The organism is Sphingomonas oligoaromativorans, from assembly GCF_011762195.1.
Classification (GTDB): domain Bacteria; phylum Pseudomonadota; class Alphaproteobacteria; order Sphingomonadales; family Sphingomonadaceae; genus Solisphingomonas; species Solisphingomonas oligoaromativorans.
On record NZ_JAASQK010000009.1, the window covers coordinates 1 to 113757 of the forward strand.

Here is a 113757-nt window from a genome sequence, read left to right on the forward strand (position 1 = left end):
ATACGGCAACCATGGTGACGCGGGGTGGAGCAGCCCGGTAGCTCGTCAGGCTCATAACCTGAAGGTCACAGGTTCAAATCCTGTCCCCGCAACCACCGACATGAAACACCCGCCCGAGCATACGCCCGGGCGGGTGTTGTCGTTCAGGGCAAACGACGCCAGGGCCCCCGTCAACGCCCGAGTAGATCCTCCTACCGAAAAGCACCCCGCAGGAAGCGGCCCGCCTCGATCCGCCTGGCTTCGGCGTGCGCGACGGATGCCTCGTATGGCGGGAGGCGCCTCGTCAGAGCGGCAGGAGCGACCCGGTCCGGTCCAGATGCGTCTGCCCGGGGAGTGATCCGGCTGGTCTCCTGGCGTAAAGGCTCTGAGCGGACATCGATTTGGTCGCCGTATCACAGCAATGGAGATGGTATGACAGGACATGCTTGGGATCGGGTGCCGATCGACGCTCAGAGCATCGATGCGCCGCTGTCCCAGGCGGCGATCTTCCTCGTGGTGACCGTGAGCGACGGGGAAGAGGCTCTCGCCAAGGTGCGCGACATGCTCGGCGGCCTCGACGATCTCGTGAAGACGGTCGGCTTCCGGGATCTCTCCGCGCGTCTGTCCTGCATCGCGGGGATCGGCAGCGACCTTTGGGGACGTCTGGGGGAACCGAACAGGCCGCGCGAACTGAAGCCCTTCGCTCCGATCGAAGGAAACCCGCATCGGGCTCCGGCGACACCGGGCGATATCCTCTTCCACATCCGCGCCGAGCGGCCGGACATCTGCTTCGAGTTCGAACGGATCCTGCTCCAGACCCTTGGCTCTGCGATGACGGTGACCGACGAGGTTTCGGGCTTCCGGTATTTCGACGCGCGGGATCTGCTCGGTTTCGTCGATGGCACGGCGAACCCCGCGGGGCGGGAGATCGGCGAGTCCGCGCTCGTCGGCGATGAGGATCCCGAATTCGCCGGCGGCAGCTATGTCGTGGTGCAGAAATATCTGCATGATCTGGCGGCCTGGGGCCGGACCTCGACGGCTCTGCAGGAGGAAATCATCGGCCGCACAAAGATCGACAATATCGAGCTCGATGACGACGCGGCCCCGCGCAAATCCCATAAGACCCTTGCTACAATCGTCGACGAGGACGGCAACGAGCATGACATCCTGCGGGACAATATGCCGTTCGGGCGCCCTGGGCACGGCGAGTTCGGCACCTATTTCATCGGCTACACCCGATATCTGTGGGTGATCGAGAAGATGCTGGAGCGCATGTTCGTCGGCGAACCGAAGGGGGCCTATGACAGGATTCTGGACTTCTCCACGGCGCAAACCGGTATAAGCTTTTTCGCGCCCTCCCGATCGACACTGGCGAAGTTGGCAAGTTCGTCCTGAGCGGACATTGAACGATCGCCCGCCGGCGATGCGGCCGGACAGGAGCGTGGCTCCCCCCTGACGTTCGGGCGGGGCGCCTCCGTGGATGATGATTCCCCCTGCTTATGTGGCCGGTGAGTGGCACTCAGGATGGGCGTTCGATATGATCTGCGGCTCCCCGGACATCGTGGAGCCGTCATGCGATAATGCATGACGGCTGTGCCGAATTTGCCGTGGAAGGCGCCTGATTGCATCGCCATTATGGCTGGCAGGAGGTCGCTCCCATGCCGATGCATCCTTTTCTCAAGCCATCGCCGCTTGCCATTGCCGCATCCGCGATCGCCGGCGCGGCCATCATTTCGAGCGTTCCACCGCATCGCATGGGAGAACGGTCCAGCGGCTCGGCGCGGCGGCGCCCGATGCCCTGCCCCGCCTCTATCTCGGCACCGCGCAGGTGAGCGCGCCCGACGATCCCAGTCCGCAGGAGAAAGCAGCATGAAAGCCGTTGGATATTACACGCCGGGCAGCATCGATCGCCCGGACTCGCTCGTCGATCTCGATCTCCCGGCGCCGACGGCCGGGCCGCGCGATCTCCTGGTCCGCGTGAAGCGGTGTCGGTCAATCCGGTCGACACCAAGGTTCGCGACGGAGCCGCGCCGGCATCGGGCGAGGCTCGGGTGCTCGGCTGGGACGCGGCGGGGATCGTCGAGGCGGTGGGCGATCAGGTCACGCTCTTCCAGCCCGGCGACGAAGTCTATTATGCGGGCGCTCTCCAGCGGCCCGGCACCAATGCCGAATTGCACGCCGTGGATGAACGGATCGTCGGCCACAAGCCGCGCTCGCTCGACTGGGCCGCGGCCGCGGCCCTGCCGCTCACGACGCTCACCGCCTGGGAGCTGCTCTTCGACCGGCTGCGCGTGCCCTATGGCCGCAAGACCGGGAGCGGCACGCTGCTCGTCATCAACGGTGCAGGCGGGGTCGGCTCGGTGCTGATCCAGCTCGCCCGCCGGCTGACCGGCCTGACGGTCGTCGCCACCGCGTCGCGGCCCGAAACGATCGAGTGGGTCCGTGCGATGGGCGCGCACCATGTGATCGATCATCGCCAGCCGCTCGACAAGGCGCTGAAGGCGATCGGCATCGCGCAGGCCGACTATGTCGCCAGCCTCACCGCCAGCGACCGGCATCTCCCCGCCATCGCCGAATTGATCGCACCGCAAGGCGCCGTCGCGCTGATCGACGATCCCGAGGTGCTCGACATCAACCCGTTCAAGCGCAAAAGCGTCAGCGTAAGCTGGGAGTTCATGTTCACCCGCTCGATGTTCGAGACGCCCGATATGATCGAGCAACATCACATCCTCGACGAGGTCAGCGCCCTCATTGACGCGGGCGTGCTGCGTTCGACGGTGACAAGCAGCGACGGCCCGATCAACGCCGCCAATCTCCGCAAGATTCACAGGCTGATCGAGAGCGGCTCGGCGTTTGGCAAGGCCGTGCTGACCGGCTTCTAGAGCGTGCCGGGCACCGCCGCGACCAGATGATCGACCAGCGCCCTGAGACGGGCGAGGCGTTTCAGGTCGCGGTGGTAGCCAAGCCAGACTTCCCGGCTCGGCGGGGCTTCCTCAACCTCCAGCAGCGTGAGCGGCACCATGTCGCCGATCACGCGCGGCAGGACAGCGAGCCCCGCGCCCTGCACACAGGCTCGCGCTTGTGCCTCGCGGCTGTTGCTGCGCAGCGCAAAGCTTGCCTCCGGCCAATGGCGGCGCATCCAATCGACATCGGCGAGCTGGCCCAGCGCCTCGTCCATCGCGATCAGGCGGAGCCCCGCGCCCGTGCCGCCGCCACTCCAGCCATGCTCTTCAAGATAGGCCTGCGAAGCGTAGAGCCCGTAACGGATCGTGGTCAGCCGGCGCTGAACGATGTCCGGTCCGGTGAAGGGGCGGAACCGCAGCACCATATCCGCCTCCCGCCGTTCCAGATCGAGCATCCGCCAGTCGGCGATCAGTTCGATGGTGACCCGCGGATGGGCTGCGGCGAAGTCGGCCAGCGGCTCGGCCAAAACCTGGTTCGAGAACCAGTCGGACGAGGAAATGCGCAGGCCGCCTTCCAGTCCCCGCGCCTGCCCAAGCAGCTTGCGCTCCAGAGCCTGCGCCTCCTCGGCCATCCGCTCGGCATGAAGCAGCATCGCCTCGCCCTCGTCGGTCAGGCGGAAGCCTTGCGGCGTGCGTTGGAAGAGCGAGGCCTGGAGCTGAAGTTCGAGCGCCCTCAGGCGTCGCCCCGCGGTCGGCTGCGTCATGCCCAGCCGCGGCGCCGCGGCGCTCAGCGTGCCGGCGCGCGCAATTTCGAGAAAGAGGCGGACGTCGTCCCAGGAGACCTGCATGACGGGTGGCATGTCATGATCGGGCGATCATGAAAATAGTCGCGGCCGGCGGCATCTCCGTCCGACGGGCGGTCGCCACGATCCCGGCTCTTCCAAAAAAAGAAAAAGGAAGATTGAAAGAAGTATTTTTGGCATGGGTGTCGACGGAGACGGGACGGGCGGGCGACCAACCGGCCGAATCAGCGCCGTCACAGGGAGAGAATCATATGCGTACTGCCGTCCGGCATCCTCGTATCGCGCGTCTGCTCGCGCTTCTCGTCGCCGGGGCGGCCCCGGCCTATGGGGCGACGCTGGCGGCGCCGGCCACGGTGGACGGCCGCGGCCCATACAACCTCTCCATCCTCGAAGGCGGCATCGGCGCGAGCTTCACGCTGAGCGGCGAGGCGGCGGCGGTGGCCGGCGGCGGGATATGGTCGCTCTCCGCCTGGGTCTCGCCCGAGACGGCCCAGCGGGGTTTCGTGCCCCTCGTGGCGATCGGCGATCCGGCCGGCAGCCATCGTTGCATCGGGCTGGAGGACGGCCGCCTCGTCTTCCGCTCGGCGAGCGGAGAGGTGAAGGCGCAAACGAGCATTCCCGCCGGGCGATGGACGGCGATCGGCCTGGCCTCGGACGGCCGGACGGCGAGCCTGTTCGTCGACGGCCGCATGGTGGCCAGCCGCGCCATGACGACGCCGGCGGTCGCCCCGACGCTCTCCATCGCCCCCACCATGGCCGGCATGGCCCATTTCGGCGGCCGCGTGGCGGGGCTCATCGTCTCTCCGGCCGCCACGCCCGCCACGGCCTTCGCGGAGACGGCGCGGCACCGCCCCGATCCGGCACTGATCGCCTTCGCCAAGCCCGGTCAGGGCTGGGAATGGCAGGAGAAGGCGTGGCGCGGCATGTTCCAGCCGCAGGATCCGGCGACGCTGCCGACCGGCAAGACCCCGCCCACGGCCCCTGTCGCCGTGGCGCCGACCGACACCGCCCCCCTCACCGAACTCGGCACCGGGCGCTGGCAAATCGGCGGATGGAAGCTGGGCATCGGGCCGGATGTCCATGCCGGCGGCGCCACGATCAGCAGCGACGGCTTCGACGATACCAAATGGTATGCGGCCACCGTCCCCGGTACGGTGCTGACCACGCTGGTCGATCGCGGTGTCTATCCCGATCCGTCCTATGGGCTGAACAATCTCGCCATCCCGGAAAAGCTCTCGCGGCAGGATTACTGGTATCGCGCGAGCTTCGATCTGCCGGCCGATTTCGCGCCCGTCCATCGCCAGCTTCTGTTCAAGGGCATCAACTACGCCGCCGAAGTGTGGGTGAACGGCCACTCGCTCGGCGCGATGACCGGCGCCTTCATCCGGGGCGAGTTCGACGTTTCGACATTGCTCCACGCCGGCCGCAACATCGTCGCGGTCCACATCCTGCCGCCGCCGCATCCGGGCATCCCGCATGAGGAGTCGATCGCCGCCGGCCCCGGCAACAATGGCGGCCAGCTCGCGCTCGACGGCCCGACCTTCGTCGCCACCGAGGGCTGGGACTGGATCCCCGGCGTCCGCGATCGCAACATGGGCCTGTGGCAGCCGGTCGAGCTGCACCAGACCGGCGTCGTCCGCATCGGCGACCCGCAGGTGGTGACGAAGCTTCCTCTGCCCGCGACCGATCACGCCGCCGTCACCATCACCGTGCCGATCGAGAATGACGGCACGGCGCCGGTCGCGACCACCGTCACCGCGAGCTTCGAGGGTGTCAGCGTCTCGAAGCCGGTGACGGCCGCGCCGGGCAGCAGCGAGGTGCGCTTCACGCCCGCCGACTTCGCCCAGCTCAACGTCGCCCATCCGAAGCTGTGGTGGCCGAACGGCTATGGCCCGCAGAACCTCTACACGCTGAAGGTGACGGCGACGGCCGGGACCGCGCCCTCGGACGAGAAGAGCCTGCGTTTCGGCATGAGGGAGCTGACCTACGGCCTCTCGCTGTTCGACGGAAAGGGCAAGCTCCGCCGCGTCGAGGTCGATCCCACGCTGGCGCATGAGCGCGGCGAAGCGCTGATCGCGCTCCGCCACGAGGACATCAAGCAGACCCCCGCCGGCTGGACGGAATCGCTGACCCCCGCCGGCGAGACCTCGCCCGCCGTCCGCGACATCCCCCGGCAGATGCGCGAGCCGCACATGACGATCTTCGTCAACGGCGTGCCCATCGCCGCACGCGGCGGCAACTGGGGCATGGACGATTTCATGAAGCGCGTCTCGCGCGCCCGGCTGGAGCCCTATTTCCGCCTCCACAAGGAAGCGAACGTCAACATCATCCGCAACTGGGTGGGCCAGGATACCGAAGACAGCTTCTTCGACCTCGCCGACGAATATGGGATGCTGATCCTCAACGATTTCTGGGAATCCACGCAGGATTACCAGAACGAGGCGGAAGACCCGCAGCTCTTCCTCAGGAACGCCGCCGACGTGATCGCGCGCTATCGCAACCACCCGTCGATCGCGGTCTGGTTCGGCCGCAACGAGGGCGTGCCCCAGCCGATCATCAACGAGGGCCTGAACGCCCTCGTCCTGAAGCTCGACGGCACGCGCTATTATACCGGCAGCTCGAACCGCATCGGGCTTCAGGGCAGCGGCCCCTATAGCTGGCAGAATCCGGTCGGCTATTTCACCGATCTCGATACCGGCTTCTCGGTGGAGGACGGCACGCCCTCGCTCGCGACGCTGGAGGCGGTCAAGGCGATGGTGCCGCCCGCCGATCGCTGGCCGATCAGCGACACGCTCGCCTATCATGACTGGCACATCGGCGGGAACGGCGACGTCCGCAGCTTCATGAAGATCCTCGACACCCAGTTCGGCGAGGCGACCAGCCTCGAGGATTTCGAGCGCAAGGCGCAGATGCTGAACTATGTCGACTATCGGGCGATCTTCGAGGGCTTCAACGCCGGGCTCTGGACGAAGAACAGCGGCCGCCTGCTGTGGATGACGCATCCCGCATGGCCGTCCAACCACTGGCAGATCTACAGCTCCGATTATGACACGGCGGCCGCCTATTACGGCACCAAGGCCGGCTCGGAGCCGATCCACGTCCAGATGAACCTGCCCGATTATGCGCTGGCCGTCGTCAACACCACGCGCGAGGCCGCCGACGGGCTGACGCTCAAGGCGCATGTGGTGGACATCGCCAACAAGACGCTGCTCGATCGCAGCGAGGCGGTGTCGGCGCCCGCCAACAAGACGACCACGCTGAAGCCGCTGGCGATCCAGCCGCTGCTCGATGCCCTTGGCCTCGTGCTGGTCGAGCTGACGCTGAGCGATGCGAAGGGCAAGGCCATCAGCCGCAACGTCTACTGGCAGGGCAAGGACGATGCCTCCTATCGCCAGCTCAACGGCCTTGCGCCGCAACCCCTCGCCGCGACCGCGAAGAAGGATCGCGACGGCATCACCATCGAGATCGCCAACCGCAGCGCGACGCCCGTCCTCGCCACCAAGCTCACGCTGGTGGATGCGAAGGGCGAGCGCGTGCTGCCGGCCTTCTATGAGGACAATTACGTCAGCCTGCTGCCCGGCGAGAGCCGCAGCGTCACGATCCGCACGATGGACGGCGTGAAGCCCACCGGCACGCCCGCCGCCATCCAGCTTCGCGGCTGGAACGTCCAGCCGGCGAGCATCCCGATCGGGTAACCGCTATGGCCATGGCCCCGCCGCATCGATGCGGCGGGGCTTTCGTGCGCGCCTCGATATCAGGGATAGGCGATATGGCTTTCGATCCGCTCTTCCGACGTGAAGGTCGGCGCGGGAAGGCCGGCCGCGTTGTATAGGCTGCCGGGGACCACGTTGCTCCAGTTGTAGCGGACATAGGCCGGGCTGGAGACGGCGCCCTTCACCACCACGCTATTCCCCTCGATCGTCGCCGTGGCCGGCTGGAAGCGGTGGTCCTGACCGGCGATTTCGAACCCCGTCACGGATGTGCCCCGCGCGGTGAGGCCCTGGCCGTTGTCGAACCACACGCGCAGGCCATCCGCCGTGGTCGACACCTGCCGGAACAGCGGCGGCGCGTAGGCGACATGCTCGCCATAAGCGACCGCCCGAGCGGCCAGCGCGAGCCGCGCGGCGACCGTCTGCTTGTCGCTCGGATGGACGTTCGCCGGATCGCCGACATCGGTGGTGACGGCCATCGCCGTGTTGGCGAGGCCGAGCGCCCGGCGCTGCGCGTCGCGCACCAGCCCCCATTCTTCCTTGGGGCTGTCGAAGCTGGAGATCTGCGCGAACAGGAACGGGAAATCGCCCTGCGCGAAATCGTGCCGCCAGTCGGTGATGAGCCCCTTGAACAGCGCCTCGTAATAAGGCGCGCGGGCGACGTTGCTGTTGGTTTCGCCCTGATACCAGATCACCCCCTTGATGCCGTAGCCGGTGAACGGCGCCACCATCGCGTTATAAAGAGCGCCGGGGCGATAGGCCTCCTCGGGCGGATGCCAGTCATGGTGGGGGGCGGGCAGGCCCCGTGCCCTGGCCTCGGCATCCTCGCGCTGCTCGGCGGCGATGGCGGCGTCCTTGTCGGCCTGCTCCTGCTCGAAGCGCGCGCGGGCGGCAAAGGCGGGCGAAAGCGACGGATCGGAACCCAGCGCCGCCATCGAGACCCAGCTATCGGCCGGCGTGCCGCCCCAGGTGGAATCGATCACGCCCACCGTCACATGCTCGCGCGCCGCGATCTCGCGGGCGAAGAAATAGCCGATCGCGGAGAAGGGAGCGGCGGTCTGGGGCGTCGTCTCGGTCCAGCTCTGGTCCACGTCGCGCAGCGGCATCGTGCTCGACTTATGCTCGACGCGGAGCAGCCGGACATGCGGATCGGTGGCGGCGGCGATCTCCGCGGCGCTGTTCTTCACATGTGCGGTCGGCGGGAAGCCGGCCAGCGGCATCTCCATGTTCGACTGGCCCGACGCGAACCAGACGTCGCCGATCATCACGTCGTGAATCGTCGTGCTGCCGCCGTCGCCGCTGATCGTCAGGGAATAAGGGCCGCCCGCCGCCTCGGGCATGAGCCATGCGTCCCACCCCCCGAGCCGGTTCGCGATGGAATGCCCATGCTGGCCGTGCAGCACGACCTCGATCGACGCGCCCGGCGTCGCCCAGCCCCAGATGTGGATGGGGCGGTCGCGCTGGAGCACCGCATGATCGGAGAACAGGTGCGGCGTGCGCAGTTCGGCCTCGGCAGGTTGGGCCAGCAGGCCCAACGCGATACAGGCGGCAACGCGGATCAGCATGATATGTCCTTCCCCTTCAAAGATGCTTGCGATGCTTCTGGGCATGATTGCCGGGCGAGCCATCGGATCGGCTTCTGCGGCGGTTTCGCCATCCCGTGCTCCCCATCCGGTCAGGCCTGACCTTTGAAAAAGTGATACGCGAAGCCCGTCGATATTAAATAAGAAAAAATGAACATATTTAAGTTGACCGCGGTCCCGAAACCCGACACAAAAATGACAAGCGGTAAAAGTCGCGTGGGAGGGGGCCGGGCTACAAACGCCAGCGAACCTTCCCTGGGAAATAATGTGTCGCCTTCGAGCGAGCATGATGGGGAGATGACGGCGTGCAGCATTCCACCACTATCCGGCGCAGCCTGTTGCTTGCGGCGGCCTCGGGCCTGACCCTCAGCGCCGGCATGGCCCACGCTCAAGCGATGGCGGCCCCGGCCAATGGCGGGGCGGCGCCTGCGCCTCTTCCCGCCCAGACCCAATTGGCGGCGGCCGATCAGGCGGCCTCCCCGAGCCAGGGCGCTTCTTCCACGGGGGCCGCGGACGCGGGCGACGAGATCGTCGTCACCGGCATCCGCGGATCGCAGCAGCGCGCGGTGAGCATCAAGCGCAATGCCGTGTCGGTCGTCGATTCCATCTCGGCGGAGGATATCGGCAAGCTGCCCGATGTCACGATCTCGGATTCGCTCCAGCGCATTCCGGGCGTGCAGATCCTGCGCAGCGCCGGCGAAGGGTCCACGATCAACATCCGTGGCCTCCCGCAGGTCACGACGCTCCTCAACGGCGAATCCTATCTCGGCGCCCAGTCGATCACGACCACTCAGCCCAATTTCAACGACATCCCCTCGCAGCTTTTCGCCGGGGCCGACGTCATCAAATCCTCCACGGCCGATCTGCTCAACGCGGGCATCACCGGCACCGTCAATCTGCGCACCCGGCGGCCGTTCGACCTGAAGGAAGGCCTCACCGTCGCGGCGGCGGCCGAAGGCGCCTATGGCGATCGGACGAAGCACAAGTTCGATCCGAACTTCAACGGCCTGATCTCGTGGCACAACGACAAGTTCGGTTTCATGGCGAGCGCCGCCTATTCGAACGTGCGCCTGTCCAACTCGCACAATGGCATCCAGGAAGGCTATGGCGCGGCGTTGCACAATGAGGGGACGGCCGACGCCACGTCGACCGGCGGCTTCTCCCCGGCGGGCCGGGCACGCGGAACCCCGGTGGCGGGCGGCGTGGATGTGAACGGCGATGGCGATGCCAACGATACGTTCATCGTGCCGCAGGGCTTCACCGGCTGGAACAAGATCGACCAGCGCAAGCGCCTGGGCATCAACGGCTCGGTGCAGTGGAAGATCAACGACGCGCTCACCCTGACCGGCGACGGCTTCTTCACCCGGCAGGACGAGCATGACCGCACGGCCGGCTTCCAGATGCAGGATGTCAACTGGCAGGCGGCGGAATTCACGCCGGGCGCGTCGCGTGACACCGGTTCGGTGGTGAACGGCTATCATGTGAACACCACGTCGATTTACAATTACGATCTCGGCAATTTCGACTCCTATGCGCAGAACGATCGCTACAAGTCGCAGTCGCAGAACTATAATCTCGAGCTGAAATATGATGATGGCGGCCGGTTCAAGGCCAGCCTGCGCGGCATCTATGGCAAGGCCTACCAGCATTACGATCAGAGCTACGCGCAGTTCAGCCTGTCGAACGGCGAACAGTGGGAAGCCGGCGGGATCGGGCATTATCCGACTTCGCTGGGTGGCGATCGGGTCTTCAATTCCGACGGCTATACGGTCAACACGCTCGCCGGCCTGAACTCGCTGCCCGCGACGGTGAACTTCACCGGAAACAAGCCGGTCTTCAGCCTGCCGAGCCAGTTGCAGAGCGAGCTGAGCGACATCAACAACTATGCGCTGAAGACGCTGTCGTCCGAAGGCAATTATCGCCGCAAGGGCGATCTCAAGATCGCGCGGGCGGATGCCTCCTACGAGGTGTCGTCGGATCTCAATTTCAGCTTCGGCGCGCGGTACAGCGAGCGCTCGGTTGACGATTTCGAGTTCGACCGCGCCGCGCCGCTTTATGGCGGGAATGGCGCGTCCAACCCGGCGGGCTGCCTGGTGAAATGGAAGGCGTTCGACGTTCCGGTGAACGACGCGAGCTGCAACGCGGGCGATGCCGCCGGCTTCTACACGGCGGGCCTCACGCGCAAGGCCAACGACCCGTCGTTCAAGGGGCAGGTCAAGCTGTTCAACCCCGGCGTCGCGGGCGTTCCGAACATGTATGTCCTCGATCCCAAGGCGATGGACAACGCGCTGAAGTTCCAGAACAGCTTCTATCCCGGCAACGTGGACGTCATGAATCCGGGCGCTTCGTTCAACGTCGGCGTCAAGCAGACGTCGGGCTATGTCCAGATGAACTTCAAGAGCGATCTGTTCGGTATCCCCTATTCGGGCAATGCCGGTGTGAAGATCATCAACACCCGCCTCGACATCACGCAATATGTGACGGGCAACCCGCAGCCTTATGGCCTGGCCGGCCTGGTGACGGGCACGCTGGAGACGAAGCGCGACTTCACCGACTTCCTGCCGGCGTTCAACGTCGCGTTCGATCTCACCCACAACCTCAAGTTCCGCTTCGCCTTCTCGAAGACGATGACGCTCCTCGATCTCAATCAGTGGGGCGGGGGCCTCAATCCGAATTACGCGATCGACACGTCCAACCCCGGCGCGCCCGTGTTCCGGGTGACCGGCGGCAGCCAGAACGGCAACCCCCAGCTCGATCCCTGGCGCGCCACCAACGTGGAAGGCTCGCTGGAATATTATCTCGGCCGGTCGAGCCTCGTGAGCGTTGGCCTCTTCCACATCAACGTCGAAAGCTTCATCCAGCAGGGCAATATCACGCGGTCCGATCTGCCGGATAATGACGGCGTCGTCCGAAACCGGACGGTGTCGATCAGCACGCCGATCCAGGGGGCCGGCGGTACGCTCCAGGGTGTCGAGGCCGGTGCCAAGATCTCGTTCAACGATCTCGGCTTCATGCCCACTCTGCTGTCGAATTTCGGCATCGACACCAACTTCACCTATTCGCCGTCCGATTCCGGCAAGAAGGATCTGGCGGGGCGCAGCATTCCCTTCCAGGACAATTCGAAGATCCAGACCAACGCGGCGCTTTATTATCAGGACCGGCGCTTCCAGGCCCGCGTGGCGTGGAATTTCCGCTCCAAGCGCGCCGTCCAGTCGGACTTCGGCGGTATTGTCGGCCTGGAGGAATATCAGGCGCCCACCAATTATGTGGACGCGTCGATCAGCTATGACATCACGCCCAATGTCACGATCTATGGGCAGGGATCGAACCTGACCGGCGAGTATGAGAAATATTACCTCACCTGGAAGGACGAACGCGCGTTCAACAACATCTTCGAGCGCCGCTTCACGGCTGGCGCCCGGGTCAAGTTCTGACGCCTGTTTCTGTCCGCCTGCCCGCCCGTCGCCGAGTGCGACGGGCGGGTATTTGTCTTGAGATCCTTGGCTTGCCGGAAAGCCTTGCATGAACGCTGATCCCGTCCGCTCCATCCTGATCGTCGGCGGGGGAACCGCGGGCTGGATGGCCGCCGCGCTGCTCGCGCGTCGCCTCGAGAGGCAGCCGATCTCGATCACCGTCGTCGAATCGCCCGATATCGGAACGGTGGGCGTCGGCGAGGCGACCGTTCCCGCGATCCGGGATTATTTCCGGGCCATCGGCGTCACCGATTATGAGGTGATGAAGGCGACGCAGGGCACCCTCAAGCTCGGTGTCGAGTTTCGCGACTGGGCCGGGCCGGGGAGCAGCTTCTTCCACCCGTTCGGCCTTTACGGAACCTCGTCGCGCGGGGTGGCCTTCCATCAATATTGGCTGAAGCGGCGGGCTGAAGGCGATGCGTCGCCGCTTGCCGACTACAGCCTCTGCACCGAGCTTGCGATGCGTCATCATGTGATGACGCCGCCGGACAATCCGCCCAACGAACTGGGCGTCTTCGATTGGGCCGTGCAATTCGACGCGGGGCTCTATGCCCGCTTCCTGCGCGACAAGGCGACGCGCGAACTGGGCGTGAAGCATATCGAAGGCCTGATCGTCGACACCAGCCTCGCCCCGGAAAGCGGGAATATCGCGAGCGTCACGCTCGGCGACGGGCGGGTATTGGAGGCGGACCTGTTCGTCGATTGCTCGGGCTTTCGGAGCCTGCTGCTCGGCGGCGCGCTGGGGGTGGGGTATCAGGACTGGATCGACTGGCTGCCCTGCGACCGGGCCGTGGCGATCCCGAGCGAACCGGACGGTTCGCTCGCCCCCTTCACCCGAAGCACGGCGCTGCCGGCGGGCTGGCAATGGCGCATCCCGCTCCAGCACCGGGTGGGCAATGGCTATGTCTATTCCAGCCGGCACATATCGGACGACGAGGCGGTTGCCGCATTGCGGGCGAATCTGGAGGGGGCGGCGCTCGCCGAACCCCATCTCCTGCGCTTTCGCACCGGACACCGGGACAGGTTCTGGCACCGCAACTGCGTCGCGCTGGGCCTTGCGGCGGGTTTCCTCGAGCCGCTGGAATCGACCAGCATCACGCTCATCCAAAGTGGCGTCGAGCGCTTGCTCGCGCTCTTCCCCAACCAGCATTTCGACCCGGCGCTCGCGGAAGAGTTCAACCGGATCACCATGCTGGAATATGCGCGTATCCGGGATTTCCTCATTCTTCATTATTACGGCAACGGCCGCATCGGCGAGCCCATGTGGGATGCTTGCCGGGCCTTGGACCTTCCCGAGGCGCTGGCGCACAAGATCCGCATGTTCCGCAGCCGCGGGACGATGGTCCGTTATGAATGGGAGTCCTTCCAGGATCCGAGCTGGCTGTCGATGTTCGTCGGGCTGGGCATGTTGCCGGACGCCTATGATCCCCTGGCGGACCATTTCTCCGGTGAGCAACTGGAAGGCGCGATGCTGCGGATGCGGGAGGCCATCGCCAAAACGGTCGCTCTGTCGACGCCCCATGCCGAGTTCATCGATCGCCATTGCGCAAACCGGCAGGGATAGGGCATTTTTGCCCGGCCGGGTAGAATTGCGAAATGGGATATGAGCCTTCCGATCCATCGCCGCGTTGAGGAAATGGGGCCTGTCGACGCGCGGCAGTTCGATGCCGAAATCCGAACTCGTGCCGAGCCGGTCGTCATCCGTGGCGCCGTGCGGGATTGGCCCGCGGTCGCCGCCGGGCGGGAATCCGATGAGGCGCTTGTCGACTATCTGAAGCGGATGGATCAGGGAAAGCGGGCGGAGGTGCTGGTCGGCCCGCCGGAGATCGATGGCCATTTCTTCTACGACGCGGCCATGAGCGGGTGCAATTTCCAGAAGCGATACGGATCGCTGAGCGGCCTCCTCGACAAGATCCTTTCGCTGCGGAGCGAGGAAAGGCCGATCGCGCTCTATGCGGGCGCGGCGGGGGTGGACGAGCATCTCGCGGGCTGGGCCGGGCAGAACCGCCTTCCCTTCGAGCTGCCCGACGCGACGCCGCGCATCTGGATCGGCAACCGGACCCGGGTGGCAACCCATTTCGACGAGACCAGCAACGTCGCCGTCGTCGTCTCGGGCCAGCGCCGCTTCACGCTTTTCCCGCCCGAGCAACTGGACAATCTCTATGTGGGGCCGCTCCATTTCACCATCGCCGGGCCGCCCGTCAGCATGGTCGATCTCGAGAATCCCGATTTCGAGCGCTATCCGAAATTCGCGGACGCGCTGCCGCACGGCCTGATCGCGGACCTCGAGCCCGGCGACGCGCTCTTCATCCCGCCGATCTGGTGGCACAGCGTCAAAGCCCTCGGCCGGTTCAACATATTGGTCAATTATTGGTGGGGGGAGCGCCATGCGGTGTCGCCGCTCGCCGCGCTGACCCATGCGATCCTGGCGGTCAGGGATCTTCCGCCCGCCCAGCGCGCCGCCTGGCGCAAATGGTTCGAGCATTATGTGTTCGACGAGGCGGCCCCCCATGCCGGCGATCACCTGCCCGAAGCCGCGCGGGGCGTTGTCGGGCCGCCGTCCGATGAGAAGATCAAGGCGTTTTCGGATTATCTGGCCGGGACACTTTCAGCGCCATAACGGCCCGTCTCACGGGAGAGTCACGCCCGGAGGGAAGGGAATGGGCGCGCCGGGGCCATGCGAGCGCCCGGCATAGAGAAGGCGGCCTTGCCCGAGCCGCGCCAGCACGAAGCCGATATCCCGCTCGGAAAGGGCGAAGCAGCCATCGCTGCGGCCGAGCCGCCCCTGCGTCACGAGCAGCGCCGGATCGACATAGCGGGCCGAGTGGATGACGATCGCGCGCGCCTCGGCATTGGCGTCGCTCGGGTCGAGCCCGGCCAGCCGGCGAGACAGGCCGTGGACGCCGCTATAGGTTTCGCCGGTGAGATAGGCGCCTTCCGACGTCGCCTCCGAGCCGATCTCGTTCGAGAAGCTCTGGAGCCAGCCGCTATGTCCGGGGTCCGAGCCTTTGCCATGGGCGACCAGCAGGCTCGTCGTCCTGCCCGCCAGCATGTCGATGAGATGAAAGCGCGGCACGGACGAAGGCAGGCCGAAATCGGCGATGGCGACCACGTCGCGCGACCAGATGGCGCCGTCGTGCCGCCACAGCGCATCGAGCGCATGGGCGACGAGCACCGGGTCCACCATCGGCGCCACCGCGGCGAGGCCCCGCTGGACGGCGGCGTCGGCCACCCCCGCGCCGCACGCCGCCAGCCATGCGGCCGACTGGAGCGCCGTTCTGCGCGAGGGAAGGAAGGGCGTTGCCATCGGGGCGATCCTAGCATGTTCGCAGGCGGCGATAAGGCCGCTTCGCTGGCGGTCGGGCGATCGCTGCGCTAGTCCGGTGCGATGTTCGTCGCGGTCTATTGGTGGCGGGTCCATCCCGGCAAGGAGGCGCAGTTCCGGGCCGCGTGGCGGCGCGGCACGCACCTGATCCGCGAGCGCTACGGCAGCTACGGTTCGCGCCTGCATCGTGACGCGGACGGGCGCTTCGTCGGCTATGCCGAGTGGCCCGACGAGGCGACATGGCGCGCCGCCTTCGACCAGAAGATGGTCTATGACGAGCCCGCCACCCGCGCGGCCTTCGTCGACGCGATCGCCGAGACTCCGGCCAACGCCGAGCCGATCTTCACCATGACCGTCTCGGACGATCTGCTGACACGCAGCCTCGCTCAGGCGGTGACGCCGGACCTGACGGGCAAGGTCGCGCTGGTCACGGGCGCGGGCGGCGGGCTCGGGCTGGAGATGGCGGGGGCTCTGGCGCGGGCGGGGGCGCGGGTGCTGCTCCATGGGCGCGACGTGGCGAAGCTCGAACCGGCGGTGGCGGGGCTGGCCGGGGAGGGGCTCGCCGCTTCCGCCTTCGTCGCCGATCTCGACGACGAGGAGGGGCTGGCGGATGCGATCGCCCGGCTGGCGGAGGCGTGTGGACGGATCGACATCCTCGTCAACAATGCCGGCGCGCGGGATCGTCGGCCGCTTGGCGAGCTGGACCGGGCGAGCGTCCGCGCGTTGCTGGAGACGAATCTCGTGGCACCTTTCGATCTGGTCCGATTGGTGACGCCGCACATGCCGGCGGGCGGGCGGATCATCAACATCACCTCGATCGCCGGCCCGATCGCGCGTGCCGGCGACGCCGCCTACACCGCCGCCAAGGGGGGACTGGAGGCGCTGACCCGCGCACTGGCGGCCGAACTCGGGCCTCAAGGCATCACGGTCAATGCCGTCGCGCCCGGCTATTTCGCGACCGAGGCCAATCGCGCGATGGTGGCGGACGAGGGTGTCGCCGGGCATCTCGCAAGACGCACCTCGCTCGGCCGCTGGGGCGAGCCTTCGGAGATCGCCGGCGCGGTGCTGTTCCTCGCCTCGGCGCAGGCCCCCTATGTCACCGGGCAGGTGATCGCGGTCGACGGCGGCTATCTCGCCCATTTCTGAGCGCCGCTTGACGGCGGCCGCCGCAAAAGGCAAAGGCGCCTCACTTCTTGGGGAGTAGCCGCCCGCGCGTGTCATGCGGGGCGCACGTCAACAAACTTGGCTTCGGCCATGGCGTGCGCGACCAGTCGGTTTGGCGAGACCATGGATCGGCGGGCGTTCCGGGGGGCCGGGCGCGCGCATCGATTCATGCGTCGCTTGGCCCGGCCCCGGGACGATTTCAGTATGCCAGCCCTGCCCTTGACGATCGCGCTGCTGCTCGGCTCCGCCGTCGTCATCTATCTGTCCTGCGAGTTTTTCGTGAACGGCGTCGAGTGGCTCGGCCGCCGCATGTCGGTCGGCGAGAAGGCGACCGGCACGGTGCTCGCCGCCTTCGGAACGGCATTGCCCGAGAGCGTGGTGACGTTCGTCGCCGTCGCTTTCGGAGCGGGCGCGGCGTCGAAGGCGCTGGGCGTCGGCGCGGCGCTGGGCGGGCCGCTGGCGCTCTCGACCATTGCCTATGCCACCGTCGGCCTCGTCCTGATCGCGACGCGCCAGCACCTGCCGCGCACCGCCGAGATCCGCCGGGACTTCCGCCATCTCAGCCGCGATCAGGGCTGGTTCCTGCTGATCTTCGTGGCGAAGGTGGCGTTCGGCCTGATCGCCTTCGCATGGAAGCCGTGGCTGGGGCTGCTCTTCCTCGGCGCTTACGGCCTCTATCTCCGCCAGGAGATGAAGGGCGGCGACGATATGGAAGAGGGCGCGCTGGAGCCGCTCAAGTTCCAGCCGGGCCGCGAGATGCCGACTCTCGCGGCGGCCGCGTTCCAGACCGGCCTGGCGCTCTGTATGATCTTCGCGGCCTCGCGCCTGTTCGTGACGCAGTTGGAGCATCTCGGCCCGGCGCTCGGCCTCAAGCCGCAGCTCCTCGCGCTGCTGCTGAGCCCGATCGCCACCGAGCTTCCCGAGACGATGAACGCGATCATCTGGGTGCGGCAGGGCAAGCATCGGCTGGCGCTGGCCAACATTTCCGGCGCGATGATGATCCAGGCGACGGTGCCGACCGCGCTCGGCCTGTTCTTCACGCCCTGGATGCTCGACATGCCGCTGCGGATCGCGGCGATCGCGACGGTGGTGGCGGTGGCGGTTATGTTCGTGGCCTTCGCGCGCGGCATGATCTCGCGCTGGCTGCTGGCGGCGATGGGGCTGCTCTATATCGGCTTCGCGGCCGTGCTGCTCTTCTTCCACATGGCCGGCTGACTAGCCGTGGAGAAGGCCGAGGCAGACACCGAAGCCCAGCGTCGACCACAGCGCGAGATTGCCGATCAGCAGGCCGGTCTTCCCGATCGGGCCGGTATGGGGGCGGGGTTTGCGCATGGTCTCTCCTTCGCGTGTCGGAATGCGCGGATGGGCGGGGGCGATCCAACGAACTTCCCCGCTTTCTCTGATCGGGAGGCTGCATGACATTCCGTCTGACGCACAATCGCTCTAACGGAGGGCGGCGCGTCGTGGCGGAACCCTGCCTCGCGGCGCAGCGTGTAGAAGGAGTTGGATGTGAAAAGCCGGATTCTCGTAACCGCCCTCGTCGCCATGACCGGAGCGGGCGTCGCGTCGGCCCAGGCGCTGCCGGCGGGCAACCCCGTCGCGGGCCAGCGCGTGTTCAACCAGTGTGCGAGCTGCCACACGATCGGCAAGGGCGCCCAGGCCGAGGCCGCGCCGGTGCTGAACGGCGTGGTGGGTCGCAAGGCCGGCTCGGCGCCGGGCTATGACTATTCGCCCGCGCTCAAAAAGTCGGGCCTGACGTGGGATGTGCCGACGCTGGCGCGCTTCCTCCATGCCCCGGCCAAGACGGTGCCGGGCACGCAGATGGCCTTCGGCGGCCTGATGAAGCCGCAGGACCAGGCGGACGTGATCGCCTACCTCAAGCAGTTCGCCGCGGACGGCACCAAGAAGTGATGCCCTGAGACCGCGCCGGAATCATCGGGCGCGGCCCGCCCCAAAAGCCGGGAGAGTCCCCATGCCGCTCTACGAGATCGACGGATCGAGGCCGACGCTGCCCGAGGACGGATCGAGCTGGGTGGCGCCGTCCGCCGACGTGATCGGCGACGCGCGGCTGGGGCGGGAGGTCGGCATCTGGTTCGGCGCGGTGATCCGGGCGGACAACACGCCGATCCTCGTCGGCGACCGCACCAATATCCAGGAAGGGGCGATGCTCCATTCCGATCCGGGCAGCCCGCTTCGCGTGGGCGAGGATTGCACGGTCGGCCATCACGCCATCCTGCACGGCTGCACGATCGGCAACCGGGTGCTGATCGGCATGGGGGCGACCGTGCTCAACAATGCCGTGATCGGTGACGATTGCCTCGTCGGCGCGGGCGCGCTGGTGACCGAGGGCAGGAGCTTTCCGCCCGGCAGCCTGATCGTCGGCGTGCCCGCCCGCGCGGTGAAGACGCTCCCGGACGAGGCGGTGGCCGCGCTCAAGGCGTCCGCTGCCGGCTATGCCGCGCGCCAGAGGCATTATGCGAGCGGGCTGCGTCATATCGATGCGCCTTCCGAAGGGCGCGATTGACGAACGGGCGATGAACGCCGACGCTCCGCCGCCTGGGGGTGGGGAGCGATTCACATGTTGTTGACCAAGGAAGCCGACGCCGGGCTGATCGTGGCGCCGCGGGATTTGAGGACGGTCGGCGCGCATCCCGATCATTGGTATCCGATCTGCTGGAGCCGGGAACTGAAGCCCGGCCAGATGCAGGCGCGGCGCTTCGCGGGCGATCCGGTCGTCGTGGTGCGCAGCAAGGAGGGCGTGCTCTTCGCGCTGGAGGATCGCTGCGCGCATCGGCAGGTGCCGCTCAGCCATGGCGTCGTGAAGGGATGCACCGTCCGCTGCGGCTATCATGGCTGGGCCTATGACGAGAGCGGCGCGTGCGTCGACGTGCCCTATCTCGGGCGCGAGCGGCTGCCCAACGGCGTGAAGTCCTATCCGGTCCACGAGGTCGACGGGCTGATCTTCATCTTCCCCGGCAATCCCGAGCTGGCCGATGCCCGCCGCCCGTCCGCGCTGGGCGCGCGGGGCGACCGCACCTACAAGACCCGCGAGCTCAATCGCGAGGTGGGCGCGCACTACACGTTCATGCACGAGAACCTGTTCGACATGAACCACCAGTTCCTCCACCGCCGGCAGATGGGGCTGATGAAGGCCACCTGTCTGGGCCGCGACAGCGGGCCGAACTGGGCGGAGGTGCGCTACACCTTCTCGCGCACCGAGGGCGCGGCGACGATCGGCGAGGGCGCGATCCTCGGCCTGATGCGCGGCAAGGACGAGGCCGACCGCAAGGACAGGATGGTCATCCGCACCGACTATCCGCACCAGAATCTGCGCTTCTGGATCGACGAGGGCGATCCCGTGCTGTCGGTGTGGCTGGGCTACACCCCGCTCGACGCCGAGCAGAAGACCAACCGCACCTTCGGCTATCTCTCGGTCAAGAAGCCGGGCCTGCCGCTGCTGCTCGACATCGCCTGGCCGTTCATCACGATGTTCACCGAGTCCATCTTCAAGGAGGACAAGGAGATCGTCGAGATGGAGCAGGCCGCCCACGATGCCCAGGGGAGCGACTGGAACAACGAGGTGTTCCCGCCGATCCGCGAGCTGCGTGCCGTACTGGAGCGCTGCGGCGCGCCGGGCTGAGGCCGTTGCGCCCGGTCAGTCGTTGCCCGGCTGATCGGGCGCCTCCCCGTCCTCGCTGTCCTCTTCTCCGGCGGGCGCGTTCGGGCGAGTCGTCAGGTGGATGCCGTCTTCGCCGAACTGGAGGTTGAAGGTGGTGTTGCCGATCGTCGCCTCGGCGCTCGCATCGGGGATGGCGTCCGGGTCGACCAGCGCCGGCACCTTCTGGCCGAGCGGGGTCGCGCCGATCGCCTGCGCCATGAACGTCCGCCAGACCTTCGCCGGCAGCCCGCCGCCCGCCATGCCGGGCAGCGGCTGGTTGTCGTCGCGGCCGATCCACACCGCCGTCACGAGGCCTCCCGCGAAGCCGACGAAGATGGCGTCGCGGCTGCCCTGGCTGGTGCCCGTCTTGCCATAGACCTGCGTGCTGAGCGCCGCGCCCCGCGCGGTGCCCTGCTTCACGGTGGCGGAGAGCAGGTCGAGCAGCATCTGATGCTGGCTGTCGTCGAAATGATGCTTGTGGTCCCACAGCCAGTCGAGCCAGCCCTGCGGCGGATCGGGCAGGCCATGCGGCGCCACCGGCCAGCTATTGCCTGCCACCGCGGCATAGGCGCCGGTCAGCTCCAGCAGAGAGATGCCGGACGTGCCGAGCGCGATCGAGGGATCGGCCTTGAGCGGACTGGCCACGCCGAGATCCTGCGCCGCCTTCACCACCGCGTCCGGCCCGACCTTCTGGGCCAAGCGGACGGCGGCGACGTTGCTCGACCGCGCGAACGCCTCGCGCAGCGTGATCGAGCCGCGATAATGACGGTCGGCATTGGCGGGCGACCAGCCGTCGATGGTGAGCGGCTTGTCGTCGACGCGGGAATCGGGCGTCATCCCGTCGCGCAGCGCCGCCAGGTAGACGAACAGCTTGAAGGTCGAACCCGGCTGGCGGCGGGCCTGTGTGGCGCGGTTGAAGCTGCTCGCGCTATAGTCGCGGCCGCCGACCATGGCGACGACGCGCCCGTCCGGCTTCATCGCCACCAGCGCGATCTGCGTGCCGGCGGGGCCGGCGCGGGTCGCGGCTTCGGCGGCGCGCTGGAGGCGGCTGTCGAGCGTGGTGGTGACGCGCTGCGCGGCATAGCCGGTGCCGACGCTGTCGCGCGCGGCGGGCAGCACCCAGTCGCCGAACCATGATCCGCCGATCTCGGCCGGCACGGGGCGCAGGTGCAGTCGCGCCGGCGGCGTCGCGCGCGCGGTGGTCTCGTCGATATAGCCGGCCTCGGCCATCGCCTGCACCACCAGCGCCTGCCGCGCCTGCGCGCCGTCGAGGTTGGAACTGGGCGCGAGCCGCGAGGGCGCCTTCATCAGCCCCGCCAGCATCGCCGACTGGCCGACGCTCAGATGCTCGGGCGTCGTATCGAAATAATGGCGGGCGGCGGCGCGCAGGCCATACACATTGTCGCCGAAATAGACGTTGGAGAGGTAGCGCGAGAGAATCTCGTCCTTGGACAGCCACGCCTCCAGCCAGAGCGCGACCATCGCCTCGCGCAGCTTGCGTCCGGCGGTGCGGTCCGAGGTGAGGAACACCAGCTTGGCGAGCTGCTGCGTGATCGTCGAGCCGCCCTCGCGCATATGGCCGGCACGCAGATTGTGCCACATGGCGCGCGCGATGCCGTGCGGATCGATGCCCCAGTGATGGTAGAAGCGCCGGTCCTCGATCGCGATGAAGGCTTCGCCGACATGGGGCGGCAGCTTGCGCACGTCGACCGGCCTGTCCGTCACCGCGCCCTTGCGCGCGATGATCCGGCCGTCGGAGGCGAGCAGCGTCACGCTCGGCGGCGCGATCGGCTGGAGTGATTTCGACAGCGGCGCGGTCACCGCAAGCCACGCCACCGCCGCCATGAACAGCAGCAGCACGCCGCAGATCGCCCAGCGCAGGAAGCGCCAGCGATGACGCCGCACGGGGCCGGGCGCGGCCGGGCCGGGCGCCGCCACGGGGGGAGCGGAGCCGGCAGGGGTCGCGTCCGGGGTGGAGAAGGGGTTATGCACGGACTGTATTATATCAGCAATACGGTGAGGGGCGCCAGTATCGTGTTGGCACGGGAAACGGCGGACATGGCTCCGGTACAGGATGGCGGGCCGCTTGTCGCCTCCCCGGTGGCGGCCTAGGTTCGCGGGCGCAAGGGGGCGTGTATCGCGTGGTCGACGATGGGCAATGGGTGGACGAGTCGCTTTCGGATGTCTTCCTCAGGCATCGGCCGGCGCTGAGGGCTTTTCTGCGCGGGCGATGCGCCCAGCATGACGTGGACGATCTGCTCCAGGATCTGTGGGTGGAGACGCAGCGGACCTCCGGCCCGGTCGCACCCGACCCGCTATCCCATCTCTATCGCGCCGCCCATCGGCTGGTGCTGGAGCGCGGGCGCGGCGCCTCCCGTCGCGACCGGCGGACGAGCCGGCCCCTCCCCGAGATGGAGCATATGCTGATCGTGCCGCGTCCCGTGCCGCCGGCGCCGGAGACGCTGCGCACGCTGGGCATCCGGGCCGAGCATGTCTTCCGCCGCTATCGGCAGGACGGCGCGTCCCGGCCCGCGATCGCGGAGGAACTGGGCATCGGCACCGGCCTCGTCGAGATGGAGCTGGGCCGTGCCTATGCCGCGCTGCTGCTGTCGCGGATGCGGGCATGATGGCGAACATGCGCCCGATCCCGGAAAGCCCGCGCGAGGAGATCGCGCTCGGCTGGATCATGCGGCTGCACGATCCGGCCTTCGATCGCTGGCCGGAGCTGAGCGAATGGCTGGCGGAGGACGAGGAGAACTCCGATCTGTTCGACCGGCTGTGCATCGCCGATCGGGCCGTGGCCGCGGAGTTGCAGGACGCGCCCGCCCCCAGGCGGCGCCTCTGGCCCGAGCGGGACGACACGCCCGCCGCCCGCGCCCGGCGTTCGGGCGAGCGGATGTGGATCGCATCCGCCGCGCTGGTGTTTCTCGTCACCATCCTGTTCGTGCTGGTGATCCTGCCGTCGATGCACCCGGTGCCCGCTGCCCGGTCCGCCGAGCTTCGCTGACGCTCGCGGGCGGGCGCTTGCCATGACGCCATCCACCGCATAGCCATCTCTCGGGAACGACGGGCGCGGGGGGCTGCGCCGTCGGGGAGGGGGAAAGACGATATGCGCGCAGGGGCTTTGCGTCCTGCCGTGGCGCGGCGTGTCGCCGGGCGTCGCCCGTCCGCATCTTTTTCACCTTTTCAGTGGAAACTCCATGCCAGCCGGAATGGAGGGGCTCCGCGCGCAGTGGGTCCAACAATGCGCGCGGTGCCCGACAAAGGGGGGAGTGAAGATGCGGACATGGATGGGTTTGACGGGGAGCGCGCTCGCGCTCGTCGCGGCGCCGGCCTGGGCTGAAGAGGCGCCGCCGGGGGCGGCACAGCAGGCGGCCCCGGCGGGAGAGGAGACGGTCAACGCCTCCGACATCATCGTGACGGCGACGCGGCGCGCCAGCCGCCTGTCGGACGTGCCGATCGCCGTCTCCGCGATCACGGCCGAGACGCTGCGCAACAGCGGCGTGACCGACATCCGCCAGCTCACGCAGGTGGCGCCGTCGCTGCTGGTCTCCTCGACCATGTCGGAAGCGGGCGCGGGCGGCGCGCGCATCCGCGGCGTCGGCACGGTGGGCGACAATCCCGGCCTCGAAAGCTCGGTCGCGACCTTCATCGACGGCGTCTATCGCAACCGCGCGGGCGTGGCGCTGACCGAGCTCGGGCCGATCGACCATATCGAGGTGCTGCGCGGGCCGCAGGGGACGTTGTTCGGGCGCAACGCCTCAGCGGGCCTCATCAGCATCACCACCGCGATGCCCAGCGACCGTTTCGGCGGCTATGCCGAGGGCAGCTACGGCAATTACGATTATTACCGCTTTGCCGGCGGCATCACCGGGCCGATCGGGGACAGCGGCGTCGAGTATCGGCTCGACGGCGTCTACAACCATCGCGACGGCTTCCTGAAGGACGTGATCTCCGGCCGGCGCGTGAACAACCGCGACCGCTACCTGATCCGCGGCAAGCTGCGCTACCAGCCGAGCGACGCGCTCTCGATCCTGCTGATCGGCGATTATAGCCACCAGAACGAGGAATGCTGCGCGGCGGTCTATCGTCCCGCGCGCAACGTCACGCGGACGGCCGACGGCCAGTTCGTCTCCTCGCCCTCCACCATCGCGGCGCTGGAGGAGAGCATCCATTCCAACGTGCCGGGCGCGGGCAACGGCCAGATCCTGGACGATCCCTATGCGCGCCGCGTCGCGATCACGCCGGGGCGCAACTATCTCTCTCGCGTCAACGACGGCGGCGGATCGGCGCAGATCGATTATGATTTCGGCGGCGCCAAGCTGACCTCGATCACCGCCTATCGCATCAACAAATATACCAGCGGGCAGGATTCGGATTTCAACAATCTCGACCTGCTGTATCGCGCGGGCGACGGCGGGCGCTTCACCCGCTTCAAGACCTTCACGCAGGAGCTGAGGCTCCAGGGCTCGGCCTTCCGCGACAGGCTCGACTGGCTGGTGGGCGGCTATTATGGCGACGAGCGCCTCACCACCCACGACAATCTCTCCTTCGGCGCGGATTACGACCAGTATGCGACCAGGCTCGGCGCGGCGCTGCTCGGGCAGCAGGTGCCGGCGCTCGGCCAGCTCTTCGGCGCGACCGGCTTCGCCAACCTCAAGGGCTTCGCGCAGGGCTTCGCGGCGTCCCAGCTCGGCGGCCTGCCGCCGGCGGTGGCCGGCCAGATCGCCGGAGCGATCGCCGCGCAGGTGCAGAACGTCACCATGGCCGGCACCGGCGACCGCGACATCTTCAACCAGCGCGACCGTAACTACGCGATCTTCACCCACGACATCCTGCACCTGACCGACCGGCTCTCGCTGACGCTCGGCGCGCGCTACACCTGGGATCGCAAGCATCTCGACGCCTCGCTCCAGAGCACGAGCCCGTGCGGCGCCTATTCCGCGAACGTCACCCGGCTGCGCGCGCTGGCGGCGTCGGGCGCGCTCGGCAGCGCGTCGGCGCTGGCGCAGGCGCTGGCCGATCAGATCCTGACCCCGCTCGGCGCGCTGCCCTGCGTCATCAACTCGGTGAGCGGGGATTTCTCCGGCCACCGGCACGAGGGCGAATGGTCCGGCACCGCCGTGCTGAGCTACAAGCCGATCGACCGGCTGATGGGCTATGCGAGCTATGCGCGCGGCTACAAGGCGGGTGGCTTCAATCTCGATCGTGCGCCCTTCTTCAATCCCGGCACGCTGACGCCGCTGCCGACCAACAACCTCTCCATCCTGCAATTCCAGCCGGAGAAGGTGGATGCGTTCGAGGTCGGCACCAAATATCGCGGGCGCGGCTTCGACATCAACGTCGCGGGCTTCTACCAGATGTTCAAGAGCTTCCAGCTCAACACCTTCAACGGCACCGCCTTCTTCGTCACCGACATCCGTGGCTGCAAGGACGATCTCGGCACCACCGATCAGGACCAGATCGCCGGCAATTCGCAATGCGCCAGCGAGGAATCGGGCGTCACCTCGAAGGGCGTCGAGATCGAGGCCTTCCTCTATCCCGCGCCGGATTTCACCCTTTCGGCGGGCTTCACGCTGGCCGACACGCGCTATCGCCACGACCTCGCCGGCACGCCGGACAGCAGCGGCAGCAATGCGCTCCAGCCGGCGCTGTCGCTGTTGCCGGGCGGACGGCTGTCGCTCTCCTCGCTCTACACGGTGACGGGCTCGGCGCAGTGGACGCCGCCGGTCGGCCATCTGCGCGGGCTGCTTTACGCGGACTTCCGCTACACCTCCGAGATGAACACCGGCTCGGACCTGTTCAGCGAGAAGGAGCAGCCCGGCACGATGGTCATCAACGCGCGCATCGGCCTCGGCGCGGCGGACCGGAGCTGGAGCATCGAGGGCTGGGTGCAGAATCTGTTCAACGTGAACTACGAACAGGTGGCGTTCAACTCGCCGACGCAGGGCGGGAACGTCTCGGCGGCGCAGCTCTCGGCCGGGCAGACCGCGACGCAGCTCTACAGCAGCTTCCTCGCCGAGCCGCGAACCTTCGGGCTGACGCTCCGCAAGACATTCTGACCGCGAGCGCCCGCCCTTCGGGGCCGATTGCCTTGGCATGGGGCGGGCGTATCATGGCCGGAAAAGACGAGGAGAGAGCGATGCCGCTGCGTTTCGCGGAGCGGGCCGACGAGGCCTATTCCTTCCCTTTGACCATCGGCCATCTGCTCGATGCCGCGCTGACGACGTCGGGGGATCAGGAGATCGTCTATCGCGACCAGCTCCGCTTCACCTATCGCGAGCTGCGCCAGCGGATCGGCCGCCTCGCCTCGCTGCTGAGCGATCTCGGCGCGGACGAAGGCATGACCATCGGCGTGATGGACTGGGACAGCCATCGCTATCTGGAGGCCTATTTCGCCATCCCGATGATGGGGGCGGTGCTCCAGACGGTGAATGTCCGCCTCTCGCCGCAGCAGATCGCCTATACGCTGAACCATGCCTCGGCCGAGATCCTGCTCGTCCATCGCGACTTCTTCCCGCTGATCGATGCGATCCTGCCGGCACTGCCCGGCGTGAAGGCGATTGTCGCGATCATGGACGGCACCGACGGGCCGCTCCCCGCCTATGCCAAGGGCGAATATGAGGCGCTGTCGGCCGCCGCGTCGCCCGATTTCCCCTTCCGCGATTTCGACGAGAACGCGATCGCCACGACCTTCTACACCACGGGGACGACCGGCAATCCCAAGGGCGTGGCGTTCAGCCATCGCCAGCTCGTGCTGCATACGCTTGCCTGCAACGCGCCCTTCGGCGTCACCCGCCAGCGCGGCCTGGGCGTCGAGGACGTCTATATGCCGCTCACCCCGATGTTCCACGTCCATGCCTGGGGCGTGCCCTATATCGCCACCATGCTGGGGCTGAAGCAGGTCTATCCGGGGCGCTACGAGCCCGGCATGATCCTGAAGCTCCGCGCGCAGGAAGGGGTGAGCTTCTCGCATTGCGTGCCGACCATCCTCCAGATGCTGCTCGCCGGCGCGGACCAGACGGGCGCGGATCTCTCCGACTGGTTCATGATTATCGGCGGCGCGGCGCTGACCCCGGCGCTCTATCGCGAGGCGCGGCGGAAAGGCATGGAGCTGGTGGCGGGGTATGGCATGTCGGAGACGGCGCCGACGCTGTCGATCGCCCGCCGCCGGCGCGGGGAGGAGGCCGGTCTGGAGGCAGACGCGACGACGCTCACCATGGCGGGCGTGCCGGTGCCTCTGGTCTCGGCGCGGATCGTCGGCGAAGGGATGGCGGACCGCCCCGCCGACGGCGAGGCGCGGGGCGAGCTGGTGATCCGCGCGCCCTGGCTGACCCAGAGCTACACCGGCGACCCCGAGGCCTCGCAGGCGCTGTGGCGGGGCGGCTGGCTTCACACGCAGGATGTCGCGAGCATCGACGCGCAAGGCCATATCCAGATCCGTGATCGGCTGAAGGATGTCATCAAGACCGGTGGCGAGTGGATCTGCTCGCTCAGCATCGAGGAACTGATCGCGGGCGTCGAGGGCGTGGCCGAGGTCGCGGTGATCGGTGTGCCCGATGCGCGCTGGGGCGAGCGGCCGATCGCCGTCGCGGTGGCGCGCCCGGATTCCGCGCCGACGCTGGAGGCGGTCAACGCGCCGCTCGAACGCGCGGTCGAGACGGGCCGGATCAGCCGCTACGCGCTGCTCGATCGGCTGGAGCTGGTCGAGGCGATGCCCAGGACCAGCGTGGGCAAGGTCGACAAGAAGGCCTTGCGCGCCCGCTTCGCCATTCCGGCGGCCGAGATGGCGATGGCGGTGAAGGCCTAGCGCTCCCAGGGTGGGGCGGGGGCGTAGAGCGCCTCCAGATGGGCGAGCCACGAGCGCAGCGCCGCCGGCAGCGGCTCGGCGCGGGCATGGACGGCATAGATGCCGACATCGCGCGCGCCCTGCCAGTCGGGCAGGATGCGCCGCAGCGCGCCCGAGGCCAGCTCATGGCCGACATCCCATGTCGAGCGCAGCGCGATGCCGACGCCCGCCAGCGCCAGCTCGCGCACCACCTCGCTCGAATTGGTGAGGAGATGGCTGTCCACGTCGAGCGTGCGGCGGGCCTTGGCGCTCTCCAGCCGCCACGGCGTCTGGTTCGAGGCGGCGAGCAGGCGGTGCCCGGCCAGATCGCGCAGCGAGGAGGGGAGGCCATGCCGCTCCAGATAGGCGGGCGCGGCGCACAGCACGCGGCGGTTGGGCGCGAGCAGCCGGGCGGTGAGACCCGATCCCGGAGCGGTGGCGGTGATGCGGAGCGCCACGTCCACCCGTTCGGCGAGCAGATCGGTGAAGCCGTCGTCGAGCAGCAGCGCCACCTTCACCGCCGGATGGCGTTCGAGGAAGGCGGGCAGATGCGGCGCGACATGCAGCCGGCCGAACGAGGTGGGCGCCGCGATGCGGAGCAGCCCGCTCGGGGCTTCGGCGCGGCCGGCGACGCGCGCCTCGGCCGCCTCCATCGCGGCGAGGATGGCGCGGACATCCTCGTGGAAGATGCGCCCCGCCTCGGTGGTGGTGAGCCGCCGCGTGGTGCGGTGGATCAGCCGCGCGCCGAGGCTCGCCTCCAGCGCCGCCAGCCGCTTCGACGCCGCCGCGGGCGACAGCCCCAACTCGCGCCCCGCCGCCGACAGGCTGCCGAGATCGACGATGCGGGCAAACAGCCGATAGTCCCGATCCATGGCGATTGTTTCCCTATGCGATCAAATGCATTGAACAATTTCCGTCTAATGATGCAATCGCGCCTGCGCTATGCTCCGCCTCGCGTAAGAGGAGGGATCATGACGGACACGATCATCGACACCCGGAGGATCGACCGGGCCGGCCTCGCCGTCGCCGAGCCGCTGGCGCGCTTCATCGAGGAGCGGGCGCTGCCCGGCACCGGCATCGAGCCGGCCGCCTTCTGGGCGGGCGTGGCCGGCCTCTTCGCCCGCTTCGCGCCCGAGAACGCGATGCTGCTCGCCCGGCGCGACGATCTTCAGGCGCGGATCGACGCGTGGCATGAGGCGCATGGCCGTCAGCCGATCGATCCGGCGGCCTATCAGGCCTTCCTGCGCGATATCGGCTATCTCGTCCCGGAGCCCGCCCCCTTCACCATCGGGACCGGCCCGGTCGATCCCGAGGTGGCGGCGCTGGCCGGGCCGCAGCTCGTCGTGCCCGTGCTCAACGCGCGCTTCCTGCTCAACGCCGCCAATGCGCGCTGGGGCAGCCTCTACGATGCGCTCTACGGCACCGATGCGCTGGGCTCGCTGCCGCCCGCCGGCGGCTATGATACCGCGCGCGGGGCCGAGGTGGTGGCGCGGGCCAAGGCGTTCCTCGACGAGGCGGTGCCGCTCGCCCAAGGTTCATGGGCCGATTTCGCCGGTGGCGACCCGGTGCTGGCCGACCCGTCGCAACTCGCCGGCCGCGCGGGGGAGACCTTGCTCTTCCGGCACCATGGCCTGCACATCGAATTGGTGATCGACCGCGCCCACCCGATCGGGCGCAGCGATCCGGCCGGCATCGCCGACGTGCTGCTCGAATCCGCGCTCAGCACGATCGTCGATCTGGAGGACTCGGTCGCGGCGGTCGATGCCGAGGACAAGGTCGCGGCCTATGCCAACTGGCTGGGGCTGATGAAGGGCGATCTGGAAGCGCGCTTCGACAAGGGCGACCAGCCGATGACCCGCGCGCTGGAGCCGGACCGCCGCTATGCCGCGCCCGATGGCTCGACGCTGGAACTGCCCGGCCGCGCGCTGCTGTTCGTGCGCAATGTCGGCCATCTGATGACGACGCCCGCTCTGCTGCTCCCCGACGGTTCGGAGGCGCCGGAGGGCATCCTCGACGGCATCGTCACCTCGCTGATCGCGCTGCACGACCTCCGGGGGCAGGGGCGTTTCCGCAACAGCCGGGCGGGCTCGGTCTATATCGTGAAGCCCAAGATGCACGGGCCGGAGGAGGCGGACTTCACCGACCGCCTGTTCGACGCGATCGAGGATCTGCTGGGGCTTGCCCGCCACACGATCAAGGTCGGCGTGATGGACGAGGAGCGCCGCACCTCCGCCAATCTCGCCGCCTGCATCGAGGCGGTGAAGGGGCGCATCGTCTTCATCAACACCGGCTTCCTCGACCGCACCGGCGACGAGATGCACACGTCGATGCGGGCCGGCGCGATGATCCGCAAGGGAGCGATGAAGACGTCCGCGTGGATCGAGGCCTATGAGAAGCGCAATGTCGCCATCGGCCTCGCCTGCGGGCTGGCGGGGCGGGCGCAGATCGGCAAGGGCATGTGGGCCGCGCCCGATCGGATGGCCGACATGCTGGCGCAGAAGGGCGGCCACCCGATGTCCGGCGCGACGACGGCCTGGGTGCCCTCGCCGACGGCCGCGACGCTGCACGCGATGCACTATCATGCCGTCGACGTGCGCGAGCGGCAGAAGGCGGTCGCGGCCGAGCCCGTGCCGTCGCTCGACGCGCTGCTGACGATCCCCCTGGCCAAGGGGCACAACTGGACGCCACAGGAGATCGCCGAGGAACTGGACAACAACGCGCAGGGCATCCTCGGCTATGTCGTGCGCTGGGTGGATCAGGGCGTCGGCTGCTCCAAGGTGCCCGACATCCACGACATCGGCCTGATGGAGGATCGCGCGACGCTGCGCATCTCCTCGCAGCATATGGCGAACTGGCTGCTCCACGGCGTGGCGAGCGAGGCGCAGGTGGATGCCGCCTTCCGCCGCATGGCCGCCAAGGTCGACGCGCAGAACGCGGGCGACCCGGCGTACCGGCCGATGGCGGGGCGGGAGACGGAGAGCCTCGCCTATCAGGCGGCGCGCGCACTGGTGTTCGAGGGGCTCACCCAGCCCAACGGCTATACCGAACCGCTCCTCCACCGCTTCCGCCAGAGGGTGAAGGCGAAGGGGTGACGAAGTCGACACGCATGACGGAAAAATCCCGTCGCCGTCGCTGAGAAAGATCATGCCGTCTGGAAGTCGAATGGACTTGCCCGATACCGATCGTCTGCTCACCGTACGCGACGCGCGAGGCCGATTTTTGTTCGCGCTATCGAAAGGTGACGGTCGTGCGGCTGATGCGGGTCATTGTAGCGTGTCTCGTGGGAATGATGAGCTTGGTTGGCAATGCAGCCGAAGCTGCCGCATCAACGGCATGGCAGGCCCCCTCGGGCTATCGTCAGATTCCGATCTGGCCGGGCAGCGCACCGGATATGGCGGGTGTGCCGCAGCCTCCCGAACGGGTTGAAGTCACCAAGGCGCCAGATGTCGTTGCCGGTCGACCATATACCGGCGTCTATGATGTGACCGCCCCGACCATGACCATATTTCCCGCAAAGGGGCACAATACCGGCGCAGCGATGATCGTCTTTCCGGGCGGTGGGTTTCAGATGCTCGCGATCGACCTTGAGGGCACCGAAATCTGCGACTGGATGACATCGAAGGGCATGACATGCGTATTGCTCAAATATCATGTTCCAAACAGCGACGATCATTATGACCGTCACTGCAACTGCCACGTCACGCCCAAAGTCCGCCGCGCCTTGCAGGATGCGCAACGTACCATCCGGCTGGTGCGGTCCAGGGCGCAGGAACTCAAGATCGATCCGCATAAGATCGGCGTGATAGGCTTTTCGGCGGGCGGTTATCTCGTGGCGGAAACGAGCAACGTTTTCGCGGCGGCCTACAAACCGGTCGATGCGATAGATCGGGTGAGCAGCCGCCCCGATTTTGCGATTGCCGCCTATCCGGGCCACATCTGGCGCGGCAATGGCTGGGATATGGACCCTTCGCTTCACGTCACCGGGCAAACCCCGCCGACATTCATCGTGCAAGCATGGGACGATAAGGTCGACGGTATTCGGCAGAGCCTGATTTACGCTCATGCGCTCGAAAATGCGGGTGTTCCCGCCGAGGTCCATCTTTTCGCCAAAGGCGGGCACGCTTTCGGTTTGCGGCAGACCAGGCATCCCATCACGGGGTGGCCCACGCTGGTGGAGAACTGGCTCAAGGAAATCGCGATCCTGTAGACCGAATGGCGGCTTGCCACATATGAGCGTTCGGAAGCCGGCGGTCGCGCATCACCCTTCACCCTCCTCCTCAATGGAAATCCCGTGACTTCGGGATGATCCGCACGTCGCGCGGGTGGCGGGCGCGGGGGATGGGGGTGATGGGCGCCGCCTCGCCCAGCCCGTCGAGCAGCGCGCTCAGGTCCACGATGCGGTTCGCCATCAGGTGGAGCACGCCTTCTTCGCTGCGCTGCACCTCGCCCTCCGCCTGCATCAGCCGCGCGGCCATCAGCGGGCGGCGATAGCGCTCGAACAGCCGCGCCCAGAGCAGGATGTTCACGATCCCCGTCTCGTCCTCCAGCGTGGCGAAGATGGCGTTGCCCTTGCCCGGCCGCTGGCGCACCAGCACCACGCCCGCCACCTTCGCCCGCGCGCCGTTCTTCGCCTCCCCCAGCTCCGCGCTGCTGAGGATGCCCCGGCGGCGGAGCGTTTCGCGCAGGAACCGGATCGGATGCGCCTTCAGGGAGAGCCGGGTGGTCTGATAGTCGGCGGCGACATGCTCGGCGAGCGGCATGGCGGGGAGCGCCACGTCGGGTTCGTCGGCCAGCTCGCGGGCGCGGGCGGCGGCGAACAGCGGCAGCTCGGCGGAAGCCGGCATCCGCCGCACCTCCCACGCCGCCTCGCGCCGCGGCAGGGCGAGCGAGCGGCACGCATCCGCATCCGCCAGCAGGCGGAGCGCGCGGGCGGGGAGCGCCGTCGTCTCCGCGCCCTCGCCCTGTGGAACCCGCACGCGCCGGCCCAGCTCCTCGATGCTGGCGAAGGGGCCGTTCGCCGCCCGTTCGGCGGCGATGGCGTGGCCCCAATCCTCACGGAAGCCGTCGATCTGGCGGAAGCCGATGCGCAGCGCCTGGCCCTTGTCGAGGCGGTGCCGGGCCGCACCCCAACTCCAGCGGGGATGGATTGCGGTGTCGGTGGCGCCGGCTTCGAGGCCGTTGTCCCAGCCGCTGTGGTTGACGTCGATCGCGAGGGTCTCGACGCCATGCTCCTGCGCGTCGCGGACGATCTGGGCGGGGGCGTAGAAGCCCATCGGCTGCGCATTGAGCAGAGCGCACGCGAACACCGCCGGATGGGTGCATTTGAGCCAGGCCGAGACATAGACCAGCAGCGCGAAGGAGATGGCGTGGCTTTCCGGGAAGCCATAGCTGCCGAAACCCTTGATCTGGTTGTAGCAGCGCTGGGCGAAATCGCGCTGATAGCCGCGTGCGGCCATGCCCTCGATCATCTTGCGTTCGAAATCGCCGATCGTGCCGACATTGCGGAACGTCGCCATCGCGCGGCGGAGCCGGTTCGCCTCGTCGGGGGTGAAGCCGGCCGCGATGATGGCGAGCTTCATCGCCTGCTCCTGAAAGAGCGGCACGCCGAAGGTGTCGCCCAATATCCCGCGCAGCTCGTCTTGATCGTGCGGGGGCTTGGGGGAGGGGAAGTCCACGGCCTCCTTGCCTGCCCGCCGCTTGAGATAGGGATGCACCATGTCGCCCTCGATCGGGCCGGGGCGCACGATCGCCACCTGTACGGCGAGGTCGTAGAATGTGCGAGGCTTCAGGCGCGGCAGCATGTTGATCTGGGCGCGGCTCTCGACCTGGAAGACGCCGATGCTGTCGCCGGTGCAGAGCATGTCGTAGACCGCCGGCACCTTGGCCGGCACGGTGGCGAGGGCGAGGTCGCCGAGGCCGTGCGCGCGCATCAGGTCGAACGCCTTGCGGATGCAGGTGAGCATTCCGAGCGCCAGCACGTCGACCTTCATCAGGCCGAGCGCGTCGATATCGTCCTTGTCCCATTCGATGAAGGTGCGGTCGTCCATCGCGGCATTGTGGATCGGCACCAGCTCGTCGAGCCGCCCCTGCGTCAGCACGAAGCCGCCGACATGCTGCGAAAGGTGGCGCGGCGCGTGGAGAAGCTGGCTGACGATCCAGTGCAGCCGCGCGAGTTCGGGCGCCTGTGCGTCGAACCCCGCGTCGGTGAAGCGACGGCTCTCCATGCGGCCGGCATAGCTGCCCCACACCATGCCGGTGAGCCGCGCGGTCACGTCCTCGGAGAGGCCCAGCACCTTGCCGACCTCGCGCACCGCGCTCTTCGGGCGATAATGGATGACGGTGGCGGCGATGCCGGCGCGTTCGCGGCCATAGCGCTCATAGATGTGCTGGATCACCTCCTCGCGCCGCTCATGCTCGAAATCGACGTCGATATCGGGCGGCTCGTCGCGCTCGGCCGAGACGAAGCGCGAGAAGAGCAGCTTGAACTGCCCCGGATCGACCGAGGTGATGCCGAGGAAGAAGCAGACCGCCGAATTGGCCGCCGAACCCCGCCCCTGACACAGGATCGGCGGATCGAGCGAGCGGGCATATTGCACCGCGTCATAGACGGTGAGGAAATAATAAGCGTAGCGCCGCTTGCGGATCAGGCGGAATTCGGTGCGCAGCGTGTTGCGGATCTTGCGCGGGATGCCGTCGGGATAGGCCTTCTCCGCCGCCTGCATGGTGATGTGCTTGAGCCAGGGCATGGGTTTCCACCCCTTCGGCACCGGCTCATGGGGATATTCGTAGCGCAGGTCTTCGAGCCTGAAGCGGATGCGGCCGAGGATGTCGGCCCAGCCTGTCGTCGCATCGGGGGCCTGACGGAACAGCCGCGCCATCTCGGCCGCCGGTTTCAGATGGCGCTCTGCATTGGCGAGGAGCTGCGTGCCGGCCTGCGTGACGGTCACCCCCTCGCGGATGCAGGTGACGATATCGTGGAGCGGGCGGTGCTCGGGCGTCGCATAGAGCGCGTCGGTGGTGGCGAGGAGGGGGATGCCGGTGCGCGCCGACAGCGCCTGAAGCCGCGCGAGGCGGCGCTGATCGTCGCCGCGCCGCGCCATGGTGGCGGCGAGCCACAGCGGCGCGTGGCGGGCGAGGCGGCGGAGCAGGAACTCGTGGGTCTCGTCGGCGATGGCGATCAGCAGCAGGCCGTCCGCATGATCGATCAGATCGGCGAGGCGCAGGTCGCATTCGCCCTTGGCCGCGCGGAGATTGCCGGTCGACAGCAGCCGGGTGAGCCGCCCCCAGCCATGGCGATCGACCGGATAGGCGACGATGTCCGGCGTGCCATCGGTGAAGGCGAGCCGGGCGCCGAAGACGAGACGGAAATCGGGCTGGGGCTCCTTCGCCTGCCCGATCTTCGCCCGCAGATCCTTGAGCGCGACATGGGCGCGCACCACGCCCGCCACCGTGTTGCGATCGGCGATGCCCAGCCCGCTGAGGCCGAGCTTCACCGCCTTCACCACCATATCGGCCGGGTGCGAGGCGCCGCGCAGGAAGGAGTAATTGGTCGCCGCGACCAGCTCGGCGAAGGCGGGGGGCTCGCCGCTCATGCGAACAGCCCGTGGACGTACCAGCAGGGCCGATCCGTCTCGCTGCCGTAAAGGCCGTAGCGGAACAGCCAGAAACGGCGGCCGCGCGCATCCTCCACCCGGAAATAATCGCGGGTGAGGAGCGGGCGCGGATGGCGGGCGGGGGGCATCTCTTCCCCCGCTTCCAGATCGTCGCGGCCGGGATCGGGATGGACGACCGAGGGTTCGGGATCGGGCAGCCGCTCGACCTTCACCCGCCACCATTCGGACGCGATCCGTTCCGGCCCCTCGAAACGGGTGACGTCATGATGGGTGCGCCGCCAGCGGAAGCGGCGGGGTGGCCCGTCGGGCACCTCGGCCAGCACCTCGATCGGCTGCGGCGGGTCGAACAGGTGGAGTGGGCGGAGCGGCGGCTCGCCGGGCACGGGCGAACCCCAGGGCGCGGGCGCCGGACTGTCCATGGCGGGGAGCGGCAAGGCACGCTGCTCGGGGATATGCGTGTCGCGGGGCGCGAAGCGGCGGACGCGCCCGCGCCCCAGCCGTGTGCCGAGCCGGTCGACCAATGCCGCCAGCGCATCCTCGCTGACCGAGCCGCCTTCGAGCTGGAACTGCGATGCGTCAAGCGGCTCCGCCATGGGCACCGCCAGCCGGATCATGTCGAAGCCGAAGCCCGGATCGATCGGATCGGCGAGCGCATCGATCCGCTCGCGCATCAGCCGCACGACCAAGGCCGGGTCGCGCGTCGGCAGGCTCGTCTCGATGGCGAGATCACGGGTGAGGCCGTCGCTGCGATAGAGGCGGACGGCGAAGCGCCGGCCTCCGCTGCGCCGTTCCTCCAGCGCTCCGGCGGCTTCCCCGGCCAGCTCCGAGATCGTCAGGAGCGCCTGTTCGGTGCGCAGGATCGGCTCGGCGAAGCGCCGCTCGAACAGCAGAGCGGGGAGCGGCCGGCGCGGCACGATGCGGCTGTCCGCATGGCCGATCAGCCGATCGAGCGCGGCCACCGTCTCCGATCCGAAGCGCGCGGCGATCGGCGCGCTGGGCCGCTGGGCGAGATCGCCGATGGTCTTGAGCCCCGCCCGGCCGAGCGCGACCTCGATTTCTTCCTCCAGCCGCAGCGCCGCGACCGGCAGCCGCCGCACCGCCGCCGCCTCGTCGGGCGCGGGCATGGTCTGGTAGCGGGCGAGCGCCTGCGCCGCCTCGGGCGTGGCCGCGACGGCGTGGCGCAGGTGGAGCCTTAATGCCGCGATCCGGCGTTCCGCATCGGCCGCCAGCGCGCCTTCGCCGCCGAACAGATGCTCGGTGCCGCTGATGTCGAGCGTGATGCCGTCGGGCGGATCGAGCGCCACCATCGGCGTATAGCGGTCGCAGCCGTCGGCGATCCGTTCCAGCCACAGCGCATCGGCGTGCGGATCATGATCGATCGCGGCGAGTTCGGGAACGCGCGCGCGGGCATCCGCCAGCGTCAGCCCCGGCGCGATGCCGAGCCGCAGCGCCCGCGCGTCGACCGCGACGATCCGCATCGCGCCGCGCTGCTTCTCGACGAAGGCGAGGGGCTGGTCAGCGGGCGTATCGGGGTGCAGCGCCCGGAAGCGATCCGCCGGCAGCAACGGCAGGAACAGCGCGAGGTAGCGCCGGCTCGCGGAAGCGGACGCGCTCACGATCCCACTCCAGCCGCCAGCGGCCGCCGGCAGGGCCGCCGCGCCGGCGCAGCAGTTCGAGGTCGAAGGTGGGCTGGCCGGGCGCGTCGGCCTCCAGCGCGGTCGAGGCGGCGGCGGTGACCGACCAGCGCGTCTGTGCGGCGCTCGGCCCCGGCTCGGCATCGGCGCGCAGCATCAGCGCGGTGACGCCCGAGGCCTCGGCCGCGATCGCCAGCCGCCGGCTCGCGGTCAGATCGAGCGCGCGGGGGCGTCGCCACGGCTCGATCACCGCCACGCCCACCTGCGGGCACCGCACCACCTCGGCCGCCGCGCGCAGCAGCGCCACCGGATCGGGCAGCACCACCAGCACCAGCCGCGCGGGATCGAGCCCGATCTCGGCCAGCCCCGGCGGGTGCAGACGCCCCGCGCCGCGTTCCGCCTCGTCCTGCCGGAGCCACAGCAGCGGCGCGCCCGGCGGCAACGCCAGCAATGCCAGCATCGTCGCGAAGCCCGCCGCCGCGCCGGCATCTTCCGGCTGCGCGGCGAACAGTTCGTGCAGCCGTCCGCGCGCCAGTCCGCCGCCGATCGCGGCATCGATCCCGGCATGGCCCAGCGCCGCCGCAGCGGGGGCGTCCGCCATTCTCTGCCCCTCGATCCGGGCGATCGTCCCTCGCAAGGCGCATAGCGCTTCCACCGACTCGACCATAGAAATGTTCTCTCTATGTTCTAGTTCGCGCGTCTGCCCCCGGCGAGTCAAGAGGGGCCTCAGAAGTGGTAGGCGACGCCCACCAGCACCTGATGCCGATCGAAGCGGCCATGCGCCTGGCCGAGTTCCGTGTAGCGATATTCGACGCGGGCCGAGACGTTGGATGTCAGGGCGCGCTCGGTGCCGCCGCCCAGCGTCCAGCCGTTGAGATCGCTGGAACGGCTGATCGCCTCGGCCTGCTGACCGATGGTGGTCTGCACGCGGACATTGGCATAGCCGCCCCGCGCATAGACCAGCGTCTTGGGATTGACGAGATAACCGGCGCGGGCGGTGACGTTGATCTGGCGCTGCGGATCGATGCTGGCCGGCGTGCCGTCGACATCGCCCCGTGCCGCGTCATGGATGCCGGCGTCGATGCCCGCCTCGGCGCCGACCACCACGCGGGGCGTGAGCTTGTAGTCATAGCCCGCGATCGCGCCGCCCGCGAAGGCGGACTTGCCATGATCGACGGCGACGCCGTTGGCGCGGCCGATGCTGTCATGGTTCAGGCCGGCCTCGACGCCGACATACGGCCCCTGAAAGGGTTCGGCCAGCGCGGGAGCTGCGGCGAGCGAGGTGGAAGCGAGCGCGAACGCCGCGACGAGCGAACGGGTCATGAGCGGTCTCCTGTCCGGTCGGCGACGGGGCCGGCCTCTTGAGACCCATGTAGGACCACGCTGTCATTGCGGTCAGCCGGAATAAAATAGGATGGTTTGTTCGATTTCCTGGAAATGCGAAGGGCAGAGAGGATCGGAAAAGAAGATCGTGCCGGTTTTGCATCGCGATCGTGATGAAGGGCGGTGTCCTGCTTTAAGTGCGAGCCGACTTCCCTCTTTCGGCAAGCGAAAGCCTGATGCTGTTTCGTGCAGTTCAATTTGGTTTCAAAATGAAACCATAACCGCACTTTCACCAAATAGGTCGTTCAATTGGGCTGAAGATATGTTATTCTCCGATCATCATCCGAATGGGATGACGAGGAGAGAGGGTGATGGAACATATGGATCCATCGCTGTGCAGCGTGGAATGCCGCTTGCTGTGCCTGATGAGCAGCGTCTCGCTGGCCATCTCCGCCGCGGTGATCCTCTTGCTGGTCTGATCCGGCCCCTCGCCGAAGCCGCGGGGCATCAGCCCATCGGCGCACCCATATCGTTCTTGTAATGGTGCCAGGTGAAGATCGCTGCTGCGCCCCTGTGCGGGCTCCAGCCTTCGGCGAGCGCGCGCGTTTGCTTCTCGCTCGGCCGTTCGGCGAGGCCGAGCAGCCGGCCCGTCTCGATCTGCACGGCAAGATCGCCCGCCGGCCAGATATCCGGCCGCCCTTCCGCGAACAGCAGATAGATCTCCGCAGACCAGCGGCCGATGCCCTTGATCTTCACCAGCGCCGCGATCGCCTCCTCGTCGTCGAGGGGCAGGCGCGCCAGATCGAGCTCGCCCGAGCGCACCAGCCCGGCGAGGCTGCGGGCATAGCCGGTCTTCTGGCGAGACAGGCCGGCGGCGCGCAGCGTCTCGTCGCTGGCGGCCTCGATCCGGGCCGGATCGTCGAGATCGCCGAGCGCCCCTTCCAGCCGCCCCCACACCGCGCGCGCCGAGGCGACGCTCACCTGCTGGCCGACGATGGTGCGCAGCAGGGTGGCGTAACCGCGCTCCGAACTGCGCGGGCCGGGCAGGCCGACGCGCTCGATCGCGCGGGCGAAGGCGGGCTCCATGGCGGACAGCGCGTGGAGCGACGTATGAAGCTGGTCGATCGAAAGGCCCATGCGCGGATATCGTCCCTGGCGCTTGTCTTGCAAAAAAGGGCCATCACCCATAGCCGGGCACCAAGCATCCGTCACCCGGAGGAGAAGACATGCCGAAGTTGATCGTCGTCACCCGCGAAGGCCAGGAATCCACCGTCGAGGGCGAAGCCGGCCTCAGCGTGATGGAAGTGATCCGCGATCATGGCTTCGACGAGCTGCTGGCGATGTGCGGCGGCTGCTGCTCCTGCGCGACCTGCCATGTCTATGTCGACGACGCCTTCGCGGGAGAACTGCCCGCGATGAGCGATGACGAGAACGACCTGCTCGACAGTTCGGACCACCGCACCGGCGCCTCGCGGCTGTCCTGCCAGATTCCCTTCTCCGACGCGCTCGACGGCCTGCGCGTCACCATCGCGCCGGAGGATTGAGGCCGCAAACCCCTCCCGTCACCGGGAGGGAGGGGAGCAGGCCTTCAGGCGGCGCGCGTCGCCGCCGCGTAGAGCGCGATGGCGGCGGCATTGGAGATGTTGAGGCTCTCCATGCGCGGGCTGATCGGCAGCTTGGCCAGCGCATCGCAATGCGCCTCGGTGTTCTGCCGCATCCCCTCGCCCTCGGCGCCGAGCACCAGCGCCAGCTTGCCCGGCGCCATCGCGTCGGGCAGCAGCAGCTTGGCATGGCCGGTGAGGCCGACGCGCCAGTAACCGGCCTCGGCCATCTCCTCGAGCGCGCGGGCGAGGTTCACCACGCGAATCCACGGCATGATCTCCAGCGCGCCGGAGGCGGAGCGGGCCAGCGCCCCCGATTCGGGCGGCGAGTGCCGATCCTGCGTGACGATGCCGAGCGCGTCGAACGCCACCGCCGAGCGCAGCACCGCGCCGACATTGTGCGGGTCCGTCACCTGGTCGAGCACGAGGATCGGTCGCTTGTCGCCGGCGTCGGGTGCCATCTCGAACAGCTCGTCGAGCCAGCGGTCGGGCAGGGGATCGCATTCGAGGACGAGGCCCTGATGCGGCGCATCCGACGGCACCATGCGGCCGAGATCGGCCACCTCGGCATATTGGATGGTGAGCATCGACGGCGACAGGCCGAGCGAGGCGATCGCATCGTGCGTGCCCCACAATTTGCGGAGCGTCCGCTCGGGGTTGGCGAGGGCTGCGGTGACGGCGTGACGCCCCCACAGACGGATACGGCCGGACTGGGCGGCGGAGGGGCGATGACCTTTGCGCATGATGGCCGCGCTTTTCTCCGCTCATGCGTTGACAGGCAAGAGTTCATTCGCCAATAGGCGCGCCTCGCCCCGGCGTCAGCACGCTGGAAGGGTGGCCGAGTGGTTAAAGGCAGCAGACTGTAAATCTGCCCACGCAAGTGTACGCTGGTTCGAATCCAGCCCCTTCCACCACGCGCCGGGGCGATACCCATGCCACGGATATCAGCGCCTCAATGCGGCGTCACCACCTTCGCTCCTGGAAGGCTCTGGCCGAGGGCAATCGTTCCCTTCCGCTTCCGCTGCGGGCCGCGGCGCATTCCCATTTGCGCTTTCCGCCGATAGGTTCGCGCACACCAGAATAGGGGATATCGATGCGCCTTCTGCCCGCCTGCCTGTTCGCCGTGCTGCCCGCAGCCGCTCTCGCCGCCGCCTCGCCCGAGCCGGTGTTCAGCCCGCAGCGGCTTTCCGACCATATCAAGACGCTCTCGTCCGACGCCTTCGAGGGACGCGGCCCGGCGACGGCGGGCGAGGTGAAGACGGTCGCCTACATCACCCAGCAGATGAAGGCGGCGGGGCTCCAGCCCGGCGGCCCGCTCGTCAACGGCAAGCGCACCTGGACGCAGGACGTGCCGCTGCTCCGCTCCGAGATCGTCGGCCAGCCCGCCGTCTCGATCGGCGGGCAGGCGCTGACGCAGGGCAACGAGATCGCCATCCGCGCGCCGATGAACGGGCAGAAGACGGTCGACATCGCGGGCGCGCCGCTGGTCTTCGTCGGCTATGGCGTGAAGGCGCCCGAACGGAAGTGGGACGATTTCAAGGGCGTCGATCTGCACGGCAAGATCATGGTCGTGCTCGTCAACGATCCCGATTTCGAGACGGGCCAGGGCGATTTCGGCGGCAAGGCGATGACCTATTATGGCCGCTGGACCTATAAATATGAGGAAGGCGCGCGGCAGGGCGCGGCCGGCGTGCTGGTGATCCACGAGACGGAGCCCGCCTCCTATGGCTGGGCGACGGTCAAGAACTCGAACACCAATCCGCAGTTCGACATCGTGCGCAAGAACCCGGCCGCCGCCCACACCGCGATGGAAGCGTGGATCCAGCGCGACCTCGCCGTGCAGCTTTTCAAGGATTCCGGCCTCGATTTCGAGGCGCTGAAGAAGCAGGCGCAGACCCGCGATTTCAAGCCGGTGACGCTGAAGCCCACCTTGTCGGCCCGCTTCACCGCCGACACCGGCGTCATCACCTCGCACAATGTGCTGGGCCGCCTGCCGGGTGCCAGGCATCCGAACGAAACGGTGATGTACACCGGCCATTGGGATCATCTCGGCGTCGGCGCGCCGGATGCGAAGGGCGACCGCATCTATAACGGCGCCGTCGACAACGGCACCGGCATCGCCGAGCTGCTCGAGATCGGCCGCGCCTTCGCCGCCGCCCCGCGCACCGACCGCAGCCTCGTCTTCATGGCGGTGACGGCGGAGGAGAAGGGCCTGCTCGGCTCCGAATATTATGCCGCGAACCCGGTCTATCCGCTGGCGACGACGGCGGGCGTCATCAACATGGACGCGCTCTCGGTCGCGGGCCGCGCGCACGACTTCACCATCTCGGGCACCGCCAAGCTCGGCCTGCTCGACGATCTGATCGCCGAGGGCAAGAAGCAGGGCCGCACCTATACGCCCGATCCGCGCGTCGAGGCGGGCGGCTTCTATCGTTCGGACCATTTCTCGATGGCCAAGCGCGGCGTGCCGGCGATCAGCTTCGGCTCGGGGCGTGACCTGCTGAACGGCGGCGTCGAGCGCGGCAACCAGATCGCCCGCGACTATACCCGCGATCGCTACCACCAGCCCGCCGACGAATGGTCGGCCGACTGGGATCTCTCGGGCCTGGCCGAGGATGCGGACCTGCTCTACGATCTCGGTCGCGATCTGGCGAACTCGCGCCAGTGGCCCGACTGGTCGGCGGACAGCGAATTCCGCGCCGAGCGGGACAAGACGGCGGCGCAGCGCCGCTGATGGCAGCGATCGGCACCGGCCGCGACGAAGGGCTCAGTCGCGGCATCGGCACGTTCGGGCTGGCGGCGGCGACCGTGAACGCGGTCATCGGCGCCGGCATCTTCTCGCTGCCCGCCGGCATGGCGCGGGCGGCGGGGCCTTATGCGCTCGTCGCCTACCTGTTCTGCGCGGTGGCGATGGGGGCCGTGGTGCTGTGCTTCGCCGAAGCGGGCAGCCGGGTGCCGACCTCGGGCGGGCCTTATGGCTATGTCGAGCAGGCGTTCGGGCCGCTGCCGGGCTTCGTGATGGGCGTGCTGCTGTGGCTCGCCGCCGTGCTCGCCAGCGGCGGGATCGCGGCCGGGCTGGCCGATGCGCTGGCCCATTTCCTCCCCGTGCTGGGGGGAGCCCTGCCGCGGGCCGGGATCATCGTCGGCGTGCTGGGCGGGCTCACGCTGGTGAACCTCGCCGGCGCGCGCATCGCCTCGCGGTTGATCGCGGGGGCGACGGCGGTGAAGCTGCTGCCTTTGGCGCTGTTCGTGGGCGTGGGCCTGTTCTTCCTCGATCCGGCGAAGATCGGGGCGGGCGTCGCGCCCGACGCGGCGGGCGTGGGCCGCGCCGTGCTGCTGTCGCTGTTCGCCTTCCAGGGGATGGAGACGGCGCTTGGCGTCAGCGGCGAGGTCGCCAATCCGGCGCGCACCCTGCCGCGCGCGCTGATCGGGGCGATGGCCTTCGTGACCATCGCCTATGTCGCGATCCAGATGGTGGCGCAGGGGCTGCTGGGGGCCGGCCTCGGCGCTTCGAAAGCCCCGCTCGCGGACGGCATGGCGACGATCGACCCGCGCCTCGGCCTACTGCTGCTCGCCGGCACCGCGCTGTCGCTGGCGGCGTGGCTGGGGAGCGACATCCTCGGCGCGCCGCGCATGTTGTTCGCCTTCGCCCGCGACGGTTTCCTGCCGCGCGCGCTGGGTGAGGTGTCGGCGCGGAAAGTGCCGGCCAACGCCATCCTCGTCCACGCCGCCATCGCGATCACGCTGGCGGTGACGGGCACGTTCGAGGAACTGGTGGTGCTCTCCTCGCTGGCGGGTTGCGCGCTCTATATCGGCGGCTGTGCCGCGGTGTGGCGGCTCCGGCAACGCGACGTGGCGCTGGCGGGGACGCCGGTGCGCCTGCCCGCGCTCGGGCTGTGGGTGGTGCTCGGCATCGCGAGCATGGCCGCCTGTATCGCGCTGGCGAGCTGGACGGAGATCGGCGGCCTCTTCGCGGTGATCGCGGGGTCGGTGCTGCTCTATTGGGCGGTGCGCCGGCGCTAGGGCCGACAGGGGTGTAGCGGGCGCGGATGGAGCCGGACCGGTAGACAGGGCGCCAGCGCCCCGCCACCTCGGCTTCTGTCACGCCGCGAGAGTTCGGGGCTGTGCTGGCCCTCCTCCGCGCCCGCCGGGCGGCATTCCGCTCCTGCTGCGCGGGGACGTAACCGGCACCGCGAGGGCGGTCAAAACGACAACGATGTCACAATTCTGACGCTTTACACGTCCGCGCGATCAGTTGCAGGGAAGCAACAGGGTGCCCTCGACGACCGTCACGCAGTGCCCCGACAGGATCACCCGCTCGCCGTCGAGCCGGCAGCCGAGATGCCCGCCCCGTGCCGAGGCCTGCCAGGCGCTGAACTCCGGCCGGCCGAGCCTTTCCGCCCAATAGGGCGTCATCACCGCATGGGCCGAGCCGGTCACCGGATCCTCGTCGACGCCCCCGCCGGGCGCGAAGGCGCGGCTGACGATGTCGGTCTCGCGGCCTCGCGCCGAGACGATGGTGAGGATGTCGCCCCCCGCCGCCAGCGCCCGGAAATCGGGGGTGAGGCCGCGCACGATATCCTCATTCTCGACGATGACGAGCGCATAGCGATGCGGGTGCCACAATGTTTCCACCACCTCGTCGAGCCCCAGCGCGGCAACGATCGCGGGCAGCGGCCGGGGCTCGGGCTTCCACGCCGGCAGTGCGAGCTTGTAGCCGGCCCCGTCCCGCGCGACGGCGAGGATGCCCGCCTTTCGTGTGCGGAAGGTGACGCGGCTGCGGCAAGGCTCCGTGCCGAGGATGGCATGGCCCGAAGCGAGCGTGGCATGGCCGCACAGCGCAACCTCGGTCGTAGGCGTGAACCAGCGCAGCTCGAAATCGGCCTCCCCGGTGGCATCCGTCACGAGAAAGGCGGTTTCGGAGAGGTTGTTCTCCGCCGCGATGCGCTGGAGCGTCTCGTCCTCCAGCCAGCGGTCGAGCGGCATCACCGCCGCCGGATTGCCGGCGAACGGCCGATCCGTGAAGGCGTCTATCTGGAGGAAGGGCAACCTCATATCTCGCTCCTTTCCGCGATGGCCTTGGGCAGCGCGCCCTCCTGATCGACATGGCCGACGGGATCGGGGTGGATCAGCACCTCCAGCCCCGGAAAGGCCGCCGTCAGCCGCGTCTCGATATCCTCCATCACCATATGCGCGACGCCGATCGTCGTCTCGGCCGGGAAGGACATGTGGAACTGCGCGAAATCATGCGCGCCGCTGGTGCGGGTGCGCAGGTCGTGCATCCCCGCCATCGCCGGGATGGTGGCGGCGAGATCGAGGAAGGCGCGGCGCTTCTCCTCGGGCCATTCGCGGTCCATGAGTTGGTCGATGGCGTGGGTGGCCGACGTCCACGCCCCCCAGCCCAGCCACAGCGCGATCAGCAGGCCGAACAGCGCATCCACGCCGGTGAGCCCGGCATAGCGATCGAGCGCGAGCGCCAACACCACCGCGCCGTTGAGCGCCAGATCCGACTTGTAGTGGAGATGATCCGCCCCGATCGCGACCGAGCGGGTCCGCGCGATCACCGCACGCTGATAGGCGAGCAGCGCCAGCGTCGCGGCGGCCGCGACGATCGAGGCGACGATCCCGGCTTCGGGCGAGGCGGTCGGCGTCGCGTGCAGCAGCGCCATCACCGCGCGCGCCGCGATCGCCACGGCAGAGGCCGCGATCAGCGCCACCTGGAACAGCGCGGCGAGCGATTCGGCCTTGCCATGGCCGAAGCGGTGATGCTCGTCGGCGCGCTGGGCGGCGACATGGACGCCGTAGAGCGTCACCACCGAGGCGACGAGATCGAGGCCCGTGTCGGCCAGCGAGGCCAGCATCGCCACCGATCCGCTGACCAGCGCGGCATAGCCCTTGAGCCCGAGCAGCAGCGTCGCCACCCCCACGCTGGCGAGCGCCGCACGGCGGTTGAGGGTGCCCGTCTCCTGATCGGCGGTGCGGTTCATGGGTAGAGCAACCCCTCGTGCCAGCCGTCGGCGGTGCGCGTGAAGACGCGGCGTTCGTGCAGCCGGTGGGCGCGGTCGCTCCAGAACTCGATCCGCGCAGGGGTTACGCGATAGCCGCCCCAATGCGGTGGGCGGGGCACGTCGCGGCCCTCGAAGCGCGCCTGCTCGGCCTCGAAGCGCGCCTCGAAGGTGGCGCGATCCGCGAGCGGGCGGGACTGGTCGGATGCCCAGGCCCCGAGCTGCGAATCCCGGCCGCGCGAGGCGAAATAGGCATCGGCCTCCGCATCGGCGACGAGGCTCACCGGCCCTTCGATCCGCACCTGCCGGCGCCGGCTCTTCCAATGGAAGAGGAGAGCGGCCTTGGGGTTGGCGGTCAATTCGCCCGCCTTGCGGCTCTGCTGGTTGGTGTAGAAGACGAAACCGCGCGCATCATGGCCCTTGAGCAGCACCATGCGGACCGACGGCATCCCGTCTGCCCCGACGGTCGCAACCGCCATCGCGTTGGGATCGTTGGGTTCGCTCGTGCGGGCGTCTTCGAGCCAGGCGGCGAACAGGGCATGGGGATCGTCGGTCATGCGCTCCACATAGCGTTGACGGGCCTCTTGCGTTAGGCGTGGCGAGTCCACATCTCACTTGTTGCATTTGGGCAACAGTTGGTTACGGCGAGGACTGCGATACAGGTAGACAATGGCGGATCCCTATCAGACCCTGGGCGTGGCCCGAAATGCCGATGAAAAGGCGATCAAGTCGGCCTATCGCAAGCTCGCCAAGGAGCTTCATCCCGATCGCAATGCCGACAATCCCAAGGCGGCCGAACGCTTCTCGGCGGTGACGGCGGCCTATGACCTGCTGTCCGACAAGGACAAGCGCGCCCGCTTCGATCGCGGCGAGATCGATGGCGAGGGCAACCCCAAGTCACCCTTCGGCTTCGGCGCGGGGGCGGGCGGCGGCAACCCCTTCGGCGGGCGCGGCGGCTTCCGGCCGGGCGCTGGCCCCGGCGGCGCGGCGGGCTTCGAGGGCGAGAGCGGCGATTTCAGCAGCATCTTCGATGAGCTGTTCGGCGGTGGCGGCGGCCCCTTCGGCGGCCGTCGCCGTGGTGCTGCCCCGCAACAGAAGGGCGCGGACGTCGCCTATCGCCTCGCGGTGAGCTTCGAGGATGCGGCGGCGCTCCGCGCGCAGCGGGTAAGCCTGTCCAACGGCAAGACGATCGAGCTGAAGCTCCCCGCAGGCGTCGAGACGGGCACGCAGCGCCGTCTTCCCGGACAGGGCGAGCCCGGCCCCGGCGGCCCCGGCGACGCGATCGTCACCATCGAGGTGACGCCCCACCGCTTCTTCAGGCGCGAGGGCGACGATGTGCGGCTCGATCTGCCGGTGCGGCTCGACGAGGCGGTGCTCGGCGGCAAGGTGAAGGTGCCGACGGTGGACGGCCCGGTGATGGTGACGGTGCCCAAGGGCTCGACGTCGGGCAAGGTGCTCAGGCTCGGCGGCAAGGGCTTCCACCGCGCCACCGGCGGGCGCGGCGACCAGTTCGTCACGCTGCTGATCGATATCCCGTCGGGGGATGCCGAGCTGGAGAAGCTGGTCGACGAATGGCAGGGCGATCGCTCGCGCAACCCGCGCGCGGGGTTGGGCGTCTGACCCCTCGATGAAAGGCCTGTCCCCCGAAAGCCCCGAGGCCCGCGCCGCCCGCCTCGGCACGCTGGAGCGCGCGAAGGCGGGGTTCGGGGTGACGGGGCAGGCCTTCGAGGTGATCCGCCGCATCATCGTCGGCGTCTATTCGGACGGCTTCATCCATGCCGGCAACCTCGCTTATCTGACGCTGCTGACGCTTTTCCCCTTCTTCATCATCATGACGGCGCTGGCCCAGCTCCTGGGCCGCTCGGGCGATGGGGCGGAGGCGGTGAACTCTTTCCTGCGCGTGCTGCCGCACGGGGTGGCGGGGCTGCTCCGGCCGGCGATCGATTCGGTGCTGGCGGCGCGCACCGGGCCGCTGCTCTGGATGGGCGCGATCGTCGGGCTGTGGACGGTCGGCAGCTATATCGAGACGATCCGCGACATCCTGCGCCGCGCTTATGGCCTGCGCGCGAGCGGCGCCTTCTGGCACGCGCGGCTGGGATCGGTGGCGATCATCATCGTCGCGGTGATGCTGGTGATGGTGGCCTTCTCGATGCAGGTGGTGCTGACCGCCGCCGAGCAGTTCGTCTACCGGCTGCTGCCCTTCGCGCGGGAGGTGGCGGGGTGGATCGGCCTTTCCCGCCTCGTGCCGGGCGTGGTGATGTTCGGCGCGCTCTACATCCTGTTCTACACGCTGACGCCGAGCCGTTATCGTTTCTCGAACAGCCCGAAATGGCCCGGCGCGCTGTTCACCTCGATCTGGTGGCTGGCGACGACGGCGTTGCTGCCCGTCGTGCTCGGCCTGCTCGGCGGCTACAACCGCACTTATGGCAGCCTGGCGGGCGTCATCATCATGTTGTTCTTCTTCTGGCTGGTGGGGCTCGGCATGGTGATCGGCGCTCATGTGAACGCGGCACTGGCGGAATCGCCCTCGCCAAGCCTAAAGGAGGCGCCCAAAGAGACTGAGGAGGCATCATGGCCGGTCTGATGGAAGGCAAGCGCGGGCTCATCATGGGCCTTGCGAACGACAAGTCGCTGGCGTGGGGCATCGCGAAGATGCTGCGCGAGCACGGTGCGGAGCTTGCCTTCAGTTACCAGGGCGAGGCGCTGGAAAAGCGCGTCCGTCCGCTCGCCGAGCAACTGGGCTCGGATTTCCTGATCGATTGCGACGTGTCCGACATGGACGCACTCGATGCGGCGTTCGACACGCTGAAGGGCCGCTGGCCGACGATCGACTTCGTCGTCCACGCCATCGGCTTCTCGGACAAGACGCAGCTTCGCGGGAAATTCTACGACACCACGCTCGATAATTTCCTGATGACGATGAACATCTCGGCCTACTCGCTGGTGGCCGTCGCCAAGCGGGCGCGCGAGATGATGCCGAACGGCGGCTCGATCCTGACGCTCACTTACTACGGTGCCGAGAAGGTGATCCCGCATTACAACGTGATGGGCGTCGCCAAGGCCGCGCTGGAGACGAGCGTGAAATATCTCGCGGTCGATCTCGGCGCGGAGAAGATTCGCGTCAACGCGGTGTCGGCCGGCCCTATCCAGACGCTGGCCGCGCGCGGCATCGGCGACTTCAACTATATCCTGAAGTGGAACGAGCTGAACGCGCCGCTCAAGCGCACCGTCACCATCGAGGATGTCGGCGGATCGGGGCTCTACTTCCTGTCCGATCTGTCGGCGGGCGTGACGGGCGAGATCCATCATGTCGACGCCGGCTACAACGTCATCGGCATGAAGGCCGAGGACGCGCCTGACATGTCGCTCGTCTGATGAGCTGGAACAGCTTCGGCCGGGTCTTCCGGTTCACCACCTGGGGCGAGAGCCATGGTCCGGCGCTGGGCGCCGTGGTGGACGGCTGCCCGCCGGGGCTGCCTCTCGGCGAAGCGGATATCCAGCCCTGGCTGGACAAGCGCCGCCCCGGCACCTCGCGCTTCACCACGCAGCGGCAGGAGCCGGACCGGGTCCGTATCCTGTCGGGCGTGTTCGAGGGCAAGACCACCGGCACCCCGATCAGCCTCAGCATCGAGAATGTCGACCAGCGCTCCAAGGATTATTCCGAGGTGGCGCTGGCCTATCGCCCCGGCCATGCCGACTATGCCTATGACGCGAAGTACGGCTTCCGCGACTATCGCGGCGGCGGGCGCTCCTCGGCGCGCGAGACGGCGGCGCGGGTGGCCGCAGGGGCCGTGGCGCGCATCGCGATCCCGGAGGTCCGCATCCGGGGCTATCTGGTCGAGCTGGGCGGCGATCGCATCGATCCGGCCGCGTTCGACGCGGCGCAGATCGACGCCAACCCCTTCTTCTGCCCCGACGCGGCTGCCGCGGCGCGCTGGGAGGAGATCATGGACCGCACGCGCAAGGCCGGCTCTTCGGTCGGCGCGGTGGTCGAGTGCGTGGCCGAGGGCGTCCCCGCCGGCTGGGGCGCGCCGCTTTATGCCAAGCTCGACAGCGAACTCGCCTCGGCAATGATGAGCATCAATGCCGTGAAGGGCGTCGAGATCGGCGACGGTTTCGAGGCGGCGCGGCTGACCGGCGAGCGGAACGCCGATCCGATGCGCCCCGGCCCGGATGGCAAGCCCGTCTTCCTCGCCAACCATGCCGGCGGCATCGCGGGCGGCATCGCGACCGGGCAGCCGGTGGTCGTGCGCGTGGCGTTGAAGCCGACCAGCTCGATCCTCACCCCCGTCGAGACGATCACCCGCGAGGGCGAGGCGTCCGACATCCGCACCAAGGGCCGCCATGATCCGTGCGTCGGCATCCGGGCGGTCCCGGTGGTCGAGGCGATGATGGCGCTGGTGCTCGCCGACCAGAAATTGCTCCACCGCGCCCAGACGGGCCGCTGACACGACGAAAATCCGCCCGCTCCGACCAGCCGCTCCGGCCCGGCGGCGGGGCGTGGCACCGCCCGGATAGCGGCGCGTTCATGGTTAACCTCCGTCAGGAGAGACCATGAGGAGAGTAGGATGCGTAATGTTCTGATCGCCGCTGCGGCCATCGCTCTGATGCCGGCGGCGGCCTTCGCCCAGGTGACGGATCAGGGCGGAGCCCCCGGCGGGATGCAGGCTCCGCCGCCTTCGGGCACGACGGCGCCCAGCGGGGATATGAGCGCGACACCGCCCGCCACGGCCCCGGCCGGCGACCCCAGCGCCACCCAGGCTCCGGCCGGCGATCCATCGGCGGGCTCGGCCACGGGCGCCACCGATACCAGCGGCACGACGACCACCACGACGAAGACCAAGCACAAGCATAAGCCGAAATAAGCGCTTGGTGGCGGGCAGGCGGGTCTCCATGCCTGCCATGCAAGGAGGGCCGGAGCAGCGATGCTCCGGCCCTTTTTATGTCAGTCGGCGAAGGGATCGCGGACGAGGATGGTGTCGTCGCGCTCGGGGCTGGTGGAGACCAGCGCCACCGGGCAGCGGATCAGTTCTTCCACGCGGCGGATATATTTGATCGCGGCGGCCGGAAGTTCCGCCCAGCTCCGCGCGCCGGCGGTGGACTGGCTCCAGCCTTCGATCGTCTCGTAAATCGGCTCCACCGCCGCCTGATCGGAGGCGTGGGGCGGGAGATAGTCGTAATCGCGATCGCCGATGCGATAGCCGACGCAGATCCTGATCTCGTCGAAGCCGTCCAGAACGTCGAGCTTGGTGAGCGCGATGCCCGAGATGCCCGACACCGCCGCCGCCTGACGCACCAGCACCGAATCGAACCAGCCGCAGCGACGCTTGCGGCCGGTGACGGTGCCGAACTCGTGGCCGCGCGTGCCGAGGCGCTCGCCGATCTCGTTATCCTGCTCGGTCGGGAAAGGGCCGGAGCCGACGCGCGTGGTGTAGGCCTTGGCGATGCCGAGGACGAAGCCCGCGCCGCTGGGGCCGAGCCCGGAGCCATTGGCCGCCGTGCCCGCGATCGTGTTCGACGAGGTGACGAACGGATAGGTGCCATGGTCGACATCGAGCAGGATGCCCTGCGCGCCTTCGAACAGGATGCGCTTGCCGGCCTGCTTGGCGTCGTTGAGCGACACCCACACCGGCTTCGCATAGGGCAGCACGACGTCGGCGATCTCGCGCAGGTCCGCCAAGAGCCGCTCGCGGTCGATCGGCGGCTCGCCGAAGCCGGCGCGCAGCGCGTCGTGGTGCGCGCACAGGCGCTCGATCTGCGGGCCGAGCGCGTCGAGATGGGCAAGATCGCACACGCGGATCGCGCGACGGCCGACCTTGTCCTCATAGGCCGGGCCGATGCCGCGGCGCGTGGTGCCGATCTTGCCGGCGCCGCTCGCATCCTCGCGCAGGCCGTCGAGGTCGCGGTGGAAGGGGAGGATCAGCGGGCAGGTCTCGGCGATGTGGAGATTGTCCGGCGTGATGGTGACGCCCTGGCCGCGCAGCTTGGCGATCTCGTCGCGCAGATGCCACGGATCGAGCACCACGCCATTGCCGATCACCGACAGCGTGCCGCGCACGATGCCCGAGGGAAGCAGCGAGAGCTTGTAGACATTCTCGCCCACGACGAGCGTGTGGCCGGCATTGTGGCCGCCCTGGAAGCGGACGACGACCTCGGCCCGCTCGGAGAGCCAGTCGACGATCTTGCCCTTGCCCTCATCGCCCCACTGGGCGCCGACGACGGTGACGTTGGCCATGTTAGTTTCCTAGCGATTGGAGGGCGTTCGTCGCCCAGATATGGGTGCAGCCGAGCGCAGCGGCGTCATCGGCATCGGAGAGGGCGGCGACGGTGGCATAGCCATCGGCCCGAAGGCGCGCGGCGGTGGCGTCGTCAGTACCGAGCGGCAGGAACACGCGGTCGCGGCCTTCCGGGGCCACGCCCGCGTCGACGATCGGATCGAGATAGAGCGAGAAGCCGACCGCCGGCTCCTCATGCCCGTCCGGGTGGACGATCGAATAGGAGCCGCCGCGCCCGACCTCGCCGCGCACGCCCTCGGCGAACAGCGAGAAGCCGATCCAGCTCTGATATTCGAAGCCGTGACGCTCGGTCGGATCGAGGGTGAGCGTCGCGCGGTCGCCGATCGCGGCGGCGATGGCGCGCACGCCGTCGAGCCGCGAGGCGAGCAGCCCGCCGACATCGAGGGCCGCGAGTTGGGCGGTCGCCGTATCGACCGGGCCGGCCGCCTCGATCAGCGGCAGATAGGCTTCGGCACCGAGCGCCGCGAGCGCGCCGGCGTCCTTGCCGTCGAGTTCGTGGATGACCGCTTCGATATCGGCGACCGGCATCGGCCCGGCGGCGAGCAGCGGCACCAGATCGGGCAGCGTGAGATCGACCGACAGCCCGGTGGCCCCGGCGGTGGTGAGCGCGTCGAGCGCCACGCGGATCGCCTCGATCACGGCCGCGACCGAATCGGTGCCGACGATTTCGGCGCCGGCCTGGCACATCTCGCGCTCGGGGCGGAGCTGGGTGCCGCGCACCTTGAGCACCTGTCCCGCATAGCACAGGCGCAGCGGGCGCGGCCGGTGGGCGAGGCGGGTGACCGCGATGCGGCCGACCTGCGCGGTGATGTCGGGGCGGAGCGCCAGCGTGCGCTGCGAGATCGGATCGATCACGCGCAGCAGGTCTGTCGATCGCGAGGATTTGAGCCGGCCGAGCAACGTCGCCTCGAACTCCGCCAGCGGCGGGTCGACACGGGCATAGCCGTTCAGTTCGGTGGTCTGGAGCACGGCTCCACGGACGCGGCCGAGCGCTTCGGCCTCCGGCGGCAGCCGGTCGCGCAGCCCTTCGGGCAGGAGGGAGGGTGAGGTCATCGCGTGAGCCCCTTTAGCGTGGTTTGGCCGCGATGCCAGTCTTACCGGCCCGCCCCGGTCGGAGAGGCGGGCCGGCTGTTGCATCAGAACGTCAGCGCCTTGACGGTCTTCACGCCCGGAAGCGTCTGCACCTTGGCGAGCAGCGGCTCCCCGACGGCGGTGTCGACCGAGAGCAACAGCACCGCTTCGCCACCCGCCGCGCGGCGGCCGAGGTGGAAGGTGCCGATGTTGACGCCCGCCTCGCCCAGCGTCGTGCCGAGGCGGCCGATGAAGCCCGGCGCGTCCTCGTTGACGATGTAGAGCATCGGGCCGTCGAGATCGGCCTCCACCTTGATGCCGAAGATCTCGGTGAGGCGGGGCGAGGCATTGCCGAACAGCGTGCCCGCGACCGATTTCTGGCCGTTGGCCGTGTCGACGGTCACGCGGACCAGCGTGTGATAGTCGCCCTCGCGATCATGGCGCACCTCGCGCACGTCGAGCCCGCGCTCCTTGGCGAGCGTCGGCGCGTTGACCATGTTCACCGTGTCCGAATAGACGCGCATCAGCCCGGCCAGCACCGCGCCGGTGATCGGCTTCTGGTTGAGCTCGGCGGCGGCGCCCTCGACCTCGATCGCCACGCCCTTGATCGCGTCGCCCTCGAGCTGGCCGATCAGCGAGCCGAGATTCTCGGCGAGCGCCATGTACGGCTTGAGCTTGGGCGCTTCCTCGGCCGACAGGCTCGGCATGTTGAGCGCGTTGGTGACGCCGCCCGAGACGAGGAAGTCGGCCATCTGCTCGGCCACCTGGATCGCGACATTGACCTGCGCCTCGGTCGTGGAGGCGCCGAGATGCGGCGTCGAGATGAAGTTGGGCGTGCCGAACAGCGGCGATTCCTTGGCCGGCTCGGTGACGAACACGTCGAGCGCGGCCCCGGCGATGTGGCCCGAATCGAGCCCCGCCTTCAGCGCCGCCTCGTCGATCAGCCCGCCGCGCGCACAGTTGACGATGCGCACGCCCTTCTTGGTCTTGGCGAGATTCTCGGCCGAGAGGATGTTGCGCGTCTGGTCGGTGAGCGGGGTGTGCAGCGTGATGAAGTCGGCCTTGGCCAGCAGCTCGTCGAGCGTCGCCTTGGTGACGCCCAGCTCCACGGCGCGCTCTTCGGTGAGGAAGGGGTCGTAAGCCACAACCTTCATGCGCAGGCCGAGCGCGCGATCTGCGACGATCGAGCCGATATTGCCCGCGCCGATCAGGCCGAGCGTCTTGCCCGTCACCTCGACGCCCATGAAGCGGTTCTTCTCCCACTTGCCGGCCTGGGTCGACTTGTCGGCTTCGGGCAGGTCGCGGGCGAGCGCGAACATGAGCGCAATGGCGTGCTCGGCGGTGGTGATCGAGTTGCCGAACGGGGTGTTCATCACCACCACGCCGGCCGCCGAGGCGGCGGGGATGTCGACGTTATCCACGCCGATGCCGGCGCGGCCGACGACCTTGAGGTTCTTCGCGTGGGCGAGGATGTCCTTCGTCACCTTGGTGGAGGAGCGGATGGCGAGGCCGTCATAGTCGCCGATGATCGCCTTCAACTCGTCCGGCGTCTTGCCGGTGATCTCGTCCACCTCGACCCCGCGCTCGCGGAAGATCTGGGCGGCCTTGGGGTCCATCTTGTCGGAAATCAGAACTTTAGCCATGTCGATGCCCTTTGCTTCGTCATCCCGGCGAATGCCGGGATCCAGAGCCGCACACGCAGCGCCTGATGCCCTGGACCCCGGCCTTCGCCGGGGTGACGGGAATGGAAGAAGAGGTTCAGCCCGCCTTGGCGCTCGCGAAGGCCCAGTCGAGCCACGGCCCGAGCGCCTCGATGTCGGCCGTCTCGACGGTCGCGCCGCACCAGATGCGAAGCCCCGGAGGAGCGTCGCGATACGAGCCGAGATCGTAGGCGGCGTCCTCGGCCTCGAGCTTCGACACCATCTTCTTCTCGATCGCGGTCAGGCCGTCATCGTCGAGGCCCTTCACCGCATCGCCCGCGAACTTGAGGCAGACGCTGGTGTTCGAGCGCACCGAGGCATCAGCCGCGAGATGATCGAGCCAGTCGCGCTCCGCCACGATCTTGTCGAGCGCCGCGGCGTTGGCGTCGGCGCGCGCGATCAGGCCCGAGAGCCCGCCCAGCGACAGCGCCCATTCCAGCGAGTGGATATAGTCCTCCACCGCCAGCATCGACGGCGTGTTGATCGTCTCGCCCTTGAAGACGCCTTCGGAGAGCTTGCCCTTGGCGGTCAGGCGGAAGACCTTGGGGATCGGCCAGCTCGGCGTGTAGGTCTCCAGCCGCTCGACCGCGCGCGGCGAGAGGATGATGACGCCATGCGCGCCCTCGCCGCCCAGCACCTTCTGCCAGGAGAAGGTGACGACATCGAGCTTCTCGATCGGCACGTCCTGCGCGAACACCGCCGAGGTGGCGTCGCAGATCAGCAGGCCTTCGCGGTCGTCCCTGATCCAGTCGCCGTTCGGCACGCGCACGCCCGAGGTGGTGCCGTTCCAGGTGAAGACGACGTCGCTGTCCTGATCGATCGCGGCGAGGTCCGGCAGCTCGCCATAGGGCGCCTTGACGACCGTCGGATCGAGCTTGAGCTGCTTGGCGGCATCGGTGACCCAACCTTCACCGAAGCTCTCCCAGGCCACCGTGGTCACGGGGCGGGCACCGAGCATCGTCCACATCGCCATCTCGACCGCGCCGGTATCCGAACCGGGGACGATGCCGATGCGGTGCGTATCGGGCACCTGAAGAATCTTGCGGGTCAGCTCGATCGCGTAGGCGAGGCGGCTCTTGCCGAGCTTCGAGCGGTGCGAACGGCCGAGCGAGGCGTGCGGCAGGTTCGCGGCTTCCCAGCCCGGAGGCTTGGCGCAGGGGCCGGAAGAGAAGAAGGGACGCGCCGGCTTGGGCGCTGTCGGATGTTCAACGGGCGCAAGAGTGGCGTCCGCACGCAACGTATCAGTCATATAGACTCTCCTCACAGAGAGCACGCGCCGCGTTGGGACGGCGTGGCCCGCCGTCGCCTTTAGAGGCGCGGGCGGGGGAGTCAACCGCGTAAATATGTCGCATCGATCGTTCGAGGCGACATTTCCTTTCGGCGGCGCCGTCCGTGCGGCGAAATGAGCCGGGAGGATGCGAGGGGGAGATGACCCCGTTCCCCCGGCCGATTAGGCTGGCGGGGCGGAGGGTAGCCTATGCGTCGTTTGCGTTCGGTTCCGGCCTTGGGGGCGGCTGCCCTGCTCCTCGTTTCGTGCGTGCCGCAGAAGCGGCCGCCGGCGCGCGGGCCGGTGCGATATCGCCCGCCGCCCGAGCGCCCGGCCTATGACGCCGCGGCACGGCGCCAGTGCCTGAGCCAACTCTCCGCCGACGGCGCGCGATACAGCGTGCTGCCCGATCGGGTGTTCGGCGGCGGCTGCTCGGCGATCGGCACGGTGCAGCTTTCGGACATAGGGATGCCCGTCACCAATCTCGGCGCGATGACATGCCCGCTCGCCGACGCCTTCACCCGCTGGACCCGCGACGCGACGCAGAAGGCGGCCGAGGCGTGGCTCTCCTCGCCGGTGGTCAAGATCGAGAGCTTCGGCACCTATAGTTGCCGGCCGATCAACAATGTCGAGGGCAACAAGCTCTCCGAACATGGCCTGTCCGACGCGGTGGACATCTCGGGCTTCGTGCTGGCCAATGGGCGACGGATCACCGTGCTCAACGACTGGAACGGGCCGGACGAATATGCCCGCAACTTCCTGCGCGCGGTGCATGACGCGGCGTGCCGGCGCTTCCATATCGTGCTCGGGCCGGACGCCAATGCGCTCCACCGCAACCACCTGCATTTCGACATGGGGCCGGGCACCTATTGCCGCTGAAATCTTCCCACGGTCATGAAGGACGGCTAAACCCCCGCCAATGAACGATCAGAACCGCACTCCGGCCGGCGACAAGGCCGGCGTTCCCAAGCGCATCTTCGCTCCCGCCAAGACCGAGGCGAAGACCGCCCGCGAAGCGGTGGTGACGCCGCAGACGGAAGATCCTTCCTACCGCCTCGCCTTCCAGGACGACGAGTTCCTGCTGCGCGAGGATCTGCGCCCGGTGCGCTTCCAGCTCGAACTGCTCAAGACCCAGGTGATCCTCGACGAGGCCGACATCGCCTCCACCTTCGTGTTCTACGGCTCGGCGCGCATCCCCGAGCCCGAACGGGCGAAGATGCTGGTCGATGCCGCCAAGACCCCCGAGCAGCGCCGCATCGCCGAGCGCCTCGCATCGAACGCCCATTATTACGACGAGGCCCGCAAGCTCGCCCGGATCGCCAGCCGTGTCGCGCCCGACGCCGACGGCAAGCGCCAGTTCGTGGTCTGCTCGGGCGGCGGCCCCTCGATCATGGAGGCCGCGAATCGCGGCGCGCGCGACGTCGGCGCGGATACGATCGGCCTCAACATCGTGCTGCCGCACGAGCAGGCGCCGAACCCCTATGTCACGCCGCACCTCTCGATGCGCTTCCACTATTTCGCGCTCAGGAAGATGCACTTCCTGCTGCACGCCCGCGCGGTGGCGGTGTTCCCCGGCGGCTTCGGCACGTTCGACGAGTTCTTCGAGCTGCTCACCCTGATCCAGACGGGCAAGACCTCGCCGCTGCCGATCCTGCTGTTCGGCCGCGAGTTCTGGGAGACGGTGGTCAACTGGCGCGCGCTCGCCGACTATGGCGTGATCGCGCCGCAGGATCTCGACCTGTTCCGCTTCGTCGAGACGGCGGAAGAGGCGTGGGAGATCGTCCGCGACTATTACGACATGCCGGACGTGGTCGCGGCCGAGTAAGCGACGGACGCGCTTCCGGGTGGCCCCCGGAAGCGCCGCCCGTACGGTTACTTCTTCTGCTGGGCCTCGTTGCCCGTCACGCCCGGCGCCGCATTGCCGCCGACCGCACCCTTGGGATTGGCGGCGGCCTGCGCCTCGGTGATGACCGGCTGCTTCTTGGCGCCCTCGCCGGCGCTGTTCTCGCCCGGCTTGGCGGCGGCGGCGGTGCCCGCGGCGGCGGCCGGAGCGGCGGCGGGCGCCGTCGGCAACGGCTTGGGCGCATCGCTTTGCGTGTTGAGATAGGCGATCACGTTCGCCCGGTCCTGCGGGTTGGAGAGGCCGGCGAAGGTCATCTTGGTGCCGGGCGCGAAGTCCTTGGGGCTCTTCAGCCACTGGCCGAGCGTATCCCAGTCCCACGCGCCGGGCTTGCCTTTCAGCGCGTCGGAATAGGCGAAGCCCGCCTCGGTCGCGCGGGGGCGCCCGACGACATCCCAGAGCTGCGGGCCGATGCCGTTGGGGCCGCCCTTCTGGTCGGTGTGGCAGGCGCCGCACTTCTTGAAGACGTCCGCGCCCTTCGCCGGGTCCGCCTTGGCGAGATAGGCTTCGATGGGCTGTTCGGCGGGAGCGGCTTCGGCGCCGGCTTCCTGTTCGACGCCCTCGACGGTGTAGCCCATCTTCTCAGGTCGCTCGGCGTGAAAATATTCACCCGTGACAACTGTCAGACCAAGCGCGGCAATACCCGCGGCAAGTACCCAGCCGGCGATCGTGTTGGTCCGGTCGTCCATGCCCCGCAACACTCCCCTTTTTTACGCCTATTCTGGCGGCTTATGTCCAGCGCCGTTACAGGCGCGATACAGGCAGCCAATGCATAGAATCGCCAACCGGGCTGCGCAAGCGCGCTTGCAGCCACCACCGGACAGCGCGTAGTCGCGGCTTTACATGCAGACCTATCCCGCCCCCGCCGCCGTCCTCGTCGACACGATGGCCGCCGCCGCCGCCGCCGATCCCGCCCGCGCCGTCGCCTTTCAGGGCGCGCCGGGCGCCAATTCGCATATCGCGGTGGGAGAGGCCTTTCCCGACGCGCTGCCGCTGCCCTGCTTCGGCTTCGAGGATGCGATCGACGCGGTGCGCGAAGGGCGGGCCGAGCGCGCGCTGATCCCGATCGAGAATTCGCTGCACGGCCGCGTCGCCGACATGCACTTCCTGCTGCCGGAGAGCGGGCTCACCATCATCGGCGAGCATTTCCTGCCGATCCGCCACTGCCTGCTGGGTTCGGGCACGCTCGGCGAGGTGGAGGAGGCGATGAGCCACCCGCAGGCGCTGGGCCAGTGCCGCCACTGGCTGCGCGGGAATGGCATCCGGGCGATACCCTTCCCGGACACCGCCGCCGCCGCCGCCGCCGTGGTGGAGATGGGCGCGCCCGCCCGGCTTGGGGCGCTGGCGCCGCGTCTGGCGGCCGAACTCTACGGCCTGCCGATTCTCGCCGAGGGCATCGCCGACGAGGAGGACAACACCACCCGCTTCCTCGCGCTGGCGCTCGAAGCGCCCGAGGAGCTGGGCAGCGGCCCCTATATGACGACGCTGATGTTCCAGGTGAAGAACGTCCCCGCCGCGCTGTTCAAGGCGCTGGGCGGCTTCGCCACCAACGGCGTCAACATGACCAAGCTGGAGAGCTACCAGCGCGGCGGCGCCTTCCAGGCGACCGAGTTCTACGCGGATATCGAGGGCCATCCCGACGAGCCGGGCGTCGCCCGCGCGCTGGAGGAACTGGCCTTCTATTCGCGCTGGGTGCGTATCCTCGGCACCTATCGCAAGGCGCGCAACCGCGACCTCTAGGGCGGATCAGCTCTCCGCCAGCCAGCGCCGGAACAGCGTGTGGGCGATGGCGTAGGGCGGCGGCGGCAGGAAGGGCGCGTGCGCCTCGCCGTTCATCGCGGCGACCACCCCGGCGCGATCGATCCAGCGCGCGTTCTCCAGCTCGGTTTCGTCGATGCGCAGCGTGTCGTCGTCGGTCATGGCGACGCAGGCGATCATGAGCTGCGAGGGGAAGGGCCAGGGCTGCGACGCGATGTAGCGCACCGAATGGACGGCGACGCCCGCCTCCTCGGCCAGCTCGCGCGTCACCGCCTCCTCGACCGATTCGCCCGGCTCCAGAAAGCCCGCCAGCGCCGAATAGCGCCCCGGCGGGAAGGCCGGCTGTCGGCCGACGAGAATGCGTGCGGCGTCGCCTGTGCCGTGCTGGGCGAGCATGATGACCACCGGGTCGACCCGCGGGAAATGCTCGGCCCCGCAATTCGGGCAGCGGCGGCCCCAGCCGGCGCGGAAGGCCTCGGTCCGGTGCCCGCAATTGGGGCAGAAGCCGTGGCGGGCGTGCCAGTCGATCAGGCTGCGCGCGGCGGCGTAGGTGCCGGCCTCGCCGGGCCGGAGCGCGGTGATCGCGGCGAACAGCTCGGGCGAGCGGCGGAGGGCGGAGACGCCCGGCGTCAGCGCGACGAAGCGCGGCCGCCCCCCGATCCGGCCGAGCAGCGCCAGCTCCACCTCGATCCGCATTTCGGCGAGCGGCGCCCAGCCGAGCGAGCCGTCCTCCGCGCCGAGCGGGTGCAGGTCTTCGAGGAGCAGCAGCAGCGCTTGCGGATCGGCGCGCATCGCGGCCACCAGCGCCTCGTCGTGCCGGGCCATGTCGACCCGGTCGAGCAGCGATCCGGTGAAGCCGGGGAGGATCGTCATAAAGCCAGCATCTCCTGCGAAGCACGGCCCAGGGTTGCGGCGCGCGCATAGAGGGTGGGGAGGCCCGCTTCCCCGATGCGATCGACCGGCCACCATTCGCCCTCGATCGGGCGGCCGGGGAGATGGGTGGCCATCACGTCGAGCGACAGGGCGAAATGGGTGAAGACATGCTCGACCGTTCCGATCGGGCGCCAGTCGGCGTCGAGGGGCGGTGTGGCGTCGGCGGCGTCGCCCCACGCGCCTCCGGGGAGCGCGCGCATCCCGCCGAGCATCCCCTTGCCGGGGCGGCGGACGAGCAGTACCGCGCCATCCGATTCGAGCCAGTAGGCGATGCCCTTCCGGCGCGGCTTCGCTTTCCTGGGCGGCTTCACGGGATAGGCCTCGGCGTTGCCCTCGGCCCGCGCCTCGCAGCCGGCGCCGAGCGGACAGGAGCCGCAGCGCGGATTGCGCACCGTGCAGACGGTCGCGCCGAGGTCCATCATCGCCTGCGCGAAGTCGCCGGCGCGCGCGTCCGGGGTGATCGAATCGGTCAACTCCCGGATGCGGGGCCGCGCGTTCGGCAGCGGCTCTCCACACGCGAACAGCCGCGTCACCACCCGCTCGACATTGGCGTCCACCACCACCGCGCGCCGCCCGAAGGCGATCGCGGCGATCGCCGCCGCCGTATAGGCGCCGATGCCGGGAAGCGCGCGCAGGCCCTCCTCGCTGTCCGGGAATCGCCCGCCATGGTCCGCCATCACCGCTCGCGCGCAGGCGATCAGGTTGCGGGCGCGGGCATAATAGCCGAGCCCCGCCCAGGCGGCCATCAGCTCGGCCTCGTCGGCGGCGGCGAGATCGGCGACGGTCGGCCACGCCCGCGTGAATTTCGCGAAATAAGGGCCGACCGCCGCGACGGTCGTCTGCTGGAGCATGATCTCGCTCAGCCACACCCGATAAGGGTCTGGCGCGGACGTGCCGGGGGGCGCCCGCCACGGCAATGCACGGGCATGGGCATCGTACCAGGCCAGCAGTGCGTGAGCGGCATCGACGGGCATGGGGCGCCTATGGCATGGGGAGGGGAATGACGGAACGGGCTTCAGGGATGTCGGGGGAAAAGAAGGCGTCGCGCGGGCGAGCGAAGGCGCCGGCCGAGCGGCCGCGTGCCGCGCGCGCGCGCGCGCTTTCGGAGATCGTGCCCGAGATCGGCGGCGTCCATTTCCGCCGCTTCGGCTTCGTCCAGTCCGCCGTGGTGAGTCGCTGGCCCGAGATCGTCGGCCAGCGTTATGCCGGCGTGTCCTCGCCCGAATCGATCCGCTTCCCGGCGGGCAAGAAATCGGACGGCGTGCTCACCCTCTCGGTCGAGGGCGCGCACGCGCCGATGATGCAGCATATCGCGCCGACGCTGATCGAGCGGGTCAACCGCTTCTTCGGCTATCCGGCGGTGGCGCGCGTGCAGATCCGTCAGGCCGCCGCCACCCCGCGCCCACGCCGCAAGACGCCGGCCGCGCCCGCTTTCCACCCCGTCGAGCTCGGCGACAGCCTGCGCGCGGTGAGCGATCCCGAATTGCGCGCGGTGCTCGAATCGATGGCCGAGGGCCTTTCCTTCACCACCGGCGCGCCGCGCCTGCCGGAGCCTTCCGAATGAAGCCTGTATTCGTCGCGTTCGTGGCCGCCCTGTTCGCCGTCTCGGGCACCGCGCCCGTCGAGGCCGCCTCCCGCGCGGCCCACGCCCCCGCCGACTGGACCCGCGTCGTCGAGCAGACGCCGGAAGGCGGCATCCGCATGGGCAATCCCAATGCCAGGGTGAAGCTGGTCGAATTCTTCTCCTTCACCTGCCCGCATTGCGCCGTGTTCGCGACCACCGCGTTCAAGCCGCTCACCGACAAATATGTCCGTTCGGGCCAGGTGAGCTTCGAGCTGCGCTCGGCGCTGCGCGACGCGCTGGATTTCTCGGTGGCGCTCAGCACCCGCTGCGTCGCGCCGAGGGATTTCTTCGGCGCGGTCGAGGATGTGATGGCCGGCCAGCCGGATTGGGAGACCAAGGCGGCCGACTGGATCTCCGCCCACCAGACCGAACTGAGCGCCCCCGACAAATCGGCCGCGATCCACGCGCTGATGGCCGGCTCGGGCGTCGAGGCGCTGATCGTGAAGCATGGCACGACGCCGGCCGCGATCGGCAGGTGCCTGGACGACAAGGGCCTCCAGTCGGTGCTGGAGAAGACCACCAACGATGCCTGGAACGTCCGCAAGATCGGCGGGACGCCGGGCTTCCTCCTCAACGATATGATCCAGTCCGGCGTCTATGACTGGGCGGCGCTGGAGCCCAAGATCCAGGCCGCGCTCAAGGGATGATTACAGGAGTATCGCGCATCATGACGATCAAGAACCGCCTCCTTCTCACCGGCTTCGCCATGGCCGCCCTGACGCTGGCCGGCTGCCAGAAGAAGGCCGACGAGAGCGCCGCCACGCCGGCCACGCCCGCCGCCAGCAGCGGCCCGGTGGGCACGGCGCCCGCGGGCGGCTGGTCCAGCGAGGTGAGCCAGACGGCCGACGGTGGCTATCTGATGGGCAATCCCAACGCGCCGGTGAAGCTGATCGAATATGGCTCGCGCACCTGCCCGCACTGCGCGAAGTTCACCGAGGAAGGCTTCCCGGAACTCAAGAGCAAATATATCGACACCGGCAAGGTGAGCTACGAGTTCCGCGATTTCGCCATCCACCCGATGGACCCGGCCGCGATCCTGCTCGGCCAGTGCAACGGCACGGCCACCTTCTTCCCGATCCTTGAGCAGATGATGGCCGACCAGCCCAACGTCTTCCCGAAGATCGACAAGCTGCCGGCGAACTTCCAGCAGCAGATCGCCAACAAGACGCCCAACGAGCAGGCCGCCGCCTGGGGCGAGCAGCTCGGCTATGTCCAGTTCGTCGGCCAGCGCGGCGTGCCCGAGGCGAAGGCCAAGGCCTGCCTCGCCGATCCCAAGGCGCTGGATGCGCTTTCCAAGCGGATGCAGGACGGCGTCTCGCGCTACAATGTGAGCTTCACGCCCTTCTTCGTCGTCAACGACAAGCCGGCGGGCGATACTGCCACCGTCTGGTCGGCGCTGGAGCCGATCCTGAAGGGCGCCGGCGCCTGACAGGGCGCAAGAGGGGTAGGCGACGATGCGGATCCGGCGGCTCAAGCTCTCGGGCTTCAAGAGCTTCGTCGATCCGGCCGAGCTGGTGATCGAGCCGGGGCTGACGGGCATCGTCGGCCCCAATGGCTGCGGCAAGTCCAACCTCCTCGAAGCCATACGCTGGGTGATGGGCGAGGCCAGCTCCAAGTCGCTGCGCGGCAGCGGCATGGAGGATGTGATCTTCGCCGGCACCGCCCAGCGCCCGGCGCGGGACTTCGCCGAAGTCTCGATGCTGATCGAGCAGGCGGACGAGCGCGGCCCGCAGGAGGCCGAGATCGTCCGCCGCATCGAGCGGGGCGCGGGCTCCGCTTACCGCATCGACGGGCGCGACGTGCGCCAGAAGGATGTCGCGCTGCTCTTCGCGGACGCCGCGACCGGCGCGCACAGCCCGGCGCTGGTGAGCCAGGGGCGGATCAGCGCGATCATCGCCGCGCGGCCCACCGAGCGCCGCGCGATGCTGGAGGAAGCGGCGGGGATCGCGGGCCTCCACGTCCGCCGCCGCGATGCCGAGCAGAAGCTGCGCGCGACGGAGACCAATCTCGAACGGCTCGACACGCTGCTGGGCGACATGGAGGCGCGCGCCACGGCGCTGCGCCGTCAGGCGCGGGCGGCGGAGCGCTATCGCCTGCTCTCGGCGGACATCCGCGTGGCCGAGGGGCGGCTGATCTACGCCCGCTGGCGCGAGGCGGCCGAGGCGAGGGCAGCGAGCAAGCGCGAGGCCGAGGCGGCGGCGTCGGCAGTGGCGGCGGCGGCCGATCGCCAGCGTCGCGCCACCGAGGCCTCGGCGCAGGCGGCGCAGGGGCTGGCGGCGGCGCGCTCCACCGCCCAGTCGGCCCGCGATGTCGCGGCGACGGCCGGGCATCGGCTGGAGACGCTCAGGGCCGAACGCAAGGCGCTGGAGCGCCGCATCCAGGAAATCGCCCAGCTTCGCGACACGCTGGAGCGTGATCGGGCTCGCGAAGGCGCGCTGGCCGAGGATGCGGCGGCCGCCATCGCCCGGCTGACGGCCGAGGCGGAGACGCTGATGGCGCGCGTGGCGGAGGCCGAGGCGACACGTCCGGCGCTCGCGACCCGGCTGTCCGAGACGGAGGCGGGCCTGCGCGATGCGGAGGTGCTGCTGGCACAGGCCCTCGCGGCGGAAGCGGCCGAGCAGGCCGAGGCGCGGATCGCGCAAGCGGCTCTGGCGGCGGCGCGGCAGCGTCTCGATCGCGCCGAGGCCGAGGTGGCGCGCATCGCCCGCGATCTGGCGGCGGTCGGCGATGCCGCGCAGCATGAGGCGGCGCTGATGGCGGCTTCTGGAGCGCGGGCTACCGCGACGGCGGAAGCGGATGCCGCGACCGAGGCGATGACGAAGGCCGAAGAGGCCCGCGTCACGGCGGTGGCGGCGCGGGACGAGGGGCAGGCGGCGGCGGCCACGGCGCGCGCGCAGCTCGCCTCGCTGGAATCCGAAGCGGCCGCGCTGACCCGTTCGCTGGTGCGCCGGGATGGCAAGGAACCCCGCGCCCTCGACCGGATCACCGCCGCGCCCGGCTATGAGCGCGCGCTGGCGGCGGCGCTGGGCGACGATCTGGAGGCTCCGATTGGCGGCAAGGGCGCGCGGCGCTGGGCGGGCGCGGATGCTGCGGGCGATGCCGCGCTGCCCAAGGGGTGCGTGCCGCTCGCCGATCATGTCGAGGCGCCGGCGGAACTGGCGCGGCGGCTGGCGCAGGTCGGTGTCGTCGACACCGACGACGGGAGCATCCGGCTGGGCGTCGGCCAGCGTCTCGTGACCCGCGATGGCAGGATGCGGCGCTGGGATGGCTTCGTCGCCGAGGAACAGGGCGCGGCCGCCGCCGAAGGGCTGATCCGCCGCAACCGCCTGACCGAGATCGAGGCGCAGCTCCCGCCGGCCCGCGCGGCGCTGGCCGAAGCCGAAGCGAAGGGGCGCGATGCCGCCGCCGCGCTCGATGCCGCCCAACGCGAGGGGCAGGCGGCACGCGCCGCGCTCGCCGCCTCCGAACGCCGCGGCCGCGACGAAGCGCTGGCCGAGGATCGCGCCCGCGTCGCCATCGAGCGCATCGAATCCCGCCGGGCCGAGCTGGCCGAACGCACCGCCCAGGCCGAGGCCGAGCGCGATGCCGCGGCAGCGGAGCGCAGCAAGGCCGCCGACGCGGTGGCGCTGCTGCCCGACGGCGCGGAAACGGCGCGCGCGGTGGCCACGCAGCGCGCCGCGACCGATGCCGCGCGCGGCGCGGTGGGCCAGTTCCGGCTCGATCTCGCCCAGCTCGATCGTGGCCTGTCGGTGGATCGTGACCGCGCGGTCGCCGCGAAGGCCGAGGCGGAGGGCTGGCGCGCGCGGGCCGGTGACGCGGCGAAGCGGATCGAGGAGATGGCCGCCCGCGCCGCCGCGGCCGATGAAGAGGCCGCATTGCTCGCCGCCACGCCGAAGACGCTCGACGATCGGATCGAGGCCGCGGAAGGGGAGAGCCGCTCCGCAGCCTCTCATGTCGGTGAGACGGCGGCGGCCGAACGCGGCATGGAGGCGGTGCTGCGCGAGGCGGAGGCGGTGCTGGCGGCGGTCAACGAGGATGCGGCCGGCGCCCGCGAGGCGCGCGCGACGGCGATCGCGCACCACGAGAATCACGAGGCGCGGCGGCAGGAGATGGGCCGCCTCTCCGGCGAGCGCTTCCAGTGCCCGGCGCCCGTGCTGCCGGAGAAGGCTGGTTTCGCCTCCGCCGAGGTCGGCGACATCGCCGCCGAGCAGCAGCGCTTCGACAGGCTCAACATCGATCGCGAGCGGATCGGCCCGGTCAATCTGGTCGCCGAGCAGGAGCTGTCCGAACTCGATACCGACCGGGTGACGCAGGCCGCCCAGCGCGACGAGCTGGCCGAGGCGGTCTCCCGCCTGAGGGGCTCGATCGGCAGCCTCAACCGCGAAGGCCGCGCCCGGCTGCTCGCCGCGTTCGAGGCGGTGGACGGGCATTTCCGGCGGCTCTTCACGCGGCTGTTCGCGGGCGGCGAGGCGCATCTCGCGCTGATCGATTCGGACGATCCGCTGGAGGCGGGGCTGGAGATCATGGCCCAGCCGCCGGGCAAGAAGCTCTCCTCGCTCACCCTGCTGTCGGGCGGCGAGCAGGCGCTGACGGCGGTGGCGCTGATCTTCGCGCTGTTCCTCACCAATCCGGCGCCGATCTGCGTGCTGGACGAGGTCGACGCGCCGCTCGACGACGCCAATATCGAGCGTTTCTGCGATCTGCTCGACCAGATGACCCGCGAGACGGACACCCGCTATTTCGTCGTCACCCATAATGCGGTCAGCATGGCGCGGATGCACCGGCTGTTCGGCGTGACGATGGTCGAGCGCGGCGTCAGCCGGCTGGTCTCGGTGGATCTCGGCGGCGCGGAGACGCTCCTCGCCGCCGAGTAGAGAGCGTCAGTCGCGCGCCGGGATGTTGAGCCCGCGCTGCACCGCCGGGCGGGCGAGGCCGCGCTCCAGCCAGGCCGGCACATGGCGCAGCCTGTCATACTCGACCAGCGCGCCCGCCTCGTAGAAGCCGTTGATGTTGCGCACCCAGCCGAGCAGCGCGACGTCCACCATCGTGTAATCGTCGCCCATCATCCAGGCGCGGCTGGCGAGGCGATCCTCCAGCACCCCGAGCAGGCGCTTGCTCTCGGCGACGTAGCGCTGGAGCGGGCGCTTGTCCTCATATTCGCGGCCGGCGAACTTGTGGAAGAAGCCGACCTGGCCGAACATCGGGCCGACGGCCGCCATCTGGAAGAAGATCCACTGGATCGCCTCATAGCGCTGCGCCGGGTCGGTCGGCATCAGGCGGCCGGTCTTGTCGGCGAGATAGAGCAGGATCGCGCCGCTCTCGAACAGGCCGAGCGGCCGGCCGCCGGGGCCGTCGGGATCGATGATCGCCGGGATCTTCCCGTTCGGGTTGAGCGAGAGATATTCGGGCGTCCAGGTCTCGTTCTGGCCGATCTGGATCAGATGCGGTTCGTAGGCGAGGCCCAGCTCCTCCAGCGCAATCGACACCTTCACGCCGTTGGGCGTGGGCAGCGAATAAAGCTGGATGCGATCGGGGTGCTGCGCCGGCCAGCGGGCGGCGATCGGGAAAGCGGACAGATCGGACATGGAATCTCCCTGGCGCTAAGGGACTGCGCGCGCCAGAGATAGGGCCGGGGCGGACGCCGACAAGACGTCCGTCCCCGGACCGCGTGGCGGATCAGTCCTGCGGGACGCCGCCATTCTCCGCGTCTTCCTTGTCCTGCTGGCGCTGGAGGCGCGCGCGCGTCTGGAACTGGGCGAAGCAGCCGCTCTGGCCGCCGGTGCCGACCATCGAGCAGGTGTTGGGCAGGCCCGCCGCCTCGCGGCTCACATCCTCGGTGGTGCGCACCTTGTTGGCCCAGCTATTGCCCGGCGCCGGCTGCACCTTCTTGCCGCGGAAGCGCTTGGGGATGCGATAGCGTTCGGATTCGGGCTCGCGGGCGCAGACGATGATCTCATCATCCTTGCCGGTGGGGCAGGGATCGTTGCCGTAGACGACGATCGAGATCGTGCGCGTTTCGTCCGCCGCGGCGGTTTCCGCCTTGGCGGCGGGCGCGGCCTTGGGCGGCTCGGCGCGCGCCGCGAGCGGCAGCGCCATGGCGGCCAGCAGCAGGCCGAGCAGGAAGCCGGCGCAGGCGATCAACAGCGATCGGGCGGCAGCGAAGGCGGTCATGGGGCGATCCTCCACGATCGGGGCTGGTGCAGAGCCAAGCCCGCCCGTGACTGTCGCGGGGCTGAATGAAAGCATCGACATCTCTATGATGTGGGGTGGCGGTGGCGTTCAGGGAACCCCGGCTTCGGCCTTCTTCTGCGCTTCGCGTTCGGCACGGGCCTCGGCGAACATTTTCTTCATGCATCCCGACCAGCCGTCATTGCCGCCGTCCGAGCAGCTCTGCGTGCCGCTCTTGCCGACGAACTCGACGCTCTTCGCGCGCTGCGCCCAGCTCATATTGGTGGGCGAGATCTCGTTGTCGCGGAGATTCTTCGGGATGCGATAGCGCTCGGTCTCCGGCTGGCGGACGCAGACGACGATGTCCTGCCCCGCGCTCGAGGGGCAGCGATCCTTGCCGTAGATGATGATGAAGCGATCCTGCTGCTGCGCCAGCGCCGGCAGCGGTTCCAGTACGGAGAGGCCCAGCGAGGCCGTTGCGATGAGCGAGAGGGAAAGCAGCCTGCGCATGATCGTTCGCCTTAGTCCGGCCGTTGAGCCGAACGGCATGGCGGAGCCGGACGGTTCCCGCAAGTGAAAGGAGGCGAGGCATGACGCGGATCGAGCTGGAGCGCGGGGATATCACCGCGATGGCGGTCGATGTGATCGTCAATGCGGCCAACAGCGCGCTGGCGGGCGGCGGTGGGGTGGATGGCGCGATCCACCGCGCCGCCGGGCCGGAGCTGAAGGCGGCGAGCCTGGCGCAGGCGCCCTGCCCCACCGGCGAGGCGCGAATTACGCCGGGCTTCCGTCTGCCCGCGCGCTTCGTGGTGCATACGGTCGGCCCGGTTTGGAGCGGCGGCGGCCGGGAGGAAGCGGCACTGCTGGCGCGCTGCTACAGGCGCAGCCTCGATCTGGCGGCGGAGGCCGGCGCGCGCTCGATCGCCTTCCCGGCGATCTCGACGGGCGTCTACGGCTATCCCAGGGAGGCCGCCGCCCGAGTGGCGGTCGATGCGGTCCGCGGCTGGGTGGAGGCGCATCCCGACGCCTTCGATCGCGTGGTGCTGGTGGCCTTCTCGGCCGAGGACGAGCGCGCGCTGGATGCGGCGCTCTAGGCCCTCAGACGCGCTTGGAGATGGCGATGGCGGCGCGGCAGCCGAAGCGGATCGCCGCCGACAGGATCGGATAGCCGAGCGCCCGCTCCGCGCCCTCGGCCATGGCGGTCTCGCGATGCTCGACCTCCTCGGCCTGGAACTCGGCGATCGTGTCGGAGAGCTGCGGATCGCGGTCGCCCAGCTCGGCGAGCTGTTCGCCATAATGCTTGTCGATCTCGGTCTCGATCGCGGCGGTGCAGGCCATCGCGGCTTCGGGCGAGATCAAGGCGGTCGCCGCGCCCAGCAGGAAGCCGGCTCGATCCCAGAAGGGCGCGAGCAAAGTCGGGCGAACCCCGCGCTCGGCGATCAGCCTGTCGAAGACCTGACGGTGGCGTTCCTCCTGCGCGGCCATGCGCGCGATCGGGCGCGCGGCTTCCGCGCGGTTGCCGAGCACGGCGAGCTGGCCCGCATAGATGCGGGTGGCGCCGAACTCGCCCGCCTGATCGACGCGGATCATCGCGTCGATGTCGGGGGTGTTCAACGGGCGTTGGGCTTGGCGATCAGCCACAGGATCGATGCTCCCGAAACAAGCGAGAAGAGGGCGTTCCAGCCGGCCAGCGAGACGCCCCAGAGCGTCCACTGCGCCTGATCGCAGCGCACGACCGGCGCGGCCATGATCTGGGCGAGGATATCCTGCCCCGATCCGCCGAGCACCGGCGCCGTGCAGCGGGTGATGCCGGTCCACCAGTGATATTCGACGCCGGCATGATACACGCCGATCAGGCCGGAGACGAGGATCGCCAGCGCCGCCAGCAGCGTGAAGCCGCGCGAGGTCTTCGGGTTCGGGCGGAGCAGGATGGCGAGCAGCGCCAGCACGATCGCGGCGAGATGCGGCCAGCGCTGCCACATGCACATCTCGCAGGGCACGAGATGGCCGATATATTGGGAGCCGAGCGCGCCGAGCAGCAGCAGGGCGGGAACAAGGAGCGCGGTCAGCCGGGCGCGGGACAGGGCGGTCATGGATGAAATCCGTCGTCAGTGCTTCGCGGGGGCGGCGAGGGCGACCTTGGCGGCGGGCGCCAGCGGGCCGCCCAGCCGCGCCATCGTCTGGAGCGCGTAGTGGAGCTGGAAGTCGGTGACCCCCTGCTTCTTCAGCGCGTCCGCCGTGACGGTGAAGCGCGGATCGGTCTTGTCGTCGGCCTCCAGCACGCTGTCGTCCACCTTGGCCTCGTTGATGAGGTGGCGGCGCAGATCATTCTCGCGGAACTTCGGGCGATCCTTGTAATCCGGGTCGGAAAGCTGGGGCACCATCACGTCGGGCTGGATGCCGCCCTCCTGCACCGAACGGCCCGAGGGCGTGTAATAGCGCGCCGTGGTGAGGCGCAGCGCGGTGTCCTCGGTCAGCGGCAGCAGCGTCTGCACCGAGCCCTTGCCGAAGCTGCGCTCGCCCATCACCAGCGCGCGGCGCTGATCCTGGAGCGCGCCCGCCACGATCTCCGCCGCCGAGGCCGAACCGGCATTGACCAGCACGATCACGGGAAGGCCCTTCGCATCGTCGCCGGGGTGGGCGTAATAGCGCTCGATATCGTCCTTGGCGCGGCCGCGCTGGGAGACGATCTCGCCATGGTCGAGGAAGGCGTCGGCCGTCTCGATCGCCTGATCGAGCAGCCCTCCGGGATCGTCGCGCAGGTCGATGACATAGCCGGTCGGCAGCCCGCCATTGGCCTTGGTGATGGCGGCGATCGCGGCGCGCGTGTCGGCGCCGGTCTGCTTCGAGAAGCTGTTGATGTTGATGATGCCGATGTGGTTCTTGATCTCCCACTTCACCGGCTTGATGACGATGTTCTCGCGGACGAGCGGCACGTCGAAGGGCTTGTCGCGGCCGGGGCGCACGATGGTGAGCGTCACCTTGGTGCCCGGATCGCCGCGCATCTGGTCCACCGCGTCGTCGAGCGTGGTGCCGTAGATCAGCTTGCCGTTGATGTGGGTGATATAGTCGCCGGATTTGATGCCCGCGCGCCAGGCCGGGGTATCCTCGGTCGGCGTCACCACCTTCACCACGCCGTCTTCCGCCTGCACGGTGAGGCCGAGGCCGCCGTAATTGCCGTCGGTCGTCAGCTTCATCTGCTGGAAGTCGTGCGCGTCCAGATAGGAGCTGTGCGGATCGAGGCTGGCCAGCATCCCGTCGATCGCGCCCTTGATGAGCGCCTTGTCGTCGGTCTTGTCGACATAGTCCGAACGGATCTTCTGGAAGACATTCATGAACTGGTCGAGCTGGTGATAGGTATCGGAGGCCTTGTCGGACTCGGCGGCGCGTGCGCTCTGGACGGTCGGGATCAGCATCGTCGGGATGGCGGCACCCGCAGCCAGCAGGGCAATCGAGCGCAACAGGGACTTCGGCATCGAGTCTCGTCTTTCCGTGGGGCCGGGGTGCCCCTCCATGACAACTGTTACCGCGTTTCGCACGAAGGCAAAAGCGGCGGAAATTCTCAGCCGCTCTGCGCCATGGCGAGGATGTCGACGGGGCGATTGTCGCGGCGCAGCTCGGCGGCGATCGGGGAAGCGGCGGTGGTGCCGGCGCGGCCGATGAGATCGCCGGGGCGGAGCCTCTGGCCGACCTTCACCGCCACCGTGTCGAGCCCGGTCAGCGTCGTCGTCCAGCCGCCGCCATGGCCGAGGATGACGATTCGGCCATAGCTGCGGAAGGCCCCGGCGTAGAGCACGGTGGCGGCCGTGGGCGCGCGCACGTCGGCGCCGGGCTCCACCGTGACGGTGAGGCCGCGCGCGCGGATGCCGGCGCCCGAAACCTCGCCATAGCCGGTCGCGACCGCGCCGCTCACCGGCAGGCGATAGCGCGGAGGCCCGGCATGAACGGGCACGGCGTCATCGGGGCCGGCGGGGCGCGGATCGGGGCCGGGCAAACGGGCGAGGCGGGCGCGGATGTCGCCGGCCTCGGCCATGGCCTGCATCCGGTCGGCGATGTCGCGGGCATCCTCGCCGAGGCCGATCGCGCGCTCCTCCTCCTCGGCCGCCTGATCGGCGAGGCGCTGCGAGCGGCGGATGGCCGTGGCCTCCAGGGTCGCGAACGCCTGTCGGCGGCTGGCGAGCAGCTTGCGGCTGGCATCGAGCGCGGTGGCGGCGCGCTCGGCATCGCCGTGCAGTTCGGTCTGTTTGGCGAGCGTCGCCTGAAGCGCCGCCGTGCGGGCATGGATCACCGGCAGCGTATCGGCGAGCAGCAGGCGGACATGGACGATGTCGTCGAGCGAGCCCGGCTGCGCGATGGCGAGCGCCGGCGGGCGGCGCGCCATGGTCTGAAGCGCGGCGACCAGATGCAGGATCGGCCCCTGCTTCTCGGCGATATGGCTGCGCTGGTCCGCTTGCAGCCTGGCGATCAGGGCGATGCGGGCCTGGGCGGCGGCAAGATCGGATTCGGCGGCCTGCACCTGAAGGCCCAGCGCGGCGGCCTGCGCACGGGCGCGATCCGCTTCGTTGCTGGCCTGTTCGGCGGCCTGATTGAGCGCGGCGGCGCGGGCTTCCGCCTCGGACGCGGCCTGCTTGGCGCCGACCAGCGCGTTGCGGACGTCGCCGATGGCCGGCGCGAGGTCGGGCGCCTCGGCGGGCGCGGCGCCCGTCGCCAGCGTCGCGAGCCCGAGCCCGATCATGATCGCCCCCCGCCCGCGCATCAGCCCTCGCGGTGATAGGGGTGGCCGGCGAGGATGCTCGATGCCCGCCAGAGCTGCTCGGCCAGCATCGCGCGGGCCATCATGTGCGGCCATGTCGCCTTGCCGAAGGCGAGCAGAAGGTCCGCCTTGGCGCGCGTCTCGTCCTCATGGCCGTCGGCGGCGCCGATCAGGAAGCGCACCTCGCGCACCCCGTCGTCGCGCCAGCGGCCGAGGATGGCGGCCAGCTCGCGGGACGGCAGATCCCGCCCCGTCTCGTCGAGCGCGACCAGCCGCGCGCCGGGCGCAAGCTCGGGCATCCGCCCGCCTGTATCGGGCAGCTCGCTGACCTTGGTCGGCCAGCTCACGCGCTTCAGATAGCGATCGACCAGCTCGGCCTCGGGGCTGCGCCCGATCCGCCCGCGGGCGACGATGTGGAGCAGCAAGGCCGGCCGGCGTCAGGCGACGGGCGGTGGCGCCGGCGGATTGGAGGGCGAGGCGGTCGCCGCGCTCTCGTCGCCGAACGCCCACATCCGCTCCAGATTGTAGAAGCTGCGCACTTCCGGGCGGAACAGGTGGACGATCACGTCGCCGGCATCGATCAGCACCCAGTCGGCGGCCGGCAGGCCTTCGATCTTGGGGCTGCGGCCGACCTGCGCCTTCACCTTCTCGGCGAGCTTCACCGCCATGGACGACACCTGCCGGCTCGAACGGCCGGAGGCGATCACCATGTAATCGGCGATGCTGGTCTTGCCGGCGAGCGGGATCGAGATGGTCTCGACCGCCTGATCGTCCTCAAGCGACTGGAGCACCAGCGTGTGGAGCGCCTCGGCCTCCGGTGAAGCGGCGGGGCCACCCGTCATGTCGCGGGTGGCGGCGGTAGAAGCAGGCAATGAACCTCCGGGGGAACGAGCCGGCGCGTCACGCGATCGCGCAGGGCTCTTGGGTTTATACGGCGATGCCAATCGGGATCGGCGGCCCGCCGGGCGGTGGCTGAAGTCGGGTCAGGAACAGTATGCATCAGCACGAGTGCCGGCAAACTCCATCGCGTCCACCGCTTCGCGCCCGAAGCGGACCGGCCGAAGCGGCCCAGCCAGCCCATCGCTACACCAGATCGGGCGGCCGCATCATAGCCCGGTCGGGCGATCACGGCAATGGGAAGCGTCGCGGCGATCGTCCGCCAGTCCTTCCACAGCGCGAACTGGGCGAGATTGTCGGCGCCCATGATCCAGATGAAGCGATCGCGCGGGTAGCGGCGGACGATCTTGCGGAGCGTGTCGACCGTGTAGCGCGTGCCGAGGCTGGCCTCGATCGCGGTGGGCACGATCGGCGCGCGGCGGGCCATCCGTTCGGCGGAGGCGAGGCGGTCGGCGAGCGAGGCCATGTCCGACGCGGCGGCCTTGAGCGGGTTGCCCGGCGACACCAGCCACCACACCTCGTCCAGCCCCAGCGCCTCGATCGCGAACAGGCTGATCCGCCGGTGCGCGGTATGCGCGGGGTTGAAGGAGCCGCCGAGCAGGCCGATCCGCCTGCCGCCACCTCGTGTCACGCCCAGTCTCTCAAGGACGGGTCTGCCCCGTGCCGCGCACCTGCCATTTATAGGTGGTGAGGCCTTCGAGCGCGACCGGGCCTCGCGCATGAAGCCGGCCCGTCGAGATGCCGATCTCCGCGCCGAGGCCAAACTCGCCGCCGTCGGCGAACTGGGTCGAGGCGTTCCACATCACGATGGCGCTGTCGACGCTGTTGAGGAAATGCTCCGCCACTTCCGCATCCTCGGCGATGATCGCGTCGGTGTGGTGGGAGGCATGGGCGGCGATGTGGCGACAGGCGCCTTCCACCCCGTCGACGAAGCCGACGGTGCAGATCGCGTCGAGATATTCGGTGTCCCAGTCCTCTGGCGCGGCCGGCGTGATGCGGGGATTGAGCGCCTGAGCGTCTCCGTCGCCGCGCAGCGCGCAGCCGGCGTCGAGAAGGGCGCGGACGAGGCTCGCCGCCTCGGGATAGGCGCGGTCGATCAGCAGCGTCTCGGTCGAACCGCAGACGCCGGTCCGCCGCAGCTTGGCGTTGACGACGATCGCCTCCGCCATCGCGGGCACGGCCGAGGCATGGACGAAGCTGTGGTTGATGCCGTCGAGATGGGCGAGCACGGGCACCCGCGCCTCGTCCTGCACGCGCGCGACGAGGCCCTTGCCGCCGCGGGGCACGATGATGTCGACCAGCCCCTGCGCCCGAAGCAGCGCGCCCACGGCGGCGCGGTCGGTCGTCGGGATCAACTGCACCGCATCGACCGGCAGCCCGGCGGCGGCGATGCCGTCGGCGAGCGCGGCATGGATCGCGGCGTTGGAGGTGCGGGCTTCCGAGCCGCCGCGCAGGATCGCGGCATTGCCCGCCATCAGCGCCAGCGCGCCGGCGTCGGCGGTGACGTTGGGGCGGCTTTCATAGATGATGCCGACCACGCCCAGCGGCACGCGGACGCGGCGCAGCTCGAGCCCGTTGGGGCGGTCGCGCCGGTCGATCACCTGCCCCACCGGATCGTCGAGCCCGGCGACCGCTTCCAGCGCCTCCGCGACGCCCTCAAGGCGCTGTGGGTGGAGCGTCAGCCGGTCCTTCATCGCGGAGGCCATGCCGCAGGCGTCGGCGCGGGCGAGGTCTTCGCGATTGGCGGCGAGGATCGCCTCCGACCGCTCGCGCAGCAGGCGCGCGGCGTGGCGGAGCGCATCCGCCTTCCGCTCCGTCGGCGCGGTGGCGAGGATCGCGGCGGCGGCGCGGGCACGGCGGCCCATCGCGCCGATCAGCGTGTCGGCCGCCTCCTCGGTGAGCGCGCCGGTCTGGGGCAGGGGAATATCCATCCCCGCCGATTAGCAGAATGTGCCCCGATCGGGCACCCTCTCGACCGCTCGCCTGCTTGCGGCTTATTCTTGGGGCGGGGAAACAGGGGATTGGGCATGACGGGCAGTGGGGACGAGTTCGGGGATATTCTGACCGGAGGCCTCGTCACCCGCGAGGTCGACCGGGCCGGCGGGGCCGCGGGCCATGGCGCCCATGAAGGTGCCGGCGGCGAATGCCTCAACTGCGGCGCGGTGCGCGCCGGCCCCTTCTGCCAGAGCTGCGGGCAGAGCGGCCATGTCCACCGCAACGTCTCCGCGCTCGCGCACGACATCCTCCACGGCGTGTTCCATTTCGAGGGCAGGATCTGGAAGACGCTGCCGATGCTGGCCTTCCATCCCGGCGACCTGACGCGGCGCTATGTTCATGGCGAGCGCGCCAAGTTCGTGTCGCCGATGGCGCTGTTCCTGTTCTCGGTGTTCCTGCTGTTCGCCGCCGTGAACCGGCTGTCCTCGCCCGACGTGGCGGGGGCGGCGCAGGGGCTGGCCAAGGCGCAGGCGCAGCTCGGCACCGAATCGGCCAGGGCGCAGAAGCGGCTCGACGGCCTCGAGAAGAAGCGCATCGACACGCTCGCCGCCGATCCCGACGCCGATCTGGGCGATCTCAACCAGAAGATCAGCGACGCCCAGCGCGAGGTGGCGGGGCTGTCGGTCGCGGCGCAGCATCTGCCGCAGGTGAAGGCCGGCGCTTCGGATGGAGCGGAAGGCGTGGCCGAGGCGCTCAACGTCAACACCGGCTTCTCGAAGCTCGATCGCCAGATCGGCCATGTGAAGGAGAATCCGGCGCTCTATGCCTACAAGCTCAAGATGGCGTCGTATAAGTTCAGTTGGGCGCTGATCCCGATCTCGGTGCCGTTCATCTGGCTGATGTTCTTCTGGCGGCGTGACGTGGGGTTTTACGATCACGCGATCTTCGCGATCCACTCGCTGAGCTTCATGACGCTGTTCGTGGTGGGGTTGCTGGCGCTCTACTTCGTCGGCGTGGGGCAGGCCTGGCTGTGGTGCGCCTTCCTGATCGTGCCGCCCGTCCATATGTACAAGCAGTTGAAGCACGCCTACCGCATCGGCCGCTTCGGGGCGGCTTGGCGGACGGTGACGCTGCTGTCGATGACGGGCGTGACGTCGCTGCTCTTCTTCCTGCTGCTGCTCTGGCTGGAGGCGGAGTGAAACATGCTGGCGCTTCTGGCGATTGCTTCGCTGTCCGTCTGCACCGTCGAGGATGCGCGCTACCGGATGCGGACGGCGCCGGACATCGTGGCGACGTTCCACGATGTCGAGAAAGGGCGGGATTGGCCGTCCCGCATTGCGCTCGATATCCACGTCGGCGCCAGCGGCCGGGACTATTGGTTCCTGCCCTGGAATGGCGGGACCGATGGCCTCGCCCATCTCGCCTCCACGACGGACGTGCGATCCGCCTCATGGCGGCCGCCCTCGCCCGATGACGGGAAGGAGCGGCCGATCGGCGACATCGACTATATCGGAACCGATGCCTCATATCATGTGTACGAAGGCGTGCCGGTGCGAAACGGTGTCGCGCCGGCGCATATGCTGATGCCCAATCTCGGCGATGTGCTCTGGCATCTGACCCCGCCCGACAAGAGGGACGCGGCACCGAAGCAGTTCTTCGACCTCGTCGGCTGCTCGAAATCGAAATAGCCGGACCGGGAGGAAAGGGGCGCCAGCACCCGGTGACGAAAAGGGCCGGAGCATCGCTGCCCCGGCCCTTTTTTAGTCCATTGTGAACCCTGTTAAGCGCCCTGTGGCGTCGGCTCGCCCCACGGGTTGCCGCCGCCCGGACGGCGCGACTTGGGGATCGACGAACCCGTCGCCGAACGCGGCTGCGGCGTGCGGCCCGCCTTGTCGTCGCGGCCGATATCCTCGCCGGCGATCGCTTTCTTCGCCTCGTCGCCGGTCAGCGTCTCATATTCGAGCAGCGCCAGCGCCAGCTTGTGCAGCTCGTCGAGATTGTCGGTCAGCACCTGACGCGCCCGCGCCTCGCCTTCCTCGACCAGACGGCGGACCTCGGAGTCGATCAGCCGGGCCGTCTCCTCCGACATGTTCTGCGCGCGGCTGACCGAGTGGCCGAGGAACACCTCGTCCTGATTGTCGCGATAGCGCAGCCAGCCGAGCTTCTCGGACATGCCATATTCCATCACCATCGAGCGGGCCATGTCGGTGGCCTGCTGGATGTCGTTGGAAGCGCCGGTGTTCAGCTCGTCCGCGCCGTAGATGAGCTGCTCGGCGATACGGCCGCCGAAGCAGAGCGCGAGCCGCGCCTTCATCTGCTTCATGCTCATCGAGTAGCGATCGCGCTCGGGCAGGTTCCATGTCACGCCGAGAGCGCGGCCACGCGGGATGATCGTCACCTTGTGGAGCGGATCGCAGCCCGGAACATGGAGCGAGACAAGCGCGTGGCCGGCCTCGTGATAGGCGGTCGAGCGCTTCTCCTCCTCGGTCATGACCATGGACTTGCGCTCGGCGCCCATCATCACCTTGTCCTTGGCCTCCTCGAACTCGCGCATGGCGACGAGGCGCTTGCCCTTGCGGGCGGCCAAGAGCGCGGCCTCGTTGACGAGGTTGGCAAGGTCGGCGCCCGAGAAGCCCGGCGTGCCGCGCGCGATGGTGCGGACGTTGACATCGGGCGCGGTCGGGATCTTCTTCATGTGGACGGCGAGGATCTTCTCGCGGCCGTCGATATCCGGGCGCGGCACCACGACCTGACGGTCGAAGCGGCCCGGACGCAGCAGCGCGGGGTCGAGCACGTCGGGGCGATTGGTCGCCGCGATAATAATGATGCCTTCGTTGGCCTCGAAGCCGTCCATCTCGACGAGGAGCTGGTTCAGCGTCTGCTCGCGCTCGTCATTGCCGTTGCCGAGGCCGGCGCCACGGTGACGGCCGACCGCGTCGATCTCGTCGATGAAGACGATGCAGGGCGCGTTCTTCTTGGCCTGCTCGAACATGTCGCGGACGCGCGACGCGCCGACGCCGACGAACATCTCGACGAAGTCCGAACCCGAAATGGTGAAGAAGGGCACGCCCGCCTCACCGGCGATGGCGCGGGCGAGCAGCGTCTTGCCGGTGCCGGGCGAGCCGACCAGCAGCGCGCCCTTCGGAATCTTGCCGCCCAAGCGGGCGAAGCGCGACGGATCCTTCAGGAAGTCGACGATCTCCTGAAGCTCCTCGCGGGCCTCGTCGATGCCGGCGACGTCATCGAAGGTGACGCGGCCATGCTTCTCGGTCAGCAGCTTGGCGCGCGACTTGCCGAAGCCCATCGCGCCCGAGCCGGCGTTCTTCTGCATCTGGCGCATCACGAAGAAGGCGATGCCGAGGATCAGCAGGAAGGGCAGCGCCTGATAGAGCAGCAGCAGCCACACCGAGGTCTGCTCCTCGGGCTTGGCGCGGAAGCGGACGCCATGATCCTGGAGACGCTGCACGAGCTGCGCGTCGCCGGGCGAGATGGTGTGGAAGCTCTGATCGTTGCCGATCTTGCCCGAGATCACATTGTCCGCGATCACGACATCCTTGATGCTGCCATCGTCGACCTTCGCCAGGAAGTCCGAATAGGCGATCGTGTCGCCGGCCCGGCTGTCGCGCATTCCGCCGTCGAACAGCGAGACGAAAAGGAAAAGGGCGCCGACGATGGCGAACACGACCAGCATGTTCTTCATCCAGGCGTTGCCGTTGCCCTGGGGTTCCTTGTCGTCGTTCTGCATGAGTGTTCCGATCAGAGTGTCCCGCCAATTATGTAGGTGGAGGCGGGTTAATGGCAATGGAACAAGATCGATCAGGCTGATCGGCGCGGCGGAGCGGGGCGGAAACGCCATGTTACGCCCCCGGTCGCCATGACGTCGGCCAGCGTGGCGGTGCCGCCGGCACTGAGCGTGGCCATCAGGCGGGCGAGGCCGGGGCCGTCAGGCGAGGCCTGAAAATGACGTGAGAACAGCAAGATAAGGGCACGGCGGAGGATGTCGCGGGGGGCATCGCCGGGGGAGAGGAGGGCGTCGCTGCCTTCCGTCCGGCAGGATTGAGCGAAAAATCGCTTTGCCAGCGTATCAAGGGCCTCTTCGGCGTCGCGCAGGTGGTTGGCGGAGGCCGCGACTCGCAGCGGGTCGAGCCATGGCGTCGTCGCGAGCAGGGCACGGGCGGCGGTGCGGCCGAATCGGGCGTCATGATTGGAGGGGTCGCGCGCGGGCTCGATCCCGGCGGCGGCGACGATCGCCTCCAGCTCGGCCTTGCGCCAGCCGAGCAGCGGGCGGAGCAGCTTGGGGCCGTCTGGATCGGCCTCGTCGATAGGGCGGATGGGGCGGATGCCCGCAAGGCCCGACAGGCCCGCCCCGCGCGCGAGGCGCATCAGCAGCGTTTCGGCCTGATCGTCGGCATGATGCGCGGTGAGGATGGCGGCGAGGCCCTCCTCGCGCGCCCACTGGTGGAGCGCGGCATAGCGGGCGCGGCGGGCCTCGCCCTGCACGCCTTCGCCGGCAGGCGCGACCGTGACCCGTACGATCCGATGCGGCACGCCGAGCGCGGCCGCGACCGCACCCGCCGCCGCCGCTTCGGCTGCCGCCTCGGGGCGCAGCCCATGGTCGACGGTCATCGCCTTCACCGGCCCCGCGCCGACTTTCGCCGCGAGAAGGAGCAGCGCGACGCTGTCCGGCCCGCCCGACAGAGCCACGCCGATCGGCGCGGTGACGGGCAGGCCGGCTAGCTCCAGCAGCCCGTCATGATCGGCGGTGAACCGTTCGCGGACTTCGGGCTCAGGCCCCGCACTTGGCATCGATGCGGCCCTGCGCGACCTTGGCCTTGAGCGTCGCGTTGGCGCTCGCGCCATAGACGTCCTGGAACTCGCCATAGGCCTGGCAGGCGTCGCTGTTCTTCTTCAGCTTGGTGAGCGTGACGCCCAGATAATAGAGGCTGTCCGGCGCCCGCTCGCCGCGCGGGAACTGCTTGTAGCTCGCGTAGAACGCCTTGGCGGCGTCGGCGAGCTGGCCGTCGTCGAGATAGGCGCGGCCGATCAGGTTCTGCGCATAGCTCGCCCGCTTGTGCTTGGGATATTTGCTGACGACCTGCGCGAGCTGCTTCTCGGCATCGGCATAGCGCTTCTGCGACCAGAGCGTGTAGCCCAGCATATAGCTGTCCTCGGCGGGATCGCCGGTCTTGGCGATGGTGGGCATCGCGTCGCCCGCCGGCGCCGCGCCGCCGCCGGTCTCGTCCGCCATGGCGGGCGCGGGGGCGGGCTTGCCGGTGACGGGCTTGCGGCCGGCGGGGCCGAAGGGCGGGGCCGGCTGATTGGCGGCCTGGCCGATAGGCTGCGGCCCGCCGTTCGGCGCCGGTGCGCCGGCGCCGCCCTGTTCGAGCGCGTTCAGGCGATAGTCGGTATCGCCCTTCATCTTGGCATATTGCTGCTCGAGCACGGTCAGCCGATGACCGCCCTCCTCGACCTGGTTGGTGAGCTGCTGGACCTGCTGCTCCAGCGCGGAGACGCGGTTGGTGAGATCGCTGATCGCCGATCCCGCCGGCGATCCCGCATCGGTGGGCGCGGCGGTGGGCGGCGCGATCTGCGGCTCGAAATATTGCGGATTGCCGCCCGGAAAGACCTTGCGCTGAACCGCGTGCATTTCCTTTTCGAGCTTGTCGACGCGGGTCGGAAGGCTGTCGGACTGGGCGAGGGCCGGCGCGGCGGTGCCGGCCAGAAGAAGGGCGATGATCGCCAGGCGCATGGGCATGATCCCGTGAAGTGGTCCGGCCCTTCTATCGCGAAACGGGGCTGTCGCCACGATGAAGCGCCGGGAGATGCGAAAGAAAGATCAGTCCCCCTGCGTGCCGTCGCGGAAAGCCGATGGCATGGCGGGCGCACCCGGCGCCTGCGGCGCGGTCGCGGCCGGCTGTCCGGCGGCGGGCGCCGAAGCGGCCCCGCCCGCCACCAGCGCGGCGGCCTTGAGGCTGACGTTGGAGATGGTGTGCGCGGGCTTGCCGAGCGGCGCGACCGGCTTGCCGCCGACGGTGACGGTCAGCCCCTCGGGCCGGCCGGTGCGGATCACCGGATCGACGGCGGTGGCGGGCACGTCATAGGTCTGGCCCTTGTCGAGCACGCCCATGAACAGCGTCGGCCCGTTGCGTTCGGAGATCTTCACCCAGGTCGGCTGCACGGCGACGAGCTGGACCGGGCCACCCGTGGGCGCCGCCGGAGGCTGCGCGGCCGGTTGCGGCGCCGAGCTGGCCGTGGCCGTGGCGGGGGCAGCCATGGCGGTCTGGTTGGCCTCGTCGCCGTTGGCGGCCAGCTCGGCGCGGGCATTGGCGCCCTCGCCCGTCATCATGCCGCTGCGCCAGATGCCGTAGCCCGCGGCCAGCACCACCGCGATCACCAGCGCGACGACCGCGAGCAGGCGCGGCGGCAGGCGGACCGGATCGGCCGGCTCATAGGGCTCGTAAGCGACGCGCGGCGTATCGTGCGACACCTGCGCGAGCTCGCTGCGGAAATCCTGGCTGAGCAGCACCGGATCGAGATCGACGGCGCGCGCATAGGCCTTGACGAATCCGGCGCTGTACGGGGCGGCCGGCAGCCCCTCGAGCCGGCCATCCTCGATCTGCACCAGGTGGCGCACCGGCACGCGGGTCTGCTTGCCGATTTCATCAAGCGACTGTCCACGCGCCTCGCGCGCGGCACGCAGCCGCGCGCCTACCGTCGTCGGGCCGTCCGCCGCCCGCTCGCCCATCTCGTCCATTCCGTCTCCCCGCCGAGCCCGGCGCACTTCGCCACGCCCCACTACTGGCGCGTTTTCGCAACACTGGCGTGGCAAAGTCAAATGGCTGCGTGCAGCATTTTTGTGGATACGATCCGCCCGGTCGTTCCGTTCCCCGAAAACGGGCGGATCGTCAGAGAATGGCGACGCGGCGTTCGTCGGCCCAGCTCTCCATCCGGGCGCGCAGATCGCGCGGCGCCTCGGCCAGCCAGGCCGGCATCGCCTCGCGCAGGGCGACGAGATCGAGCGAGCGGATCATCGCTTTCACCGGGCCGACGGCGGCCGGCGTGATCGACAGCCGATTGATGCCGAGGCCGAGGATCGCCATCGCCTCCAGCGGCCGTCCGCCCATCTCGCCGCACACGCCGACGGGCACGCCCGCCTCGCGGCAGGCGCGCGTCACCCGGCTGAGGAAGCGCAGGATGGCGGGGGACAGCCAGTCGTACCGCTCGGCCAGCTTGGGATTGCCGCGATCGGCGGCGAACAGGAACTGGGTGAGGTCGTTGGTGCCGATCGACAGGAAATCGAGCCGGGGCAGCAACTGGTCGAGCATCTCGGCCAGCGCCGGCACTTCCAGCATCGCGCCGTAGCGGACCGCCGTCGGCCCCATCCGCCCGCGCCCGGCGAGCCATTCGCGCTGCCGCTCGAACAGGTCGCGCGCCTCCTCATATTCCCATGGCTCGGAGACCATCGGGAACATCACATGCAGCGTGCGCCCGGCGGCGGCTTCCAGCAGCGCGCGGGCCTGCGCCTTCATCAGCGCGTCGCGCTCGAGCGCGAGGCGCAGCGCGCGCCAGCCCATCGCCGGGTTCTCCTCGCCCTCGGCGCCGTCCACCTTCATGTAGGGGAGCGCCTTGTCGCCGCCGATGTCGACGGTGCGGAAGATCACCGGGCGATCGCCGGCGGAATCCATCACGTCCCTGTAGAGCCGCTGCTGGCGCTCGCGCTGCGGCAGCGTCGCGGAGACGAGGAACTGGAACTCCGTGCGGAACAGGCCGATGCCGTCCGCGCCGGTCACATCCAGCGCGGCCGCGTCGTCGCGCAGGCCGGCATTGACCATCAGCTCGACGCGCACCCCGTCCTGGGTCAGCGCCGGCAGGTCGCGCATCGCAGCGAATTCGGCGCGGCGGCGCTGGGTGACGGAGAGCTTGGCCTCGAACACCTCCTCCATCGGCGAGGAGGGGCGGGCGACGAGCAGCGGCTGGGTCGCGTCGAGGAGCAGCAGGTCGCCCTCGGCCACCAGATGCCGCACGTCGCGGACGCGGCCGAGCACGGGAATGCCCATCGCGCGCGCCACGATGGTGACGTGGGCGGTGAGCGAGCCCTCCTCCAGCACCACGCCCTTCAGGCGCCGGCGATCATATTCGAGCAGTTCCGCCGGCCCGAGGTTGCGCGCGATCAGGATCGAATCCTGCCGGAGGCCGAGCTGGGCGGCGGTGCCGAGCTGCCCCGCCACGATGCGCAGCAGGCGATTGGAGAGATCCTCCAGATCGTGCATCCGGTCGCGCAGCAGCGGATCGTCGATCTCGCGCATCCGCATCCGGGTGCGCTGCTGCACGCGCTCGATCGCCGCCTCGGCGGTGAGGCCCGAGCTGATCGCATCGTTGATGCGCCGGCTCCAGCCTTCGTCATAGGCGAACATCTTGTAGGTCGCGAGCACGTCCTGATGCTCGCCGGCCGTACCGAACTCGGCCTGGCTGGTCATCCGGTCGATCTGCTCGCGCATCTGGCGGAAGGCGGAATAGACGCGCTGCCGCTCGATCTCGACATCCTCGGCGACGGTGTGCTCGATCACCACATGCGGCTGGTGGAACACGGCGTGGCCGCGCGCCATGCCGTCGACCAGCTTGAGGCCCGAAAGCTGCGCCGGCCCCATGTCGCGCGCGGTGACGCCGCCGCCCACGCTCTCGTCGACGAGGCCGGCCGCCGCGATCAGCTCGGCCAGCACCATGGCGACCGTCTGGAGCGCCTCGATCTCGACATCGTCATAGCGGCGCGGCGCCTCGTGCTGGACGCAGAGCACGCCCACCGCCCGCTCGCGCCGCACGATCGGGACGCCGGCGAAGCTGTGGTAGATGTCCTCGCCCGTCTCGGGCTTGTAGGCGAATTCGGGGTGGGCGGCCGCCTCGTCGAGGTTGAGCGTCTCGACATTCTTGGCGATCGTGCCGACGAGGCCTTCGCCCAGCGCCAGCTTGGTGACGTGGACCGCCTCCTGCGACAGGCCGCGCGTCGCGAACAGCTCCAGCACGCCGTCGCGCAGCAGATAGACCGAGCAGACCTCGCTGGTCAGCGCCTCGCCGATGATCTGGACGACATTGTTGAGCTTGGCCTGCGCGTTGGTCCGTCCGGCCATCACGTCGTGCAGCCGCGTCAGGATCACTCGGGCGGCGGTGGCGGCGGCGGTAGGGGGCGGAACAGGCATGACGTTACGGCTAACAGTCAAACCGGCCGAGACCAAGCACCGTTCGCCTCCATCGTGACGAAGCCCGGCTTGCCGCGCCCGTCAGGTGGCGGGCGGCTCGATGCGGGAGAGGCCGAGGCGGGGGATCTCGATCGCCGGGCAGCGGTCCATCACCACCTTGAGCCCGGCCGCCTCGGCGCGGGCGGCGGCGGCCTTGTCGATCACGCCGAGCTGCATCCACACCGCCTTGGCCCCGACGGCGATCGCCTCGTCCACCGCCTCGCCGGCCTTCTCCGAATTGCGGAAGATGTCGACGAGGTCGATCGGCTCGCCGATCTGCGCCAGCTCGCGCCAGACGAACTCGCCATGGAGATGCTCGCCGGTGATCTGCGGATTGACCGGGAACACCCGGTAGCCGTGCATCTGGAGCGTGCGCATCACGCCGTTGCTCGGCCGGCTCGGCCGGTCGGACGCGCCCACCAGCGCGATGGTGCGCGTCGACTGGAGCAGTTCGGCGATGTCGTCGTCTTCGGTGAGCGGCATGATCGTCCCTCCGGGGCGGGCTGTTCACTCACCGAAATGAGTCAGCGCTGCCTTTTGTTCAATGCCTCGACCAATTGCTCCGCGATGCGCAGGAAGGGGGCGGCCGTGTCGCCGTCGCCCGCCGCCGGGGGCTCGCCCGCGTCGGAGGCGAGGCGGATCGCGATGTCGAGCGGCACGCGGCCGAGGAAGGGGATGCCCAGCCGCTCGGCCGCCGCCTCCGCACCGCCCTGCCCGAACGGATCGGAGACCTCGCCGCAATGCGGGCAGGCATAGCCGGACATGTTCTCGACAAGGCCCAGAATCGGGATGCCGGCGGTGTTGAACAGGTCGATCGCGCGGGTGGCGTCGATCAGGGCCAGATCCTGCGGGGTCGAGACGATCACGGCGCCGGTCGGGCGGTGCTTCTGGATCATCGAGAGCTGGACGTCGCCGGTGCCGGGCGGCAGGTCGACGACCAGCGTGTCCGTCTCGCCCCAGCGCGCGTCGACAAGCTGGCCGAGCGCGCCCGAGGCCATCGGCCCGCGCCACGCCAGCGCCTTGTCCGGCCCGACGAGCTGCCCCATCGACAGCATCGGCACGCCCCACTTCGTCTCGATCGGATTGAGTTGCTTCGATTCGGCGGTGGGCCGCTCGCCCTCGGCCGCCATCAGGCGCGGCTGCGAGGGGCCGTAGATGTCGGCGTCGACGAGGCCGGCCTTCAGCCCGAGCCGCTTGAGCGCGATCGCGAGGTTGGCCGACAGCGTCGACTTGCCGACGCCGCCCTTGCCCGAGCCGACCGCGATCAGGCGGCGCTCATGCTTCTCGGCGGTCTGCACGACGCGGACCTCGCGCACGCCCTCGATCCCGCCGAGCACGCGGCGCACGTCATTCTCCAGGATGCCGCGGCCCATCTCGTCGAGTCCGGTGACGTCGAGGATGACGCTGACGGTGCCGTCCGCGGCGAGGCGCGGCGGGGCGATACGGCCTTCGGCATGGGGAAGCTGGGCGGCGAGCGCGGCGGCGAGGGAGGGGGTGTCGGTCATGATGGCCGAGCGCATAGGCCCCGTCCTCCCCGATGGCACTATTTTTCCGCGTTTCGCCCCCTATAATGACCCCCATGATCGACGAAATCGGGCGGGTCGACCGCGATACCCCCCAGGCGGTGCTGAGCGAGAATGGCCCCTGGGGCGGGCGCGGCGAGGGCGATGGCTCTGGCGGTGGCAAAGGTTCCGGGCCGGGCGGGGGCGATGGTCCGCGCAATCCGTGGACCCAGCCGCCCCGAAAGCCCCGCGCCCCGCGCGGCGCGTCGCAACCCTCGCTGGAGGATCTGGTCAGCCGGCTGCGCGGCCGGTTCGGGGGCGGGCTGCCCTCGGGCGGCGGGCGGTCGCTGTGGGGCTATGCGCTGGCGGTGTTCGTGCTGCTGTGGCTCGGCACCACCTCGATGCACCGCATCGATCCGCAGGAACGCGGCGTCATCACCCGCTTCGGCGCCTATGCGGGCACCTTGAAACCCGGCATCGGCATGACCCTGCCCGCGCCGATCGACGTCGTGACGCGCGTCAATGTCGACCAGATCCAGAATTTCGACGTGCCGGCCTCCGGCGGCCAGAACCTTGTGCTGACCGGCGACCAGAACATCCTCGATCTTGCCTATTCGGTGCGCTGGTCGATCCGCGATCCCGAACTCTACCTCTTCGAGCTGGCCGAGCCCGAGGACACGATCCGCGAGGTCGCTGAGAGCGCGATGCGCGAGGAGATGTCGCGCGTGACGCTCGATCAGGCGATCGGCCCGATGCGCTCCGAGATCGAGGCGCGCGTGGCGACGCGGATGCAGGCGCTGCTCGACCGCTATCGCTCGGGCGTGGTGGTGCAGGGCGTGGCGATCCGCCAGGCCGATCCGCCGCAGGCCGTCAACGACGCCTTCAAGGACGTCTCCGCCGCCCAGCAGGACGCGCAGGCCGCGATCAACAATGCGCGCCGCGACGCCGAGCAGGTGATGGCCGGCGCGCAGGCGCAGGCACAGGCCTTCGACAAGGTCTACGACGCCTACAAGATGGCCCCCGAAGTGACCAAGAAGCGCATGTATTACGAGACGATGGAGGCCGTGCTGGGCAAGACCGACAAGGTGATCGTGGATACGCCCGGCGCCAACACCTATCTGCCGCTGCCCGGCTTCCCGCCGCATCGTGCGGCCAACCAGCAGCAGGCGCAGCAGGGGGGCGGCCAGTGACGGTGGCGAACCGCATCCTGCGCAGCCCGATCGGCTGGGCGATCGGCCTGATCGTCGTGGTGCTGGCCTGCGCCGCGGTGTTCACCGTCGTGCCCGAGACCGAGCAGGCGCTGATCGTCCGCCTCGGCAAGCCGGACCGGGTGGTCAATGCCTATGCGCCCGGCGAGCATTTCGGCGGCACCGGCGCCGGCCTCGTCGCGCGCATCCCGGGGATCGAGGAGGTGTTCCTCATCGACAAGCGCGTGCAGAATCTCGACATGGCGAGTCAGCCGGTGCTCTCCACCGACCAGCTCCGCCTCCAGGTCGACGCCTTCGCGCGCTATCGCATCGTCAACCCGCTCCAGATGTATCTGACGGCGCGCGGCGACGAGCGGCGCGTCACCGAGGCGCTGAAGCCGATCCTCGGCTCCGCGCTGCGCAACGAGCTCGGCCGCCGGCCCTTCGCCGCGCTGCTGACGCCCGAGCGCGACGTGGCGATGGCCAACATCAAGACCGCGCTCGATCGCGTCGCCCGCCAATATGGCGCCGAGATCGTCGATGTCCGCATCAAGCGCGCCGAGCTGCCCGACGGCACCCCGCTCGAAAGCGCCTATGAGCGCATGAAGAGCGCGCGCCAGCAGCAGGCGATGACGATCCGCGCCGAGGGCCTCAAGCAGGCCACCATCATCCGCGCGCAGGCCGATGCCGATGCGTCGCGCATCTATGCCGACGCGTTCAATCAAGACCCGGCCTTCTACGATTTCTATCGGGCGATGCAGTCCTATCGCGCCACCTTCGGGGTCGATCGGCCGACCGAGGGCTCCACGCAGATGGTGATCTCGCCCAACAGTGAATATTTCCGGCAATTCGGAGCCAAAGGGAAATAGTGCCGCCATCGCCCGTTCAAATCTTGTTCACGAAGGGGGCCGCAGCCTCGCGGCTCCCGTCGGTGACGGGCTGACTTTCCGACCATCCTCTGGGGAGGCCATCGATCGTGCGTTATGCCTATGCCATCACTGCCGCGCTGCTCGCGGGCGGTGCTGCCGCCACGCTTACCATGCAGCAGCCGGTGGGCGCGCAGGTCGCCCAGAATGCCGGTTCGGCCTCGCACGGCCCGATGGGCGGACCGGCGAGCTTCGCCGATCTCGCCGAGCGCCTCTCGCCGGCGGTGGTGAACATCTCCACCACCCAGCGCGTGAAGGTGCCGCGTCAGCAGAACCCGTTCGCCGGCACCCCCTTCGACGACCTGTTCCGCCAGTTCGGCGGCGGCGACAATGACGACAACAGCAACAGCGGCAACACGACGCCGCAGACGCGCGAGGCGACGTCGCTCGGCTCGGGCTTCATCATCTCGGCGGACGGCTATATCGTCACCAACAACCACGTCATCACCGGCGGCGACCCGAACGAATCCAAGGGCGCGACGCTCGAATCCATCACGGTCACGCTTCAGGATCATACGGAATACAAGGCGAAGATCATCGGCCGCGATCAGGCGGCCGATCTCGCCGTGCTGAAGATCCAGGCGCCCAAGCCGCTGCCCTTCGTGCAGTTCGGCGATTCGACGCGCACCCGCGTCGGCGACTGGGTGATCGCGATCGGCGAGCCCTTCGCGCTCGGCGGCACGGTGACGGCGGGCATCGTCTCGGCGATCCACCGCTCGATCGGCGGCGGCCCCTATGACCGCTATATCCAGACGGACGCGGCGATCAATTCGGGCAACTCGGGCGGCCCGATGTTCGACATGGCGGGCAATGTGGTGGGCATCAACACCGCCATCTATTCGCCCTCGGGCGGCAATGTCGGCATCGGCTTCGCGATCCCGGCGGAGCAGGCCAAGCCGGTGGTCGAGGTGCTGATGAAGGGCGGTCGCGTGAAGCGCGGCTATCTCGGCGTTCTGATCCAGCCGGTGGACGACGCCATGGCGTCCGCGCTCGGCCTGCCCAAGAATCACGGCGAAATCATCCGCAGGGTCGAGCCCGGCTATGCGGCCGCGCGCGCCGGCATCCAGCAGGGCGACGTGATCGTGAAGGTCAACGGCAAGGATGTGACGCCGGACGATTCGCTGTCCTTCCTCGTCGCCAACCTGCCGATCGGCGCGCGCGCGCCGATCGAACTGATCCGCCGGGGCCAGCATATCACGGTGACGGTGGTGGTGGGCGAGCGTCCGCCCGAGGATCAGCTCGCCGGCACGCTCGGCGGCGACAATGGCAGCGACGACGGCGATGACAACGACACCGCCGCCGCGCAGAGCAAGGCGACGCGTTCGGCGCTGGGCCTCAATCTTCAGGCGCTGACGCCGCGTATCGCGGAGCAGCTCGGCGTGCCCGCCTCGACGCGTGGCGTGGTGATCGCTTCGGTCGATTCGTCGAGCGACGCGGCCGCGAACGGCCTCAAGCGGGGCGATGTCATCCTCTCGATCAACCAGCAGCCGGTGACGACCGTCGCGGCGGTCGCGCAGATTTTGGCCGAGGCCAAGAAATCCGGCCGGAACACGGCATTGCTTCAGGTGCAACGGGGCCAGCAGCCGCCGCTCTACCTGGGGGTGAAGCTGGACCAGGCGAACCAGCACTAAGCTCAGAATAAAAAGAGGCTGAACTTCGATGGTTCAGCCTCTTCATAATTTTGCTCTGTGGGGATTAGGTCATGCACACGCATGTGTTGATAATGATCTGACACCCCTGGGTTTTCGGGCAAAAGAGACCTGCCATCGCCGGCGAAAATGCTGAAGCGGAAGCGAATTGAAGGAAGGCGACAGTCAAGACAGTTAACTTCCGACGCATTACTGTACTCCTTTAAAAGATGAACAGCGTGATTCGCGCTCCGAGCGCTTGCCAAAGGTAAACTCAAATGAATGTCGGTCAACAAGACGGCATCTTCATCGGCGCGAGCGCGGACGGCCAGCGGCAGACGCTGGTGATGAAACGCGCCAATCGCCACGGCCTCATCGCGGGCGCGACGGGCACGGGCAAGACGGTGACGTTGCAGGGCATCGCGGAGGATTTCTCCCGCGCCGGCGTGCCGGTGTTTCTCGCCGACGTGAAGGGCGACCTTTCCGGCATCGCCATGGCGGGATCGCCCACCGCCAAGACGCATGACGCCTTCGCCGCCCGCGCCAGGGAGATCGGCGAGGGCGACTGGAGCTATTCGGACAATCCCGCGATCTTCTGGGATCTGCTCGGCGAGCAGGGTCACCCGATCCGTACCACAGTTTCCGAGATGGGACCGCTCCTCCTCTCCCAGCTCCTCGATCTCAACGAGGTGCAGGAAGGCGTGCTGACCGTCGCCTTCACGCTCGCCGACAAGGAGGGGCTGCTGCTGCTCGATCTCGACGATCTCGGCGCGATGCTGGGCGAGATCGCCAACCGGGCGGACGAGCTGGCGACGACCTACGGCAATGTCTCGAAGGCGAGCGTCGGCGCGATCCAGCGCGCGCTGCTCCAGCTCCGTTCGCAGGGCGGCGAGCATTTCTTCGGCGAGCCCGCGCTCGACATCCACGACTTCATGCTGACCGACGACAAGGGCCGGGGCCAGATCTCGATCCTCGCCGCCGACAAGCTGATGGCGAGCCCGAAGCTCTATTCCACCTTCCTGCTCTGGATGCTCTCCGAGCTGTTCGAGGCGCTGCCCGAGGTGGGCGACCCGGATCAGCCCAAGCTCGTCTTCTTCTTCGACGAGGCGCATCTGCTGTTCGACAATGCGCCCCCCTCGCTGCTCACCAAGGTGGAGCAGGTGGTGCGGCTGATCCGTTCCAAGGGCGTCGGCGTCTATTTCATCACGCAGAATCCGATCGACGTGCCCGACACGGTGGCGGGCCAGCTCGGCAACCGGATGCAGCACGCGCTGCGCGCCTTCACGCCCAGGGATCAGAAGGCGGTGAAGGCGGCGGCCGAGACTTTCCGCGCCAATCCCGGCGTCGATGTCGCGACCGCGATCACCGAGCTGAAGGTGGGCGAGGCGCTGGTCTCGCTGCTCCAGCCCGATGGATCGCCCGCGCCGGTGGAGCGCACGCTCGTCAAGCCGCCGAGGAGCCGCGTCGGCCCGATCACGCCGGCCGAACGCGCGACGCTGCGCCAGCTCTCCCCGCTCGGCGCCAAGTACGACACGCCGCTCAACCGCGAATCGGCGGCCGAGAAGCTCGCCGCCAAGGCGCAGGCGGCGGCCGCCCAGGCGCCGGTGGACGCCCCGGCGGCGCAGGGCCGGACGGCGGCGGCCCAGCCTTCGATGTTCGACAAGATGCTCCAGTCGGCGGCGCGCTCGGCCTCGTCCTCGATCGGGCGGCAGGTCGCCAACGAGGTGGGGCGCCAGATCTTCGGCACCGGGCGGCGTTCCTCGTCGGGCGGGGGGCTGGCCGGGCAACTGGTCCGTGGCGTGCTCGGTGGGTTGATGCGTAATCTTTGAGGGGCGGAATCCGCCGTTTTGTTTGCCCCTCGTTAACCGCGCCCCGCTAGGTGTGCGGCGGTAAGGAGCGAGGAGGCAAGGCAAGGGGTGTTGACCGAACCGGCCACCTATAGTGCGCCCGTGACCCGGTTCGGCCGGTGGATCGCCGATCCCGGCCGGGACGTGGCCGCGGACGTGCGGCCGCTGATGCTGGCCGGCCTGTTCGGCACGCTCACCATCTTCCTCGGCGGCGTTCTCAACACGATCGCGGTGTCGCTGGTCTGCGCCATCCATCGGCCGGGGCCGGCCTTCATCGGCTGGGCGGTGTTCGAGCTGGCGCTGGGCGCGATCCGGCTGGCGGTGCTGGCGCGCTGCCGCCGCAACGCGCAGGCCGGCCGAGAGACCTCCACCGATCTCTATCTGATGCTGGCGATGCTGTGGGCCTGCGGCGTCGGCTTCGGCGGCTTCATGGGGATGATGAGCGGCGACTGGACGATCGCCGCGCTCACCGGCATCTCGTCCGCCGCGATGGCGGGCGGCATCGCCTTCCGCAATTTCTACGCGCCGCGCCTGTCGGCGGCGATGATCCTCCTGAGCTTCGGCCCGCTGGTGCCGGGCGCCGCGCTGTGCGGCGTGCCGCTGGTGAAGCTGCTCGTGCTTCAGGTGCCGGTCTATCTCGTCGCGATGTGGAGCGCGGCCTACAAGCTCAACGCCATGCTGGTCCGCACGCTCGCGGCCGAGCGCGAGAATGACCGCCGTGCCTCGCACGACCAGCTCACCGGCCTCGCCAACCGCACCGGGCTGGAGCGCGCCATCACCGCCTGGCAGCATCGCGAGGACCGGCGCGGGCCGCTGGCCTTCTTCTATGTCGATCTCGATGGCTTCAAGCTCGTCAACGACCAGCATGGCCATGTCGCGGGCGATGCGCTGCTGCGCATGGTGGCGGCGCGGCTGATGGCGCTGGCGCCCGAGGGCGGGCTTGCCGCGCGCATCGGCGGGGACGAGTTCGTGCTGCTGGTGCCCGAGGCGGATCGCGGCGGCACGCTGGGCCGCGCCGAGCGGGTGATCGCGGCGATCGCGGGCCATCCTTACGATCTCGACGAGAATGTCTCCTGCACGATCGGCGCGAGCATCGGCATCGCCCGGCTGCCCGATCATGGCCATGACGTTGGCACGCTGATGTCGGCGGCGGATGGCGCGCTCTACGAGGCGAAGGGCGGCGGGCGGTGCCGCGCGGTGATCGCGCCGGCGCCGGGGCTGCGCCTCGCCGATGCGTTCTCCGGTTCACGCCGCGCCGCGACGCGCTGATCGATACGCGCGGCTTCCCCTCGCGCGCTCGCGCGCCTATTTTGCCGCCCATGACCAGCACCATCGAATCCGCGCCCGCCGATCGGGCCGCTACTCCCGCCGTGCCGCCGGCTGCCGTCGCCTCCGTCTCGCTCGGCGATTTCGCCCGCGATCGTGATGCCTTCGCCGAGGCGCTCGGCTCCTCCTTCGAGCGTTACGGCTTCGCCGTCATCGCCGACCATGGCATCCCGAGCGATCTGATCGCCCGCGCCGAGGCGGCCGCCAGGGCGCTGTTCGCGCTGCCCGAGGATGTGAAGCGCGCTTACCATGCGCCCGGCACCGGCGGCGCGCGCGGCTACACCCCCTTCGGCATCGAGACCGCCAAGGGCGCGACCGCGATCGACCTCAAGGAATTCTGGCACGTCGGCCGCGAGCTGCCCGAGGGGCATCGCTACACCGACGTGATGGCCGCCAACATCTGGCCGAAGGAGCTGGCCGAGTTCCGCTCCGTCATGCTCGAACTCTATGCGGCCTTCGAGGCGACCGGCGCCCGCCTGCTCGAGGCGATCGCGCGCTATCTCGGCCTCGCCCCGGATTTCTTCGAGAATACGGTGGAGGACGGCAATTCGGTGCTCCGCCTGCTGCACTATCCGCCGGTGACGGGCGACGGCCCCTCGATCCGCGCGGGCGCGCATGAGGATATCAACACCATCACGCTCCTCCTCGGCGCCGAGGAAGCGGGCCTCGAGATCCTCGACCGCGACGGCCAGTGGCTGTCGGTGACGCCCAGGGAAGGCGAGCTGGCCGTGAATGTCGGCGACATGCTCCAGCGGCTGACCAACAACCGGCTGCGCTCGACGACGCACCGCGTCGCCAACCCGGCCTCGGCGCGGCGCGGCCATGCGCGCTACTCGATGCCCTTCTTCCTGCACTTCCGGCCGGACTATCTGATCGAGACGCTGCCGAGCTGCGTCGATGCGGAACACCCGGATCTCTATCCGCAGCCGATCACCGCGCATGATTATCTCATGCAGCGCCTGCGCGAGATCAAGCTGCTCTGATGCGCCTCAAGCGGGTGGGGATCAGCCCCGCCCGCGATAGGTCGGCACGCCCTGATCGGGCAGCCACAGGCCGTCGGGCACCGGGCCGGACTGCCAGAACACGTCGATCGGAATACCGCCGCGCGGATACCAATATCCGCCGATGCGCAGCCAGATCGGCTTCATCTCGTCGAACAGCCGCTCGCCGATGCCGACGGTGCAATCCTCGTGGAAGGCGGCGTGGTTGCGGAAGCTGCCGAGGAACAGCTTGAGCGATTTCGATTCGACGATCGTCTCCGCCGGCGCATAGTCGATCACCAGATGCGCGAAGTCGGGCTGTCCGGTGACCGGGCAGAGCGAGGTGAATTCGGGCGCGGTGAAGCGCACCAGATAGGGCCGGCCGGTCCTCGGATTGGGCACATAATCGAGAATGGCGTCCTCGGGACGCTGCGGCAGCGGGCTCGTCTGGCCAAGATGGATGGGGCTCATGCCGCCCACCTAGGATCGCGTGCCCGCGTTAGCAATGCTTGGCGAGGTCGAATCCGGGGCCTATGCGGGGCGTCCAAGGAGTGCCCGCATGGATGATCTCGTTACGGTCGAATGGCTTTCGCGGCGGCTGGAAGATCCCGGCGTGGTGGTGCTGGACGCCACCTATCTGCCGTTCGAGCCGGAGCGTGATGCGGCGGCCGAATATCGCGCGGGGCATATCCCCGGCGCGCGCTTCCTCGATCTGGCGACGCTGGCCGACCGGGCCGATCCGCGCCCGACCATGGCGCCCGGCCTCGATGGCTTCCGTGAGCGGATGGCCGCGCTGGGCGTGCGGCGCGACGATCGGATCATCTTCTACGACGACAGCCCCCACCGCACATCGGCGCGGGCCTGGTGGCTGTTCCGCCTGTTCGGCGCGCACCGCCTCGCCATCCTCGACGGCGGCGCGGAGGCGTGGCGCGAGGCCGGCCTGCCGCTGGAAAAGGGAGACGGGCATGGCGCCGCCATCACGGCCCAGCGCACCGGCTTCGCCCATCGTGACGACGGGCTGATCCGCGCGCTCGCCGATGTCCGCCGTCTGGTCGATGCGCCGGCCGAGCAACTGATCGACGCGCGGGGCGCTCCGCGCTTCTCGGGCGCCGATGCCGATCCGCGTCCGGGCGTGGCGCCGGGCCATATCCCCGGCTCGATCAACCTGCCCTATAGCCGCCTGTTCGAGGCGGACGGCCGCTGGAAGAAGGGCCATGCGCTGGCCGAGCTGTTCGAGGCCTCCGGGGTCGATCCGGCACGGCCGCTGGTCTTCACCTGCGGATCGGGGATCACGGCGGCGGGCCTGCTCTTCGCCGCGCATATGCTCGGCCGCGACGACACCGCGCTCTATGACGGATCGTGGAGCGAATGGGGCGCCGACCCTTCCACCCCCAAGGCGACGGGGGTGGGCGCGTGAGCCACGAGGACCGCGAGGAGACCCGCCTCGTCACCGGCGGGCGGCGCAGCGAGTGGACCGGGCCGATCGTCAATCCGCCGGTCTATCGTGCCTCCACCATCCTGTTCGAGGATTGCGCGGCGCTGAAATCCGGCGCGGGCCGCAACGCCGACGGCGAATATCATTACGGCCGGCGCGGGACGCCGACCCAGTGGGCGCTTTCCGAAGCGCTGACCGAGCTGGAGCCGGGTGCCGAGGGCACGATGCTCTATCCCTCCGGCGTCGCCGCGATCGCGACCGCGCTGCTCGCTGTGCTGAAGGCGGGCGACGACCTGCTGATGGTCGACAGCGTCTATGAGCCGACCCGCGCCTTCTGCCGCAACGTGCTGGCGCCGATGGGGATCACGACGCGCTTCTACGATCCGCTGGTGGGCGACGGGATCGACGCGCTGATCCAGCCCAACACGGCGGCGATCTTCCTCGAAAGCCCCGGCAGCCTCACCTTCGAGGTGCAGGACGTGCCCGCCATCGTCGCGGCGGCGAAGGCGCGCGGGCTGGTCACGCTGCTCGACAACACCTGGGCGACGCCGCTCTTCCTGCCGGCGATCGCGATGGGGGTGGACCTCTCGATCCTCGCCTGCACCAAATATGTCATCGGCCATTCCGACGCGATGATGGGCTCGGTGACGGCGACGGCCGAGCATTATCCCAAGCTGCGCAAGATGACGCAGCTCTTCGGCCAGCATGTCTCGCCCGACGACGCCTATCTCGCCAGCCGCGGCCTTCGCACGCTGGCTGTGCGGCTCAGGCAGCATGAGGCGGGCGCGCTCGCCGTCGCGCGCTGGCTGAAGGGGCGGCCCGAGGTGGCGCGCGTGCTCCATCCTGCGTTCGAGGATTGCCCCGGCCACGCCGCCTGGAAGCGCGACTTCAAGGGTTCGTCGGGGCTGTTCAGCTTTGTGCTGGATGGCGGCGATGCGCCCGCCCGCGCCGCGCTGATCGACGGCCTGAGGCATTTCGGCATCGGCTATAGCTGGGGCGGCTTCGAGAGCCTCGCGCTGCCGGTCGAGCCCTCGATGCTGCGCAGTGCGACGACGTGGCAGGCGGAAGGCCCGCTGGTGCGCCTCCATATCGGGCTGGAGCATCCCGACGACCTGATCGCCGATCTGGACGCGGGCCTCGCCCGTTTTCGCGCCGCGCGCTGAGGCTTCCGCTTCGGGGTGCGGGCGCGAGCCCCGCACCCCGAGGGAATCCGATCGGAAACTGGCCGATCAGAAGCTGGCGCTGATCGAGCCGACCACCACGGCCTTCGCCGCGCGATAGGTCTGGAAGGCGCTGGGCGTGCCGGTCTGGTCCACCAACGGGTTGTTGCGCGCGTTCTTGTGCGACACGTTGGTGCCGACGCCCGAGACGTCGAAGGTGAGCGACTTCCACTTGTAGCTCACGCCCACATTATAATCGATGTAGTCCTTGGTGTAGTCGAAGCCGCCGCCGGTGTGGCCGAGGTGGCTGTGGATGCTGAACGCCGTCCCCGGCACCGAGAAGCCCAGCTCGCCATAGACATAGACGTTGTAGTTGGCGCCCGAATAATAATCGAACGCCTTCTGGTTCGGGGCGATGTTCACGCCGATCTTGCCGGTGGCAGGGCCGTAGGTCTTGGCGAGCGAGCCATAGACTTCATAATAATTGCCGGCCGGCGCGCCCGGATAGAGATAGCCGTAGAGACCGCCGTCGAAGGTGACGCCGGTGCTGCCCAGCGCGTGGGTATAGCCGCCATAGACGTCGATCTCGGAGCCGCCGATGTTGACCGTGCTGTTGCCGGCGCTGGCGCTGGACCCCCAGGTCGAGAGATAGAAGCCGGAGGCGTGCGCGACGGTCACCGAGCCCTGGAACACAGGGCGGTTGTTCGACTGCGAGATGCCGCGGAAGCGATATTGCGACCACACGCCCGCCGAGCCGGTGATGGTGAAGGCCGACGGCGGTGCCGTGGGATCATCCGCCAGCGCGGGAGTGGCGACGAAAGCGGAACCTGCCAGAACGGCAGACACGAGCAAGGCTGTGCGCATCGGATGGCCTTTCGATATCGATGATCTCTTCCACCCGCGAGCAACCGGTGCCCGTCTGTTCGCCGACGGGGCTCCGCGATTGCTGGGAGGAATGTGCGCAGGATTGGCGCACCGCACAATAGATATCGGGGATGGGGGAGGCGGAAGCTCATCGATGTTGCATTGCGGCAACAATTTTGTGACCGAAACTCAGCGTTCGACGATGCGTCCCGCTTCCATCGCGATGGTGCGGTGGCATAATTTGCGTGCGGCCGCCGCATCATGGGTGACGAACAGCATCGCCAGCCGACGCGTGCGCTGGAGCCGCAGCAGCAGATCGAGGATGCGCCCGGCAATCAGCACATCGAGCGCGGAGGTGGCCTCGTCGAGCAGCAGCAGCTCGGGTTCGGGCGCGAGAGCACGGGCGATGGCGACGCGCTGCGCCTGCCCGCCGGAGAGCGTCGCAGGGCGGCGGTCGAGGAAATCGGATGCGAGCCCCACCTCGTCGAGCAATGTCCGAACCTTTTCGGCGCGTTGCCGGGCATCGAGTTCGGGGCGGAGGCGCAGCAGCGGTTCGGCGACGATCTCCGCCACCGTCCAGCGCGGATCGAGGCTGGCCGCCGGATCCTGGAAGACGGGCTGGATGAGGCGGCGATGCCCGGTCCGCATCCGGGCACGCGGCGGGAGCGCGGCGCCGCGCCAATGGACGCTGCCGCCGCTCTGCGGCCCCAGCCGCCCGATCGCGCGGGCCAGCGTCGATTTGCCCGAGCCCGAATGGCCAACCAGCGCCACCGCCTCGCCTTCCGCGATGCGCAGGTCGGCGTCCTTCACCGCCTCCAGCCTGCGCCGCCGCCAGCCGGGCAACGCATAATCGACGCTCACACCGCGCGCCTCCAGCAGCGGCGCGCCGATCGGCGGACGCGGGGGGAGCGGCTCGTCCAGCCGGGGCATCGCCGTGACGAGCGCGCGCCCTTCCCGCGAAACGGGATAGGTGAGCACCGTGCGCGCGTCTCCCGCCTCGACGACATGACCATTGTCGAGCAGCAGCGCGCGCGTGGCATGGCCGGCGACCGCCGGCAGATCGTGGCTGACCAGCAGCAGCGCGAGGCCGCGCGTCTGTCGCAGCCGGTCGAACAGCCGCATGATCCCGGCGCGCAAGGGGGCGTCGAGCGCCGAGGTCGGCTCGTCCGCCACCAGCAGCGCGGGGCGGTGGGCGATGGCGCAGGCGATCATCGCGCGCTGGCGCTGTCCGCCCGACAGGCGATGCGGATAGGCGGCCAGCAGGCGCTCGGGCTCGTCGAGCCCGACTTCCGCGAGCAGGGCGACCAGCTCCTCATGGGTGGGGCGCGGGGCGCCCGTCTGCCGCCACGCTTCGGCGAGCTGGGCGCCGATGGTGAGGTGCGGGGCGAGCGCGGTGGCCGGCTGCTGGAAGACGAAGCCGGCACGGGCGCGGAGCCCGCGCAGCGTCGTCCCGGAGCAGCCGATCAGCTCCTCGCCCTCCAGCCGCGCCGATCCGCCCGCCATCGCGGGGAGCAGGCCGAAGGGCGCGAAGGCGGTGGTCGTCTTGCCCGATCCCGAGGCGCCGACCAGCGCCACGCATTCCCCGGCGTCCAGCGAGAAGGAGACGCCCGACAGGATGTGCTGCCCGCCGATCGTCGCCATCAGCCCGTCGACCGCGTAGATCATGGCGCCAGCCGATCCCGGAGCGCTTCGCCCGCGCGCGTCAGCGCCACCAGCAACGTCACCAGCACCGCGCCCGGCACCAGCAGCGTGGCCGCCGCGACATCCATGTCCTCGGCGCCGTCATGGACGAGGATGCCGAGCGATGTCATCGGTTCCTGCACGCCTAGCCCTAAGAAGGAGAGGAAGCTCTCCACCATCACCACCTGCGGCACGGTGAGCAGCAGATAGGCGATGGCGACGCCCGCGAGGTTGGGCAGCAGATGGCGCGTCATGATCGCGCTCGTGCCGGCGCCGGCGGCCTCGGCGGCGAGAATGAAGGGGCGGTGCCTGAGTCGCAGCACCTCGCCGCGCACGACGCGCGCCATGGTCAGCCATTCGACGGCGCCGATGCCGGCGAACACCAGCACGATCGAGCGGCCGAACACGACCATCAGCAGGATCACCACGAACATGAAGGGCAGCGCGTAGAGCGCGTCGACGATCCGCATCATCGCCTCGTCGATGCGTCCGCCGCACCAGCCGGCGATCATCCCCCAGAGCGTGCCGATCGCCAGCGCCACCCCCGCCGCCGCGCCCGCCACGGCGAGCGTCACCCGCGTGCCGGCGAGCGTGCGGGCGAGCAGGTCGCGGCCCACCGCGTCGGTGCCGAGGAGGTGACCGGGGGAGAGCGGCGGCGCCCGCACCGCGCTCCAGTCGATCGCGTCATAGCTCCACGGCAGCAGCAGCGGGCCGAGGATGGCGGCGAGCGCGATCCCCGCGACGATAGCGAGCGGCAGGACGCCCGGCCTCATCCCGCGGCCCTCGGGTCGAGCCAGCCATAGAGCAGGTCGGCGATCAGGTTGAACAGCAGGATCAGGCCGGCGTAGAGGATCACCACCGCCAGCACGAGCGGATAGTCCCGGTTGAGCGCACCCTGCACGAAATAGCGGCCGAGCCCCGGCAGCGCGAACACCGTCTCCACCACCACCGCGCCGGTGAGCAGCCCGGCCGCCGCCGGGCCGACATAGCTCGCCACCGGCACCAGCGCCGGGCGGAGCGCATGGCGCAGCAGGATGCGCCCCTCGGAGAGGCCGCGCGCGCGGGCGGTGCGGACATGATCCTGCGCCAGCGTGGTGGCGAGGCCGGCGCGGGCGAGGCGGGCGATGGCCCCTGCGGTCGGCAACGCCAGCGCGATGACGGGCAGCAGCAGATGACGCGGATCGCCGCCGCCCCAGCCGGATACCGGCAGCCATCCGAGCAGCAGCGCGAAGGCCAGCACCAGCAGCGGCCCGGTGACGAAGCTCGGCAGCAGCGTCGCGATGGTGGCGGCGAGCATCAGCACCCGGTCGGCCCATCCACCGGGCCGCATCGCCGCCAGGGCTCCGGCCGCGATGCCGAGCGGGAGCGCCACGGCCAGCGCCAGTCCTCCCAAGGTCAGCGAGACGGGCAGCCCCTGCCGCACCAGATCGCCGACCGAGAAATCGCGATAGACCAGCGAAGGCCCGAAATCCCCCTGCGCCAGCCCGAGCAGATAGCGCCCGAGCTGCTCGATCAGCGGCCGGTCGAGCCCATAGGCATGGGCGAGCGCGGCGCGGGTCGCCGGGTCGAGCGGGCGTTCGGCGTCGAACGGCCCGCCCGGCGCGACGCGCATCAGCAGGAAGGAAAGGAGGATGACGGCGGCCATCGTCGGCAGCGCCGTCATCAATCGCCGGACGAGGATCGCGCGCATGGGTGGCTCAGCCCCTCATGCCGCGATCGCTGTCCGGGTCACCGCTTATTGCGGGGTGGAGACGGTCGTGTTCTGGGCGTTGCCGGCCGGCGCCGCCAGGATGTTCTTGGTGTCCGCGCCCTTGTCGACCACGCTGGTCGCGGGCGAGCCGGCTTCCGAGCGGATGCCCGCGTCGGGCGCGCCGCCGGCGGCTTCGACGAGGCTCTGCTGGCCGGGGCTCACCGCCGCCTTGCCGCCGAACATCGCGGCGAGCGCTTCGGACGCGGCGGTCTGCTCCTGCGGGCGCGGCGCGCCGGGGCGCGGCGGACGCAGCGCGAAATCGGGCGGGATGACGAGCGGCGGCGAGCGCGTCACCGCAAACTCATTGGGGGCGTTGCGATTGCCGAAGCCCGTCGCCTTGGAGCTTGCGCAGGCCGACAGCGCGCCCAGCGCTCCCAGCATCGCCAACGCACCGATCGTCTTACGCATGCAGATCCTCCGAAGCCGCGGCGGGCGCGCGCGCGAACAGCGCCCGCAGCACCAGCAGCAATACGCCTATGGTAATAGCGGCATCGGCGACATTGAACACCAGGAAAGGATGCCAGTCGCCGAAATGCAGATCGAGGAAGTCGGCCACATAGCCGAGCCGCACCCGATCGGCGATGTTGCCGAACGCCCCGCCGAGCACGAGGCCGAGCGCGCAGGCATCCGCCTTGTTGCGCTCGCGCCACAGCCAGAAGATCACGGCGGCGGCGATCGCGCCGGTCATCGCGACCAGCAGCCAGCGATCCATCGCGCTGCCGGCCGTCAGGAAGCCCATCGAGATGCCGTGATTCTCGACCCACAGCAGGCGAAAGATCGGCAGCAGCTCGATCCCGCCGCGGCCCGGCAGGTCGATGCCCTGCACGATCACCGCCTTGATGATCTGATCGACCGCGAAGGTGAGGATCGCGAGGCCGAAGCCCAGCCGGCGGAAGCGCCCCTGCACGAGATCAGCCATGCACCGCCCCATCGCAGCGGTCGCAGAGCGCGCCGTCCTCGGTCACCTCCGGCAGATGGCGCCAGCAGCGGCCGCATTTGTGCCAGTCGGTGATGGTGACGGCGACGGTGGTGGTGTCGGTCGTCTCAAGCTGCACGTCGGAGACGATGAACAGCTCGGCCAGCTCGGACGGGGTGGCGGCCGGACGCTCGGGCGTGCCGATCGCGACCTTCGCCTGAAGGCTGGAGCCGATCTCCTTGGCCTTGCGCTTGGGCTCGATCTCGGCCGAGACGGCGAGGCGCAGGCGGCGGAGATCCTCCCAGTTGGCGGCGAGGCCTTCGTCCATCCACAGGCCGTCGACCTCGGGCCACTCGGTGAGATGCACCGAGCCCGCGTCCGGATAGCGCGTGCCCCACACTTCCTCGGCCGTGAAGCAGAGGATCGGGGCGGCATAGCACACCAGCGCGTGGAACAGGATGTCGAGCGTCGTGCGATAGGCGCGGCGCGTGAGCGAGGTCGGCGCGTCGCAATAGAGCACGTCCTTGCGGATATCGAAGAAGAAGGCCGAGAGATCGGCGTTCGCGAAATCCGTGAGCGCCCGCGCGTAGCGGTTGAACTCGAAGGCGTCCGCCGCCGACTTCAGCTCCGCATCCAGCTTGGCGAGCAGGTGGAGCACATAGCGCTCCAGCTCGGGCATGTCGGCCGCCGCGACGCGCTCCTCGTCGGTGAAGCCGTCGAGCGCGCCCAGCATGTAGCGGAAGGTGTTGCGCAGCTTGCGGTACGCGTCGGACGTGCCGGCCAGCACCTCCTTGCCGATGCGGACGTCCTCGAAATAGTCGGTCGAGGCGACCCACAGGCGCAGGATGTCGGCGCCGCTCTCGTTGATGATCTTGAGCGGATCGACGACGTTGCCGAGGCTCTTCGACATCTTGCGGCCCTGCCCGTCGAGCGCGAAGCCGTGGGTCAGCACCGCGTCGTAAGGCGCGCGGCCGCGCGTGCCGCAGCTCTCCAGCAGCGAGGACTGGAACCAGCCGCGATGCTGGTCCGAGCCTTCGAGATAGAGGTTCGCGCGGACGCCCTCGCCATAGCGGGCCTCGATCGTGAAGGCGTGGGTGGAACCCGAATCGAACCACACGTCGAGGATGTCGTTCACCGGCTCCCAGCCCTTGCCGGCATGGTCGCCCAGCAGCACGTCATGATCGGCGGTGAACCACGCATCCGCGCCGCCGGCCTTGAAGGCCTCGACGATGCGGGCGTTGACCGCCGGATCGTTCAGATATTTGCCGTCCTTGTCGACATAGAGCGCGATCGGCACGCCCCAGGCGCGCTGGCGCGAGATCACCCAGTCGGGGCGGCCCGACACCATCGCGCCGATGCGGTTGCGCGCCTTCTCGGGCACCCAGCGGGTCTGCTCGATCGCGTCCATGGCGAGTTCGCGGAGGGTGGGGCCGTTGGAGGTCATGTTTGCGGCACGTCCTTCGACAGGCTCAGGACGAACGGTGTTTCCCGCTGAGCCCTCATCCCCGTTGCCGCCAGCCAAACCCGCCCCGTTCGTGCTGAGCGCGGTCGAAGCATGTGCCCCAAGCGCAGCGTCTGCCTCCGAAAGCGCGCGCCCCTCCACCGCATCGATTTCCGCCGCGATCGGCTTGTCCATGGCGATGAACCACTGCGGCGTGCAGCGGAAGATCACCTTGGCCTTGGAGCGCCACGAGTGCGGATAGCTGTGCTGGAAGCTGCCCGATGCGAGCAGGGCGCCGACTTCGCGCAGGTCCGAGCAGATCGGGCCTTCGGGCGCGTTGAGCTTGGGGTTGATGACGGAGAGCGGGTTGCCGCCCATCCACGCCCAGTCGGCGCGGTAGCGGCCGTCGCCTTCCACCGCGAACACCGGGTCGATGCCGTGCGCCTTGCAGAGCAGGAAGTCGTCCTCGCCATGATCCGGCGACATGTGGACGAGGCCGGTGCCGGCGTCGGTGGTGACGAAATCGCCGGGCAGGAAGGGGCGGGGCTTGGCGAAGAAGCCGCCCTTCTCGTGCATCGGGTGACGCGCGATGGTGCCGGCGAGCATGAAGCCTTTGAGCTCCATCTCAACTGCGTCGCTATTGTCCCACTTGGACCCGATGCGCTCTAGAAAGCTCGCAACCAGCGGGGTAGCAACGAGAAAGCGCTTACCGGCGTAGGCTGCCAACGTTGGCTCGCTGTCCACCGCGCCGGTCTTCAACTCGAAAAGTGAATACTCAACGTCCGGCCCATAGGCGAGCGCCTGATTGACCGGGATCGTCCAAGGCGTCGTCGTCCAGATCACCGCATGGGCGCCGACCAGCTCGGGGATCGCGCTCTCGACGATCTCGAATGCCACGTCGATCTGCGTGGACGTGATGTCCTCATACTCGACCTCGGCCTCGGCGAGCGCGGTCTTCTCGACCGGGGACCACATCACCGGCTTCGCGCCGCGATAGACCTGGCCCGTCTCCGCGAACTTGAGGATCTCGCCGACGATCGCCGCCTCGGCGTCGAACTTCATGGTGAGATAGGGATCGTCCCAATCGCCCATCACGCCCAGCCGCTTGAACTGCTGGCGCTGCGTGTCGACCCAGCGGTCGGCATAGGCACGGCACTCGGCGCGGAACTGCGCGACGGGCACCTCGTCCTTGTTCTGCTTCTTGGCGCGATAGGCTTCCTCGACCTTCCATTCGATCGGCAGGCCATGGCAGTCCCAGCCGGGAACGTAGGGCGCGTCCTTGCCCATCAAGGTCTGCGAACGGACGATGATGTCCTTCAGCACCTTGTTCATGGCGTGGCCCATATGGATGTCGCCATTGGCGTAGGGCGGGCCGTCGTGGAGGATGAAGCGCTCGCGGCCGGCGCGTGCTTTACGCAGCGTGCCGTACAGATCCTCGCTTTCCCACTTCGCCAGAATCGCCGGTTCCTTGGCGGCGAGGCCCGCCTTCATGGGGAAGTCGGTCTTCGGCAGGAAGACGGTGTCGCGCCAGTCGCGCTGCTGCGGGGTATCGGTTGCGTCGGCCATATCGCGCCGGGGATTAGAGAACGGCCGCCCTCGGGGCAAGGATTCTAGGCGGTGAGGATGCTCCGGGCCGCCGCGCAATCCGCCTCGATCTGGGCGGTGAGGGCGTCGAGGCTGTCGAACTTCGCCTCGGGGCGCAGAAAACGGACCAGCTCGACGGTCAGCTCCTGCTCGTAGAGGTCGCCCGAAAAGTCGAAGAAGTAAGGCTCCAGCAGCTCCTTGGGCGGATCGAACTGCGGCCGGATGCCGAGATTCGCCGCCCCGTTCAGAACGCGGCCGTCCTCCAGCCGCCCCCGCACCGCATAGACGCCATAAGCCGGGCGCAGATAGTCGCCGAGCGCGATGTTCGCGGTCGGGAAGCCGATGGCGCGGCCGAGCTTGTCGCCATGCTGGACCATGCCCCGGATCGCGAAGGGGCGGGTGAGCAGCCGCGTGGCCTCTTCCACCTCGCCGGCCTTGAGATGCTGGCGGATGCGGGTGGAGGAGGCGACCGCGCCGTCCGTCTCGACCGCGCGGACCGTCTCGGCGCGGATGCCGTGGCGCTGGCCCAGCAGCGCGAGATCGGCGGTGGTGCCGGCGCGGCCCTTGCCGAAGGTGAAATCCTCGCCCGTCACCACGCCCGCCGCGCCGATCCGCTGGTGCAGCCATTGGGCGACGAACTCCTCCGGGCTCACCGCCGCGAGCGCCCGGTCGAAGGGCAGCGCCAGCGCGGCGTCGGCGCCGAAGGCCTCGAACAGGTCCATCCGCTGGGGGATGGTGGTCAGCAGGAAGGGCGGGGCGTCCGGCCTGAACAGCCGCGCGGGATGCGGATCGAAGGTGGCGACCATCGCCGGCCGGCCCTCGGCGCGGGCGCGCTCGATGGCGCGGCCCACCACCGCCTGATGGCCGACATGGAAGCCGTCGAAATTGCCGAGCGCCACGATCGCGCCCCGCGCAAGGGCGGGAACCGGCTGATCCCCGGAGAGCCGTATCATGGCCGCGCGCTATAGCAGGTGGGCGCGCGATGCCAAGGGAAGCGCGCCGCTCAGCCGCGCACCAGCGTGACGAAGCTGTAGGCGGGGCGGTCACCTTCGGCCGCATGGTCCTCGCGGAACGTCTCGCGCCAGCCGCTGCCCAGATCGGGCATGTGGGTGTCGCCCTCCGGCCGGGCGTGGACTTCGGTCAGCTCGACGCGATGCGCCAGGGGCAGGAAGAGGCGGTATATCTCCGCGCCCCCGATCACCGCCACCACCGGCCCTCCGGCGAGCGCCAGCGCCGCCTCGACGCTGGTGGCGACCTCCGCGCCCTCGGCAGCCCACGCGGCGTCGCGGGTCAGCACGATATGGCGGCGGCCGACGAGCAGGTTCGGGAAGCTCTCGAACGTCTTGCGGCCCATCACCATCGGAAGCCCGCCGGTCATCGCCTTGAAGCGCCGGAGGTCGGCGGGCAGGCGCCAGGGCAGGCCGCCCTCCACCCCGATCACGCCATTGTCCGCGCGCGCCGCGAAGAAGACGATCTCGGCGCCGCTCATGCGGGAAGGGCCGTCGGGCGGGGAAGAGAGTGCATGATGCCGTCCTGAGATGCGCAAGCCTTGGCCCCTCCTAGAGAGGGACGGACGAGGGGCGCAAGCCGGACGGTGATTCTGCCGGCAGGACGATGAATCGTGCGGGAAAAACGATTCGCCGCACGGGTCGGGCGATCGGTCGACCGATTGTTTAGTCTCTCGGGATTATCGTTACACCCCGATCGCACGGGGAAGTTGGGGCGTTGTCGAACATGTTGAAACGGTCGAAGGTCGCGCTGTGTTCCATCGCGCTCGCGCTTTTCGCGATGCCGTCGGCGGCCGACGCGCAGCCCTCGGGCTTCTGGCAGTGCGCGCCCTTCGCCCGCATGTTCTCGGGCGTCCAGCTCTTCGGCGCGGCGGCGAGCTGGTGGAGCCAGGCCGTCGGCAAATATAGCCGCGGCGACACCCCCAAGGAGGGCGCGGTGCTGGTGTTCAAGGCGATCGGCTCGATGCGCTCGGGCCATGTCGCCACCGTGTCGCAGGTTCTCTCCGACCGCATGATAAAGGTGACGCACGCCAACTGGTCCTCGCGCGGGCAGGTCGAGCATGACGTGCTGGTGATGGACACCTCGGCCAAGAACGACTGGAGCCAGGTGCGCGTGTGGTTCAAGAGTCTCCACGATCTCGGCACCCACAGCTATCCGGTCTACGGCTTCATCTATGGCAAGAAGGCCAGCGACGCGGTGAAGGCCGATGCCGCCCGGCAGGACGATTCCGGGCAGGACGACAGCCCGAGGAGCTGATCCCCGTTCCCGCCGGGGGACGAGGCGGGTTCTTCACCGCTTGCTTACGGCTGATCGGCTAAGCCAGCCTGCGCCGATGGGGCTCGAGGGGTGAGGATGCAGCACGAACAGCAGCAGAGCGACGCAAGGCCGCGTTCGGCGGTGTCGACGGGGGTCGGCCTTGTCGGGCTGGCGGGGCTGGCGGCCTTCTATGGCGCGGTGCGGCTGTGGGCGCTGGATTCGCCGTGGGTGCCGCTCGCCGGGCTCGCCGCCTGCGCGCTGCCGATGCTGCTCTGGTCGCTGCTGGTCGACCGGGTGCATCGCAACCCCTCGACCGGGATCGACTGGTCGGCGCCGCCGCGCCCGTGGCAGGATGCCGCCGATACCGGCCTGGTGAAACTCGCCGGGCTCTGGGCGACCTGGGGGCTGATCGCCGGCTTCTACGCGCTCGGCCGCTGGTATTGGTCGGGCGATTATCTCTACGCGATGGACGTGCTCAGGATGGCGCTGCTGCCGCTGCTCCTGCTGTCGATTCCCTATGTGATCTGGCTCGACCGCCGGCTGGTCGAGCCGCGCGACGGGGCGTGGGCGTTCGGCACCTGGCTGCTCACCGCCGGGCGCGGCGCCGATGCGGCGCTCCGCCGGAAGATCGCGGAGCATATGCGGAGCTGGGCGATCAAGGGCTTCTTCACCGCCTTCATGCTCTCGGCGCTGCGCGGCAACTGGGCGGCGGCGACCGGGGTGAGCCCGGCCGCCATGGCCGCCGATCCGGTGGCGCTGGCTGATGGGCTGGTGGCGCTGATGTTCCTGATCGACGTCAGCATGGGCACGGTCGGCTATCTCTTCACGATGCGGCCGCTCGATTCGCACATCCGTTCGGGCAACCCCTTCGTGGCGGGGTGGACGGCGGCGCTGATCTGCTATCCGCCCTTCATCTTGATGAACGCGGGCGGCCCGCTCGATTATCAGCAGCATCAGCTCGGCTGGGCGCGGGCGCTGTCGGATCATCCGCTGCTCCAGCCGCTCTGGGCCTTCGCGCTGGTCGGGCTGACCGCCGCTTATGCCTGGGCGACGGTGGCGTTCGGCCTGCGCTTCTCCAACCTCACCCATCGCGGCATCCTGACCCATGGGCCGTACCGCTTCACCAAGCATCCGGCCTATGTGTCGAAGAATCTGTTCTGGTGGATGGCGACGCTGCCGATGCTGACCACCAGCGGGGACTGGCGCGACGGCCTGCGCAATTCCTGCCTGCTGGCGGTCATCAGCGGCGTCTATTTCTGGCGCGCCAAGACCGAGGAGCGGCACCTGATGCCCGATCCCGCCTATCGCGCCTATGCCGGCTGGATGGCCCGCCACGGTCCTCTGGCGAAGGCGTGGGCGGCGGTGCGGCCGGCGCACCCGAAGACGGTGCAGCCGGCCGAATAGTTCCGTCGTCATCCTGACGAACGTCAGGGTCCAGGGCCTCGGGCGGTGCCGCTTGCGACTCTGGATCCCGGATCAGGTCCGGGGCGACGGGAAGATCAGAACGCCATCTCGTCATAGATGCGGCCGATATCGCCGCCCCATGCGCCGTTGTAGCGATCGAGCAGCACTTCCGCCGGCGTCTTGCCGCTGGCGACGATCTCGCGCAGCGGGGCGAGATAGCCCGTCTCGTCGTCGCCCGCCGCGTTGAGGCGCCGGCGCGCGGAGAGGCCGCCATGCGCGATATCGAGCACGCGCGCCGCCAGCTCGCGGAAAGACCGCCCGCGCGGCCCTCTGGTGGCGAGCGCCAGCGTCGGCACCTGCTCGCGGATGCGGTGATGATCCTCGACGGTCCAGTGCTTCACCTCGTCCCACGCCGCGTCGAGCGCCTGATCGTCGTAGAGCAGGCCGACCCAGAAGGCCGGCAGCGCGCAGATTCGGCTCCACGGGCCGCCGTCGGCGCCGCGCATCTCCAGGAAGCTCTTGAGCCGCACCTCGGGGAAGGCGGTGGAGAGATGGTCGTTCCAGTCCGAACGGCTCGGCTTCTCGCCCGGCAGCACCGGCAGCTCGCCCTTCAGGAAATCGCGGAAGGAAAGCCCGGCGGCGTCGATATATTTCCCCTCGCGATAGGCGAAGTACATCGGCACATCGAGCATGTAATCGGCATAGCGCTCATATCCGAAGCCATCCTCGAACACGAAGGGCAGCATCCCCGTGCGCTGCGGATCGGTGTCGGTCCAGATGTGCGAGCGATAGGAAAGGAAGCCGTTGGGCTTGCTCTCGGTGAAGGGCGAATTGGCGAACAGCGCGGTGGCGAGCGGTTGCAGCGCCAGCGACACGCGGAACTTCTTCACCATGTCCGCCTCGCTCGCATAATCGAGGTTGGTCTGGATGGTGCAGGTGCGCAGCATCATGTCGAGCCCGAGCGAGCCGACGCGCGGCATGTGCCGCAGCATGATCGCATAGCGGCCCTTGGGCATGATCGGCAGCTCTTCGCGGGTCTTGTCCGGCCAGAAGCCCATGCCGAGGAAGCCGAGGCCGAGCTTCTCGCCGACTTCCTTCACCTGCCGCAGGTGGCGGCCGGTCTCGGCGCAGGTTTCGTGCAGATTGTCGAGCGGTGCACCCGACAGCTCGAACTGGCCGGCGGGCTCGAGGCTGATCGCCCCGTCGCTGCCGGAGAGTGCGATCACCTTGCCGCCCTCGATCACCGGCTCCCAGCCATAGGCGGTGAGTTCGCCCAGCAGATCGCGGATGCCGCCCGGCTCCTCATAGGAGGGCGCGCGGTGATCGGCGGTGCGGTAGACGAATTTCTCGTGCTCGGTGCCGATGCGCCAGCGGTCCTTGGGCTTTTCACCCTTCGCGAAGATGGCGAGGAGGTCGTCGCGCGACTCGATGATCGGGTCGGCTTCGGCGGTGGCGGTGCGGGTCGACATGCCCCGCGCCCTAGCGGTTACCGATCGGTATGAAAAGAGGCGGTCAGCGCCAGTCGCCCGCGTGGGCCATCCAGATCGAGACGGAGGCGAGCGCCGCCGTCTCCGCGCGCAGGATGCGGGGGCCGAGCGAAATGCCGCGCGCTTGGCGGAGCGCGCGGATGGCCTCGCGCTCCGCCGGGTCGAAGCCGCCCTCGGGGCCGACCAGGATGGCGGCGGGGCCGGGCTCGGGGCGGAAGGGTTCGCCGCCGGTCTCGTCCGCGAACCAGAGCGTGCGGTCGGCGGGCCAGTCCCTGAGGAGTTGCGCCAGCTTCACCGGCTCGTCGAGTGCCGGGAGCGCGGTGCGGCCGCATTGCTCGGCCGCCTCGATCATGTGGGCGCGCAGGCGATCGAGGTTGAGCTTGTCGACCACGCTGCGCCGGGTGAGCACGGGCAGGAAGCGCCCGACGCCCAGCTCGCAGGCTTTCTCGGCCATCCAGTCGACCCGCTGCCGCTTGATCGGTGCGGCGATCAGCCAGAGATCGGGCACCGGCTCGCGCGGGGCGAGATGGCGGACCATGCGCAGGCGGGCGTCGCGCTTGCCGGCCGAGGAGATTTCGGCGGCCCATTCGCCGGTGCGATCGTCGAAACAGCGCACCGCATCGCCCGCCTTCAGCCGCATGACGTTGAGGAGGTAATTGCCCTGCGCGTTGTCGAGGGCGACGTCCGCGCCCTCGGAAAGCGGTTGGTCGACGAACAGGCGGGGCGCGCTCTCGGGCGGCCAGGCGGGCGTGGCGGGCATGAGCGAGGCTTAGGCGGAGGTGCAGGGGGCGTTCAAGGGGGCGGTTGTTGGTTTTGAAGCGGCCCTTAACCCCCTCCCTGAAAGGGAGGGGGTGGGGGTGGGTTCGCCCGAGGCGGGCTTCGACGGTAGACAGGATTGCATCGGCCACGCCATCGGGATGGGCGCGTATGTCGCTGTTCCAAAAACGCAGGACTTGCCAGCCGAGGCTTTCGAGAAACGTGGTCCGGGCCACGTCATAAGCAACAGCATCGAGATGTTGGCTGCCATCAAGCTCCACCACGATCCTTGCGGCCCGACAGGCGAAGTCGACGATAGTACCACCAACGGGCAACTGGCGCGTGAAGCGCGGGTGGGCATAGCGAAGCCGCTTCCAGAGCAGGCGTTCCTCCTCCGTTGCACTCCTGCGCAAGGCGCGCGCTTTCGAAGTCATGTCAGGGGCGATGCGAGGCATATCCTCATGCTGCCGTCGCGTCATACGGAGGGCAACCCACCCCCGCCCCCTCCCTTCCAAGGAGGGGAGATGTACTCGCAACGGGGCGTTAGCCGCCACTCCCTCTCCCGTCATCCCAGCGGAAGCTGGGATCTCTCCCGATATGCGCGGCGCTCGTCACCCGAGATGCCGGTTTTCGCTGGCATGACGATCACAAGATAATCCGCAAATAATGCAGCGAAACCTGTCCCCCCTTCCAATGTAGGATTTCGCCTGACACGGTGGCCCGGTCGCATCACGGACGCGGTTCTTCCTCGGTGCCGATATCCGGGATGGCGATGCGTGATTTTCCCGTCACTCGTATCAACTTTGTCAGCTCCGACCCTCGGAGCAAGCCCCGCGAACCGGTGGCGGCCGGCGTCCGCCCACGCTAGGGAGCAGCCGTGACCAGCGAACCTCTCTCCGTCCCCGATACCGAAACCCGCGGCCTGCTCGCACTGTTGCCGCCGGCCGCGCGGCCTTATGCGATGCTGGCCCGTTTCGATCGACCGATCGGGGCGTGGCTGCTGTTCTGGCCGGGTGCTTGGGCGCTCGCGCTCGCCGGCGGGGCGAACGGCCGGACGGCGGCGCTGATGTTGCTGTTCGCCATCGGGGCGATCGCGATGCGCGGCGCGGGCTGCGTCTATAACGACATCGTCGACCGCGACCTCGACGCCCGTGTCGCCCGCACGCGCGGGCGGCCGCTGCCGAGCGGTCAGGTGACGCTCAGGGGCGCGTGGGCCTTCCTGATCGGGCTCTGCCTCGTCGGGCTCGCGGTGCTGGTGGCGCTGGACTGGGCGGCGCGCGGAATAGCGGTGGCGAGCCTCGCGCTGGTCGCCTGCTATCCCTTCATGAAGCGCATCACCTGGTGGCCGCAGGCGTGGCTGGGGCTGGTCTTCTCCTGGGCGGCGCTGGTCGGCTGGGCGGCGGTGACGGGCGGGCTCTCCATGCCGGGGCTGCTGCTCTATGCGGGCGGCATTCCGTGGGTCGTCGGCTACGACACCATCTA

General features: G+C 69.0%; 96 protein-coding genes, 2 tRNA genes, 3 pseudogenes and 1 riboswitch (1 of these 102 only partly in view). Of the genes and pseudogenes, 49 read left to right on the forward strand and 52 right to left on the reverse strand.

Annotation, left to right across the window (positions count from 1 at the left end; all coding sequences use genetic code 11):
- Window positions 1-18: 18 nt before the first annotated feature.
- From FHS98_RS15825 to FHS98_RS15835, 3 genes and pseudogenes are all read left to right on the forward strand, one after another.
- Window positions 19-95 (forward strand) — tRNA-Met (locus FHS98_RS15825).
- A 238-nt stretch (window positions 96-333) separates the two neighbouring features.
- Window positions 334-1374: a Dyp-type peroxidase gene (locus FHS98_RS15830; RefSeq protein WP_341786083.1), complete on the forward strand. Its 1041-nt coding sequence runs from the start codon at window positions 334-336 to the stop codon at window positions 1372-1374.
- 474 nt (window positions 1375-1848) lie between these two features.
- Window positions 1849-2861, forward strand: a pseudogene (locus tag FHS98_RS15835) (zinc-binding alcohol dehydrogenase family protein).
- On the opposite strand, the gene FHS98_RS15840 reads toward FHS98_RS15835, so the two are convergent.
- The gene (locus FHS98_RS15840) at window positions 2858-3730 is read right to left on the reverse strand and encodes a LysR family transcriptional regulator (RefSeq protein ID WP_243848064.1); all 873 of its coding nucleotides are present in this window, start codon (window positions 3728-3730) and stop codon (window positions 2858-2860) included. The pseudogene FHS98_RS15835 and the gene FHS98_RS15840 overlap by 4 nt on opposite strands.
- A gap of 206 nt (window positions 3731-3936) precedes the next feature.
- Between FHS98_RS15840 and FHS98_RS15845 the strand changes: the two genes are divergently transcribed.
- Complete coding sequence (locus tag FHS98_RS15845) at window positions 3937-7380, forward strand: glycosyl hydrolase 2 galactose-binding domain-containing protein (RefSeq protein WP_167107338.1); 3444 nt, start codon at window positions 3937-3939, stop codon at window positions 7378-7380.
- A gap of 59 nt (window positions 7381-7439) precedes the next feature.
- On the opposite strand, the gene FHS98_RS15850 is transcribed toward FHS98_RS15845, so the two are convergent.
- A complete protein-coding gene (locus FHS98_RS15850; RefSeq protein ID WP_167107341.1) occupies window positions 7440-8960 on the reverse strand; it encodes a sialate O-acetylesterase in 1521 nt (506 codons plus the stop codon).
- 395 nt (window positions 8961-9355) lie between these two features.
- Here FHS98_RS15850 and FHS98_RS15855 point away from each other — a divergent pair, with 395 nt between their 5' ends.
- From FHS98_RS15855 to FHS98_RS15865, 3 genes are all read left to right on the forward strand, one after another.
- Window positions 9356-12412, forward strand: a complete 3057-nt coding sequence (locus FHS98_RS15855; RefSeq protein ID WP_243848065.1) for a TonB-dependent receptor — start codon at window positions 9356-9358, stop codon at window positions 12410-12412.
- Window positions 12413-12500: 88 nt separating this feature from the next.
- Complete coding sequence (locus FHS98_RS15860; protein WP_167107344.1) at window positions 12501-14015, forward strand: tryptophan halogenase family protein; 1515 nt, start codon at window positions 12501-12503, stop codon at window positions 14013-14015.
- 39 nt (window positions 14016-14054) lie between these two features.
- On the forward strand, window positions 14055-15071 hold the full coding sequence (locus FHS98_RS15865; RefSeq protein ID WP_167107347.1) for a cupin-like domain-containing protein: 1017 nt from the start codon (window positions 14055-14057) through the stop codon (window positions 15069-15071).
- Window positions 15072-15080: 9 nt separating this feature from the next.
- Here the strand turns inward: FHS98_RS15865 and FHS98_RS15870 are convergent, their stop codons facing one another.
- The gene (locus FHS98_RS15870) at window positions 15081-15758 is read right to left on the reverse strand and encodes a murein L,D-transpeptidase catalytic domain family protein (protein WP_167107350.1); all 678 of its coding nucleotides are present in this window, start codon (window positions 15756-15758) and stop codon (window positions 15081-15083) included.
- An 81-nt stretch (window positions 15759-15839) separates the two neighbouring features.
- On the opposite strand from FHS98_RS15870, the pseudogene FHS98_RS18895 reads away from it, so the two are divergent.
- The 6 genes and pseudogenes from FHS98_RS18895 to FHS98_RS15895 form a co-directional block, all read left to right on the forward strand.
- Window positions 15840-16157: pseudogene (locus FHS98_RS18895) on the forward strand (antibiotic biosynthesis monooxygenase family protein); the annotation flags it as partial.
- Window positions 16158-16169: 12 nt separating this feature from the next.
- On the forward strand, window positions 16170-16922 hold the full coding sequence (locus FHS98_RS15875; protein ID WP_341786086.1) for an SDR family oxidoreductase: 753 nt from the start codon (window positions 16170-16172) through the stop codon (window positions 16920-16922).
- Window positions 16923-16964: 42 nt separating this feature from the next.
- A riboswitch (yybP-ykoY riboswitch) is annotated at window positions 16965-17119 on the forward strand.
- Between the two features lie 25 nt (window positions 17120-17144).
- On the forward strand, window positions 17145-18155 hold the full coding sequence (locus tag FHS98_RS15880; RefSeq protein WP_208402321.1) for a sodium:calcium antiporter: 1011 nt from the start codon (window positions 17145-17147) through the stop codon (window positions 18153-18155).
- 294 nt (window positions 18156-18449) lie between these two features.
- Window positions 18450-18851, forward strand: a complete 402-nt coding sequence (locus tag FHS98_RS15885) for a c-type cytochrome (RefSeq protein ID WP_167107353.1) — start codon at window positions 18450-18452, stop codon at window positions 18849-18851.
- 61 nt (window positions 18852-18912) lie between these two features.
- Complete coding sequence (locus FHS98_RS15890; protein ID WP_167107356.1) at window positions 18913-19464, forward strand: gamma carbonic anhydrase family protein; 552 nt, start codon at window positions 18913-18915, stop codon at window positions 19462-19464.
- A 54-nt stretch (window positions 19465-19518) separates the two neighbouring features.
- Window positions 19519-20580: an aromatic ring-hydroxylating oxygenase subunit alpha gene (locus FHS98_RS15895; RefSeq protein ID WP_167107359.1), complete on the forward strand. Its 1062-nt coding sequence runs from the start codon at window positions 19519-19521 to the stop codon at window positions 20578-20580.
- A 15-nt stretch (window positions 20581-20595) separates the two neighbouring features.
- Here the strand turns inward: FHS98_RS15895 and FHS98_RS15900 are convergent, their stop codons facing one another.
- Complete coding sequence (locus tag FHS98_RS15900) at window positions 20596-22590, reverse strand: transglycosylase domain-containing protein (protein ID WP_425057354.1); 1995 nt, start codon at window positions 22588-22590, stop codon at window positions 20596-20598.
- Window positions 22591-22739: 149 nt separating this feature from the next.
- Between FHS98_RS15900 and FHS98_RS15905 the strand changes: the two genes are divergently transcribed.
- The 4 genes from FHS98_RS15905 (at window position 22740) to FHS98_RS15920 (ending at window position 28408) form a co-directional block, all read left to right on the forward strand.
- Window positions 22740-23225, forward strand: a complete 486-nt coding sequence (locus tag FHS98_RS15905; protein ID WP_167107362.1) for an RNA polymerase sigma factor — start codon at window positions 22740-22742, stop codon at window positions 23223-23225.
- Window positions 23222-23605, forward strand: coding sequence for a hypothetical protein (locus FHS98_RS15910; protein ID WP_167107365.1), 384 nt, complete (start codon window positions 23222-23224; stop codon window positions 23603-23605). Before FHS98_RS15905 ends, FHS98_RS15910 begins: the two co-directional genes overlap by 4 nt.
- A gap of 283 nt (window positions 23606-23888) precedes the next feature.
- Entirely contained in the window at window positions 23889-26660 is a 2772-nt protein-coding gene (locus FHS98_RS15915; protein WP_243848066.1) for a TonB-dependent receptor, read from the forward strand.
- Between the two features lie 80 nt (window positions 26661-26740).
- The gene (locus FHS98_RS15920; protein ID WP_167107371.1) at window positions 26741-28408 is read left to right on the forward strand and encodes a fatty acid--CoA ligase; all 1668 of its coding nucleotides are present in this window, start codon (window positions 26741-26743) and stop codon (window positions 28406-28408) included.
- Here FHS98_RS15920 and FHS98_RS15925 read toward each other — a convergent pair.
- Window positions 28405-29298: a LysR family transcriptional regulator gene (locus tag FHS98_RS15925; protein ID WP_167107374.1), complete on the reverse strand. Its 894-nt coding sequence runs from the start codon at window positions 29296-29298 to the stop codon at window positions 28405-28407. The genes FHS98_RS15920 and FHS98_RS15925 overlap by 4 nt on opposite strands.
- 99 nt (window positions 29299-29397) lie before the next feature.
- On the opposite strand from FHS98_RS15925, the gene FHS98_RS15930 reads away from it, so the two are divergent.
- Together FHS98_RS15930 and FHS98_RS15935 are read left to right on the forward strand one after the other, a co-directional pair.
- Window positions 29398-31518: a malate synthase G gene (locus tag FHS98_RS15930; RefSeq protein WP_208402322.1), complete on the forward strand. Its 2121-nt coding sequence runs from the start codon at window positions 29398-29400 to the stop codon at window positions 31516-31518.
- Between the two features lie 194 nt (window positions 31519-31712).
- Complete coding sequence (locus tag FHS98_RS15935; RefSeq protein WP_208402323.1) at window positions 31713-32633, forward strand: alpha/beta hydrolase; 921 nt, start codon at window positions 31713-31715, stop codon at window positions 32631-32633.
- 70 nt (window positions 32634-32703) lie between these two features.
- Here FHS98_RS15935 and FHS98_RS15940 read toward each other — a convergent pair whose 3' ends face one another.
- The 5 genes from FHS98_RS15940 to FHS98_RS15960 form a co-directional block, all read right to left on the reverse strand.
- On the reverse strand, window positions 32704-36018 hold the full coding sequence (locus tag FHS98_RS15940) for an error-prone DNA polymerase (protein WP_208402324.1): 3315 nt from the start codon (window positions 36016-36018) through the stop codon (window positions 32704-32706).
- Complete coding sequence (locus FHS98_RS15945; protein WP_341786084.1) at window positions 36015-37655, reverse strand: Y-family DNA polymerase; 1641 nt, start codon at window positions 37653-37655, stop codon at window positions 36015-36017. The genes FHS98_RS15940 and FHS98_RS15945 overlap by 4 nt, the downstream gene beginning before the upstream one ends.
- Window positions 37555-38274, reverse strand: a complete 720-nt coding sequence (locus FHS98_RS15950; RefSeq protein ID WP_243848067.1) for an ImuA family protein — start codon at window positions 38272-38274, stop codon at window positions 37555-37557. Before FHS98_RS15950 ends, FHS98_RS15945 begins: the two co-directional genes overlap by 101 nt.
- 125 nt (window positions 38275-38399) lie before the next feature.
- Entirely contained in the window at window positions 38400-38996 is a 597-nt protein-coding gene (locus FHS98_RS15955; RefSeq protein ID WP_167107380.1) for an outer membrane protein, read from the reverse strand.
- A gap of 507 nt (window positions 38997-39503) precedes the next feature.
- Window positions 39504-40133: a DNA-3-methyladenine glycosylase family protein gene (locus FHS98_RS15960; protein ID WP_167107383.1), complete on the reverse strand. Its 630-nt coding sequence runs from the start codon at window positions 40131-40133 to the stop codon at window positions 39504-39506.
- A gap of 89 nt (window positions 40134-40222) precedes the next feature.
- Here FHS98_RS15960 and FHS98_RS15965 point away from each other — a divergent pair, with 89 nt between their 5' ends.
- A complete protein-coding gene (locus FHS98_RS15965; RefSeq protein WP_167107386.1) occupies window positions 40223-40540 on the forward strand; it encodes a 2Fe-2S iron-sulfur cluster-binding protein in 318 nt (105 codons plus the stop codon).
- Window positions 40541-40584: 44 nt separating this feature from the next.
- On the opposite strand, the gene FHS98_RS15970 is transcribed toward FHS98_RS15965, so the two are convergent.
- Window positions 40585-41340, reverse strand: a complete 756-nt coding sequence (locus FHS98_RS15970; protein ID WP_167107390.1) for a TrmH family RNA methyltransferase — start codon at window positions 41338-41340, stop codon at window positions 40585-40587.
- Between the two features lie 85 nt (window positions 41341-41425).
- Between FHS98_RS15970 and FHS98_RS15975 the strand changes: the two genes are divergently transcribed.
- The 3 genes from FHS98_RS15975 to FHS98_RS15985 all read left to right on the forward strand — a co-directional run bounded on the left by FHS98_RS15975 (window position 41426) and on the right by FHS98_RS15985 (window position 44620).
- Window positions 41426-41511 (forward strand) — tRNA-Tyr (locus FHS98_RS15975).
- A gap of 179 nt (window positions 41512-41690) precedes the next feature.
- The gene (locus FHS98_RS15980; RefSeq protein WP_167107393.1) at window positions 41691-43331 is read left to right on the forward strand and encodes a M28 family metallopeptidase; all 1641 of its coding nucleotides are present in this window, start codon (window positions 41691-41693) and stop codon (window positions 43329-43331) included.
- Window positions 43331-44620: an APC family permease gene (locus tag FHS98_RS15985; protein WP_167107396.1), complete on the forward strand. Its 1290-nt coding sequence runs from the start codon at window positions 43331-43333 to the stop codon at window positions 44618-44620. The genes FHS98_RS15980 and FHS98_RS15985 overlap by 1 nt, the downstream gene beginning before the upstream one ends.
- A 228-nt stretch (window positions 44621-44848) precedes the next feature.
- On the opposite strand, the gene FHS98_RS15990 is transcribed toward FHS98_RS15985, so the two are convergent.
- The 3 genes from FHS98_RS15990 to pdxH are packed head-to-tail and all read right to left on the reverse strand — an operon-like array spanning window position 44849 to window position 47159.
- Window positions 44849-45652, reverse strand: coding sequence for a PhzF family phenazine biosynthesis protein (locus tag FHS98_RS15990; RefSeq protein WP_167107399.1), 804 nt, complete (start codon window positions 45650-45652; stop codon window positions 44849-44851).
- Window positions 45649-46584, reverse strand: coding sequence for a cation diffusion facilitator family transporter (locus FHS98_RS15995; protein WP_167107402.1), 936 nt, complete (start codon window positions 46582-46584; stop codon window positions 45649-45651). The genes FHS98_RS15990 and FHS98_RS15995 overlap by 4 nt, the downstream gene beginning before the upstream one ends.
- Window positions 46581-47159, reverse strand: a complete 579-nt coding sequence (gene pdxH, locus FHS98_RS16000) for a pyridoxamine 5'-phosphate oxidase (protein ID WP_167107405.1) — start codon at window positions 47157-47159, stop codon at window positions 46581-46583. Before pdxH ends, FHS98_RS15995 begins: the two co-directional genes overlap by 4 nt.
- Window positions 47160-47271: 112 nt before the next feature.
- Here pdxH and FHS98_RS16005 point away from each other — a divergent pair, with 112 nt between their 5' ends.
- The 5 genes from FHS98_RS16005 (at window position 47272) to FHS98_RS16025 (ending at window position 51467) form a co-directional block, all read left to right on the forward strand.
- Window positions 47272-48222, forward strand: a complete 951-nt coding sequence (locus tag FHS98_RS16005; protein WP_167107408.1) for a DnaJ C-terminal domain-containing protein — start codon at window positions 47272-47274, stop codon at window positions 48220-48222.
- Between the two features lie 7 nt (window positions 48223-48229).
- Window positions 48230-49186, forward strand: a complete 957-nt coding sequence (locus tag FHS98_RS16010) for a YihY/virulence factor BrkB family protein (protein WP_167107410.1) — start codon at window positions 48230-48232, stop codon at window positions 49184-49186.
- Window positions 49174-49977 carry an enoyl-ACP reductase FabI gene (gene fabI, locus FHS98_RS16015; protein ID WP_167107413.1) on the forward strand — a complete coding sequence of 268 codons (804 nt, stop codon included), beginning with the start codon at window positions 49174-49176 and terminating at the stop codon, window positions 49975-49977. Before FHS98_RS16010 ends, fabI begins: the two co-directional genes overlap by 13 nt.
- Entirely contained in the window at window positions 49977-51050 is a 1074-nt protein-coding gene (gene aroC, locus FHS98_RS16020; RefSeq protein ID WP_167107416.1) for a chorismate synthase, read from the forward strand. Before fabI ends, aroC begins: the two co-directional genes overlap by 1 nt.
- Before the next feature lie 120 nt (window positions 51051-51170).
- Window positions 51171-51467 carry a hypothetical protein gene (locus FHS98_RS16025; RefSeq protein WP_167107419.1) on the forward strand — a complete coding sequence of 99 codons (297 nt, stop codon included), beginning with the start codon at window positions 51171-51173 and terminating at the stop codon, window positions 51465-51467.
- A gap of 80 nt (window positions 51468-51547) precedes the next feature.
- On the opposite strand, the gene FHS98_RS16030 is transcribed toward FHS98_RS16025, so the two are convergent.
- The 4 genes from FHS98_RS16030 to FHS98_RS16045 form a co-directional block, all read right to left on the reverse strand.
- Window positions 51548-52837, reverse strand: a complete 1290-nt coding sequence (locus tag FHS98_RS16030) for an adenylosuccinate synthase (RefSeq protein ID WP_167107422.1) — start codon at window positions 52835-52837, stop codon at window positions 51548-51550.
- A gap of 1 nt (window position 52838) precedes the next feature.
- Window positions 52839-53951 (reverse strand): ATP phosphoribosyltransferase regulatory subunit, encoded by a 1113-nt coding sequence (locus FHS98_RS16035; RefSeq protein ID WP_167107425.1) that lies wholly within the window; start codon window positions 53949-53951, stop codon window positions 52839-52841.
- 83 nt (window positions 53952-54034) lie between these two features.
- Window positions 54035-55612 carry a phosphoglycerate dehydrogenase gene (gene serA, locus FHS98_RS16040; protein WP_167107428.1) on the reverse strand — a complete coding sequence of 526 codons (1578 nt, stop codon included), beginning with the start codon at window positions 55610-55612 and terminating at the stop codon, window positions 54035-54037.
- Window positions 55613-55727: 115 nt separating this feature from the next.
- On the reverse strand, window positions 55728-56918 hold the full coding sequence (locus FHS98_RS16045; protein ID WP_167107431.1) for a phosphoserine transaminase: 1191 nt from the start codon (window positions 56916-56918) through the stop codon (window positions 55728-55730).
- 228 nt (window positions 56919-57146) lie between these two features.
- On the opposite strand from FHS98_RS16045, the gene FHS98_RS16050 reads away from it, so the two are divergent.
- Complete coding sequence (locus FHS98_RS16050) at window positions 57147-57815, forward strand: extensin family protein (protein WP_167107434.1); 669 nt, start codon at window positions 57147-57149, stop codon at window positions 57813-57815.
- Window positions 57816-57855: 40 nt separating this feature from the next.
- Window positions 57856-58761 carry an LOG family protein gene (locus FHS98_RS16055; protein WP_167107437.1) on the forward strand — a complete coding sequence of 302 codons (906 nt, stop codon included), beginning with the start codon at window positions 57856-57858 and terminating at the stop codon, window positions 58759-58761.
- Window positions 58762-58808: 47 nt separating this feature from the next.
- On the opposite strand, the gene FHS98_RS16060 is transcribed toward FHS98_RS16055, so the two are convergent.
- A complete protein-coding gene (locus FHS98_RS16060; RefSeq protein WP_167107440.1) occupies window positions 58809-59525 on the reverse strand; it encodes a c-type cytochrome in 717 nt (238 codons plus the stop codon).
- 154 nt (window positions 59526-59679) lie between these two features.
- On the opposite strand from FHS98_RS16060, the gene FHS98_RS16065 reads away from it, so the two are divergent.
- The gene (locus tag FHS98_RS16065) at window positions 59680-60576 is read left to right on the forward strand and encodes a prephenate dehydratase (protein WP_167107443.1); all 897 of its coding nucleotides are present in this window, start codon (window positions 59680-59682) and stop codon (window positions 60574-60576) included.
- Window positions 60577-60582: 6 nt separating this feature from the next.
- Here FHS98_RS16065 and nudC read toward each other — a convergent pair whose 3' ends face one another.
- The gene (gene nudC, locus FHS98_RS16070) at window positions 60583-61467 is read right to left on the reverse strand and encodes an NAD(+) diphosphatase (RefSeq protein ID WP_167107446.1); all 885 of its coding nucleotides are present in this window, start codon (window positions 61465-61467) and stop codon (window positions 60583-60585) included.
- The gene (gene mutY / locus FHS98_RS16075; protein ID WP_167107449.1) at window positions 61464-62501 is read right to left on the reverse strand and encodes an A/G-specific adenine glycosylase; all 1038 of its coding nucleotides are present in this window, start codon (window positions 62499-62501) and stop codon (window positions 61464-61466) included. The genes nudC and mutY overlap by 4 nt, the downstream gene beginning before the upstream one ends.
- Window positions 62502-62548: 47 nt before the next feature.
- Here mutY and FHS98_RS16080 point away from each other — a divergent pair, with 47 nt between their 5' ends.
- The 4 genes from FHS98_RS16080 to smc are packed head-to-tail and all read left to right on the forward strand — an operon-like array spanning window position 62549 to window position 68025.
- Complete coding sequence (locus tag FHS98_RS16080) at window positions 62549-63091, forward strand: DUF721 domain-containing protein (protein WP_167107452.1); 543 nt, start codon at window positions 62549-62551, stop codon at window positions 63089-63091.
- On the forward strand, window positions 63088-63798 hold the full coding sequence (locus tag FHS98_RS16085) for a DsbA family protein (RefSeq protein ID WP_167107455.1): 711 nt from the start codon (window positions 63088-63090) through the stop codon (window positions 63796-63798). Before FHS98_RS16080 ends, FHS98_RS16085 begins: the two co-directional genes overlap by 4 nt.
- A gap of 20 nt (window positions 63799-63818) precedes the next feature.
- Complete coding sequence (locus tag FHS98_RS16090; protein ID WP_167107458.1) at window positions 63819-64580, forward strand: thioredoxin domain-containing protein; 762 nt, start codon at window positions 63819-63821, stop codon at window positions 64578-64580.
- A 25-nt stretch (window positions 64581-64605) separates the two neighbouring features.
- Window positions 64606-68025, forward strand: coding sequence for a chromosome segregation protein SMC (gene smc, locus FHS98_RS16095; RefSeq protein ID WP_167107461.1), 3420 nt, complete (start codon window positions 64606-64608; stop codon window positions 68023-68025).
- A gap of 6 nt (window positions 68026-68031) precedes the next feature.
- On the opposite strand, the gene FHS98_RS16100 is transcribed toward smc, so the two are convergent.
- The 3 genes from FHS98_RS16100 to FHS98_RS16110 form a co-directional block, all read right to left on the reverse strand.
- Entirely contained in the window at window positions 68032-68736 is a 705-nt protein-coding gene (locus FHS98_RS16100; RefSeq protein ID WP_167107464.1) for a glutathione S-transferase N-terminal domain-containing protein, read from the reverse strand.
- A 91-nt stretch (window positions 68737-68827) separates the two neighbouring features.
- Entirely contained in the window at window positions 68828-69322 is a 495-nt protein-coding gene (locus tag FHS98_RS16105) for a hypothetical protein (protein ID WP_243848068.1), read from the reverse strand.
- Between the two features lie 108 nt (window positions 69323-69430).
- The gene (locus FHS98_RS16110; protein WP_167107467.1) at window positions 69431-69829 is read right to left on the reverse strand and encodes a hypothetical protein; all 399 of its coding nucleotides are present in this window, start codon (window positions 69827-69829) and stop codon (window positions 69431-69433) included.
- A gap of 80 nt (window positions 69830-69909) precedes the next feature.
- Here FHS98_RS16110 and FHS98_RS16115 point away from each other — a divergent pair, with 80 nt between their 5' ends.
- A complete protein-coding gene (locus FHS98_RS16115) occupies window positions 69910-70413 on the forward strand; it encodes an O-acetyl-ADP-ribose deacetylase (RefSeq protein ID WP_167107470.1) in 504 nt (167 codons plus the stop codon).
- Window positions 70414-70417: 4 nt separating this feature from the next.
- Here the strand turns inward: FHS98_RS16115 and FHS98_RS16120 are convergent, their stop codons facing one another.
- From FHS98_RS16120 to FHS98_RS16155, 8 genes are all read right to left on the reverse strand, one after another.
- Window positions 70418-70909, reverse strand: coding sequence for a demethoxyubiquinone hydroxylase family protein (locus tag FHS98_RS16120; RefSeq protein ID WP_167107665.1), 492 nt, complete (start codon window positions 70907-70909; stop codon window positions 70418-70420).
- Window positions 70910-70929: 20 nt separating this feature from the next.
- Complete coding sequence (locus FHS98_RS16125) at window positions 70930-71412, reverse strand: disulfide bond formation protein B (RefSeq protein WP_167107473.1); 483 nt, start codon at window positions 71410-71412, stop codon at window positions 70930-70932.
- 15 nt (window positions 71413-71427) lie between these two features.
- Window positions 71428-72795: a S41 family peptidase gene (locus FHS98_RS16130; protein WP_167107476.1), complete on the reverse strand. Its 1368-nt coding sequence runs from the start codon at window positions 72793-72795 to the stop codon at window positions 71428-71430.
- An 86-nt stretch (window positions 72796-72881) separates the two neighbouring features.
- Window positions 72882-74054 carry a murein hydrolase activator EnvC family protein gene (locus FHS98_RS16135; protein ID WP_167107479.1) on the reverse strand — a complete coding sequence of 391 codons (1173 nt, stop codon included), beginning with the start codon at window positions 74052-74054 and terminating at the stop codon, window positions 72882-72884.
- Window positions 74055-74074: 20 nt separating this feature from the next.
- A complete protein-coding gene (locus FHS98_RS16140; protein ID WP_167107483.1) occupies window positions 74075-74497 on the reverse strand; it encodes a 23S rRNA (pseudouridine(1915)-N(3))-methyltransferase RlmH in 423 nt (140 codons plus the stop codon).
- A 12-nt stretch (window positions 74498-74509) separates the two neighbouring features.
- The gene (gene rsfS, locus FHS98_RS16145) at window positions 74510-74914 is read right to left on the reverse strand and encodes a ribosome silencing factor (protein ID WP_167107486.1); all 405 of its coding nucleotides are present in this window, start codon (window positions 74912-74914) and stop codon (window positions 74510-74512) included.
- A complete protein-coding gene (locus FHS98_RS16150; protein WP_167107489.1) occupies window positions 74911-75600 on the reverse strand; it encodes a nicotinate-nucleotide adenylyltransferase in 690 nt (229 codons plus the stop codon). The genes rsfS and FHS98_RS16150 overlap by 4 nt, the downstream gene beginning before the upstream one ends.
- A gap of 10 nt (window positions 75601-75610) precedes the next feature.
- On the reverse strand, window positions 75611-76900 hold the full coding sequence (locus tag FHS98_RS16155; protein ID WP_167107492.1) for a glutamate-5-semialdehyde dehydrogenase: 1290 nt from the start codon (window positions 76898-76900) through the stop codon (window positions 75611-75613).
- 96 nt (window positions 76901-76996) lie between these two features.
- On the opposite strand from FHS98_RS16155, the gene FHS98_RS16160 reads away from it, so the two are divergent.
- The gene (locus FHS98_RS16160; protein WP_167107495.1) at window positions 76997-78103 is read left to right on the forward strand and encodes a DUF3667 domain-containing protein; all 1107 of its coding nucleotides are present in this window, start codon (window positions 76997-76999) and stop codon (window positions 78101-78103) included.
- Between the two features lie 3 nt (window positions 78104-78106).
- The gene (locus tag FHS98_RS16165; protein ID WP_167107498.1) at window positions 78107-78592 is read left to right on the forward strand and encodes a hypothetical protein; all 486 of its coding nucleotides are present in this window, start codon (window positions 78107-78109) and stop codon (window positions 78590-78592) included.
- A gap of 92 nt (window positions 78593-78684) precedes the next feature.
- On the opposite strand, the gene ftsH is transcribed toward FHS98_RS16165, so the two are convergent.
- The 7 genes from ftsH to FHS98_RS16200 all read right to left on the reverse strand — a co-directional run bounded on the left by ftsH (window position 78685) and on the right by FHS98_RS16200 (window position 87642).
- Entirely contained in the window at window positions 78685-80649 is a 1965-nt protein-coding gene (ftsH, locus tag FHS98_RS16170) for an ATP-dependent zinc metalloprotease FtsH (protein WP_167107501.1), read from the reverse strand.
- A 71-nt stretch (window positions 80650-80720) separates the two neighbouring features.
- Complete coding sequence (gene tilS / locus FHS98_RS16175; protein WP_167107505.1) at window positions 80721-81710, reverse strand: tRNA lysidine(34) synthetase TilS; 990 nt, start codon at window positions 81708-81710, stop codon at window positions 80721-80723.
- Window positions 81691-82659: a tetratricopeptide repeat protein gene (locus FHS98_RS16180; protein ID WP_243848069.1), complete on the reverse strand. Its 969-nt coding sequence runs from the start codon at window positions 82657-82659 to the stop codon at window positions 81691-81693. The genes tilS and FHS98_RS16180 overlap by 20 nt, the downstream gene beginning before the upstream one ends.
- 81 nt (window positions 82660-82740) lie before the next feature.
- On the reverse strand, window positions 82741-83658 hold the full coding sequence (locus FHS98_RS16185) for a helix-turn-helix domain-containing protein (RefSeq protein WP_167107508.1): 918 nt from the start codon (window positions 83656-83658) through the stop codon (window positions 82741-82743).
- 151 nt (window positions 83659-83809) lie between these two features.
- Window positions 83810-86098 carry a phosphoenolpyruvate--protein phosphotransferase gene (gene ptsP, locus FHS98_RS16190; protein ID WP_167107511.1) on the reverse strand — a complete coding sequence of 763 codons (2289 nt, stop codon included), beginning with the start codon at window positions 86096-86098 and terminating at the stop codon, window positions 83810-83812.
- 81 nt (window positions 86099-86179) lie between these two features.
- A complete protein-coding gene (locus tag FHS98_RS16195; RefSeq protein ID WP_167107514.1) occupies window positions 86180-86620 on the reverse strand; it encodes a CoA-binding protein in 441 nt (146 codons plus the stop codon).
- Window positions 86621-86661: 41 nt separating this feature from the next.
- Window positions 86662-87642 carry an Mrp/NBP35 family ATP-binding protein gene (locus FHS98_RS16200; RefSeq protein ID WP_167107518.1) on the reverse strand — a complete coding sequence of 327 codons (981 nt, stop codon included), beginning with the start codon at window positions 87640-87642 and terminating at the stop codon, window positions 86662-86664.
- 74 nt (window positions 87643-87716) lie between these two features.
- On the opposite strand from FHS98_RS16200, the gene hflK reads away from it, so the two are divergent.
- The 6 genes from hflK (at window position 87717) to FHS98_RS16230 (ending at window position 95536) form a co-directional block, all read left to right on the forward strand.
- Window positions 87717-88829, forward strand: a complete 1113-nt coding sequence (gene hflK / locus FHS98_RS16205; RefSeq protein ID WP_243848070.1) for an FtsH protease activity modulator HflK — start codon at window positions 87717-87719, stop codon at window positions 88827-88829.
- Entirely contained in the window at window positions 88826-89695 is an 870-nt protein-coding gene (gene hflC, locus FHS98_RS16210; RefSeq protein WP_167107525.1) for an SPFH domain-containing protein, read from the forward strand. Before hflK ends, hflC begins: the two co-directional genes overlap by 4 nt.
- 107 nt (window positions 89696-89802) lie before the next feature.
- Window positions 89803-91383: a Do family serine endopeptidase gene (locus FHS98_RS16215; protein ID WP_167107528.1), complete on the forward strand. Its 1581-nt coding sequence runs from the start codon at window positions 89803-89805 to the stop codon at window positions 91381-91383.
- Between the two features lie 275 nt (window positions 91384-91658).
- Window positions 91659-93209, forward strand: a complete 1551-nt coding sequence (locus FHS98_RS16220; protein ID WP_167107531.1) for a helicase HerA-like domain-containing protein — start codon at window positions 91659-91661, stop codon at window positions 93207-93209.
- A 120-nt stretch (window positions 93210-93329) separates the two neighbouring features.
- Window positions 93330-94496: a diguanylate cyclase domain-containing protein gene (locus FHS98_RS19110; RefSeq protein ID WP_341786085.1), complete on the forward strand. Its 1167-nt coding sequence runs from the start codon at window positions 93330-93332 to the stop codon at window positions 94494-94496.
- 50 nt (window positions 94497-94546) lie between these two features.
- Complete coding sequence (locus tag FHS98_RS16230) at window positions 94547-95536, forward strand: isopenicillin N synthase family dioxygenase (RefSeq protein ID WP_167107534.1); 990 nt, start codon at window positions 94547-94549, stop codon at window positions 95534-95536.
- Window positions 95537-95557: 21 nt separating this feature from the next.
- Here FHS98_RS16230 and queF read toward each other — a convergent pair whose 3' ends face one another.
- The gene (queF, locus tag FHS98_RS16235; RefSeq protein ID WP_167107537.1) at window positions 95558-96004 is read right to left on the reverse strand and encodes a preQ(1) synthase; all 447 of its coding nucleotides are present in this window, start codon (window positions 96002-96004) and stop codon (window positions 95558-95560) included.
- Window positions 96005-96092: 88 nt separating this feature from the next.
- Between queF and FHS98_RS16240 the strand changes: the two genes are divergently transcribed.
- Both FHS98_RS16240 and metC read left to right on the forward strand, forming a co-directional pair.
- Entirely contained in the window at window positions 96093-96950 is an 858-nt protein-coding gene (locus tag FHS98_RS16240; RefSeq protein ID WP_167107540.1) for a sulfurtransferase, read from the forward strand.
- Window positions 96947-98131, forward strand: coding sequence for a cystathionine beta-lyase (metC, locus tag FHS98_RS16245; RefSeq protein WP_167107543.1), 1185 nt, complete (start codon window positions 96947-96949; stop codon window positions 98129-98131). The genes FHS98_RS16240 and metC overlap by 4 nt, the downstream gene beginning before the upstream one ends.
- A 66-nt stretch (window positions 98132-98197) precedes the next feature.
- Here the strand turns inward: metC and FHS98_RS16250 are convergent, their stop codons facing one another.
- From FHS98_RS16250 to FHS98_RS16290, 9 genes are all read right to left on the reverse strand, one after another.
- Complete coding sequence (locus FHS98_RS16250; protein ID WP_167107546.1) at window positions 98198-98992, reverse strand: TorF family putative porin; 795 nt, start codon at window positions 98990-98992, stop codon at window positions 98198-98200.
- A 189-nt stretch (window positions 98993-99181) separates the two neighbouring features.
- The gene (gene nikE, locus FHS98_RS16255; RefSeq protein ID WP_167107549.1) at window positions 99182-100657 is read right to left on the reverse strand and encodes a nickel ABC transporter ATP-binding protein NikE; all 1476 of its coding nucleotides are present in this window, start codon (window positions 100655-100657) and stop codon (window positions 99182-99184) included.
- Entirely contained in the window at window positions 100654-101445 is a 792-nt protein-coding gene (locus tag FHS98_RS16260) for an ABC transporter permease (protein ID WP_167107552.1), read from the reverse strand. The genes nikE and FHS98_RS16260 overlap by 4 nt, the downstream gene beginning before the upstream one ends.
- A complete protein-coding gene (locus FHS98_RS16265; RefSeq protein WP_167107555.1) occupies window positions 101442-102362 on the reverse strand; it encodes an ABC transporter permease in 921 nt (306 codons plus the stop codon). The genes FHS98_RS16260 and FHS98_RS16265 overlap by 4 nt, the downstream gene beginning before the upstream one ends.
- A gap of 45 nt (window positions 102363-102407) precedes the next feature.
- A complete protein-coding gene (locus FHS98_RS16270) occupies window positions 102408-102830 on the reverse strand; it encodes a DUF3035 domain-containing protein (protein ID WP_167107558.1) in 423 nt (140 codons plus the stop codon).
- Window positions 102823-103341, reverse strand: coding sequence for a signal peptidase II (gene lspA / locus FHS98_RS16275; protein ID WP_167107561.1), 519 nt, complete (start codon window positions 103339-103341; stop codon window positions 102823-102825). Before lspA ends, FHS98_RS16270 begins: the two co-directional genes overlap by 8 nt.
- Entirely contained in the window at window positions 103334-106345 is a 3012-nt protein-coding gene (locus FHS98_RS16280; protein ID WP_167107564.1) for an isoleucine--tRNA ligase, read from the reverse strand. Before FHS98_RS16280 ends, lspA begins: the two co-directional genes overlap by 8 nt.
- A 44-nt stretch (window positions 106346-106389) precedes the next feature.
- The gene (locus FHS98_RS16285) at window positions 106390-107316 is read right to left on the reverse strand and encodes a bifunctional riboflavin kinase/FAD synthetase (RefSeq protein ID WP_167107567.1); all 927 of its coding nucleotides are present in this window, start codon (window positions 107314-107316) and stop codon (window positions 106390-106392) included.
- Between the two features lie 50 nt (window positions 107317-107366).
- On the reverse strand, window positions 107367-107852 hold the full coding sequence (locus FHS98_RS16290; protein ID WP_167107570.1) for a dihydrofolate reductase: 486 nt from the start codon (window positions 107850-107852) through the stop codon (window positions 107367-107369).
- A 245-nt stretch (window positions 107853-108097) separates the two neighbouring features.
- Here FHS98_RS16290 and FHS98_RS16295 point away from each other — a divergent pair, with 245 nt between their 5' ends.
- Window positions 108098-108628 carry a CHAP domain-containing protein gene (locus FHS98_RS16295; protein ID WP_167107573.1) on the forward strand — a complete coding sequence of 177 codons (531 nt, stop codon included), beginning with the start codon at window positions 108098-108100 and terminating at the stop codon, window positions 108626-108628.
- A gap of 96 nt (window positions 108629-108724) precedes the next feature.
- On the forward strand, window positions 108725-110032 hold the full coding sequence (locus tag FHS98_RS16300; protein ID WP_167107576.1) for a methyltransferase family protein: 1308 nt from the start codon (window positions 108725-108727) through the stop codon (window positions 110030-110032).
- Between the two features lie 95 nt (window positions 110033-110127).
- Here the strand turns inward: FHS98_RS16300 and FHS98_RS16305 are convergent, their stop codons facing one another.
- The 3 genes and pseudogenes from FHS98_RS16305 to FHS98_RS16315 all read right to left on the reverse strand — a co-directional run.
- On the reverse strand, window positions 110128-111501 hold the full coding sequence (locus tag FHS98_RS16305; RefSeq protein WP_167107580.1) for a glutamate--cysteine ligase: 1374 nt from the start codon (window positions 111499-111501) through the stop codon (window positions 110128-110130).
- A 43-nt stretch (window positions 111502-111544) separates the two neighbouring features.
- The gene (locus FHS98_RS16310) at window positions 111545-112279 is read right to left on the reverse strand and encodes a 16S rRNA (uracil(1498)-N(3))-methyltransferase (RefSeq protein WP_167107583.1); all 735 of its coding nucleotides are present in this window, start codon (window positions 112277-112279) and stop codon (window positions 111545-111547) included.
- A 133-nt stretch (window positions 112280-112412) separates the two neighbouring features.
- A pseudogene (locus tag FHS98_RS16315) lies at window positions 112413-112844 on the reverse strand (endonuclease domain-containing protein); the annotation flags it as partial.
- Window positions 112845-113152: 308 nt separating this feature from the next.
- Here FHS98_RS16315 and ubiA point away from each other — a divergent pair.
- On the forward strand, window positions 113153-113757 hold the 5' portion of the coding sequence (ubiA, locus tag FHS98_RS16320; RefSeq protein WP_167107586.1) for a 4-hydroxybenzoate octaprenyltransferase. 319 nt of this gene lie beyond the right edge of the window; 605 of the gene's 924 nt are visible here — the first part of the coding sequence; the start codon lies at window positions 113153-113155; the stop codon falls past the right edge of the window.

What these genes read in the sequence shown, in the direction of transcription:
- FHS98_RS16305 (WP_167107580.1), bottom strand. Translation starts at nt 111,501, where the DNA reads ATGTCGACCCGCACCGCCACCGCCGAAGCCGACCCGATCATCGAGTCG.
- FHS98_RS16290 (WP_167107570.1), bottom strand. Translation starts at nt 107,852, where the DNA reads ATGAGCGGCGCCGAGATCGTCTTCTTCGCGGCGCGCGCGGACAATGGC.
- FHS98_RS16115 (WP_167107470.1), top strand. Translation starts at nt 69,910, where the DNA reads ATGACGCGGATCGAGCTGGAGCGCGGGGATATCACCGCGATGGCGGTC.
- FHS98_RS15865 (WP_167107347.1), top strand. Translation starts at nt 14,055, where the DNA reads ATGAGCCTTCCGATCCATCGCCGCGTTGAGGAAATGGGGCCTGTCGAC.
- FHS98_RS16230 (WP_167107534.1), top strand. Translation starts at nt 94,547, where the DNA reads ATGACCAGCACCATCGAATCCGCGCCCGCCGATCGGGCCGCTACTCCC.
- FHS98_RS15960 (WP_167107383.1), bottom strand. Translation starts at nt 40,133, where the DNA reads ATGGGCCTTTCGATCGACCAGCTTCATACGTCGCTCCACGCGCTGTCC.
- FHS98_RS16295 (WP_167107573.1), top strand. Translation starts at nt 108,098, where the DNA reads ATGTTGAAACGGTCGAAGGTCGCGCTGTGTTCCATCGCGCTCGCGCTT.
- FHS98_RS16045 (WP_167107431.1), bottom strand. Translation starts at nt 56,918, where the DNA reads ATGACTGATACGTTGCGTGCGGACGCCACTCTTGCGCCCGTTGAACAT.
- hflK (WP_243848070.1), top strand. Translation starts at nt 87,717, where the DNA reads ATGATCGACGAAATCGGGCGGGTCGACCGCGATACCCCCCAGGCGGTG.
- lspA (WP_167107561.1), bottom strand. Translation starts at nt 103,341, where the DNA reads ATGGCTGATCTCGTGCAGGGGCGCTTCCGCCGGCTGGGCTTCGGCCTC.
- rsfS (WP_167107486.1), bottom strand. Translation starts at nt 74,914, where the DNA reads ATGACGGGTGGCCCCGCCGCTTCACCGGAGGCCGAGGCGCTCCACACG.
- FHS98_RS15850 (WP_167107341.1), bottom strand. Translation starts at nt 8,960, where the DNA reads ATGCTGATCCGCGTTGCCGCCTGTATCGCGTTGGGCCTGCTGGCCCAA.
- FHS98_RS16110 (WP_167107467.1), bottom strand. Translation starts at nt 69,829, where the DNA reads ATGCGCAGGCTGCTTTCCCTCTCGCTCATCGCAACGGCCTCGCTGGGC.
- FHS98_RS16200 (WP_167107518.1), bottom strand. Translation starts at nt 87,642, where the DNA reads ATGACCGACACCCCCTCCCTCGCCGCCGCGCTCGCCGCCCAGCTTCCC.
- FHS98_RS16060 (WP_167107440.1), bottom strand. Translation starts at nt 59,525, where the DNA reads ATGGACGACCGGACCAACACGATCGCCGGCTGGGTACTTGCCGCGGGT.
- FHS98_RS16035 (WP_167107425.1), bottom strand. Translation starts at nt 53,951, where the DNA reads ATGACCTCACCCTCCCTCCTGCCCGAAGGGCTGCGCGACCGGCTGCCG.
- nikE (WP_167107549.1), bottom strand. Translation starts at nt 100,657, where the DNA reads ATGATCTACGCGGTCGACGGGCTGATGGCGACGATCGGCGGGCAGCAC.
- FHS98_RS16010 (WP_167107410.1), top strand. Translation starts at nt 48,230, where the DNA reads ATGAAAGGCCTGTCCCCCGAAAGCCCCGAGGCCCGCGCCGCCCGCCTC.
- ftsH (WP_167107501.1), bottom strand. Translation starts at nt 80,649, where the DNA reads ATGCAGAACGACGACAAGGAACCCCAGGGCAACGGCAACGCCTGGATG.
- FHS98_RS16065 (WP_167107443.1), top strand. Translation starts at nt 59,680, where the DNA reads ATGCAGACCTATCCCGCCCCCGCCGCCGTCCTCGTCGACACGATGGCC.
- FHS98_RS16280 (WP_167107564.1), bottom strand. Translation starts at nt 106,345, where the DNA reads ATGGCCGACGCAACCGATACCCCGCAGCAGCGCGACTGGCGCGACACC.
- FHS98_RS16130 (WP_167107476.1), bottom strand. Translation starts at nt 72,795, where the DNA reads ATGCCGAAGTCCCTGTTGCGCTCGATTGCCCTGCTGGCTGCGGGTGCC.
- FHS98_RS15930 (WP_208402322.1), top strand. Translation starts at nt 29,398, where the DNA reads ATGACGGACACGATCATCGACACCCGGAGGATCGACCGGGCCGGCCTC.
- FHS98_RS15985 (WP_167107396.1), top strand. Translation starts at nt 43,331, where the DNA reads ATGGCAGCGATCGGCACCGGCCGCGACGAAGGGCTCAGTCGCGGCATC.
- FHS98_RS15970 (WP_167107390.1), bottom strand. Translation starts at nt 41,340, where the DNA reads ATGCGCAAAGGTCATCGCCCCTCCGCCGCCCAGTCCGGCCGTATCCGT.
- FHS98_RS16085 (WP_167107455.1), top strand. Translation starts at nt 63,088, where the DNA reads ATGAAGCCTGTATTCGTCGCGTTCGTGGCCGCCCTGTTCGCCGTCTCG.
- FHS98_RS16025 (WP_167107419.1), top strand. Translation starts at nt 51,171, where the DNA reads ATGCGTAATGTTCTGATCGCCGCTGCGGCCATCGCTCTGATGCCGGCG.
- FHS98_RS16135 (WP_167107479.1), bottom strand. Translation starts at nt 74,054, where the DNA reads ATGATCGGGCTCGGGCTCGCGACGCTGGCGACGGGCGCCGCGCCCGCC.
- FHS98_RS16080 (WP_167107452.1), top strand. Translation starts at nt 62,549, where the DNA reads ATGTCGGGGGAAAAGAAGGCGTCGCGCGGGCGAGCGAAGGCGCCGGCC.
- FHS98_RS16300 (WP_167107576.1), top strand. Translation starts at nt 108,725, where the DNA reads ATGCAGCACGAACAGCAGCAGAGCGACGCAAGGCCGCGTTCGGCGGTG.
- FHS98_RS16240 (WP_167107540.1), top strand. Translation starts at nt 96,093, where the DNA reads ATGGATGATCTCGTTACGGTCGAATGGCTTTCGCGGCGGCTGGAAGAT.
- smc (WP_167107461.1), top strand. Translation starts at nt 64,606, where the DNA reads ATGCGGATCCGGCGGCTCAAGCTCTCGGGCTTCAAGAGCTTCGTCGAT.
- FHS98_RS16220 (WP_167107531.1), top strand. Translation starts at nt 91,659, where the DNA reads ATGAATGTCGGTCAACAAGACGGCATCTTCATCGGCGCGAGCGCGGAC.
- FHS98_RS15855 (WP_243848065.1), top strand. Translation starts at nt 9,356, where the DNA reads ATGGCCCACGCTCAAGCGATGGCGGCCCCGGCCAATGGCGGGGCGGCG.
- FHS98_RS15870 (WP_167107350.1), bottom strand. Translation starts at nt 15,758, where the DNA reads ATGGCAACGCCCTTCCTTCCCTCGCGCAGAACGGCGCTCCAGTCGGCC.
- FHS98_RS16165 (WP_167107498.1), top strand. Translation starts at nt 78,107, where the DNA reads ATGCTGGCGCTTCTGGCGATTGCTTCGCTGTCCGTCTGCACCGTCGAG.
- FHS98_RS16055 (WP_167107437.1), top strand. Translation starts at nt 57,856, where the DNA reads ATGAACGATCAGAACCGCACTCCGGCCGGCGACAAGGCCGGCGTTCCC.
- tilS (WP_167107505.1), bottom strand. Translation starts at nt 81,710, where the DNA reads ATGCCAAGTGCGGGGCCTGAGCCCGAAGTCCGCGAACGGTTCACCGCC.
- FHS98_RS15980 (WP_167107393.1), top strand. Translation starts at nt 41,691, where the DNA reads ATGCGCCTTCTGCCCGCCTGCCTGTTCGCCGTGCTGCCCGCAGCCGCT.
- FHS98_RS16250 (WP_167107546.1), bottom strand. Translation starts at nt 98,992, where the DNA reads ATGCGCACAGCCTTGCTCGTGTCTGCCGTTCTGGCAGGTTCCGCTTTC.
- FHS98_RS15990 (WP_167107399.1), bottom strand. Translation starts at nt 45,652, where the DNA reads ATGAGGTTGCCCTTCCTCCAGATAGACGCCTTCACGGATCGGCCGTTC.
- FHS98_RS15995 (WP_167107402.1), bottom strand. Translation starts at nt 46,584, where the DNA reads ATGAACCGCACCGCCGATCAGGAGACGGGCACCCTCAACCGCCGTGCG.
- FHS98_RS15915 (WP_243848066.1), top strand. Translation starts at nt 23,889, where the DNA reads ATGGGTTTGACGGGGAGCGCGCTCGCGCTCGTCGCGGCGCCGGCCTGG.
- FHS98_RS16030 (WP_167107422.1), bottom strand. Translation starts at nt 52,837, where the DNA reads ATGGCCAACGTCACCGTCGTCGGCGCCCAGTGGGGCGATGAGGGCAAG.
- pdxH (WP_167107405.1), bottom strand. Translation starts at nt 47,159, where the DNA reads ATGACCGACGATCCCCATGCCCTGTTCGCCGCCTGGCTCGAAGACGCC.
- FHS98_RS16090 (WP_167107458.1), top strand. Translation starts at nt 63,819, where the DNA reads ATGACGATCAAGAACCGCCTCCTTCTCACCGGCTTCGCCATGGCCGCC.
- FHS98_RS16310 (WP_167107583.1), bottom strand. Translation starts at nt 112,279, where the DNA reads ATGCCCGCCACGCCCGCCTGGCCGCCCGAGAGCGCGCCCCGCCTGTTC.
- FHS98_RS16120 (WP_167107665.1), bottom strand. Translation starts at nt 70,909, where the DNA reads ATGATCCGCGTCGATCAGGCGGGCGAGTTCGGCGCCACCCGCATCTAT.
- FHS98_RS15860 (WP_167107344.1), top strand. Translation starts at nt 12,501, where the DNA reads ATGAACGCTGATCCCGTCCGCTCCATCCTGATCGTCGGCGGGGGAACC.
- FHS98_RS16285 (WP_167107567.1), bottom strand. Translation starts at nt 107,316, where the DNA reads ATGATACGGCTCTCCGGGGATCAGCCGGTTCCCGCCCTTGCGCGGGGC.
- FHS98_RS16050 (WP_167107434.1), top strand. Translation starts at nt 57,147, where the DNA reads ATGCGTCGTTTGCGTTCGGTTCCGGCCTTGGGGGCGGCTGCCCTGCTC.
- fabI (WP_167107413.1), top strand. Translation starts at nt 49,174, where the DNA reads ATGGCCGGTCTGATGGAAGGCAAGCGCGGGCTCATCATGGGCCTTGCG.
- FHS98_RS16105 (WP_243848068.1), bottom strand. Translation starts at nt 69,322, where the DNA reads ATGACCGCCTTCGCTGCCGCCCGATCGCTGTTGATCGCCTGCGCCGGC.
- FHS98_RS16160 (WP_167107495.1), top strand. Translation starts at nt 76,997, where the DNA reads ATGACGGGCAGTGGGGACGAGTTCGGGGATATTCTGACCGGAGGCCTC.
- FHS98_RS15935 (WP_208402323.1), top strand. Translation starts at nt 31,713, where the DNA reads ATGATGAGCTTGGTTGGCAATGCAGCCGAAGCTGCCGCATCAACGGCA.
- FHS98_RS16125 (WP_167107473.1), bottom strand. Translation starts at nt 71,412, where the DNA reads ATGACCGCCCTGTCCCGCGCCCGGCTGACCGCGCTCCTTGTTCCCGCC.
- FHS98_RS16180 (WP_243848069.1), bottom strand. Translation starts at nt 82,659, where the DNA reads ATGCCCATGCGCCTGGCGATCATCGCCCTTCTTCTGGCCGGCACCGCC.
- aroC (WP_167107416.1), top strand. Translation starts at nt 49,977, where the DNA reads ATGAGCTGGAACAGCTTCGGCCGGGTCTTCCGGTTCACCACCTGGGGC.
- FHS98_RS16260 (WP_167107552.1), bottom strand. Translation starts at nt 101,445, where the DNA reads ATGAGGCCGGGCGTCCTGCCGCTCGCTATCGTCGCGGGGATCGCGCTC.
- FHS98_RS15925 (WP_167107374.1), bottom strand. Translation starts at nt 29,298, where the DNA reads ATGGATCGGGACTATCGGCTGTTTGCCCGCATCGTCGATCTCGGCAGC.
- FHS98_RS16005 (WP_167107408.1), top strand. Translation starts at nt 47,272, where the DNA reads ATGGCGGATCCCTATCAGACCCTGGGCGTGGCCCGAAATGCCGATGAA.
- FHS98_RS15950 (WP_243848067.1), bottom strand. Translation starts at nt 38,274, where the DNA reads ATGGCGGACGCCCCCGCTGCGGCGGCGCTGGGCCATGCCGGGATCGAT.
- FHS98_RS15920 (WP_167107371.1), top strand. Translation starts at nt 26,741, where the DNA reads ATGCCGCTGCGTTTCGCGGAGCGGGCCGACGAGGCCTATTCCTTCCCT.
- FHS98_RS16185 (WP_167107508.1), bottom strand. Translation starts at nt 83,658, where the DNA reads ATGGACGAGATGGGCGAGCGGGCGGCGGACGGCCCGACGACGGTAGGC.
- queF (WP_167107537.1), bottom strand. Translation starts at nt 96,004, where the DNA reads ATGAGCCCCATCCATCTTGGCCAGACGAGCCCGCTGCCGCAGCGTCCC.
- FHS98_RS16270 (WP_167107558.1), bottom strand. Translation starts at nt 102,830, where the DNA reads ATGCGTAAGACGATCGGTGCGTTGGCGATGCTGGGAGCGCTGGGCGCG.
- FHS98_RS15845 (WP_167107338.1), top strand. Translation starts at nt 3,937, where the DNA reads ATGCGTACTGCCGTCCGGCATCCTCGTATCGCGCGTCTGCTCGCGCTT.
- mutY (WP_167107449.1), bottom strand. Translation starts at nt 62,501, where the DNA reads ATGCCCGTCGATGCCGCTCACGCACTGCTGGCCTGGTACGATGCCCAT.
- FHS98_RS15890 (WP_167107356.1), top strand. Translation starts at nt 18,913, where the DNA reads ATGCCGCTCTACGAGATCGACGGATCGAGGCCGACGCTGCCCGAGGAC.
- FHS98_RS15965 (WP_167107386.1), top strand. Translation starts at nt 40,223, where the DNA reads ATGCCGAAGTTGATCGTCGTCACCCGCGAAGGCCAGGAATCCACCGTC.
- FHS98_RS16155 (WP_167107492.1), bottom strand. Translation starts at nt 76,900, where the DNA reads ATGGATATTCCCCTGCCCCAGACCGGCGCGCTCACCGAGGAGGCGGCC.
- FHS98_RS15840 (WP_243848064.1), bottom strand. Translation starts at nt 3,730, where the DNA reads ATGCAGGTCTCCTGGGACGACGTCCGCCTCTTTCTCGAAATTGCGCGC.
- FHS98_RS16265 (WP_167107555.1), bottom strand. Translation starts at nt 102,362, where the DNA reads ATGCGCGCGATCCTCGTCCGGCGATTGATGACGGCGCTGCCGACGATG.
- FHS98_RS15910 (WP_167107365.1), top strand. Translation starts at nt 23,222, where the DNA reads ATGATGGCGAACATGCGCCCGATCCCGGAAAGCCCGCGCGAGGAGATC.
- FHS98_RS16195 (WP_167107514.1), bottom strand. Translation starts at nt 86,620, where the DNA reads ATGCCGCTCACCGAAGACGACGACATCGCCGAACTGCTCCAGTCGACG.
- FHS98_RS16100 (WP_167107464.1), bottom strand. Translation starts at nt 68,736, where the DNA reads ATGTCCGATCTGTCCGCTTTCCCGATCGCCGCCCGCTGGCCGGCGCAG.
- FHS98_RS15880 (WP_208402321.1), top strand. Translation starts at nt 17,145, where the DNA reads ATGCCAGCCCTGCCCTTGACGATCGCGCTGCTGCTCGGCTCCGCCGTC.
- FHS98_RS15940 (WP_208402324.1), bottom strand. Translation starts at nt 36,018, where the DNA reads ATGAGCGGCGAGCCCCCCGCCTTCGCCGAGCTGGTCGCGGCGACCAAT.
- serA (WP_167107428.1), bottom strand. Translation starts at nt 55,612, where the DNA reads ATGGCTAAAGTTCTGATTTCCGACAAGATGGACCCCAAGGCCGCCCAG.
- FHS98_RS15955 (WP_167107380.1), bottom strand. Translation starts at nt 38,996, where the DNA reads ATGACCCGTTCGCTCGTCGCGGCGTTCGCGCTCGCTTCCACCTCGCTC.
- FHS98_RS15895 (WP_167107359.1), top strand. Translation starts at nt 19,519, where the DNA reads ATGTTGTTGACCAAGGAAGCCGACGCCGGGCTGATCGTGGCGCCGCGG.
- nudC (WP_167107446.1), bottom strand. Translation starts at nt 61,467, where the DNA reads ATGACGATCCTCCCCGGCTTCACCGGATCGCTGCTCGACCGGGTCGAC.
- ptsP (WP_167107511.1), bottom strand. Translation starts at nt 86,098, where the DNA reads ATGCCTGTTCCGCCCCCTACCGCCGCCGCCACCGCCGCCCGAGTGATC.